The following is a 115,343-nucleotide window of genomic DNA, read 5'->3' as shown; positions in this document are numbered from 1 at the left end:
TGCTCTGGCAGGTGGTACTGAAGACCGTGTATGAAATCATCGTGCTGCCTATCACCATCCGTGTGGTCAATGCGATTAAGAAACACGAGGGCGAGGATGTGTATGACAACAACATCTCCTACAACATCTTCAAGTTAGGATCGATTTAAAGCTTTCAGAAAGAGATTGCTCCCAAAAATACGAAACATTAGAATTAAACAATAGAATAGAACTATGGATAGAAAAGAAGATGGGTTGAAGGCACTGGGTGCCAAGACCCAATATAGAATGGATTATGCGCCAGAGGTATTGGAGACCTTCGTGAACAAGCACCCTGGCAATGATTACTGGGTACGTTTCAACTGCCCAGAGTTTACATCCCTCTGCCCTATCACGGGTCAGCCTGACTTTGCTGAGATTCGCATCAGCTATATTCCTGACGTGAAGATGGTAGAGAGCAAGAGCCTGAAGCTCTATCTCTTCAGTTTCCGCAACCACGGTGATTTTCACGAGGACTGCGTGAACATCATCATGAAGGACCTCATCAAGCTGATGGATCCAAAGTATATTGAAGTAACAGGTATCTTTACTCCTCGCGGCGGCATCAGCATCTGGCCTTACGCCAACTATGGCAAGCCAGGAACCAAATATGAGAAGCTCGCAGAACAGAGATTCGCTACTCACGAATAAAAAAACTCGGAAGATATAGAAATGTATCTTCCGAGTTTTTTATTATGGGAACTGAGGATAATCCCCGAAGCGAGGCTTGCGCTTCTCCAGGAAAGCCTTACCGCCTTCCTGTGCCTCATCCATGGTATAATAGAGCATGGTGGCATCGCCAGCCAACTCCTGGATACCTGCCTGACCATCCAACTCGGCATTCAATCCAGCCTTGATCATACGGAGAGCCAAAGGAGAACGCTCCATCATGATTTCAGCCCACTCTACACAGGTATCCTCCAACTGATCGAGAGGAACCACCTTGTTTACCATTCCCATCTCCTCAGCCTCTTTTGCAGAATACTGCTTGCAGAGGAACCAGATTTCACGAGCCTTCTTCTGACCTACCATTCGTGCCAGATAAGAAGAACCGAAACCGGCATCAAAGCTTCCCACCTTAGGACCGGTCTGACCAAAGATGGCATTCTCAGATGCGATGGTCAGGTCGCACATCACATGGAGCACATGACCGCCACCGATGGCATAACCATTTACCATGGCGATAACAGGCTTTGGCAAGCGGCGAATCTGCATCTGTACATCGAGCACGTTGAGACGAGGCACGCCGTCGTTGCCTACATATCCACCTCTGCCCTTCACATGCATATCACCACCGGCACAGAAAGCCTTGTCGCCAGCACCCGTCAGGATAACCACACGGATATCCAGACAGTCACGACAGTAGTTGAAAGCCTGCGCCATCTCCCAGGTGGTCAATGGGGTGAAGGCATTGCGATAACGCTCACGATTGATGGTAATCTTAGCGATATGATTATACTCCTCGAAGATGATTTCCTTGAAATCAAAACCTTCTATCTTTTTCCATTCTCTCATATTCTACTTTGAACTTTGAATTTTGAACTTTGAACTTTATAATTACTTTCAGGTTATTTTCTGAAAGGATGAATCAGCCACCTTACTCAGACGATAACTCTAAACTATTATAATATTCTTCCAGAACCTGATTATCAGTTTCTATATCCGTTAGCACTTCCAGGAGCATTGGTCTGTCAGACTCGGTATGGATGAGCCAGTCGATGCCCTCGTGTAACGAACTCATATCATCGGCATTCTGATAGGCTACATTCTGTGCCTGGCAGATGTGATAAGCCGAGGTACAATGCTCAGCCATCACCAGTTTCTCGCGCGCAGCACTCTCCTTCAATCCCTTGAACTTGGCAAAGATGGCTCCGCCGCCATTGTTCAAGAGCAAGATGCGAAGGCTGCCATTGAGATTCTGATTCCAGAGAGCATTCTGATCGTAGAAGAAACTCAAGTCGCCCAACACACAGAATACCTTCTGCTGGTTCTTGGCATCAGAACAATGAGACTCCGAAAGATAAATAGACAAGCCAACCGCCGAAGACAACGTTCCCTCGATACCATTCACACCACGATTGCAATGCACATAGTAGTGGGAATAGATGCAGGCCAGACGAATCGCCATGCTGTTGCCATAAACCAGACGACTTTCAAGGATATCATCCTTCGGAAGAGCCTCATAAGCTGTCTGAAATGCCTTTACAGCTGCCATACTGCTGAAAGGCGGTTCGTAATCAGAAGCATGACGCTTTGCCGCCAGAAGCACTTTCTCCCATCTCTCCCTATACGCATTCACATGATCTTCTGAATAAGATTCGTACGACATCATCTCCAACGCCATCTGATCAACATCACATTGGAAGATTTTGTCAACATGCATAAAGGTATCAATGTAATCTCCATCGGCACTTGCACGCCACACCGTTGCTCCCTTCTTTGCCGCAAGACGCAGGAACTGCTTCAGTCGCTTGCTCACCAAATTACCTCCTACATAGAGTATAAAATCAGGCATATAATCCTCATCATCCCCCACCTTATACAATACCTCATCAAAATTTACCACCTTAGGACTTCCTTTGAAATCCGAGTCTAGACAATCTCTGTCCGGCAAATTCAAAGTTGTAGGCTCCACAAGCATTACAGCCCGTGAAGACAGGTAACCGATGGCACGAACTCTGGTTTGCGGACTATCTTGTCCCATTACAACCATTGGCTTTTTAGCACCCATAAAATCCAGCATATATATAACATTGCTTTTAAATTCATTGCTTTGCACATGCCTCACAGAATTAACTTTAGGAAGTTCAGCTACCGTAAACTGATAGAGCGGTTCAGGAATCTGTATATTAATATGTACAGGGCCTACCTTTCGATACATGCAATCATAGATTGCCTCGTTAACCAACCGTTCACAATACCACGCTTGTTCCTCATTGGATATAATCGGAAGATTCACACTCCTGTTGACCAGCGTTCCGAAGACGTTGGCCTGTGGCAGGGTCTGTCCATCCTGCTGTCCGATCCAAGCTTCAGGTCTATCAGCCGAAATCACGATGATAGGCAGTTTCTGATAATATGCCTCGCAGACTGCCGGATAGAGATTGAGCAATGCAGAACCGGAGGTAACACATACCGCAACCGGATCGGGAAATGGAGAAGAATCACCCATAGCGATGCCCATAGCCACAAATCCCGCACTTCTTTCATCGGTAACAGGATAGCAGGTAATGCGTTCCATCTCATTGAAATTATGCACTATAGGCGCATTACGGCTTCCTGGGCAAACCACTACTCTTCTCACACCATGAGATGCCAGAACACTCGTCAGAATGTTGACATTATTGATATTACTAAACACGAAAACTGATTTATAATTAAGATTTTATAATTAATCAAAGAAAAACACGTCTGATGAACTGACCATCTCAGCTAAAGCAATACCCGTCTGATGGTCTGCATCTTAGCTTCAGTCTCTTTCCATTCCTTTTCCATCTCGCTCTCCTTGAGCAATCCGCCACCGGCATAGAGTTCACAGGTTCCATCCGGCAGGATATTCATGCAGCGAAGGGAAACGAAGAGATGGGTCTTACCTTGCGGAGAGATTGGTCCCACAAAACCGCTATAGTATTTGCGGGGCTGGTGCTCATGCTGCAGGATAAACCGGCGGGCCTCCTCCTTCGGGATACCGCAGACAGCAGGCGTAGGATAGAGTGCATCTATCACATCTCCCAACCTGCCTTCATCCCGCAGACGGAAACTGATATCCGTACGGAGATGATAGAGGTTTGCCGCCATCGTGGTATAAGGTCCCTTGAGCTGATAATCATCAGCAAAAGCCTTGATGCAATCTTCGATATAATCCGTGACATACTGTTGCTCCTCCTGATTCTTATGCGACCATTCCACGCCCTCCACCGGATAATCGGCAACAGTGCGGGACGGTTCCGCCTTCTGGGTACCCGCCAGCGACATCGTACTCATATTTCCCTGTTCTCCCTTGAGCAGAATCTCAGGAGTAGCCATCAGCCACATTCCCGACTGTGGGGTATAAACCAGAGAGACGAAGAGACGGGGATACATCCGGCACGCCTTCATAAAGAGATTTTCGAAATCCTTATCAGCAGTTCGCACAGTTGCCTTTCTTGCCAGCACAATCTTTCTGAAAGTACCTTTCTCCAATTCCTGATGAAAACATTCAAAATCTTCGGCATAGGCATCACAATCAGAAGCGTCTTCTCCCAGAGTAGAATCAGATGTTGAAATCACTTTTGCGTCAGAGATGGGCAAAAGCTTGCTTTCATCCGGATGAATGAGCAGCACAGGGCAATCGCCGGACGGCGAGAAAGGAGCTATCACAAAGCCCTCCTTGCCATTCAGTTCCGCCACCGAGGAGAGCACTTCCGGCTCACCCTCATGCTGCGCCACATAATGAGCGTGATGCAGATAAGGCAAACGATAGTATGCAAATGCTGTCATACCTTATTCTTCTGTCTTTTTAGATTCTTCTTTCTTTGAGTCTTTCTTTTTGGGAGTAAACACATAGTTGGTTACCTGCACGGTACAGATCAACTCACCGGCTGTATTCTTGATGGCTACCTCCCAAGTGTGCAAGGTTCTGCCCTTGTGTACCAGTTTGGCGTATGCCGTAACCGTATCACCTTCACTCACAGCCTGTACATGAGTACCACTCACATTGATGCCCACAGCAATCTGTCCCGGGCACAAAGCCAGAGAGCCAATGCCTGCTACATTCTCGGCAAGAGCCAGAGAGGCACCTCCACTCAAGAATCCGAAAGGTTGGCGGTTACGCTCATCCACTTTCATGGAAGCCTGAAGCGTATCAGGCTCTGGGGTAGATATGAAATGCATGCCGAGGGTCTTGGAAAGTCCATCGGTCTTGCTGATTCTCTTTACTAATTCATCTATGTTCATCCTTTATCAAAATTTAAAGTTGGTCGTTTAGGGGTATGCAAGCTATATCATCACTTAGCTCTTCACCTCATTTTCCTGCAAAAGTAATGCAAATTAAAGACAAAACAAAATAAATAAGTCTTTTTTAATCTTTTAAGCACTTTTTGCTTGGCATTATCGGCTTTTTCTGCTATCTTTGCAGCATATTGAAACAACAACAAACAATTTTATGAAAAAATTACTTCTAGGACTATTATGCACCGTTACTCTGGGCGCATACGCTAATCCGGCAGACGATCTTCTGAATCGAATCGACAAGGGGGCTGCTGCCAAGTTTAAGACCATCCTTGTAAAATCAGACAAGGATTTCTTCGAGATAGACCAGGCAGGAAATGGCAAGAATGCGACAGCATCCAAACCGGCCGGCAAAAACAATCCTATCATCATCCGAGGCAACTCCTGGGTCAATATTGCCGTGGGCATCAACTGGTATCTGAAACATCATGCCGGCATCCACATCACCTGGAACAATATGAGTCCAAAATTGCCAAACGTTCTTCCTGCCGTAAAACAGAAAGAGCGCCATGAAACCGACCTCAAGCTTCGCTACGATTTCAATTACTGCACCTTTTCTTATACGATGGCTTTCTGGGATTGGAACCGATGGCAGAAAGAAATAGACTGGATGGCATTGCATGGTATCAATATGCCGCTGGCTGCCGTGGGCACAGAATGCGTATGGCGCAATATGCTCCTGAAACTCGGTTATTCTGAGGAAGAAGTGGGCAAGTTCATCGCCGGACCAGCCTTTCTTGCCTGGTGGGAAATGAACAACCTGGAAGGCTGGGGTGGTCCGTTGCCGCAGAACTGGTATAAGCAGCAGGAAACCCTGCAGAAAAAGATTCTTGCCAGAATGAAAGAGATGGGCATGAAGCCAGTCTTACCGGGCTATTGCGGAATGGTGCCTCATGATGCCAAGAAGAGACTGGGACTGAACGTGACGGATGCCGGCAAGTGGAACGGTTACCAGCGTCCTGCCAACCTCTCTCCTACCGACAGCAGATTTACAGAAATCGCCGACTTATATTATAAGGAACTGACCAAGCTCTACGGAAAATCAGATTTCTATTCGATGGATCCTTTCCATGAGAGTGGAGATGATGCTGCCGTAGATTATGCCAAGGCTGGACAGGCGCTGATGAGTGCGATGAAGCGTGCCAACCCAAAGGCGGTCTGGGTGGTACAGGGATGGAACGAGAACCCTCGCCCTCAGATGATTGAAGACTTGAAGGTTGGCGACATCCTGGTACTCGACCTCTTCTCAGAATGCCGTCCGATGTTTGGCGGTCCTAGCATTCTGAAGCGGGATGGCGGTTACGGCAAGCACCAGTGGCTCTTCTGTATGCTCGAGAACTTCGGAGGCAATGTGGGTCTGCATGGAAGAATGGACCAGCTGCTGAACAACTTCTATCTGGCAACAGGAAAAAAGGGAGAAAGCAATCATAATAGTGAAACGCTCAAGGGTTGGGGCTTTACGATGGAGGGTTCGGAAAACAACCCTGTGATGTTTGAACTGATGAGCGAACTGCCTTGGCGTGCCGAGAAGACTACCAAGGAAGACTGGCTCAAGGAATACTGCTATGCCCGATATGGGGTACACGATGCAACCATCGAGAAGGCATGGGCGCTCCTGGCGCAGAGCATCTACAACTGTCCGGTGGGCAACAACCAGCAGGGTACTCACGAGAGCATCTTCTGCGGTCGCCCTTCGCTCAACAACTTCCAGGTTTCCAGCTGGTCGAAGATGCGCAACTATTACGACCCAGAGGATACCCGACAGGCAGCCATCCTCTTTGCCAGTGTTGCAGACAAATACCGTGGCAACAACAACTATGAGTACGATCTGGTAGATATCTGCCGACAGGCTCTCGCCGACCAGGGACGCAAACAGTACTGGAAGACCATCGCCGACTATCAATCATTCTCCCGCAAGGAGTTTGACAAGGATGCCGACCGTTTTCTGAAGATGATTCTGCTGCAGGACAAGTTGCTCGCCACCCGTCCGGAATTCCGTCTGGGCCACTGGATAGAGGAAGCGCGCAACCTGGGTAAGACCGCAGCAGAGAAAGACCTCTACGAATGGAATGCCCGCGTACAGATAACCACTTGGGGCAACCGTGTCTGTGCCGACGATGGAGGCTTGCGAGATTATGGACATAAGGAATGGCAAGGATTGCTGAAGGACTTCTACTACAAGCGCTGGAGTACCTATATGAAAGCCCTCGCCGACCAGATGGCGGCTTGCACGAACATCGATTACGAGGCTTTGGGCAGTGGCAAGAATGCCGGCAAGACATCCGCAGAACTCTTCCAACTGGCATTGCCTAGTGCTCCGAAAATCGACTGGTATGCGCTGGAGGAGCCTTGGACCCTGCAGAAGAACCCATACTCTTCGAAGCCAGAGGGAAATCCTGCAGACATAGCCAAAGAAGTCATTCATTTCATCAAGTAATTCATGATATCCATCAGATAAATATGAACAGATTAAAATCACTCGACGTGATGCGAGGACTCACCGTAGCCCTTATGATATTAGTAAACAATGGCGGGGAGCATAACTACAGTTTCCTGGAGCATAGCAAGTGGAATGGTCTCACCCCATGCGACCTGGTCTTTCCCTTCTTCCTCTTCATGATGGGAATGTCCACCTTTCTATCCCTGAAGAAGACTGAGTTCAAGCCTTCTGCCGCCATCTACAGAAAGATTGCCAAGCGAACCGTCCTGCTCTTTCTCATCGGTCTGGGCATCAACTGGTTTGACATGATATGCAACGGAGGTGGGCTAGACTTTGCCCACCTCAGAATCTGGGCTGTCCTGCAGCGCATCGCCCTCTGCTACGGAGTAGTGGCTATGCTTGCCATCACCCTGAACCACCGTTACTTCATCCATACCATCATCGGACTGATTGTCATCTATATGGGAATCCTGGTATTTGGCAACGGCTATGCATACGATGCCTCCATCAACATCCTGGCACAGGTAGATAGAAGCATCTTCGGCATCGACCATCTCTATCATAGAAGTCCGGTAGATCCTGAAGGACTGCTGAGCACGATTCCAGCCATCGCCCATACGATGATAGGATTCCTCTGCTGCAAATACATCTCCATTGCGGGACAGACTGTAGAATCCAAGATCAAAGTCTTGAAAGTGGCAGGTCTTGTGATGGTAGCCCTGGGATTCGGACTCTCCCTGATAGGTTTCGGAATCAACAAGCGCATCTGGAGTCCCAGCTACGTATTCGTAACCTGCGGATTCGCATCCTGGATATTGGGCATCCTGGTACAGTTTATCGACGGAAGAGGTGCAGCTACCGATTCAGCTGCGACAGGCGACAGCCAGAAGAAGCCGCAGAAAGACAACATCCTGACCAGGGGATTGCTCGCCTTTGGCATGAACCCACTCTTTCTCTATGTGATGAGCGAGGCGCTCGCCATCCTCTTCGGCAGCTTCGGCATCAAGGCAGATATCTTTGCCGGCATCCACAGCCTCATCACCGATGATTATGTGGCATCGCTCACCTACGCCCTCTTCTTTGTAGCCATCCATGCCGTGATGGGAGTCTGGATGTATCACAAGAAAATCTTCATCAAACTATAGGCTCGTGCAATTTTTGCATAGATAAATCACCTTATTGTATTAAAAAGCATAAAAATAGGGTGCGAGTTCGGAAAATTATTTGTATTTTTGCACCAAAATAAGAAAATATAAAGATATATCTGAATATAATATGAACATTTTAGAGTTAAGCGAACAGGAGATCGTTCGCAGACAGAGTCTTCAGACATTGCGCGAGATGGGCATCGATCCATATCCAGCAGCAGAGTTTCCAACCAATGCATTCAGCACTGATATCAAGGCTGAGTTCAAGGACGAGGACGAGCCACGCCAGGTAGTTATCGCTGGCCGTATGATGGGTCGCCGCGTAATGGGTAAAGCAAGCTTCGCTGAGTTGCAGGACTCAAAGGGAAGAATCCAGGTCTATATCGCCCGCGACGAGATTTGTCCAGACGAGAACAAGGACCTTTATAATACTGTATTCAAGAAGCTCCTCGACATCGGTGACTTCATCGGCGTAAAGGGTTTCGTTTTCCGTACACAGACTGGCGAGATTTCTGTTCACGCCAAGGAGTTGTGCCTGCTCTCCAAGAGCTTGAAGCCACTCCCAATCGTGAAGTACAAGGATGGTGTAGCTTACGACAAGTTCGACGATCCTGAGTTGCGTTACCGTCAGCGCTATGTTGACCTCATCGTAAACGACGGCGTGAAGGATACCTTCCTGCAGCGTGCTACCGTACTCCGCACCCTGCGCAACGTACTCGACAACGCTGGTTATACAGAGGTAGAGACTCCAACCCTCCAGAGTATTGCCGGTGGTGCTTCTGCCCGCCCATTCATCACCCACTTCAACGCACTCGACCAGGATATGTACATGCGTATTGCTACCGAGCTTTATCTGAAGCGCCTCATCGTAGGTGGTTTCGAGGGTGTCTATGAGATTGGCAAAAACTTCCGCAATGAGGGTATGGACCGTAACCACAACCCAGAGTTCACCTGTATGGAGCTTTATGTTCAGTACAAGGACTACAACTGGATGATGGCATTCACAGAGAAGTTGCTCGAGACTATCTGTATCGCTGTCAACGGCAAGCCTGAGCGTGAGATTGATGGCAACATCATCAGCTTCAAGGCTCCATATCGCCGTCTGCCTATCCTCGATGCCATCAAGGAGAAGACCGGTTTCGACTGCAACGGCAAGACCGAGGAAGAAATCCGCGCATTCTGCAAGGAGAAGGGCATGGATGTAGATGAGACCATGGGTAAGGGTAAGTTGATCGACGAACTCTTCGGTGAGTTCTGCGAGGGTACTTTCCTCCAGCCAACCTTCATCACCGACTATCCTGTAGAGATGTCTCCATTGACCAAGATGCACCGTTCTAAGCCAGGCTTGACCGAGCGTTTCGAGTTGATGGTAAACGGTAAGGAGCTTGCCAACGCATACTCTGAGCTCAACGACCCAATCGACCAGGAAGAGCGTTTCATCGACCAGATGAAGCTTGCCGACAAGGGTGATGACGAGGCAATGATCATCGATCAGGACTTCCTCCGTGCCCTCCAGTACGGTATGCCTCCAACATCAGGTATCGGTATCGGTATCGACCGCTTGGTAATGCTGATGACCGGCAAGACCTTCATCCAGGAGGTATTGTTCTTCCCACAGATGAAGCCAGAGAAGAAGATGCCACAGAGCACCATCAAGGAATGGGCAGAGATTGGCGTGCCAGAGGATTGGGCATACGTACTCCGCAAGGCAGGTTTCAACCTCATCTCTGATATCCGTGAAGAGAAGGCTCAGGGACTCCAGCAGAAGATTGGAGAAATCAACAAGAAGTACAAGCTCGGCTATGACAAACCTTCTGTTGACGACATTCAGGGCTGGATTGACGCAGCAAACAAATAAAATCAAGTTTATTCCGTTTCAAGAATTAGAGAATTTCAGATCTTTTCTCCAATTCTCTAATTCTTGAAAAAACTTGAGAACATTTAACACTTAACATTATATAATAAGGTGTATAATTGCGGTAAAATAGCGATAATTGGCGGCGGTAGCTGGGCTACAGCAATAGCCAAGATTGTGGTGGGACATACTCATCACATAGGTTGGTATATGCGTCGCGATGACCGCATCGAGGACTTCAAGCGTATGGGCCACAACCCTGCCTATCTGATGTCAGCACGATTCAATGTGGATGAGATATTCTTCTCTTCCGACATCAACAAGATAGTGCAGAACTACGATACACTCGTATTCGTTACCCCATCGCCTTACCTGAAGAACCATCTCAAGAAACTCAAGACACGGATCAGCGACAAGTTCATCATCACAGCCATCAAGGGTATCGTGCCTGATGAGAACCTTGTCTGCTCGGAATATTTCCATCAGGTTTATGACGTACCATACGAGAACCTGGCATGTATCGGCGGTCCTTCTCATGCCGAGGAGGTAGCCTTGGAGCGATTGAGTTACCTCACCGTGGGTTGCAGCGACACAGACAAAGCGCATGCCTTCGCCAACGACTGTTTGGCGAGTGAGTATATCAAGACCAAAACTTCCAGCGACGTCATCGGTATCGAATACTCATCGGTACTGAAAAACGTGTATGCCATTGCAGCAGGTATCTGTGGTGGTTTGAAGTATGGTGACAACTTCCAGGCGGTACTCATGTCGAACGCCGTACAGGAGATGCATCGCTTCCTCACTGCCGTCCACCCTATCGACCGTTGCATGTACGATTCGGTATATCTGGGCGACCTGCTCGTAACGGGTTACAGCAACTTCTCCCGCAACCGCACCTTCGGAACCATGATAGGCAAGGGCTATAGCGTGAAAAGTGCGCAGATAGAGATGGAGATGATAGCCGAGGGATTTTTCGGCACGAAGTGTATGAAGGAAATCAATCGCCACATGCACGTCAACATGCCGATTCTCGATGCCGTATATAATATATTGTACGAGCGTATCAGTCCGCAAATCGAAATCAAGCTCTTGACCGACTCGTTCAGATAAAGGAGAAACATTAACACATTCATTTAGATATTTAAAAGGAAAAATGAAAAGTATCAGCTTAAACATTACAAAGGCTGCATCATTCCTCGCAGAGGGTGCAGTAAAGGCTTACGAGCCTAAGGTAAAGGCCGCTCAGGAAGCTCTTGAGAACGGCACATGTGAAGGTAACGATTTCTTGGGATGGTTGCATTTGCCATCTTCTATCACTCCTGAGTTCCTCAATGAAATCCAGGCTGTTGCCAACACATTGCGCGAAAAGTGTGAGGTCGTTGTTGTGGCAGGTATCGGTGGTAGCTACCTCGGTGCACGCGCCGTTATCGAAGGTCTCGGCAACTCTTTCGCATGGCTCGTCAACGATAAGAAGAACCCTACTATCCTCTTCGCAGGTAACAACATCGGTGAGGATTACCTCTTCGAGTTGACTTCTTTCTTGAAGAACAAGAAGTTTGGTGTCATCAATATCTCTAAGTCTGGTACCACAACTGAGACAGCTCTCGCTTTCCGTCTTTTGAAGAAGCAGTGCGAGGATCAGCGCGGCAAGGAAGAGGCTAAGGATGTTATCGTTGCTGTAACCGACGCTAAGAAGGGTGCTGCACGTACTTGCGCTGACAAGGAGGGTTACAAGAGCTTCATCATCCCTGACAATGTAGGTGGCCGTTTCTCTGTTCTTACTCCAGTAGGTCTGTTGCCTATCGCTGTAGCTGGTTTCGATGTTAAGCAGCTCGTAGCTGGTGCTGTAGAGATGGAGAAGGCTTGCGGCAAGGACGTAGCTTTCGAGGAGAACCCTGCTGCTATCTATGCAGCTACACGTCAGGCTCTCTATACTCAGGCTGGCAAGAAGATTGAGATTGTATGCAACTTCCAGCCTAAGCTTCACTACTTCGCTGAGTGGTGGAAGCAGCTCTATGGTGAGAGCGAGGGTAAGGACCAGAAGGGTATCTTCCCAGCAGCTTGCGACTTCACTACCGACCTTCACTCTATGGGTCAGTGGATTCAGGAAGGCGAGCGCTCTATCTTCGAGACTGTTATCAGCGTAGAGACTCCTAACGAGAAGTTGCTCTTCCCTCACGACGATGAGAACCTCGACGGTTTGAACTTCCTCGAGGGCAAGCGTGTTGACGAAGTGAACAAGATGGCTGAGCTTGGTACACGTCTGGCTCACGTTGACGGTGGTGTTCCTAACATCCTGGTTAACGTACCTGAGTTGAACGCTTACTATCTCGGTCAGTTGATCTACTTCTTCGAGAAGGCTTGCGGTATCAGCGGTCTCTTGGAAGAGGTGAACCCATTCAACCAGCCAGGTGTTGAGGCATACAAGAAGAATATGTTCGCATTGCTCAACAAGCCAGGTTATGAGGCAGAGAGCAAGGCTATCCAGGAGCGTCTGGCTAACGAGAAGTAATTGATGAAGGAAATTATTTCAAAATACTTAAAAGACCACGGCTTTGGGGAATTCAACCCTAAAGCCGTTCTTTTTGATATGGATGGTGTATTGTATAACAGTATGCCCAACCATGCCGTGGCTTGGCAGGAGTCAATGAAGCAGTTTGACATCCACATGACTGCCGCAGATGCCTATGCCACCGAGGGAGCCCGAGGCATCGACACCATCCAGATGATGGTGAAGAAGCAGAAGGGTATCGACATCACGCTGGATGAAGCACAGAAGATGTATGATGTGAAGACAGACGTCTTCCACTCCATGCCTACCGCCGAGATTTTCCCTGGTGTGAAGGAAATCATGCAGAAGATCAAGGAAGCCGGTATGCAGGTAGGAGTCGTAACGGGCAGCGGTCAGCGCCCACTCATCCAGAGACTTCTCAATGACTTCGGCGAATATCTCGATGAAGCGCATATCGTAACTGCTTATGATGTGAAGCGAGGCAAGCCAAATCCAGATCCTTATCTGATGGGATTGCAGAAAGCTGGCAACCTGCAGCCTTGGGAAGGCATTGTGGTAGAGAATGCTCCTTTGGGCGTTCGTGCCGGTGTAGCAGCCAACATCTTCACCGTAGCCATCAACTCCGGTCCTCTGCCAGATACAGAGTTATCTGATAAAGGCAGCAACTTGCTCTATCATCAGATGACAGAGTTCTGCGATGACTTTGGAAACTTGATTGATGCAGCAAAAGAAACAGGCAATATATCCGTTCAATTTAACTATCAAGGTATATGAAACATTTCAAATTAATGATGCTCGGCCTTGCCTTGTCTGCAGGATTCACTACCCAGATGCAGGCACAGGAAGCACAGAGCTTCGTTCACCAACAGTCAAACACAGAAGATTACATCTGGCCAACAGATCCACAAGTATTAACAAAACTCAAACACTGGCAGGACCAAAAGTTCGGTGTATTGATGCACTGGGGACTCTATAGTGTACCCGGCGTTGTAGAATCCTGGTCAATCTGTTCGGAAGACTGGATTGTACGTGAGCGCAAACCAACCTACGAGGAGGACAAGGCATGGTACTGGAGTCAGAAAGATTCCCTCAACCCAGTGAACTTCGACCCTAGCAAATGGGCTGACGTGATGAAAAAGGCAGGTATGAAGTATATGATCTTCACCACCAAGCACCACGACGGCTTCTGCATGTTTGATACCAAATATACCGACTTCTCCATTGCCCATGGACCTTTCGGCAAGGATCCACGCCACAACATCGCCAAGGAGGTATTCAATGCCTACCGAAACAAGGGATTCATGATCGGTTGTTATTTCTCCAAACCAGACTGGCACAGCAAATGGTTCTGGAATCCTTATTATGCAACCCCTAACCGCCGCATCAACTACAAGAAGAAGCAGCATCCTGACTGGTGGCAGAACTACCGCAAGTTTACCCAGAACCAGCTCAACGAGCTGACCACCGATTATGGCAACATCGATATCCTGTGGCTCGATGGCGGATGGATTACCGGTGATGAGATTGGTCTTGATACCATTCTGGTAGATGCCCGCAAGCGCAATCCGGGTATGATCAGCGTAGATAGAACCATTCGTGGAAAGAATGAGAACTATCAGACTCCAGAGCAGGGTATCCCAGCCAAGCAGCTCGATATTCCTTGGGAAAGCTGCATCACCCTGAGCCATGCATGGGGATGGACACCTAACGCCAAGTTCAAGTCACCTAACAAGGTAATCGGTATTCTCTCTGAAATTGTAGCAAAGGGCGGATGTCTCGCACTCGGCGTTGGTCCGAAGGCTGACGGAACCCTGCAACCGGAAGTTGTGAATACCCTCCTGCGGATAGGAAGCTGGCTCAACAAGAACGGTCAGGCTATTTACTCTACCGTCAATGCAGCCCACTATAATGATGGCAAGGTATGGTTTACCGCCGACAAGAATGGCAAGACCCTCTACGCCATCTATGCACTGGAAGATGGAGAGAAGACTCCTAAGACCATTACCTGGACAGAAAACAAGCCTAAGGGTAAGCTGGTTCTGCTGCAGAACGGCAAGTCTGTCAAGTACACCGTCAAGGGCAATCAGGTAACCGTTACCCTTCCATCCGGACTCAAGAATGAACCTCTGGCATTCAAGTTTAATTCTAAATAAAGAAAAACAAATATAAAAAAGTATAAAGGTAGTGATAAGATTCAGTTTTTATCACTATCTTTGTGCTTACATATAATATAATGTATATAAAATATAGTAACTATAAAAACTTAAAGAACAAGAATTATGAGTAACTATCCTAAAATCGGTATCCGTCCTACCATCGACGGACGTCAGGGAGGTGTACGAGAAAGCCTCGAGGAAAAAACCATGAATTTGGCTAAGTCTGTAGCCAAACTGATTTCAGAGAATTTACGTAATGGCGACGGCTCTCCTGTAGAGTGCGTGATCGCTGACAGTACCATCGGTCGTGTAGCAGAAAGTGCTGCTTGCGCAGAAAAGTTTGAGCGCGAGGGTGTTGGCTCTACCATCACCGTTACTTCCTGCTGGTGCTATGGTGCAGAAACTATGGATATGAATCCACACTGGCCTAAGGCAGTATGGGGATTCAACGGTACAGAGCGTCCAGGTGCTGTTTATCTGGCTGCTGTTCTCGCAGCTCATGCCCAGAAGGGATTGCCAGCTTTCGGCATCTACGGTCATGATGTACAGGACTTGGAGGATGACTCTATCCCTGCTGACGTAGCAGAAAAGATTCTGCGCTTTGCAAGAGCAGCTCAGGCAGTAGCTACCATGCGTGGCAAGTCTTATCTCTCTATGGGTAGCGCCTGCATGGGTATCGCTGGTTCTATCGTTGACCCTAACTTCTTCCAGGAGTACCTCGGTATGCGCAACGAAAGTGTTGACCTTACTGAGATTATCCGCCGTATGACTGAGGGTATCTACGACCCTGTGGAGTACGAGAAGGCTATGGCATGGACCCGCGAGCACTGTATGTGCAATGAGGGTGAGGACATCGCCAACAATGAAAAGGCAAAGACACGTGAGCAGAAGGATGCTGACTGGGAGTTTATCGTGAAGATGACTATCATCATGCGTGACTTGATGCACGGTAACCCAAGATTGAAAGAATTAGGTTTCAAGGAGGAAGCATTGGGCCACAATGCTATCGCCGGTGGTTTCCAGGGACAGCGTCAGTGGACAGACTTCTATCCTAACGGCGACTATCCTGAGGCTCTCCTCAATACTTCATTCGACTGGAACGGTATCCGTGAGGCTATCATCCTCGCTACGGAGAATGATGCTGGCAACGGCGTAGCCATGCTGTTCAACCACCTGTTGACAGGTCGTGCTCAGATCTTCAGCGACGTTCGTACCTACTGGAGTCCAGAGGCTGTGAAGCGTGTTACCGGTAAGGAACTTACAGGTCAGGCAGCTGGTGGTATCATCCACTTGATCAACTCAGGTGCTACTACACTCGACGGTACTGGTCAGGCTACAGATGCTGAGGGCAACCCAATCATGAAGCAGCCTTGGGAGATGACCGAGGAGGATGTAGATAAGTGTTTGAAGGCAACTACCTGGTATCCAGCTAACCGTGACTACTTCCGTGGCGGCGGTTTCTCTTCCAACTTCCTCAGCAAGGGCGGCATGCCTGTAACCATGGTTCGTCTGAACCACGTAAAGGGTCTTGGTCCTGTGCTCCAGTTGGCAGAAGGTTGGACTGTAGAGATTGATCCTGAGATTCACAAGGTTCTCGACAAGCGTACAGACCCAACATGGCCTACTACCTGGTTCGCTCCACGTCTTTGCGACAAGGCTCCATTCAAGGATGTATATTCAGTGATGAACAACTGGGGCGCTAACCATGGTGCTATCAGCTACGGCCATATCGGTGCCGACCTCATCACGCTCTGCTCTATCCTCCGCATCCCAGTATGCATGCACAATGTTGAGGACGATAAGATCTTCCGTCCAGCATCTTGGAACGCATTCGGTATGGACAAGGAAGGTGCAGACTTCCGTGCTTGCAAGAACTATGGTCCTATATATAAATAAGGTGTAACACCATCAGTACGAATATCATTCAAATAGAAAGAAAAAGAAAATGATTACAGAAGAGCATATTCAGAAATTCCTGGAGCAGGCTCACCGCGTAGGCGATGCAGCTCTCACCATCTGCAGTAGTGGCAACCTTTCTTGGCGCATCGGCGACGAGGCACTTGTCTCTGGCACAGGTTCATGGGTTCCTAGCCTCCAGAAGGAGAAAGTATCTCAGTGCCTGGTAGCAACGGGCGAAGTACTCAATGGCGTTAAACCTTCTATGGAGAGCGGATTCCACCTCGGTGTACTCCGTGAGCGTCCTGACTGCGATGTGGTTCTCCACTTCCAGTCTCCTTTTGCAACAGCTGTGGCTTGCATGCAGGAAACTCCAAAGGACTTCAATGTAACAGCAGAGGTTCCATGCCACGTAGGCAAGGAAATCCCTGTAATTCCTTACTATCGTCCTGGTTCTCCAGAATTGGCAGCAGCAGTCATCGCAGCCTTGAAGGATCACAACTCTGCTCTCTTGCTGAAGCACGGACAGGTAGTTTGCGGCAAGAATTTCGATGAGGTGTTCGAGCGTGCCATGTTCTTTGAGATGGCTTGTAGAATCATCGTTCAGAGTGGCGGCAAATACACCACACTGACACCGGAAGAAATCGACGATCTCGAGGTTTACGTTTTAGGTAAGAAACAATAAGCCTCTATCCTCTATATGAGAGAAGCGGTAGGAGAGAAAGCTGCCCGCTAACGGGGCACTCTCCTACCGCTTTTTATACGAAACAACTTTTATCTACCCAAACATTTATAAATAACTATGATTTATCTAGCTATAGATTTCGGTGGAGGCAGCGGACGAGTGATTGCCGGAAAACTAGAAAACGGCAAGCTCGAAATGGAGCTCATCCATCGTTTCCCTAACCGACAGGTAAGATTAGGCAACCACGTCTATTGGGATTTCCTCGCCCTTTTCGAGGATATGAAGACGGGACTGAAGATGGCAGGAGCCAAGGGACTCAAGGTGGATGGCATCGCCATCGATACCTGGGGAGTGGATTTCGGTCTCATCGACCAGGACGGCAACCTTCTGGGCAACCCGGTATGCTATCGCGATGCCCGTACCAAGGGAATGCCGGAAGAAGTGTTCAAGCAGATTGATCCATCGGCACATTATGCCATCAACGGCACACAGGTGATGGAAATCAATACCCTCTTCCAGTTATACAGTCTGAAGAAAGCCAACAGTCCACAGTTGGAGAAGGCAGCTCATCTGCTTTTCACCCCAGACCTCTTCAGCTACTATCTCACAGGCGAAGCCAACAATGAATATACCATCGCATCCACATCAGAACTCCTGAATGCAACCACCAAGGACTGGGACTGGGAAACCATCGACCAGTTGGGTCTTCCACGCCACATCTTCGGCAAGATCGTGATGCCGGGCACCGTAAGAGGAAAGCTGCGCCGCGACATCGCAGAGGAAACCGGACTCGGAGAAGTGGATGTCATCGCAGTAGGTTCTCATGATACAGCCAGTGCGGTAGCAGCCGTACCAGCCACAGAAGATGAATACCCGATGGCATTCATCAGTTCGGGAACTTGGTCGCTTCTGGGTGTTGAGATAGAAAAGCCAATCCTTACCGAGGAAGCCCGAAAGGCAGAGTTTACCAACGAGGGCGGCATCGGCGGTCGCATCACCTTTCTGCAGAACATCACAGGTCTCTGGATCATGCAGAGACTGATGGCTGAATGGAAGGAGAATGGCGAGGAACAGCAGTTCGACATCATCCTCCCTCTGGCAGAAGAAGCTCACATCAATGCCATCATCCCTGTGGATGACGCAGCGTTCCAGAATCCGGCATCCATGCAGCAGGCTATCATCGACTACTGCGCCACCCACCAGCTGCAGGTACCTCAGACCAAGGCAGAAATCGTGCGCTGCGTACTCCAGTCGCTGGCAGCCAAGTATGCCGAGGCCACTGCTCACCTCAACGAGATGTTACCGCAACCAATCAAGTGCATGCACATCATCGGAGGCGGCTCACAGAACAAGTTACTCAACCGTCTCACCTCCGAAGCATTGGGCGTTCCAGTCATTGCGGGTCCTATAGAGGCTACGGGTATGGGCAACATCCTGACCCAGGCACTTGCCAAGGGAGAAATCAAGGATATCGACGAGCTGAGAGCTGTGGTAAGACACAGCATCTGATCCATCAGAATATTTACCCTACAAACATAAACGCAGACAATATTAACCTGAAATATGGAACAAAAAAAGAAAGAATCAATCCTGATGAAAGACGGGGTGAGCTACCTCGTACCTTTCATATTAATCACATCGTGCTTTGCACTGTGGGGATTTGCCAATGATATCACCAATCCGATGGTGAAGGCATTCTCCAAGATCTTCCGAATGTCATCTACGGATGGTGCACTGGTACAGGTAGCCTTCTACGGCGGTTACTTCGCCATGGCTTTCCCTGCCGCCATCTTCATCCGCCGCTTCTCCTACAAGGCAGGCGTACTGCTGGGATTAGGACTCTATGCCTTCGGTGCATTCCTCTTCTATCCGGCAAAAATGATGGGCGAATATTATCCATTTCTCCTCGCCTACTTCATCCTAACCTGCGGACTCTCCTTCCTGGAGACATCGAGCAACCCTTACATTCTGTCGATGGGAACGGAGGAGACGGCAACACGCCGACTCAACCTGGCGCAATCGTTCAACCCGATGGGTTCGCTGCTCGGTATGTATGTGGCGATGAACTTTATACAGGCAAAACTCAACCCGCTTGATACGGCTGGGCGCGCCAATCTCTCGGCTAGCGAGTTTGAGGCAATCAAGGAATACGACCTTTCGGTACTGATCAATCCATACCTGATTATCGGTCTGGTCATCCTCACCATCTTCTTCGTCATCCTGTTTACCAAGATGCCGAAGAACAGCGAGAAAGACAACAAGATCAACTTCATGCCTACCCTACGCCGCATCTTCCGCATGCCGCACTATCGTGAAGGCGTATTCACCCAGTTCTTCTATGTAGGCGCACAGATTATGTGCTGGACCTTCATCATTCAGTATGGTACCCGCATTCTGATGCAGGAAGGTATGGCTGAGATTGATGCCGAGGTCACCTCGCAGAAGTTCAACATCGTAGCGATGGTACTGTTCTGCTGTTCCCGTTTCATCTGCACCTTCATCCTCCGCTTCTTCAATGCAGGACAGTTACTGATGATATTGGCGATAGCAGGTGGCTGCTTCACAGCCGGCGTCATTGCCCTTCACAACATCTGGGGTCTCTACTGCCTGGTAGCAGTAAGTGCCTGCATGTCATTGATGTTCCCTACCATCTATGGTATAGCCCTGAGGGGACTTGGCGATGATGCCAAGTTTGGTGCAGCCGGTCTCATCATGGCAATCCTGGGCGGTAGTGTCCTGCCACCTTTGCAGGCATCCATCATTGATATGCATACCGTATTCGGAATGCCATCTACCAATGCATCGTTCATTCTTCCATTCATCTGTTTCGTGGTGATTGCCATCTATGGATATCGCACAAAGTTGCGCAGCATTGGCAAACTTTTAGGTTAAATCGAGTAAGCAGTGGCCGTTTGTTGTCGGTCACTGCTTATTTTTGGTTAAATAGTCTTAAAACTAAAGATTATTCACAGCTTTTTCTATATCAATTAATACTTTTTACGTATTTTTGCAAAACATTTTTAAATGAACTTACCAACCTAGATAATAAATAAAAGAAAATCAGATTGTAAGTGAGTATAATTAAACATCTCAAGCAAGAACAATTAAATATTAATAGTTATTCATTACATTAAAAGTTTGTATTATGGCAAAAACTAACAAAACAATGAATCTGGCATTCGCCTTGATGGTTGGTTCTGCTGGTGCTGCTTACGCAGGTATTCCTGCCGTTAACAGCGTACAGAACGTACAGCAAGACGAGACATGTACAGGTATCGTCAAGGATGCTACTGGCGAAACAGTCATTGGTGCTTCTGTTCTCATCAAGGGAACAAGCAACGGAACTGTGACAGACATTGATGGTAACTTTTCACTCAAGGGTGTGAAAAAGGGAACTATTCTCCGCATTTCTTACGTAGGATTTGAAACTAAAGAGGTTACTTACAATGGCAAACCTCTCGAAATCACTTTAAAAGACGATTCAAAAGCACTTGAAGAAGTCGTAGTAACTGCTCTTGGCATCAAGAAGGATGCCAAGAAGTTGGGTTATGCAGTCAGCTCTATCAATGCAGAAGATTTGAACAGAACAGGTGGTGCAAATTTGGCAGCTGGTCTTTATGGTAAGGCATCAGGTGTTCGTATTCAGTCAGCACCTGGTGGCGGTACATCAGCTGTATCTATCTCTGTTCGTGGTCTTTCTTCTATCAATGGTAATACCCAGCCTTTATTGATTCTTGATGGCGTGCCAATCCATAATGGTAACACCAACAATAATGACTATTGGAGCAATCAGCGAATCAACTCAAACGGTCTCGTAGATATCAACCCAGAGGATATTGAGAATATCTCTATCTTGAAGGGTGCAGCAGCTTCAGCTCTTTATGGTTCAGAGGCAGCTAATGGTGTTGTAATGATTACCACCAAAAAGGGACAGAAAGGAACCGGAACTCATGTTGACTTCAGCGCAAACGTAAGCTTCGACAAGGTGGCTTATATGCCTGAAATCCAGAAGGAATTCGGTCCTGGTTATGACAACTGGGCTCTTGGCGACACACAGGAAGCAGCTACAGGTTTCCGTAACACTCGCTTCGACCGCAATGGCAACAACATTGTTACTCCAAACCGCGAAGCCATCTATACCTATGGTGCCCGATATGATTCCAGCAAAAAGGTTACCTACTTTGATGGTACAGAACGTTCATTTACTCCTATTGATCACAACCAATGGGAAGATATCTTCCGTACAGGTATAAACCAGACTTATAATCTTGCATTGACCAACAGTACAGACCGCAACAACCTGCGTTTCTCTTATACATACAATGATGTACAGGCAATGCAGTATAACTCTAACAACAATAAGCACAACTTCAACTTAAATGGTACATTTGATGTTACCAAGACCATCAAGTTGAACTATGCTGCAACATTCACATCACAATATATCAAGAACCGTCCTTATCGTATCAGCCGTCTGGTATGTAACTATTCTGGAATGTTCGGTGGTTTCACAGATGTTAAATATATCCGTGAGCACACACTTACCAGTCAGGGATACCAGAACAGTATCTACCGTGCCAATGGCGGAACTGACCAGACCTTGACTCCAGACGAGCAGTTCCTTTACACACCAATGGGTTCTACTTCTTTGATGTCAGAGTACTTCTGGAATATCCTGGGTAAGACACAGGAAGAGAATCACACTCGCTTTATCGGTTCTGTAAACCCTACATGGGACATCATCCCTGGATTGAAGCTGAGTGCCCGTATCGCTACAGATATCACAACCAATAAGATTGAGAATAAGAACCGTGCAGAAACTCCACACTTGTTCTCTACTACAGGTCAGTTCTCTGATTCATACGGTTTGAGCAACGACCAGTATTCTATCGTATATGGTGATGTCATGTTGATGTTCGACAAGACTTTCGCTGAGAAGCATAACATTACCGCCAATTTCGGTTGGAATGGACGTCATGAGTCATATTATCAGTCAAGTGTCAGCACAACAAATGGTCTGTCACAGGAAAACTGGTTCCATTTGAATGCTTCCGTTGGTACAAAGAGTGCAGATATGAATAAGCAAGACCAGCTCCGCACAGGTATGTTCCTGACAGCCAGCTATGGCTTCGACAACTGGGCTTACCTGGAAGGAACCATCCGCCAGGAGAAGACTTCCACATTGGCTGACGGCAACAACTCTTTCTGGTATCCATCAGTTAGTGCAAGTGTTCTCTACACAGAACTTCTGAAAGATAAGTGTCCTAAGTGGTGGAACTATGGTAAGATTCGTGCTTCATACGGTATCGTAGGTAATGCTCCTGAGATTTACAGAGCAAACATGGCCTACAAGCAGGGTTCTTTGAATAAGAACAATACCTATACATACGCATTTGTTGATACCGAGATCGGTAACGAAGGCATCAAACCAGAAAAGAAGCATGAGTATGAGTTGGGTATCGAGAACAAGTTCTTGAACAACCGCTTGGGTATGGAATTCAGTTACTATTACAATGATATCAAGGATCAGATTCTCCAGACTTCTGCAGCAGCCTCTATGGGTGGTCGCAGTATGCTGATGAATATCGGTGAGTTGACCAACAAGGGTATTGAGTTGAGCGTATATGGAACACCTATCCAGAACAAAGACTGGAACTGGGAGCTCCGTGGTAACTTGGCTTGGAACAAGAATACGGTAAAGAAGCTGGCAGATGGACTTGATGTTCTTTCTCACCAGACATTCGATGGTGGTGCAGCCAGCCTTGAGTCTCATGTAGGTGAATCTATGGGTGACTGGTATGCATATACCTGGAAGACCGACGATAAGGGCAACTACATCATTGGTGCCGACGGTCTTCGCATTGCAGACACAACAGAACGCCACAAGGTGGGTAATGCCATGCCTAAGATGACTGGTGGTTTCGGTACCAGCTTAAGATACAAGAACTGGGCTCTTGATATGTCATTCGACTTCCGCATTGGTGGTGATGTACTCAACCAGCCATGGCAGTATATGATGGATGCTGGTAACATCAAGGATGCAGTAGGTTCACGTGACGCAGCCTCTGGCGGTCTCTTCTACTATAGTACTGCAGACGATGTTAGCAAGAAGGGTTCTATCGTAAGAGTAGATCCTTCAACTATCAGCAACTACAAGCGTGGTGAGACTAAGATTGATGGTCATTTGGTATGGGACAATGGTGTTATCCAGAAGGGTGTAAAGGAAGACGGCACTCCTAACGATATCATCGTTACCCAGTTTGAAATCAATGACAGCCAATATGGTTGGGGTACTGGTGCAACCAAGAGTTACGCAGATGCTATCCAGAAGAACAGTTACGTAAAATGCCGTGAAATCAGCTTGGCATACACATTGCCAACCTCTTTGACCAAGAAGTTTGCTTGCACCAACCTGACGATTTCTGCATTCGCACGTAACCCATTCTATATCTATCGTTCATTGAAGCTGTTCGATTCAGAAACTACTGATGGTACAAGCTGGATCTATCAGTCACAGATAGGTGGTTCTACTGCCAGTGCCCGTACATTCGGTGTTTCACTCCGTGCTAGCTTCTAATTAAATTAGTAATTCATAGTTAATTAAGAAACATATATGAAAAAGAAGATATTTTCAATCATGATGGCTGGTTTGGCACTCGTTGCTCTCGGTTCATGCTCTAATACAGACTACACCGAGAAATATCCAGATCCTTCAAAAACCAATACGGTAAGTGTGCCAGACGTATTCACTGCCGTACTTTTCAAAGGTAATACTTGGTTGAACCCTGTATATTATCGCTATTATTGCCAGACCCAGACATCAGGTGTCTTTGGTGGAATGATCGGTTCTTCCAACGGAAAAGGACGTTTTATGGGCGGTGGTGAAGGCCGCTTCAACGACCGATGGACTAACTTCTATGATATGCTGACTCAATATCGCGTATTGGAGAAGACATACAATAAGCTTGATGAGTCAGAACAGAACGCCAACAAGGTTTACCTGATGGTTAGCCGTTCTATACTGGAGTCTCAGCTCCATGAGATGTTGTCACTTTTTGGTGCAGTTCCATTCAAGGGTGCCGGCACTTTATGGGAGAATAGCGACTATACCGGTGCAAAGCAGAAAGCTGCTTACGACGATGATGCAGACCTCTACAAGATGATTCTGGCTGATCTTAAAGAAGCCGGTGATTATTTTGCAGAAGGTGGTCCTTCTACAGCCGTACAGAACGCAATGGCTTCCAAGGATTATACCATTGCAGCAGGAAATGCAGCTCGCTGGCAGAAGTACATCAACTCACTTCGTCTTCGTATCGCTCTCCATCTTTCAACAAATGGTAGCGTAACAAGCGAAGCTCATGCCGCAATCAAGGAAATCGTTGAGAATCCATCCAAGTACCCAGTTATTGAAAGCAACGCAGATAACATGGGTGTTGAGCCTAGTACAAACTCAGATGACTTCAACTGGGGCAAGAGCATTTCACAAGCTCTCTGGACAGGTTACACTCCATCACAGGCTATGCTTGATGCTTTGAACGTGCCAGCCAATGGTATTCCAACAGCAGATACCGACCCACGTATCCAGGTAATGTTGGATCCTAACCCAGATGGTGAGTATATCTCATACGATGTTACAAAAACTAGCTCACAAATTTCTGATATCGCTACAGAAAAAGGTAAGGACTATCAGAAACGTAAGCTTTATCCAGCTAACTACTATTGTGTACTTGACTCACAGGCTGTAGCAGGTTGGAAAGAATACGAAGGTAATTCCAACGTATTTGGTCTTTGGATGGGTGCTGCAGAAGTAAGCTTGAGCAAGTCTGAAGCTTATCTGATGGGCTATGGTGTTACCAAGGATGAGGCTAAAGCTAAGGCATGCTTCATCAAGGGTGTTGAACTTTCAACTGAATACTTCTGGAATGAGAAGAAAAACAGTTCTCTCTACAAGAAGGGCAATGACAGCTACAATGCTAACCGCGATTTGATTGAGCCTACAGCTGAAGAAATCGCTGCATACGCTGAAAAAGCTTGGAAGCCAACCCAAGAAGCTGTTTGTACTCAGTTGTGGTTAAACTTTGGTTGGACAAACTTGCTTGAGGCTTGGAATGTAACACGCCGTACAGGTTATCCAGAAGTAAGCTTTGCAAAGGACAATCAGCTGGCTAGCTATCCAACACCTCCGGGTCGTTTGCCTTATCCAAGTGATGAGTTGAACTACAACAAGGATAATGTCCAGGCTGCCATCAGCAAGTACTACAAGGAGCCTCTCGGCTACTTCAGCACTTTGTTCTGGGCAAAGGATGTTTACTACAAGATCGTAGCAGAACACTAAAATAATTATAAAAGGTGTGTCATTGTATGATGGCACACCTTTTTTGCATAACAACAAGATTATCACCTTTTGAATATTCCAGATAGAGTTTCAGCACAAAAATTGCAAAACACTCTTCACCCTTCACCAGCCCATCATAATCTTCTGATATACAGAAGCTTTAATAGGGTGAAGAGTCAACTTGACTCTTCACCACTCTTCACCCCCTCTTCACCTTATTTATTTTTTCCGTTTCTACAGCATCCATCTGAAGATTTCCGGCAGGTGAAGAGTGGTGAAGAGTGGTGAAGAGTGAGTAAGCACTCTTCACCTCCCGAAACCCCAGTGTTTATCGGGGTTTCGGGCGAAAAGGTGAAAGGTGAAGAGTAAAAAAGAGATTAGGATTCTATACGACGCATCAGAAGAAAACCTGATACGCCAATTCCTCCAATACGAGAGGACGCATCGTTTCTTGCCTCGCCTTGGCATTATATTGCCCTGTACTAGAGCAATATCTTGCCAAGGCGAGGTAAAATATGAAAAGAGGACATTGTGGCAGCAAGTGCTTGGATAGACTTATATCCGAACACTTGTTGCTATCTCCATAAAGGTTCGTTTTCCCATCCTTGTGGAAAGCCCATGGCATGTAAATCAATATTGGGATAATCTGCAAGCAACCTGAGCAGCGAACTTTTCAAATCCATACAAGGAGTTATAGTTTGCTCCATATATAATAAGGTGCATAACTGATGGTAAAGTTTGATAGGCTTTTGGGTTGGAGCAATCCAAGAAAGTGGAAGCCGATTTGGCAATTGTGGCTTCAATGCAAAACGCCTATTCCATATACGAGCATGGTGTGCACAACAATTGCGAAGCACGGTTATGCACCTTATCCAACTTTCCAAGTAAGTGTATTGAGGTAGTCCAAACTCTCTTGCCACTTGCTTTTTAAGACGATTGTCCTTAAACAGACAAAATAATTTGGAAAGCGTACCAAACGAAACGACCTCCAATGTTTTCCACACAGGAGGGAGAGAAGGGAAAGTATATTTCTCGGAATGCTCCTTGATGAAATCTTCATTTGAACGAGACACCTCTTTCTTGATATTGTCAAGGCAGCCTTCATAAAAGTCTGCATTCTTGAACAGTGATGCATCCATAAACCAAAATGCGCCATGCTCCATAGAAAATATCTGAATCATTTTGGTCCGAAGAGATTGCAAAGCTGCAATTTGGCAGTTGCAATATCTTCTATCACCAGCCCTCTGTTCTGGAGCAAGGCAACCTGTTCATCTACGTTTATCGGTTGTTTGTCGTAATCCATATACCCTTTATAAAAAGCGAAGTCCCACCGTGGTACGCATCGTTGAGAGGCGTGGTGGGATTTGTTGCTGCAAAAATACTCTTTTTTATTGGAAACTCCAAATATTTTCTTCAAAATCTGCTTGTCAAATATGGATTTTAACGTAAAAAGTTCTAATTTCCAAGGTTTTCTCCTTGTAAGCTATGCGAGATTTAGAAAAATATCGTATCTTTGTCCCCGAATTAAGGCGTTCTTTGCATATTGCAAAATACAGAAACGAGCAGAATTCCGCTCGTTTCCATATTGTTACCTGGTGTACTAAATCTTATTGATTCAAGAGTTAGTGCACCTATCGCCTTTTTTGAGTATTCCAAGACAAGCTCTATGAAAAGAGGCTTACTTGATCTTCACTTCTATCTTAGTCTTGGCTGCATCAGCGCTGGAGCCGCCAACAAATACCTGGTAAGTGCCAGGAACCACGCGGATGGTGTTGGTCTGGGCATCCCAACCCTCGAAACTCTTGCGAGGAAGATCGATGCTTACCATCTGGCGCTCGCCAGTCTTCAAAGACACACGCTTGAATACCTTGAGACTCTTGATTGGTCCATCCACATCATCCACACGCTTGATATAAACCTGCGCTACTTCGGTACCCTCTCGCTTGCCCGTATTCTGCAAGGAGAACATCAGCTTGTAATCAGCAGCCTTGCTGCCACGCTTCCTGCTCTTCACCTGCATCAGGGTAGGCTTGCCGTACTCGAAAGAGGTATAACTCAAACCGTAACCGAATGGGAACAAAGGCTCGCCCTTGAAATAACGATAGGTACGATTCTTCATCGTATAATCGAGGAAATCAGGAAGATCGTTCACACTCTTATAGAAGGTAACCGGAAGCTTGCCCGATGGATTCACCTCGCCAAAGAGAACCTTGGCTACAGCCTCACCACCCCGTTCACCAGGATACCATGCCTGAAGGATTGCCTCGGCATTTTCCGTCTCAGGAACCATGGCGATGGCACCTCCCGAACAGTTGACAAAGACAACACGCTTGCCTGCCTGATGCAGCATGGCGATAACCTGGCGCTGAGCCTTCGGCAACTCCAGGTCGGTTCTGTCGCCGCCCTTGAATCCAGGCTCCTCAATCTCAAGCTGCTCGCCCTCCAGATTTGGAGAGATACCGCCTACGAATACCACGGCATCCGCATCGCCCACCTCTGCCAGGATCTGCTCGTTGGTAGGCTTCGAAGTCTTCAGGATATCAAACTGCATCACAGCCACATCTTCCTTCTGGGTATAATCTATCTGAATCTTAACCGGCTTGCCTGCTTTCAGAGAGAGCGGTTTGATGATAGGCGCCACGCGGCCCCAGCACTCTCGCATATTCACGATGGTATCGCCATCCACTATCAGGCGGCAACCATCATCAATACCCATATTGATGGTAAGATCCTCATCCCTGTCAGGAGTCAACACTCCCTCATAGCGGGCTGAGAAATGAGTAAGATTCACACCCGGTGCAAACACGGTATTACCACCATTGCTCAGATTGATGGCAGTCTTCATCACATCCGTAGCCACCGGCTCACCCTTCTGTTCCTGATTGTTCCAGTAGGTGGCCTTCATTCCCTCACGGAAGAGATTGAAACGGCTTTCCTGCACCTCGTTTCTTGTCAAGGTACAAGCTGGAACATACTTCACCTCTGCCCCCTTCATATAGTTGCGGATGCCCTGGAGGATGGTGGTAGAACTGGTAGGATAACCCGAATAGTTGCCTCGCAGCATGATGGAGTCATTGGCATTAGGTCCCATCACCACAATCTTCTGATTGCGGTTCAATGGCAGCAGCTGGTTTCTGTTCTGAAGAAGTACGATACCTTCTTCAGCTATCTTCTCAGCCAGATCCTTATGAGCCTTGCAGGCGATGACGTTCTCAGGAATCTGAGTCCATGACACGGTTTCATCCTTATCGAAATCGCCCAGTTGGAAACGAGCCACCAGCAGACGCTTCAGGCTCTGGTTTACCTTATCTTCATTGATCATTCCCGCCTTCACAGCCTGCGGAATAGTACGATAGGCACTGCCGCACTCCAGGTCGGTACCGGCATTCACAGCCTGGGCAGTTGCCTCGGTAGCGGTCTTTGCCGTACCATGATAGCCCGGCATAAAAAAATCGAAGATAGCTCCGCAATCGGAGGTAATCAGTCCCTTGAATCCCCATTCGTCTCTGAGGATCTGGCGCTCAAACTTGGCGTTGGAACAGCAAGGAGCACCATCTATACGCTGATAGGCACACATCACCTCAGCCACATGTCCATCCTGTACCAGCGACTTGAAGGCAGGGAGATAAGTCTCCCACAAATCCCGGGCTGGCAGATTCTCCAGATTGAAGACGTGGCGATTCCACTCCGGACCGCTATGCACGGCGAAATGCTTGGCACAAGCCAGTGTCTTGACATATTGGGGAGCCTTAGACTGATCAGAAGCCAGAACACCAGGAGCCGCCAGCGGCTTGCCGTCGAACGACTGTCCCTGCAAGCCATTCACTACGGCGAGTCCCATACGTGTAGTGAGATAAGGATCTTCGCCATAAGTCTCCTGTCCGCGTCCCCATCTAGGATCACGGAAGATATTGACATTCGGAGTCCAGAAGCTCAGACTCTGATATCTCTTTACATTACCCGACTTCTTCGCCACCTGCGCCTTGGCTCTCGCCTCATCGCTTACGGCAGTAAACACCTGATAGAGCAAGGCATCATCCCAGGAAGAAGCCATGTGCATGGTGATAGGGAAAACCGTGGCATATCCGTTGCGTGCCACACCATGCAGCGCCTCGTTCCACCATTGAAACTGAGGGATACCCAGTCGGGAGATGGCAGGCGAAGCATCCATCATCAGTTTCGTCTTCTCCTCCAGGGTCAGGCGTGAAAGTAAGTCATTGGCTCTTGCCTCGGCAGAAAGGTTAGGGTTCTGATAAGGCAACAGCTGACTGGCTGGCTGTTGGGCATGAGCTGAGAGCGCCAGAGCGGACAGCATAGCCAATGTAAGTATTTGTTTCTTCATAACTACTATTGTTAGTACGATAATATTGTATAGATTCGTTTTATTATGCAAAAATACATATTTTTCCTGAATACTGAGACTGATGAAGTGTTAAAAAACTCAGATTGTTTTCATTTTTATGTGATTACTTCCTAATTTTTTCGAATCATTCAAACAATAAAGCACTTTTTCCTTGCTGATTCCAAATATTAGTGCTAACTTTGCACTCAGAAACGACTCTATCTTTTTAGAAGACAAAGATACAATAAGAAAGATACAACAAGACAGTAAGATCGCAATAATATGGAAAAGATTCTAATAGTTGAAGACGATATCGCATTTGGAACCATGATTCAGACATGGCTCAGGAAGAAGGGATTCGAGGTGGAGAAAACTACTTCGGTCAAGGCCGCCATACAGGTTTGCGAGGAGGCAGAAAGAGGATTCGATCTGGTATTATCAGACCTCCGCCTTCCAGACCACGACGGCATCTTCCTGCTGCAATGGATGAGAAAGCATGGCGTGCAGGTGCCTTTCATCGTGATGACCAGCTATGCAGAAATTCAGAATGTGGTGCTCGCCATGAAATCGGGCGCTACCGATTATGTGGCAAAACCTTTCCATCCGGAAATCCTTCTGGATAAGATCAAGGAAGCTATCAAGACTCCGAAAAAACAGGATCCGTATGCTGCCTCAGCAGATAGTCAGCGTTCCACAGACACAAATTCTACTCCTACAAACGCAGCACCTGGCAAGCAGGCAGGAAATCAGGCTTCATCTGCCAATGGGGATGTACCCAAATACCTGGAAGGTGAAAGCGAGGCTTCACGCAAGCTCTACAGTTTCGTTTCGCTGGTGGCTCCTACCCCTATGTCGGTACTTATCTTGGGTGCCAGCGGTACGGGTAAGGAATATGTGGCTAGAAGAATCCATGAACTCAGCACAAGAGCCAATAAACCTTTCTTCGCACTCGACTGCGGTGCCATCCCTAAAGAAGTGGCGGCATCAGAATTCTTCGGTCATGTGAAGGGATCGTTTACAGGTGCTGACCAGGACAAAAAAGGTGCTTTCGAGATTGCCAACGGAGGAACTCTCTTCCTCGATGAGATGGGAAACCTGAACTATGAAGTACAGGTGCAGCTGCTCCGTGCCCTCCAGGAAAGAAAAATCCGTCCGGTGGGAAGCAACAAGGAAATAGATATCGATATCCGACTGGTATGCGCTACCAATGAGAATCTGGCTCAACGCGTGGCAGAAGGCAACTTCCGTGAAGACCTCTACCACCGTATCAACGAGTTTACCATCTACATGCCGGAGCTGAAAGACCGTGGTGCCGACCTCTTCCTCTTTGCCGACCTCTTTATCAAGCACGCCAACAAGGAGCTGAACAGAAATGTGGAAGGACTCGACGGCAAAGCCAAGGAGCGAATTGCCGCCTACAACTGGCCGGGCAACCTGCGAGAATTGAACAATGTGATGAAACGAGCTACCCTGCTCGCCACCGGAAGATACATCGGAGTAACCGAACTGGAACAGAGTATGGCGCATATCCAGCCACAAGCTCCTACCGCCCTGCACGATGAGGAAACGGAACTGCAGCGCATAGAAGCTGCGCTGAAAGCAGCAGGCGGCAACAAGAGTAAGGCTGCACAATTGCTCGCCGTAGATAGAAAGACACTCTACAATAAGATGAAGAAATACGGTATCTGATAGAAAGAAGTACGTCTTTTGATGATATGGGAAAATGGGGAAAATGGGGAATCTGATGACCATTCCCCAACTTTTTGGGGAATAATTCCACACCAGTTCCACAGTTTCCACAATGTAGAATTCTGGAACAAAAAGCATTTACTGCTGATAATCAAACTATTAGATAATTCTTTTGTTTTTTGGCACGCAGATTGTGATATTAGAAAGTGAACACGCCAATGAGCAGTAACGCAAGCAAGGCTGTTCACAAAGAAAGTTATAAACATAATATTCACAATAAAAAAAACAAAAGATTATGAAAAAGTTAGTTTTCGCAGCTATCGCTGCCATGGTTATGGTTTCAGTTAGCAATGTATTCGCCAGCAACAAGATGGCAAGCGTATCATCAGCTGCTCCAGTTGACACAGTAGCTCCAGCAGAACCAGCTGCTCCAGCAGACACAACAGTAGAGAAAGAGAATCCAGCAGAAACACCAGCTGAAACTCCAGCAGAGACTCCAGCAGACTCGACAGCAACAGATTCTACTGTAGCAGAGTAATATCACCTTTAAAAAATAGTAATTAACTGAGGAAAAGATAGAATAACACTAGTAATTACGCGTCGCTTTCAATCAGGCAGGAGACTAATGATAGAATTCATTGGTCTCCTGACTTGTTTTTAGCCCTTTTGTTTTCTAATATCATTTTTTTGCATTAACTTTGCAAACAAATATCTATTGAGCAAGATATCAGTCTGCTCATCATTTTAAACGATTTCTCATGCACAAGAACAATATTCCTCTCAAGGTAGCCCTCGGATATAGCGCCATTGCCATTATTATGATTCTGGCAATCAGTCTGGTGTATAGCAACACCAAGAGCATCAATGCCATCAATGAAGCTTCGCGCGAGTATATCCAGAAAAGGGGTGCCGCCGACAGTACCATTTCTTCCCTGCTCAAAGAGGAGCAGAGAAACCTGAAGCAACTGTCTGATGCCATGGCAGGAAGACCTACCCAAAACTATCTGCAGAATAAGGTGAAGAATCTGAATACGGGAAAGGATTCCATACTGGTTCACTCCAAGGCACCTCAAACCCACGAGGCGAAAAAGACGACGGTAGAGGTATTGAAGACCCGAAGGGGGTTCTTCCGCCGACTCGCCGATGCCTTCAAGAAGGAGCACGCCGAAACCTTAAGCGTAAAACAGGACAGCAACCGGGCTGTCATCGATTCTGTTACCACCCCAGTCAACGTGGCGGAAAACGTAGCGACCATCCTCGACCAGATAGACAAGAAGGAGAAAGTGGAAACGCAAGGCCACAAGCAGAACATCAATAGGGAGATGGAAGAGCTGAAGATGGTGAGTGCCAAACTCGCCCTGCGCTCCGCCAAACATCTGAGCGATGTGCACCAGCGTGAAAAAGACAATATGCAGGAAGCCATCAAGAAGGCGATGGAAGCAAGAAAGCATCTGTTGTGGCAGATGGAACTGCTCGCCATCGTAGCCTTCTTTGCCATCGTCATCATGATCTGGTTTATCTGGCGCGATGCCAGAAAGGAGCGCATCTACAGGGAAAACCTGGAGGCTGCCAATGAGGAAATCCAGCGTATCATGAACCAGCGCGAGCGCCTGCTCCTCACCATCACCCACGATATCAAGGCGCCAGCTGCCTCTATCTCGGGCTTCATCGATCTGATGAAAGATTATGTCAACAATCCAAAGGGCATCGAATGCCTCCAGAACATCAAGAACTCTGCTGCTCATCTTTCACATCTCGTTGCCTCGCTGCTCGATTATCATCAGTTGGAGAACGGACTGATGAAGGTTCAGCCTACTTCTTTCTCACCGGCACAACTGGTAGCAGAATCGGTAGAGGGAATGAGATTGCGGGCAGAAGAGAAAGGATTGGAGATTTCATTCGAATGCAAGATGAAGGGGATGGGAACTTCGGATTCTTCGGAAACTTCGGATTCTCCAATGAAGAAGAAATTCTTCCGTGCTGATGCCTTCCGCATTCGCCAGATATTGGATAATCTGGTAAGCAATGCCATCAAATATACCGATCGGGGCAGCGTTACCATCCAGGCACAGGTTTCAGAAATTCTGGGCAAGCCTACGCTTACCCTGAGCGTAAAGGATACGGGAAAGGGAATGACCGATGAGGAGAAACAGAAGGTGTTCCAGGCGTTTACGAGATTGAAGAGCGCCCAGGGCATCGAGGGTACCGGTTTGGGATTGTCCATCACCCAGGAACTGGTTTCGCTGCTTGGTGGAGAAATCATCCTCCACTCTACCCTGGGCAAAGGTTCTACCTTCATCGTCACCATCCCTATCGAGCCAGCACCAATGGAGGAGTCTCAGGAAATGGCTCCATCAGAAGTTAAGCATGATCCTTCTCCCGATTCTGCTCAAGATAAGGAAGGACAGAATTCTGGCAGCCATCAGGTTACTGATATAAAGAAGAAGCCGGAATTTGCCAACCACAAGATTCTGATTCTAGATGATGACAAGCTGCAGCTCCAGCTTCTCCAGGAGATGTTGCGCCGCATCGTAGGCGACACCTGGCAGGTTTTCGCCTGCAATCATGTGATGGATGCCCTCACCACACTACATAACGAACAGCCAGCCCTGATGCTGATGGATATCGAAATGCCGGAGATGAACGGCATGGATATGATTGCCCACATCAACCATACCAATATGATGGTGGTGGCGATGACTGCTCACGATACAAGCATCCTGGAACAGCTTCTGAAAGCCGGCTTCGACGATTGCCTGTTCAAGCCATTCAGTATGGAGAAACTGTCTGATATCCTGGGAATAGAGTCCCAGCCTCAACTGGATGCCCAGTCTGGAACTCCATCCCAGCCTGATTCATCACTCCAGCCAGTTTTATCATCCCAGCAGAAATCCAATCCTCAGCTGGATGCTCTTCTTGCTTTTGCCGGAGGCGACGAAGAAGCGGCGAAGGAGATTCTTGATACCGTGAAGCAGGAACTTGCCGATCATCTCACGAATCTGAAAGAAGCCGTAGAAGAGGAATCCTTATCTACCGACCGCATAGGAAAGGCGGCACATAAGCTCCTCCCTATCGCCACCATGATGCAGATGGGATGCCTCGAAGAACTCAAGGCGCTGTCACCCGAATACATCGGCGAGATAGAAGAAGCCGAGATCAGAGAAAAACTGAAGGTTGTGATTACGACCTTATCTGCTGCGGTGTCAGACCTGTATGCTTCTTGAAATATCGGCAGAAGAAACTGACGTCGGCAAAATGAAACTCCCAAGCCATCTCCTTGATGCTTTGCGTGGTCCGCTTAAGATGCATCTTGAGCTGCAGAATCACGTATTGGTCGATGATGGTCTTGGGGGTATGCCCCGTCACCTGATTCACGATGTTGGTCAGATATTTCGAGGAGATATTCATCTGTTCGGCATAATAGTTCACATCCCTTGAAATCTTGTAGTCCCTCTCCAGCAGCATCATAAACCGATTGAACAATTCTCTTACACGATACGATTTTACTTCATCTGGTCGGTATTGCGGATTGCGCTGAAGATACTCATGAAAACCGATGAAGAATGCCTTCAACTGGCACAATACCAACTGCGAGATGCAGGTACACTCCGACTGGTCGAAATATACCTTCAATAAACCAAACATCCCATTGATGATGTTTGTCACCACGGGGGTATCCTGCCGACAGCGGTCTTCCCGCAAGGAAGAATATACCGTCTGCTCCAGCTGCAAGCTTGCTTCTCGAAGCAAGGAAGGATTATATTTCAGGATTTCAACTTGGAAGCTGTTCGCAGTTTGAGGGGATTTGCAATCCCCGTTTTCAGTTTCAGGGGATTTGCAATCCCCATTTTCAGTTTCAGGGGATTTGCAATCCCCATTTTCAGTTTGAGGGGATTTGCAATCCCCGTCAACCTTCAATTCCACTACATCATTCGGAAACAGCGTAATCACCGCCCCCTCATAAAGTTCCCAATCCTTATAATTCACATTCAGTCTCGCCTTTCCCTTCCGGCAAATCAATATCGCTCCGTAAGTCAAAACTTGCGGACCCTCCTGCCATTCCTCCAAACCAGAGCAGGAAAGGCTTGCTTCCTGCTGACTACTTAATTCAGATAATTCCATCTACACCTTATTATATATAGAGTTATTATATCTCTTTATTCCTATTTCGGTTGCAAAATTACACAAAATATGTGAGATAAAAGAACTATTATTCCCAAATCGTCCATCCACTACGAAATATTTAAAGCGATTGTTCGCTCAAAACTCCGTACCTTTGCACCCGAAATTCAAAAAGTAATGATCAATGATTAAGAACATCTTATTTGTAGGCCTTCTGCTTGCAGGAGGAACCCATTGGGCTTCGGCTCAATCACAAACCACCGAAGGGACGGCTGCTTCCTTGCCTGCCAGCAAGAAAGAAAACATGACCATCAGCCAACTCTTCCAGAAGGTGGAGGATAACAGCAAGAGCCTTCGCACTTCATTATCAGGAGTAGAAGCAGCCCACCTCGGCATCGAAGCGGCCAAAAGCAAGAAACTGCCCGACCTCGATGCTTCCCTCTCTTTCAGTTACATCGGCAATGCGCTGATTACCGACCGCGACTTCAGCAACGTTCATGGTTTGAAATCCCCACATTTCGGCAACAATTTCGCCTTCCAGGCACAGCAGGTGGTTTACGCCGGTGGAGCCATCAATGCAGGCATCAAACTCGCCGAACTCGGAAAGCAGCAGGCAGAAGTAGGCGTAAAACTCACCCGTCAACAGATTCGCTTCATCGCCCTGGGGCAATATCTCGACCTCTATAAGATAGACAACCGCATCAAGGTGTATGAAAAGAACATCGAGTTGACCCGCCAGCTCATCGACGACATCAAGGAGAAACAGACACACGGAATGGCGCTGAAGAACGACATCACCCGATACGAACTCCAGATGGAAAGCCTCAAACTCGGTCTTACGGCGCTCCGAAACAACCGGAGCATCCTGAACCATCAGCTTTGCAATACCCTAGGAATGAACCAGGGAAGCCAAAAGAATGAAGGAAGCCAGATGAACCAGACAAGCCAGGAGATTCAGATCATCCCCGATGCTACTATCGCCGACAAAACCTACGGCAAGGAAGGCGAGGCTTACTGGCAGACGGCAGGCACCCTGAACTCTCCACTCCTGGAGCAGAGCAGCAACGCCATCCGCATCGCCGAACAGAAAGAAAAGATTGCCAAGAGCGATCTTCTGCCAAAAGTGGCTTTCGTTGCCGCAGATAATTTCGATGGACCTATCCTCTTCGAATTACCACCTGTTGATAAGAACCTCAACGTATGGTATGTGGGCGTGGGTGTGAAATACAGCCTCAGCTCTCTCTTCAAGAGCAACAAGCGAATCAAGCAGGCAGCCGTAGAGACCCGACAGGCTAAAGAGGCACATGCCGTTCAGGCAGAGCAGCTTAACAATAATGTGCAGGCTGCCTACGTGCAGTATCAGCAAACCTACGTAGAACTGGAAACGCAGCGAAAGAGCGTGGAGCTGGCACAACAGAACTACGACGTGATGAATGCCCGCTATCTCAGCCAGCTCGCTCTGGTTACGGATATGGTGGATGCCTCCAACCTCAAGCTCAATGCCGAGCTCAGCGAGGTGGATGCCCGCATCAACATCGTCTATGCCTACTATCGTATGAAGTACGTGGCAGGAGAAATTTAACAAAAAACGCGGCAGGAGAAATTTAATTTTAAAAACAGAATTAAGAGTTTTTATCGAAAACTATTATCAAGAGATTATGAGCAAGAAGATTATCAAGAGAATATATAATGTAGTGATTATCCTCCTTTTCCTGGGAGCTACCGGCTGGTGTTTCAGCCATTTCTATCATGGCAGCGATGTGGCTTACACAGATGATGCACAGGTAAACCGCCATATCACCCCTATCAATACCCGTGTACCGGGATTCATCAAGGAGATTCGTTTCAACGACTATCAGCACGTAAAGAAAGGCGATACCCTTGTTATCATCGAGGATGCAGAGTTTCGTCTGCATGTAGCTCAGGCAGAGGCAGGCTTGCGTGGATCCAAGTCAAGTTCTTCGGTAGTTACTGCCAGCATGGGCACCACCAATACCAATGTGCAGACAGCGGCTGCCGGCATCGAGGAGGCTCGTGTGGATATGATGAATGCCAAGCAGGACTTCGACCGCTTTGCAGCCCTGATGAAGAAGGATGCGGTAACCCGTCAGCAATACGACAACGCCTATGCCCGCTATCTGGGAGCCAAGGCACGTTATGAGCAGGCTAGCAGCCGCAAGGCTAGTGCCGCATCAGTTCGCAATGTACAGACCCAGCAGCTCGGCGGTTCACGTGCCGGAGAGAGCGTGGCAGAAGCACAGCTCAACCTGGCTCGCCTCAACCTTTCCTATACTGTAATCGTGGCAACCTGCGATGGCGTGATGGGAAGAAAGGATATTCACGAAGGCCAGTTGGTACAGCCTGGTCAGATGCTCGCCCGCATCGTGGATGACAATGATGTTTGGGTGGTAGCCAACTATCGTGAGACTCAGATGGACGGCATCACCGTGGGCAAGACTGTAGATTTCACCGCCGATGCCATCCCAGGTGTAGTATTCCATGGCAAGGTAGAGGCTCTCTCTGCCACAGCCGGCAATGCCTATTCCATGATTCCTGTGGATAATGCCACCGGCAACTTCGTAAAGGTAGAGCAGCGTGTGCCTGTGCGCATCGCCCTTACCAAGGATAACGACCCGAAACAGATAGCCCTGCTCCGTGCCGGACTGAATGTAGAAGCCAAGGTTCGCATCAAATAGAATGTTCTGTAAACTATAAATTATTAATTATAAAAAATGCCAGGACCTCCAATGCTTCAAGGACCCTTCCGGGTTCCTTCGTTCAATGGATATATTCCTCGCCGGTTACAGCCATGGATTTATCTCCTCTTCGCCTTCATCTTCCTGATGTCGGGCGGAATCTATGGAGGAGCCATGAGCCAGGTGATGGGCGAGTACAGTTTGATGAGAGAAGACGTGCTCATGATCATCATGTTCAACGTGGTGGGCGTGGCGATGCCATTCCCCTTCCTCTTCAAGATGAAGTTCCACTTTACCAACCGCCAGCTCCTGCTGAATGCGGCACTGGTAGTGGCAGCTTGTAATTTCCTCATCATGTGGACCGACTCAGTGCCCTTGATGTGCATCCTCGCTTACATCGCAGGCTTCTTCAAGCTCTGCGGAACCTTCGAATGTATGAGCACCATCCAGTTGTGGATGACCTCCAAGCGCGATTTCACCATCTTCTTCCCCCTGCTCTACTGCATCGTGCTGGGAAATATGTTCCTCTCGCCTTGGATCACCGAACACCTGATTTACATCTATCAGGATTGGCGCATCATCAACTGGGCGATGACGGGAGCCCTGCTTCTGGCGGCACTCATCGTGTATGTCACCACCCACGACTTCCGCTTCATGAAACCCCTGCCCTTCATCAGTATCGATTATCTGGGCTGCATCCTGTGGTCGGCATGGATGCTGGAGTTCATCTTCTTCTTCACCTACGGCGAGCACTACAACTGGCTCGATTCGAAGATCATGCAGATGGATGTATTGCTCTTTATATTTACCGGATATTTCTGCATCCAGCGAATGCTCCACATCCGTCACCCTTACATCGCTCCGGCGGCATGGAAGTATAAGCGACTCATCCCGCTGCTTATCCTTTTTGCATTCGTAGAGTTTATGGGCAGTACGCCTAAAGTGTTGCAAACCGCCTTTACGGGTGGCGTGCTGCATTTCGGCAACATCACCACCAATGTGCTCAACTTCGTGGAATGGACGGGTGCCATCGCCGGCTGCCTCTTCTGCCTCTTCTGGTGCAAGGTGCTCTGTCAGAAATACACCCGTCTGCTCACGATAGGTGTGGCAACGATGGTATGTTATCCCGTGATGATGTATTTCCTCATCGATCCGGGTCTCAACATCGAAGCACTCTATCTGCCCTGCTTTCTGCGGAGCTTCGGCAATGCTATCTTCTTCTGCATGCTCACCGTGTATCTGGAAGAACTGATGCCGTTCCAGCATTTCTTCATGGGATTGACGATGGCAGGCATCATCCGCAATGGTCCGATGTCGGCGATGTGCTCAGGTCTGTACAGTTTCGGGCTCCGTTATCAGATGGCAGACAACATGTCGCGCGGCTTGCCCTACGATGCCACCAATCTTCTGATGCTCAGCATCCGGAATCTCTATGGCATCACCTGTCTCATCGGTATTGCCGTGCTGATCATCTTCCTGCTCTGGGATGTACAGCCCGTGAGAAGTACCCTGAAGAAGATGCCTTCCTGGAACTTTGTGGGAAAGAGAATGAAGAAAAAGAAAGGATTTGCGAAATAAAAGAAAGAGATTCTTGGTATTTTCAAACTTTATTCGTATTTTTGCAAAGATTTAGCAAGCTATAAACAGAAACAAGAATCATTTTCATATAACAATAATAATGAATACAGAACAACTTTCTATGACCAAGAAAACTCTTGTGGGAGTACAATTCCTATTTGTGGCTTTCGGTGCAACGGTTCTGGTGCCTCTCCTGATAGGCATCGATCCGGCAACGGCTCTCTTCACCGCAGGTGTGGGAACCTTTCTCTTTCACTTCATCACCAAGGGCAAGGTGCCTATCTTCCTGGGCAGTTCCTTCGCCTTCATCGCTCCTATCATCGCTGCCACCAAGCAGTGGGGACTTCCGGGAACCATCGCCGGACTTACCAGCGTCTCCCTGGTGTATTTCATCATGAGCGCCCTAGTAAAATGGCAGGGCAAGAAACTGCTGGATAAGATTTTCCCTCCGGTAGTCATCGGACCCGCCATCATCCTTATCGGTCTTTCCCTTTCGGGCAGCGCTGTGAATATGGCTAAGACCAACTGGGTTCTCGCCTTCGCATCGCTTATCACCGCCATCCTGGTACTTACCTTCTGCAAGGGACTGATGAAGCTGGTGCCTATCATTTCGGGCGTTATCGTGGGTTACGTCATCGCCATCTGCATGGGCGAGGTAGATTTCTCGGATGTAGCAGCGGCTTCGTGGTTCTCCTGTCCGGTAAGCTTCGATACCATCACCCATTTCTCCTGGGCGCCATTTCTCTATATGCTACCCGTGGCGATAGCACCGGTGCTGGAACATATCGGCGACGTGTATGTGGTGAGTGCCGTGGCGAAGAAGGATTTCGTGGCAGATCCGGGATTGCATCGCACGATGTTGGGCGATGGAGTGGCGTGTCTCTGTTCCGCCTTCCTGGGTGGTCCTCCTGAGACTACCTATTCTGAAGTAACGGGAGCGATGTCTATCACCAAGGTCACAAGTCCTGCCGTGATTCGCATATCCGCAGCCACCGCCATCTGTTTCTCTATCGTGGGCAAATTGAGTGCCTTGCTGCAGAGCATACCTCAAGCGGTATTAGGTGGCATCATGCTGCTTCTTTTCGGCACCATCGCCAGTGTGGGTGTTCAGAATCTGATGCAGAACAAGGTAGATATGAATGAAACCCGCAATGTCATCATCATCTCGGTGATGCTGACGATGGGCTTGGGTGGTGCCGTCCTCTCCTCCGGTTCCTTCGCCATTTCCGGCATCGGTCTCTCTGCCGTCATCGGCGTGATTCTCAACCTCGTACTTCCTAAAACGAAGAAGGAGGAGGCGTAAAAAGTGGGAAAACATCTATTTTCGAAGAAAAAAATGTTTTTTAATCATGGAGAAATAAACTAATTCGCAAAATATCCGTACCTTTGCAGTATGAAAACATTATTAGACGTTCATACACATACCATAGCATCGGGTCATGCCTTCAGCAGTTTGCAGGAAATGACCTTGGCTGCAAAAGAAAAGGGGTTGGAAATACTGGGAATCACAGAGCACGGACCACATATCCCAGGCACCTGTGATCCCATCTATTTCAGAAACCTGCATTGCGTTCCCCGTCAGCTCTATGGAATCAAGCTGATGCTGGGAGCAGAACTCAACATCCTCAATACCCAGGGCGATATTGACCTCGATGAGGATTACTGGCGCATGCTTGATATCCGAATCGCCGGCATTCATAGCCTTTGCTGGCAGGGAGGGACCAAGGAAGAGAACACGCAGGGTGTCATCAATGCCATGCGCAATCCATTCGTGCAGATTATCTCCCATCCTGGAGATGGAACGGCAGAACTGGATTTCGAGGCTCTGATGAAGGTTTCCAAGGAGACGCATACCCTGCTCGAAATCAACAATCACTCCATGGCTCCCATCCGCCACAAGACGGTGGCAGCTCCTAATAATCTGGAACTGCTGGAACTTGCCAAGAAGTACGAGACCCCTGTCATCTTCGGAAGTGATGCCCACTTCTCTGCCATGATTGCCGACTACAGCAACATCATGCCGCTGGTAGAGAAAGCAGAGTTCCCTGACGAGCTGGTTCTCAACTATCAGCCGGAGAAGTTCATGGCTTATCTCAAGCCTACCCCTGAAAAATAGGAAAATTTCGTTTCACATATCATTTGCACTACTATGATTATAGAGGAAATTATCAAGTATAACGAGGAATTCGTAGCCAGCAAAGGTTACGAGAAGTATCTTACAAGCAAATATCCAGACAAGAAACTTGCCATCCTTTCCTGTATGGATACCCGCCTGACAGAGCTTCTGCCGACAGCATTGGGATTGAAGAATGGAGATGCCAAGCTCATCAAGAATGCCGGTGGACTGGTTATCAGTCCATTCGACTCCGCCATGCGCAGCCTCCTGGTTGCCATTTACGAACTGGGTGTAGAGGAAATCATGGTCATCGCCCACTCCAACTGCGGTGCCTGCCACATGAACGGCCAGCAGATGAAGGAATTGATGCTCAAGCGCGGCATCCATCAGGATGTCATCGACACCATCGGACTTTGCGGCATCGACCTAGACCATTGGCTGGAGGGCTTCCACGACACCGAGGATTCTGTAAGAAATACGATTAATACCATCCGTACTCACCCTCTTGTACCAAAGGATGTCAATCTGCATGGTTATATCATCGATTCCCAAACGGGTAAGCTCACAGAAGTAAAATAGAACTATATAATAATAATGAGAACATCAGCCGATGATGAAGAAGAAAAAAATAAGATAGTTTTCAATGCTTGATGAACGCCAACCCCATCTGCATCGCCTTTTTCACCATATTTGCCACATTGCTGGCTTGCAGCTTGCTCATCAAGTTGTGGCGGTGAAATTCTACGGTATTGTTGCTGATGTTCAACTCCCGGGCGATGGCATTGGTCGAATGTCCCTCGGCTATGTGCTCCAAGACTTCGAGTTCTCTATTAGAGAGGTTGACTTGCTCGACATTCTGCTGATTGATCAGTCTGAAAAACTGTTGACTATAATACCCCTTTCCTTCTTCTATCTTGTGCAGAGCAGTAAGAAGTTCCTGCGGGTCATCACCTTTCAAAACTATGGCATCTACATCCTCGTCCATCAGCTGACGTATCGTCCAGATTTCTTCGTGCATCGTATAGACAATGATCTTGGTCTTGGGATGCTTATGGTGAAGCAGCTTGACAAGCAGCAGACCATTCTCATTACTCAGTTCCAAGTCGATGATAGCGGTATCGATATTCTCCCTGTTGATGATATCCCTGGCAGATAGGAGGCTAGAGGCGGTCTGTACATTTTTATAGACACCATCTTGCAGGATGAGTGCCCTCAAACCAACCAAGACGACAGGATGGTCATCTACAATAAGGATGCTTTTGCTCTTTTCCATGATGATACATTTTTAAGCGTAATTTTTCGCAAGCCTTTGCTCGCAGATTATAGTTGAAACTTGAGTTCTACCAGATACTCTTCTCCATCATTTCTTATATCGAGTTCTGCCTGCAGAGCTTCAGCTCTCATCTTCAGGGTATCTTTGCCGATGCCTGGCTTGCCCTGGCTGATAGGGTGAAGTGGTGACAGATCGTTGATGATGGATATGCTCCCCTGCTTTCCACAGGTATCCAGCGTGACGCTTATCATCTTGCTGTATCCATATTTGATGGCATTGGATACGCATTCCTGGATGATGCGGTAGATCTCTATCGCCTTGCCGTCCGGGAGATTCTGCGCATTGAAAGAGGTACTGATGAATGGCTTGACGATGGTTCCGTTTTCGACTGTTACCGATTGACAGAAGCTTTCTATCAGCTCCGCAAGCGAAGTGTTGTCAAATCTAGGTGGTATCAGCTCATGTGAAAGACGGCGTACATCATGTCCCACATTTTTAAGCAATCTTTCTGCTTCCTCCTTATTGGTCTGCATCATGATATTCACCGCCAGAATATCGTTGCATACTCCATCATGCAATTCCTTGGCCAGACGCTTGCGCTCATTCTCCACACCATTGATATAGGATGTCTTTTCCGACAATTCGGCTCTCTGCCTGTCGAGTTTCCTGCGGTATAGGATGACAAGAATGGCTATCAACAATATGATGAGTGCCAGGATGAGCCATAAGATACGGATATAGAGCAAGCTCTGTTCGTGGTTCATCTTTTCTATCAGCATTTCTTTCTCCAAGGTCTTGTACTTGATGTTGAACTCACTCAACTGCTTGTCGATGTCACTCTGCTTGAGAGAGTCACTTTTCATGTATGCCTTTTGCATTGCCTGGTATGCCTGAGTGTATTTACCCATATTGTTGAGGCATCTGGCCTGTGTGGCGAGAAGCTTGTCTTTAGGCATCGTCAGATTGGTACCCGCCAACCTGCCGATGCTGTCCAGAAGTAGCCATTGCTCAGCGTATTTCTTCTGTTGCCCCAACAAGTCGGCCTTGATTTCCAATATGCCTAGCACCCCATTGCTCGTAGGTGCCAGATTACGGCAGGCTTCATTGGCGTATGTGAGATAGAAGGCGACGGAATCGGCCTTACCCAGTTGCAAGTACGACTTGAGCAACGGAGAAAGGTATTTGAGGGTCAACACATTATAATTGGCCTGCTTTACCATATTCCACATCGAAGTAAGGCTATTGACGCTTTTCCGGTAATTTCCCTGTCGCATCAGGACAGCACCTTTATTGGCATGGGCAGACAAACGCTCTATGGTATCGTTGATAGCGATAGCTTTAGATTCAGCCTTGTCGGAGTACTCTATGGCTTCCCTGAATCTCTTCTGTTCGTTGAAAAGCACGGAGATACAATTGTAGAGATAAATCTCATATTCCGCATTTTCACTTTTTATGGCTTTCTGGATACCCTTCTTATAATAGATGAGCGAGGAATCCAGTTCTCCGATTCTGCGATAGCAGATGCCCATTGCTCCACACATGGCAAGCATGCCATCGTAATCTTCAATCTTCTCGGCAAACGGGATGCCTTTCTTTCCGATTTCTATGGCTTCTCTCATCTGTCCCAGGTCTGTATATGCGGTCATCTTCTCGCTGGTAAGCCAACTGCGAGTGGTATCGGCACAGTTCATATTGAGTGCGCTGTCTATCAGAAGGATGGCCTGTTTCTTATCACCATCAGCATTATAGTTGACGGCTTTCAGAAACAAGGAATATGCCCGCTTCTCGTCTTTGCAGTTGTCACGTTGACAAGCGGCAAGGAAAGCGATGGATGATAACAGAAGGAAAATATATGTGAATATGGCTTGCTGCCTGTGATGTATTGTTTGCTTCATTTGCTATTATATTTACGTTATTTGCAATTACTATCATAAACGATTGTCCGTGCAAAGATATGAAAAATAATCGGAAGAGACATTTTTTCTATTGTTAAAAAAGGTGGCGGCTGTTGTTTTTCCGTTCATACGTCCCTTTACCTACGGAAAACCATAGGCTGCATACGATGGTAATCCGTAGAAATGAATATAAATATCCTTTTTTTACTGTCGTTTGAAGCTTTGTATGGTAATTGTCGCTATCTTTGCATTCAGTCATTCTCTTGTTATACTTAGCATCCCTAAGTGAACGGCGAAATGTAGTAGTAAATAATCAAATAATAAATGTCTAACTTAAATTTTAAGAATTATGCGTAATATTGGTGAAGAAATCTTGTGGGATATTGTGCGTGTCATCAAATGGATAGCCATGCGTGTGCTGCGCCTCTTTGGCAAGTTATTCTCTTTTGCATGGGACAAGGCAAAGGAGAAACAGGAAATGAAGAAAATGGAAGAAAGGGAGCAGGGCTTATGAAATACGTAAAACTATTGTTAGTATTCGCCTTCGCATTGCTTTCTATGGCTGGCTTTGCTGAGAAAGGCGATATGTGGGAGGTGAAAGATGCCGACCTGACGGTGTGGGATTCGCCTAATTATCTTACGAAGTTGGGCATGATGCATCAGGGTGATACTTTTGAGGAGGAAGGTATGGATGGCGACATGATCAGATTCCTCTACAAGGGCAAAACGGCTTATGTGGCATCTTACTGCTGCCAACGATTTGAGCCAGAACCGGATTCTGATGTTGATGTAGAAGAAGAAATGCCTGCAGCTGCCACACAGCAGGATGTCAAGGAAGACGCCAAGAATGAAAAGACGGAACTGACTGCCGTTGCCCAACAGAAAGGGAAACAAGCCTCTAATGCAGATGCCAAGAAAGAGGATATGCAAGCACCAGCAGGAACTCAGCAAAGCGCCGAAAAGGAAGAAACTGGAGTATTAATGAGCATAGCGTTGCTGCTCCTGTCACTTGTTGGAGGCGCCCTCGGTCTTATCGCCATTGTGTTCACTTTCTTTTATGTTTTCAGATACCAGAAATTGGCAAAATGGATGAATGGGAAATGTGGCACGGAAGTGATACCTTACAAACGATTCAACAAGTTGCTCCTCGTTCCCGTACTGGCGGCACTAGCAACTGTAGTGATTACCATATTATTTGGATATCTGGCAACGCTGGCAGAACAGGACAGCACTTCGCAGATCTTCCTATCACTGACAGGTGTAGCATTAACCATAGCAACCCCCGTTCTGTGTCTTTGGTACAGATATAAGAAAGACAAGGAACAATATGGCAAGAAGGCAGCAAGCTGGATGATGCTCTATTCTTTCCTCAGTATAGTGGCAATATATCTGATTTGTGTTGTAATAGCCTATATTATTGTGGGAATTGTTGCTGTACTGATTTTTGCCCTGATTGTAAGCCTGGCATTCCCTACAAGATACTATGTTGTCCGCAGGTGGTAGCAGATCTGATTTCAATGACAGCTATATGTTATACCACCATTTGACAATGTTATAACTATACTTTAAGCAATACGTACAGAAAAAAGGAAAAAGCTTTGAAAATAAGATTGTTTTCAAAGCTTTTTCCTTTTTTCTTGCATCATTCAGATAAAAGCCGTATATTACCATGCCTCCAGCTTATCAGCAATCTCAGGCATCTTATCCTTGCTGAATACAGGATTCTTTCCTTCCTTTTTCTGCTGACGATAATCTTGCAGCAGGAAGACGGCTTGGCGGGAAAGCAGAACAATAGCCACCAGATTACAGAGCGTGAGAAGAGCCATCGTGATATCGGCAAAGCTCCATGCGAAATCCAGCGATACCACAGCTCCTACCATCACCATCGCTGCCACAGCAAGGCGATAGATAAATACGCCCAACTTGGAATCCCTGATATATCTCACATTGGTCTCGCCATAATAATAGTTGCCGATGATGCTACTAAAGGCAAAGAGCCAGATCATCACAGCCACAAATGGATTGCCGATACTTCCGATTTCGTGGGTCAAGGCATCCTGCGTCAGCTGGATACCATTGGATGCGGTAACATCTACCCCACTCACAAGGATGATGAAGGCGGTGCAGGAACATACCACCAAGGTATCTGTAAAAACACCCAAAGCCTGAATCAAACCTTGCTTCACCGGATGGCTTACCGTAGCCACAGCTGCTGCATTAGGTGCACTACCCTCACCAGCCTCGTTACTGAACAAACCTCGCTTGATGCCCTGTATCACCGTAACACCCAGCACTCCGCCGGCAGCCTGATTGAATCCGAAGGCATTCTCCACAATGGCAAGCAACACTTTAGGCAGACTGGCAATATTCCAAACCACTACTCCTACAGCTATCAGAAGATAGACGACAGCCATCACAGGAACCACGGTAGAAGAGAACTTAGCCACTCGCTGAATACCACCGAAGATGATGAGAAGGGTAAGCGCAGTAAGCACAATTCCCATGGTAGCTGGTTCGATACCGAATGCTTTCTGCCAAGCCAGACAGATGGTATTGCTCTGAACAGAATTATAGGCAAAGCCAAAGGTGATGATCATCAGGACGGCAAAGAGAATACCCATCCATCCCTTTCCCAATCCATACTTCATATAATAGGCAGGTCCACCAAAGAAGGATGTCTTGCCCTTACGCTTATAAAGTTGGGCAAGAGTTGATTCGATGAAAGCCGATGCTGAACCCAGTAAAGCCAGCACCCACATCCAGAACACGGCTCCCGGTCCACCGATGCTGATTGCAGTAGCTACGCCTGCAAGATTACCCGTACCGATACGGCTGGCCAATGCCACCACGAAAGCCTGGAAGGAAGAGATATGTTTCATCTCGCCATCCACCTTTACCTCCATCGACAGCTCATCATGGCCTATCTCCTCCGGTTGAATCTTGTCGGGATTCAACAGCAGCCTGACCATCTCCTTGATGAGTCGAAACTGTACAAACCTAGTACGCCAAGTGAAAAACAGGGCACAGCATATCAACACGGTGATGATGATATACGACCAGAGAAAATCGCTAACCTGAACTAAAAAGTTTTGTAATGTATCTACCATTTGTCTATTAAAAACTGAATATTATTTCTTTTCGGTTGCAAAATTACGCAATTTCTTTCAAAAATCAGCAATTTATTCAAAGAAAACAGAATTTAAAGGATACTATGTCGTCCGCAGGTGGTTCAAGAACGGGCTGAAGGCCCAAAAGCTCTTAGCCCAGGGCAACACCCTGGGTACACTAGCAATCTGCAATGCAAGGGCAAAAGCTTTACAAAGAGTTCTACCTATAATATATTCCCCAACTCTGACACTCGGAACAGGATTCTAGCGACCCTGCATTTCACGGGATCGCTAGAACTAAAATACTGAATATCAATTTCGTAATAAGCTAGTCTCACTTACGAAATTCCGTCTTTTATTCCTCTTTATATGCCTCATACTCCTCACGAGAGATTGGAGTCTTTGGGTCAACAATCAACACTTCATCATAGGTCAAGCCATAGAGGTGATAGACAAGGAAGTCGATTTGATTCTCCAAGACGGAAGTGTCAGTCGAAAGATTACTCTTCTTTTTTGTTAAGACTTTCTTTGAAACCTTACCTAAACTACTAATCTGTTCATCTGAGGCTATTGGCAAAGGAAAACCTTTAATATCTTGAACCAAAATTTTTGGAAAGGCTCCTTTAGTAGCCTTTGGAGAATGATGGAAATGGTAATAAGTTGCTAACTTACTATTCAATATTCCCCACAGAAATTCTAACGAATAACGCTCGTCTCGAACAATTACAGATATCAATTGTGGATCATTGACAAACAACTCATCCAACAAACAAGCTATTATTTGTGGATTAGTTATTTCACGTACCAACAATCTAGATGAATTAAAAAATTTCAAATCTACATAGCAGGCTAAATGCTTTCCATATTTGACATATTCGCCAGTTGAATGATAACTATACTTAGTAATATCACGACCATAAATCTCTTGAATATATGTATTATCCAAAGGCTGCTGAGAATGCCATAGTCGTTCTTTTACAATTCGTTCTCCTTCTTCTTTTCCATATATCTTAATCAAATCTGATTTTCGATATGGAATATATCCTTGAGATACATCATAATGATTGCAAATACTATCAATTGATGAAGATATTTGATTGATAACTTTTATGTCATTCGCACCTAAGTAAAACGCTAACCCCCAATTCTGATTCATAGCCAACAGACTCTCAACAGTCATAAATACTCTTTCACGCTCCAATAAATCAGAAAACGAAGTTACATTTGCGGTATTACGATAACCAACTTGCTTACTGCCCTCAGAGTCTTTTTGAAAAAGATTAATTGCATTTCTAACTACTGCAGACTCAAAAATAGGAAACTTTGTACAGTCAAGAATCTCCAACACATTCCATTTTTCAACAAGCATCTCACGAAAATGTTTTGCGAAAGTATTGAATAGGAATGTATTAGGAATAATGTATGACATAATTCCCTTTTCTTTCAGCAATGGCGCCGCCAAAACTATGAAATAATAATATATTTCATAATCTGGTACATTTCCCCAACTTGCAACGACAGCCTTACGATAATCATCTTTTATTGATACTCCATACGGCGGATTACCAATCACAATATCAAATCCGCCCTTCTCGAATACATCCGCAAAATATGTATGCCAAAGGAAGAACTGGTCATTTGGAATCTCCAGCTCATCTACAGCATCCTGCACCTCATGGTTTCCCTCGGCACAAACCTTGATGTAATCCTTCACATACTTATCTATCTGCTGGCGACGCTGAGCACGCAAGGTATGGTCGGTGATACTAAAATATGATTTTACCAAATCCTGAATGGTCTTCTGAACATCAGTTTCCTCAAAACCCAACGAGAGAACGCCACGAGTCTTCTTAGTATCCTTACCAGTCTTCAGCTTCTTGGAAGTAACATCCAAGTCCACCCCTTTATAACTCTCCAGCAACGAGTTGCCCTGCATAATCTTAAAGTCGAGATTAGGCAAAGGCATTGGCTCCTTTTCATCGATGATAAGAGCAAGCCAGAAACGGAGACGGGCGATATCTACGGCTCCCTTCTCTATATCAACACCATAAATGTTGTTCTGAATGATGTGGCGCTTGATGTCGGCAGCATTATCCTCCTCGAAGATTTCGATAGACTTGCGGCATGCATAGAGTTCACGGAGTAAACCCATAGGGAAAGCACCCGAACCGATGGCAGGGTCGCAAATCTTCACGTCTATCAACTTCTGGTCGATAGACATGGCAAGTTCTGAAGAAGCTCCACCCAGCTCCTCCACATCATTGGTTTTCACAAAGTTAGCAATATGTTCCTTTACCTCTGCATCCTCGATACCTGTTTGCAGATACGCCGTCAGCGACTCCTGACACATGTAACGAACAATTTCCTTTGGCGTATAAAAGGCACCCTTGTCCTTGTTATCCTCCAAAAGATTCTCGAAAATCTTGCCAAGCATTTCAGGGTCTACACCCACCTCGGCATCGTTCGGATCGTTCTCATCAATCGTAAAGTTATAACTATCAAAGAAATCAAAAAGCGACTGGAACATTCCGGCAGGGAAAACTGATTCTACTTCATCTATCTTCTCCTGCTGGAAGAGTCCACCATTAAGATAAGGAATTTCACCGGCATTCGGAATATACTTCACCCCTACTCCATTAACCAAAGGCGCACTACTCCGGTCCTCAGGCTTGGTATTGAGCAAGCCAAAGAACATAGGTTCAAGCACCTTGTCCAGGAAATTTTCCTTTGCCTCATCAGAAGCATCATAGAACAAATCGTGCATGTAATGCAGATTGCCAGCAAGCCATCCCTTACTCTGCAGGAAATAAAGGAACACGATACGACCCATCATCTTCTTGATATAATCGCGCACCAGTTTATCATCCTCCTTAAAGGATGTAAAGTATTGGGCATCTGGCTCTCCTGTTTTCTGCTCCACCCATTTGTTTCCCTTCTTTACGTATTCCTTACCCGTAAGGAATTTCACGAACTCGGCATACTGTTTACGGTATTCATCAAAGAAATCATCAGAAAGAGCCTCAACAGAGAAGGCTTTCTTGATTTCAAGAAACTCATTGGCTTTTGTCCGTAAGCTTTCAAAACGAAGTATAGGAGTCTTATAAAAAGCCTTCTCATCACCAAACACATAGGTGAATCGCTTGGTGCTGGTAGCATCTTCCTTCAAGTCGCAAATCAAAGACAGGCGCCAGTTGGTTCCATCATTAAATACCGCCAAGGCAGCATCAAAGCCATAGCCCAAATAAGGACGAATCAGGTTACAAAGCCCCACCTTGCGGCGCAGCACCGAACCATCCTCCATTTCATAATAGAAGAATCCTAACTCATAATTATCTTGCGTTGTCATGCTGCCCAGGAAATATCCCTTGCGGTCTTCGGCATCCTCGTCCAAAACCTCAGGACTCACACGCACCTTGTCTGCATGAAAGTAATCCTGCAACAACATCTGCCACTTCGAAAGATTGAACTTCGACTGAAAGAGTCGCTTGAATGTTTCTTTATTATATGTAGCCATAACTATCTTTGTTTTTTCTGTTTTTACACCTTATTATATATAGAGAGACTTAGATGAATGACTCTGATACCACAATCTGCGGTTCCAAGATTTCCTCGTTTCTTTCCTCGTCGGTATCCAGCGGAATATTGTAGCGTTCAAAGAGTTCATCTATCTTGTCTATGATTTGCGCTACGAGGTCTTCGCTGGATGGTTTCTGCTTCTTTACCTGGCGATTGAAACTGTTGATGCTTGAATTGAGACCGATGAAGACGCCCAGTTCCACTATCTGCTCCAGCTTCTTGATTTGCGCCACAGTCTTCTCCGCATCCACAGCATTCAAGGCTCGGTTCATCGTACGGAGAATGCTCAGCACGGCATTGGTCGATTTATCTTTCTTCCTGTTCTCCATGCTTTCGGCATCCACCACCTTTCTCACCACCTTCTGGTAGGATTCCAATGCCAGTTTCACCTGCTCGTAATGGAAATCCATCACCTTCGCAAAGTCACCCGGCTTCTCCTCCATTTCAGCTTTCATGATGTCCATCGCATCCAAGAATGGGATAGACAAAGCCTTGCCGTCAGCCTTAACCCAATAATACTCCACCTTCTGAGGCGAAGAAAGATAGACGATGGTGGAATGAGGATGTTTTCCGATTTCCCTTACCGTTCGGCTCTTCATCGGCAAAGCCTTGATATGATTGTAGAGCTTGCGATGGGTGCGATAAAGCTCACGGGCTTCTTCCAGGAACTTCAGGTTTCTATCCACAGCATCCTGAATATCAGGATTAAACATCTGGAACTCTTTCACAATTTCCTCTCTAGAGTAAATCTGCGCATCCTCGCCAAAGGCTGAATGGAAGCCCTGCAACTTGATGAGGGCGTTGCTATAGAGATGAATCTCCTGGTTGCCCTGCATCGACGGATAGAACATGTAGTTGTATATCTTGTCTGCCACCGAACCGATACGGTTTACACGACCAATGCGCTGCATCAGTCGGGTAGCATTCCATGGCGAATCGTAGTTGATGATGACGTTGGCACGATGCAGATTGACACCTTCGGCAAGCACATCAGAGGTAATCACGATGTTGAATTCATCCGATTGCTCGGCATAGTTGGCATCAAAGCACTTGCGGAGAAGTTCCTGTCGGTTGGTACGATTGCTGGCACAGACATCCAGAATATCATGGCGATGCAGTCGATTCTGCAACTGCTCCGTCAGATAATTCACGGTATCTACGCTCTCCGAGAAGATAACCAGTTTGCCTGTAGGATTTATCTCTTTATCAAAGAATTCATGCTCCAGTTTATCGATAAACAGTTCCAGCTTAGGGGCTTCGCTTACCTCATCCCATTGTTTGCACAAATCCTTCAAATTCTCAGCATCTTCTTTCAGCATCTCCAGGAACCGTTCGCTGAAATCCTCACCTTTAAAGACCGTATCTTCCTCTTTCAAGCCTTTTTCTACGGCATATTCTATGATGCGATCCAACTCCCAGCCCTTGGCTTGCTTATCCTTCACGTTGATATCGGGAGCGATAATCACCTTGTTCTGGTCAAACATCTTAATCATATCCTCGGTAATGCGGAGGAAAGTGTGGAGCGAACGGCGGAAGGCATAGAAACTGCTCTCCAATCGCTTGACCATGTGAACACGATAGATGCCTGTCAGCATGGTGGAAATATGGAGGGCAGTAGGATACTTCTTGCGCGCCTCGCCCTGCAAGAACTCCACGGCACGATAGCGGGCATAGTGCAAACCTTTTCCTGTAGGATTATCTTCGGGATGAGGCGTATCGGTAAGAATCGCCATCGTACTATAGAAGAGATCATTCAAACCACCATTTAATTCATACATCAATTCGTTAGGAGGCAGAATATCCGGGAATACGATGTGCTGGTCATCCAAGTCTTTCTTGTAGGCAGGCACATTCTTGATATTGTTTCGGGTTCGTCTAACCGTCACCTTATCAATCACTTGCGTTCTTATCTTTTCGTAGAGGTCATCGGTACGCTTGGCAAATTCTGCATTTCTTTCGTTATGCTTGTCTAACTTACGCTCACGCATCAGCTTATCATATTCTTCTATCCATAGAGAGAAGGTTACGGGCAGATTCTGGATGCCTTCGATGGTAGAATAGCGGGCATTCTGGAAGAGAAGCAAAAGATTCAGAAGATCGGTTGGACGATTATTGAGCGGAGTAGCCGAAAGCAGCATCACCTTCTTGTGATGGCCTTTTACCAAACCTTCGTTCATGCGAGGAGTCTTGCAGATTAACTGCAAATCATCGTATCTGCCAGCGGTGGCTCCACGGAAGTTATGCGCCTCATCAACAATCACCAGGTCATACTCTCCCTTTTCACGGAAGTTGCCTTCGCCCTCTATGATTTTATTCAGACTGCCATTGCTCACAAACTGGGCGTAGCGCTTGATGCCGAAAAGCTTGAAGGTATCAGTCCAGTTCTTTTCCAAGGCTGGCGGATAAACCACCAGGATATTGGTGTATCTTCCATTTGCTTCAACAAATCGCTTGGCAATCATCGTGGCAACAATGGTCTTACCCAAACCCACCACATCGGCAAGGAAGAAGCCATTGTGCTGCATCAGCATCTGATAACCCTGAATCACGGCATCGTGCTGATAGCGGATATCCTTCACACCCTCAGGCATTTCCATCGTAAAGTCATCCTCCACCTGCGAACCGAAAGTGTCTATCAGCACCTTCATATAGAGTTCGTATGGTGTAGTCAACTGGGCAAGATGAGTCTTCGCCTTCATCTGCTCGAGATCTTTCAGATTCAGAGGAACGGCCTGCTCCCAAAGCTGCTCAAATTCCTGCTTGCAATATTCCACATCATCATAATCCTTCATCGCCACGTTCAACTCATACCGGTTGCTGGGCACGGTTCCCATTCCGGAATCGGATAGATTGGAGGAACCCATAATAACCCAGCCATCAGAGTTTGGGTTATGATTTTCGGGGAGAAGAAGATAGAATTTGGCATGGAGGTTCTTACTGCGATGGATACGCATCTCCAGTTTTTTGTCGATGATGTCCTGGCAAAACTGGAGGATACCTCTCTCCGTCTGCTCATCATAGCCTGCATTCTTCACTTCTTCAACGAAATCGTGAGAATAGGCATCGATGACGGCTTGTTCATCAATCTGTCCGAAAAAGAGTTTGGATTGCTTACGGAATATGTTGTCGATATTGATACCTACCAATATCTGTATCTTTTTGACGTGTTCAAATTCCTCACGAAGTTTGAAATAGCCCGAGCTTCGGAAATATCCTACTACGGCCTGAAAGGCATGAAAATCAAGCATATTATGGGCTATTCCCTTGAACTTCTCGAACAGGGAATTATCAGGAGTATTATTAAAAAACTTAGTGCTCATCTGTCTGTATTTCCTTAGGCTATTGGCACTTCCGCCATTCCCCCAAGCAGAAACATTCTTGTTAGTTTGTATGGTTGCTACCAAAACAGAAATGGCGTAGGGAATCTATCACTCGCATTACCCTTGCCTATTGAGGTCCTAGGAAAACCTTTGATATTAAGGGTAAGAAGCAACAGAAACCTACGCCAAACTTGCATATAGATGATAGCATAGGATGCACTCTTCCCATAGAATGGAAAGGGCACACCTATGCCTGTGTATATACACGTAAGCGAAGGCGCCTACCGCTGTCTTCATCTGAATATCAATTTGAAATTTCCTAGGTTTCAATAGACCAGAAGAAAACGTAGTACACGTCTTTCTTAATTATGATAGGCCAAGCCATGGATTTTTACCTAGCCAGCGACTCATCGCCAGCCATCCACAGCAAGACAACTGCAAAAGTAATAAAAAGAATTGGGATTTGCAAGAAAATCGGAAAGTTTCTTGCAAATCCCAATAAAATAATATAAAAACTCATTTAAATTTATTCTTTTCTCTTCACCCAAACCTTGTGGCTACCGCTGCCCATAGAACCTATCGGTGAAGTTCGGTCGGCGGTGATTTCCTTCAGTTCCAGGGAGGCGGCGGTGCGGCTCAGGTTGTTGATGTAGGCATAATCAGAGAGGGTGATGAGACCATTGGCTTCTATCATCTCTAGGGCACGGGCGATGCGCTCATCTCTGGAATAGAGCTGCTTGCGAATCACCTTTACGCCACCCATATCACGTTCCAGACCGCGATCGGTTTCCTGCTTCACACTCTTGAGAAATTCAGGAGATGCCTTGAAGTTGATGTCCTTCACTCCCACCTTGCGATACGTCATCTTATCCTCTTCACTCTGCATTTCCGTAGGCTTATCGTCCTCGAAACCGAGGGAGAGGGAGAAGGTACCGATACCTTCCAGATTCACATTGTAGCCCATGGAGAGCATTTCTACCAGCATATCAGCCACATCTAGCAATACTGCCTCCGTGGTACTTTCCGAAATACCACGATGGTAGCCCTGCATTCTCTTGATGAATTCTTTTCTGGATAGTGTCCGATTGGTCACTATCTTGGGATAAACTCTACGCTTGCCTTCATTACGCATGTCAGTTAACTCTTGCAACTTGTACTTTGCCATACCGATTCCTTTCTTATTAAGTTTGTTATCACTCCATATTGAGACAGCCATTACAGTCAAGAGTAATGATGATTGCTCCTCATCATAATAGTTCTCAAACCTAGAGATAAAAGTATTTATCCCTAGATGAAAGTTCCGTTCAACGACGTTGAACCGATATTCAGCGACGTTGAATGCAGGTTCAGCGACGTTGAACGCACATTTAACGTCGCTGAACGAAACTTTCTACTAGGCAAAGATACAACTTTATCCTATATTAAACAAGACTTTTCCTAAGATTAACACAAAATTAATACTGGAAGGAGGGAGAAAGGAGATAAGAGAAGGAAGAAAGAAGATAAAAGGAGGAGAGAAAAGAAATAAGGAGAGAAAAGAAATAAAAGGTATAAGGAAATGAGATAAGGGGCATAAATGAAGAAAAGATGTTTATTATTTGGTGGTTTCACCATTTATTCGTATCTTTGCCAACAAAGAGAATATCACTTAAAAGAAAGGCGAGCAATTATGGCAAGAAAACTATATCCGATAGGATTACAAACTTTCGAACGAATCCGAGTAGAGGATAAGTTCTACATTGACAAGACGGAATATGTATATCGTATGGCACATACTGATGGTACTTATTTCTTCCTGAGCCGTCCACGCCGTTTCGGAAAGTCGCTGTTGCTAACTACCATGCAGAGCTATTTTGAAGGAAAGAAGGATCTTTTCAAAGGACTCGCCATCGAAAAGCTAGAAAAGGATTGGATAAGCTATCCGGTGCTGCATTTCGATATGAGCATGGGCAAACACATGGAGATAGCCCAGCTGGAAAGATATTTCGACCAGCAACTTGCAGAACAAGAGCAGAAATGGGGCATTACGAATCCGGCTGTTGATGCCAACGTCCGCCTCATCTCACTTATCCAGACTGCCTATAGGGAAACGGGCAAGCAAGTGGTAATACTGATTGACGAATATGATGCCCCTTTGCTTGATGTGGTGCACGAGGATGAAAAATTGGAAGAACTTCGCAACGCCATGCGCAATTTCTACAGTCCGCTAAAAGGATGCGAGAAATTGCTCCGCTTCGTATTCCTAACAGGCATCACAAAATTCTCTCAGCTCAGCATCTTCAGCGAATTGAACAACATCACCAATATCAGTATGGACGAGCCGTATGCCGGCATTTGCGGAATTACGGAAGATGAACTGGTGAACGGAATGCGGGATGACATAGAGGCACTTGCAGAAAAATTAAACCTGTCGTATGAGCAGACGTTAGCTAAGTTAAAGGATAATTATGACGGCTATCATTTCACATGGCCTTCTCCTGACGTTTATAATCCGTTCAGCTTATTAACCTGCTTTGCCAAGCAGAAGATTGATTCCTACTGGTTTGGTTCCGGCACTCCTACTTATCTGATTAATATGATGCGCAATTTCAACTTTCTGCCAGCGAACCTGGGCGAGAGTATGGAAGCCGGAAAGGATGACTTTGATGCTGCCACGGAAACCATGACCACCATCATGCCGCTGCTCTATCAGAGTGGTTACATCACCATCAAGGATTACGATGAAGAAACGGAACTCTATACCCTAGCCATTCCTAACAAGGAAATAAGAGTTGGATTGTACAGAAGTTTGTTGCCTAATTATCTGACCTCAAAGACGGCGATGTGCAATACCACCATCGCCAAGATGTCGGTGCTTATTAAACATGGAAAGATAGATGAAGCCTTACAGTTATTGAAATCGTTTTGGGAGACGGTGCCTTATTGCGACAACACCCATTACGAAGGTCATTACCAGCAAACGATGTATATCATCTTTGCCTTGCTCACGAATTTCAGGATTATAGTGGAGCAACATACGTCAAAGGGTAGAATTGATATAACCATGGAGACAGATGATACTATCTATGTGATGGAGCTGAAGTTTGGAAAGACTGCCCAGGAGGCTCTTGAGCAGATAGAAAGCAAGCATTATGTCAATACCTTTGCCATGAGCGGCAAGGAAATTATCAAGGTAGGTATGAGCTTCAATATCAAAGAAGACAACACCATCGTGTTCGATTGGAAATCACAACAAATTTAGATGATAAAAATGATAAAAACGAAAAGCGTGCAGGCGACAATGATGTTGCCTGCACGCTTTTTCCTTTTATATTCATCTTATTTATCCTACAGCCACGCTCCGAATCTTGCGCTTGGCAATGGGGCGGCGAAGTAATAGTTCTGGTCGTTATTCTTATCCAGGAAATTCACCTGCTTCATGCCGAAGAATGGCAGACCTTGTGGGAAGAGGCGGGCAAAATCGGTTACACCTCCTGAGAGTGCAGGACTGCCTGCCTGATAATCGAAATTCCAACTCTTGTCGAATGCCAATGGAGCACCCTGGGCTACATCATCTATCTCGCAATTGATGTTCATCTTCTCGCTCTGAGTGAAGTTCTTGAAGAGAGGATTGAGCTGACCTGCCACGCTGCTCTTGATATCGGTATCAAACCAGATGCCGAGTTCTGCATCCTTCGCCATCTGCGCTACGCCAGTCTCTGTAGATGCAAAGTAGTAATTTGGTGTAAGACGACTGTGATCCATATCTGCACCATCCTTCTTTGGCTGCTTCAATCCGAAACGGGAATCGTAGATGAGGTTGTTCACGAAGATTGGCTTCGCTGCCTTCTCTACCCAGACAGAACCACCCTTCTTGTTTTTGGAACGGCGCCAGCCGCAGTTGACGATGGTGTTGTTATAGACGGTCATCTCAGAGAGAGGAATCACCTCGCTATTGCCGGCATTAGAAAGCTTGAAGGCGTTGGTACAGGCGTTGTAGATGATGTTGTTGGCAACATCAATCTTGCAACCTGCCTTTACGTTGATGGCCTCGCCACCATCGGCTGCATTTCCGCTATCGGCAAAGATATTATTGATAATCACGCCGTTACCACCGGTAAAGTAAGTCTGGTCGTTGTAGTTGTCATGGAAGAAACTGTTTGCCATCACAAACTTGCCGTTTACATTACAGAAGTGGAAGGCTGGCACGCCACCATCGATGGTGGTCTTGAAAAGCTTGTTCTGGAAAGAAGCTGAACTCTCGGTAGGAGTAGCACCGGCATAGGCCACATCCACGTGGTTGAGCACCACCTCCTCAGAATTATATCCGCAGATGATGCCGCCCCAATCGGCAGGCTTCCTGGTATCCGAAGTAAAGACTACCGGTTTTTCGGCGGTTCCCAGGCAATAGAGATTGCCCAATACCACGATTTCTACCGGCACCTGAACCTCTGACTTGCAGGTAACGGTTACACCCGGCTCAATGTAGAGCGATGCTCCTACTGGAATCTCAACGCTCTCGCTCAGGGTAGTATCCTTGCTCCAAACCACAGAACCTGCTGGATATTCTGCCACCTTCGTTGTAATGACATCCTTAGAACCCTGGTTCTGGTTGCCATCACTTCCATTACCGCCATTATTCACGTAATCGTATGGATTGATATTATCGTTCTCGCAAGATGTGGAGAACATTGCAGCTGCTGCCATCAACAGCAAGCTATATTTTACTTTGAACTTTAACATTTGAACTTTGAACTTTATGATTAGTAATCAAGGCGTTAGCCTTAATTTAATATTTAACATTATAATTTGTATCTTACTCCCAGCAGGAAGGTTCTGCCATACTGATAAGTTCCCACGATGGTCTTATCGCTCTTCTGGCCCTCATACTCCAGGTTGCTCTTGTTCACAGTCTTCAAGTATCTCTCGCGCTTGGCATCGAGCAGATTGTTTGCCTTGAAGAAGATGGAGATGCCGTTTTTGAATTGCTTCTCGGCACTCAGGTCGAGACCGAACATCGCCTTGTCCCACTGGTCGGCATCCTTGAAGGGAGAAACCAGGGCAAGCTTGGTGCCCGTGAAGGAAGAGGCAAGCTGCGCATTCCAGCCATTCTCCGTATCCTTATATAATAAGGAGATGTTAGCGGTATGAGGAGCCTGGTTAACCAGCGGACGGGTCTGGGTTACGCCCGTCTTATACTCGGCACTACCCTCCTGGTACTCACGCTTCGAGGTGGTGATTTCAGAATGGGTGTAAGTATAATTCGCCTTCACTCCGAAGTGGCGGATGTACTTGATGAGGTCGATTTCGAATCCCATGTTCTTGGCATTACCCAGGTTATCCGGCATGTAGTAAGCATCAGTTCCGGATCCTATCTTGCCATCCGATGTTACGAACACCTGCTCTATAGGGTCTTTCAGATACTTATAGAATACGCCGGCAAGAATCTGTTCGGTCTTGCTTGGGAACCACTCCCAGCGCAGGTCGATGTTGTCGATGCGGGCACGCTTCAGGTTTGGATTACCTTTTTCCTGATACTCCTCGCCCTGAATCTGATAAGGCACTATCTCGTAGAACCCCGGACGGTTAATGGAGCGATAGTAAGAGAGACGCACGTTCATCTTCCTGGTTGGCGTCCACTTGATGGATGCCGATGGCAGATAATCCCAGTAGCTCTGCTCGCCCACCTGTCCCATGTTGCGGAAGTGCTGGAGCATGGTGTAAATCTGGTTGGTGTGCTCGGCACGGAAACCGGCATTCAGTTCGCCCACCTCGCTCTTCAGGGTTACCATGGCGTAGGCTCCGCCGATGTGCTCCTTGGAATCGTAGTTGAGCTGGGAAGCCTGAGAATAAGGAGTCTTGCAAACCCAATCGATGTTGGCATACTGGTCTATTCCATTGCCATCCAATCGCTGCGAGATGTCGGCAGGATTGAAGATGTAAGAATAATATCTATTGCTGCGTTCCTTTCTGCGATACTGCGCACCCGTCTTCCAGAGAGCCTCCACAGAGTTGGCGAAATGGGTATCGTAAGAGAGGTTGATGTAACCCGCCCAATCGGTATCCTTGTTGTGCTGGAATCGGCGCTCAGCACTCTTAGGCAGGGTCTTGGTGATGTTCTTTTCACCTTCCCAGATGGAACCCGAAACGGCATCTCCGCCATTCTCGGCAGTTCTGCTGATGGAGTTGGTCAGGGTAACGTAAGTTCTATCCGGATCTTCCTCCTTAGCCTGCGAGAACACGCCCGACCAATCTACGGTAAAATCCTTGGTAAGATGATGCGTACCCTTCAGATTGGTGGCGAAGATGCTCTGGGTGGTTGAGAGAGAGCGCACCTCATCATCCTGGGTGTAGCTGTCGGCTCCGATGTATTCGGTGTTGACGCTATTGTTGTATCTGGTGCCCTTGGAATTGGTGCGCACATACATGTTGTACCATTCCAGCTTGTGGCGAGGCAGGGTTAAGTCGAACTTGGCATGAGCACCCGCAGTAAGGTCGTGGATGCTATAGTAGCGATGCTGCAGATTGGAAATGTACATGGCCTGCTCGCCCGAAGCCATCTTTACGGAATTGTAGGTGCGCTCGGTACCACGGAAAACATTCTGCACGCTTCCGGCAAGCATCACGCCCAGGCGGTCGTTCCAGAAGCGGTTGCCGATGCTCAGACCTCCTATGAAGTTAGGAGCAGGAAGAGAATGGCTCTTCAACTGAACAGGACCGTTCCTGAAATCGCTCATCTGCGCCTTGTAGTCTTTTCCGAAAGCCTCGTAAGGAGATTTCTTTGTATAATCAGAGCGGTTGCTGGTAAGATAATCTCTGCCATCCTTCCAGAAATAATCACTTGCTCCGATGGCAGCATTCGCCTGAATCTGGAAGCGGGATGGGGCATCCTTCATCACCATATCCACCACGCCGCCGGCTGCATCGCCTTCCATATCAGCAGTAAGAGACTTGGAAACCACGAGGCGGTCCATCAGATCTGAAGGGAAGATATTCAATGGGATGTAACGGTTTTTATCATCCGGACTAGGAATCTTCACGCCGTTTACCAGGGTGTAGTTGTAGCGCTTGTCCATGCCTCGGAGGATGGCGTAGGAAGCCTCGCCCGATGCATCACGCTCCATGGTGACACCCGATACTCGCTGCAGAACGCTCGCTACGTTGACATCAGGCGAAAGCTGGATGCTCTGCTGGCTCATCACGTTGAGCACGTTGCCGGCATTCTTCACGGTTTCTATGGCGCTGCGGTCGCTGCGGTATTCACGATGACCGGTAACCACCACTTCGCCCAACTGCTTCAGGTCTTCATCCATCGCGATGGTCAACTGTCCATCCTTTCCCTCTTTTCCATCCTTGGAGAAGTCTTTAGCCACATCCACTACCATCTCCCTGGTCTTGTAAGACATGTAGGAAACGATGATGGTAAACTTGCCTTTATCTGGCAATTCATGCAGGGTGAAAGTACCATCAAGTCCGGTGGTGGTACTCACGTTGGGCAGCTCCTTTACTCGGATTACGGTTCCGATGAGGGGGTCGCCCGTTTTGTTATCCTTGACTACACCATCCAGCGTGTGGGCCTGGATGGCGGTAGTTGCAGCGGCAAGAAGCGCCGCACTCAGTAAAAATATTTTCATCTATATCGCTATTGAATTCTTCACTCTTCGTTCTTCACTCTTCACTTACTTTTGCTTTTTACTTACTTTTTGTAACCGTGTGAATGATTTTTCCATCCTTGTCAATCATCGACATTCTGAGCTGCTTCTTATCTGCAGTAAATACAGAGAAACCATCGGCAGGACTGCAGAACACGGTGCCATCGATAGGCTTCACAGGACGAGCCAGAGAGGAAGAGGAATTGACTACGTAGTCGATGTTATCGCCCTTCTTTTGGATGTGCTGGAAGTTGTGGATGTGACCGCAGGCATAAATCGCCACATTATTATATTTATGGAGGACAGGAAGGAGGCGCTTCTGCATGTCGAGGCGCTCATTCTCTTTCTTCGTGGTGTAGGCGTAGATAGGATGATGGCCTACCACGATGACCCAATCTTCCTTGGCATTCTTCAGGGTTTCGTCGAGCCAGGAGAGCTGAGCCTCAGCATCCTGCTTGCAGGCATCAGGATAGATTTCCGGATTCTTGCGATAGGAATCGATGAGCGGAGTGGTGTCGAGGAAGATGACACGGATGGTGGTTCCCTTGTGGTCGAACACCTTGGTGTAATATTTGGCTGGCATCATCCAGCGGCGGCTCACCTTGCCGTAGTCCATAAAAGCCTGGGTATTACCACGATACTCATGGTTGCCGCAAACCGGGAACCAATTGAGCATCAGGTCGGGATGAGAATAAACATATTCATAATTGGTAAGCCACAGAGGGTCCTGGGTAGAAGCCACGCCATTGAAATGGTGGATGTCGCCCACGGCAAGTACGCATTCCGGATCTACCGTACCCGCCATCTCGCCCATCAGTTCGGCGATAGGCTTCTGGTCGTAGTAGCCGTTGCGACCCATATCATTGGTCATGTAGAGGGTGATTTCGCCCTTCAGTTTCTGCCATTCGGCAGCATTCGCCTTCCAGTTAGGATTCTGCGGAATAGCGGTTGCTGCACTCTGAGAACAGGTGGTTAATGCTGTGTTTTGAGCCTGAGCAGTCAAGCCTCCGCCCAACAATAAAGCCGAAGCCAAAACTACAGTAGCTACTCTACCTTTCATCATAGCAAAGCCATTCATGCTGCTATGCTTACCCGATACTTTCTTTTCCATTTTTCTTTATCTGACTATAATACATTATTAAATATTGATGATACCTTTCCCCTTTCGGGGTGGAATCTGTTAAATTTCGGGTGCAAAGGTAGGGGTATTATGTGTCAATGAGGTTACAAGGATTTGAATTAGCAGATAAAAGATACTACAATCTTATTACGGGAGTTTCCCCCGATGCTTTTAGGGAAAATCATACGCTGGTTTATGGTTTTCCCTTTGCTTTTTTCAGCTATTCTCTCTATCTTTGCACCAGAAATAAATAAATGCAGTAATAACCCTTTAAAGAGAAGATCGTTATGAAAAGAATGATTATGACATTGGTTGCAGCATGGATGATGATTGCATCTATGAATGCTCAGAGACTGACAGATATTCAGGCTGAAGCCCGTTTTATCACAGATAAGATGGTGGTGGAACTGGGATTGAGCAGCGTTCAGCGCAACAGCATCCTGAACATCAATCTCAATTATCTCAATGGCATCCAAAGCTATCGCGACATCGATGCCTACGGCTGGCATTACCGCAACAAGCAGCTCAAGCGCATGATGACCGCCAGACAATGGAAGAGATTCAAGGACTCTTACTATTTCTATCGCCCTATCGGCTGGCAGAATCATGTGTATGTTCACCATATTTACACCAAGTATCCAAAGCATAACTGGGGACACGACAAGCGCCGCCCTCGCCCAGAGTGCAGCTACGGAAGACCGGGATGGCCAGGCGGTACCCATATAACTTATGGACCTGGAAAGCCAGACAAGCATCACAAACATCACAAGCATCACAAGCACGACAAGAAGTGGAAGCACGACAAGAAGAAGTGGAAGCACGATAGAGATTGGGATGATGACGATGATGATGACGATGATGATGATGATTGAGATAATGACTGGGATGATGACTAAGATTAAGATGAAATTAAGACAAACATTCGATGATAAAACAGAAGAAATCCAAGCTAGAGATCATTCTCCGGCTTGGATTTCTCGTTAAATAAAAACTAACTATGCCGACTAACTAATAACTAATCATTAATAATTACCATTCATTAATTACTAACAAAACGTCTTCCACAATCTGCTCATCGAGCAGGCGATTATCCGAAAGCAACTGCTGCACATCATATCTATCGTAGAGACCCTTTCTGATGCCGCCCACCATCACCTTCATTTCTGAAGTGCCATAGTAAGAGGCGATGCGCTCTCCGAAGCCGCCATCCTTCGATCCATCCTCCAGGGTTACCACCAACTGATGGTTTGCCTTCAGACTATCCAGCGTCTCGGCATCCACCTCATTCAGATAACGGGGATTGATGAGCGTTGCATCGATACCCTTATCAGCCAACAAGCGGACTACATTCTCGCCCTTCTGATAGAACGAACCGGCGGCGATGATTGCTACCTTCTCGCCCTGGTGCATCACCTTGTACTTTGCCTCGTAGCCATACTCAGCATCAACGGCTTCTGACGTATGAACCACGCCATTGCTTGGCACGCGGATGGCGATAGGTTTCTTATCCTGCAGAATGCTCCAGCGGAGCATGGCGAAATACTCCTCGCAGGTGGTTGGAGCCAGATAGATGAGCCCCGGAATGCTGCAGAGCATCGGAACATCGAAAAGGCAGATGTGGGTAATGTCGTTCATCGAGTTCACTCCGCCTCCTACCACGTTGATTACGGCTGGGTTGGAATTGATGCAGAGGTCTTGCGCAATCTGGTCGTAGGTACGTTGGATGAAGGTGCTGTAAACGGTCCATACCGGATGCAATCCGCCCTTCGCCATTCCCGAAATCATGGCCACCGCCTGCTCTTCGGCGATTCCCATATCAATGTGCTGCTTGCCAGCCAACTTTCGCTTATCGGCAGTAAAACCACCTGCGGTAGGAGTACCGGCGGTTACGGCGATGAGGGTCTTATCCTGCTTCATCTCGCTGAGCATCCAGTCAGAGAATAAAGTGCCGTAATCCTCTGTTGGAGCAACCTCCGGAATGGTTCCATCGGCATTCTTTCTTGGTCGGCTGCCATCTTCCAGGTTGAAAGGCATTCCCCAATGCCAAGCCTCCTTGTTGGCTACAGCTGGCGCAAATCCATGACCTTTTTCTGTGTGAATGTGAACCACGGTAGGCTTATCCGTATCCTTCACGCTCTCGAAAACCTGGATGAGTTTTTCTATGTCGTTACCCTCTTCCAGATACTTGTATTCAAAGCCCCACGCCTTGAACCAGTTGTGCTCGCAGGTGCCGTTGCTCTGGCGCAGGGCACGCAGGTTCTTATAGATTCCTCCATGATTTTCGGCGATAGACATTTCGTTGTCGTTCACCACGATGATGATGCCCGTGCCGAGTTCCGAAGCCTCATCCAGTCCCTCGAAAGCCTCGCCGCCCGAAAGGGAGCCGTCGCCGATAATGGCGATGATGTTCTCATCGGTACCCTTGACGTCGCGCGCCTTCTGCAAACCGGTGGCAAGACTCACGGAAGTAGAAGTATGTCCCACCTCAAAGTTATCATACTCCGGACATTCGGCAGGAGAAGAATAGCCCGAAATGGCATTCATGTCATCCACATCGCCGAGGAATCCCGCAGCTCGTCCGGTGAGCACCTTATGCGGATAGCATTGGTGGCTTACGTCAAACACGAGCTTATCCTTTGGCGCATTAAAAACGTAGTGAAGCGCCACGGTAGCCTCCACGAATCCCAGGTTCGGTCCCACATGACCGCCATGCTTGCTTACACGGTTCAGCACAGCCTGTCTGGTTTCATCAGCCACCACCTGCAGCTCCTTCAAATCCAGCTTCTTCAAGTCGGCTGGCGACTTTATCTTCTCAATATACATTTTCTTATATTTATAATTATGATTTCCGGGTGCAAAGATACAAAGAATCCAGAAAACATGCATTACCCAAACTACAGAAAATATGAATGATTTTCCGGAAAACTCATCTGGGAAATCAGCCTGCTGCCTTATCCCTATCCTTCAGAATTACAGCCATGTTATCCAGCGCCCAGTCTATCAGATGATCCATAATAGGAATAAGGGTTTCAGTACGGGGTGTGAGAGAATACTCCACTCTTGGCGGAACCTCGGCATAAGCCTTGCGGGTAACGTAGCCATCAGCCTCCAACGACTTTAACGTGCTGGTAAGCATTTTCTGCGAAATATCCGGAATCAGCTTACGCAGGGCATTAAACCGGAGGGGACCATCCTGATGAGATTTCAGGGTGTAGATTACCAGTAGCGACCACTTGTCGCAAACGCGAGCCAGGACATTACGGATGGGACAGTCCTGCACTACCATTTCTTTTATCATTCTTGCCATAATCAATCTTCTTATATTCTACTATAATATTCTGCAATAATCTATAATATTCTGCAAAACTCTGCAATATTCTGCAATAGGCTACAAAAGTAACTAATATCCGGAAAGATACCAAACATACCAAGTTAATCTAAGTTAATGCTTCTTTTTTCTTTCTCCCATTCCCACGCAATAGTTACCTCCCGGTAACCATCTTACCCCCAAGTGCCTTCTTGCAGGAACCAGTTTTTTTCAGTATCTTTGCAACGCAATTCAGAAATAAAAGCTGAAAGCAGAAGTATTCACAAATTCACAATAAGAAATAACATAAAGTGAAATAAAGAAAGAAAAATATAAATATTAAAAAATAACAGACAAGATGAAAGAAACAAAGATTATTGCAAAGGCTGAAAACTTCACAGCCACAGATTTTGGTAAGATGAGTGAATTCAAGGACTACACTTTAGAGTTGGGGCCTGAGATTAAGATTCCCGGAAAGGTATTCGGAGGTCAGAGCGTGAACGCTACTGGTGGCGAGTTCTCATTCCAGAGCTTTGCTCCTGGCACAGAGACAGGCTTCCTCCATACTCACAAGAACCACGAGGAACTGTATTTCTTCCTCAACGGCAAGGGCGAGTTCCAGGTGGATGGCAAGGTATTCCCAGTTCAGGAGGGAAGCGTGGTGAGAGTAGCACCAGACGGCAAGCGCTCCGTTCGCAACAACGGTACAGAACCGCTCGTGATGCTCTGCGTGCAGTATAAGGGCGAAACCTTTACAGCCGAAGATGCAACCGACGGCGTGATTCTGAATGATAAGGTGGAGTGGTAGGAACTACTCCACCCAAGATGCGCTTGGATGAACATACGCCGTCTTTTCTGGTTTGACTGCCAATTAAGTTTCCAAATTGCAAAATAAGTAGTTCAAAGAGCGAATAGCCCCATTTTGAGGCATTTTTAAGGCTGTAGTTGCGTGCTAAAGTTGTTTGACCAACTAATGAACACTTAACTATTCGCCAGAGTTAGTTAACGCCAACGGCAGAATATAACTACCCAAGGCTATTGTTTAATTTAAATAGAACCCACTTTTTCAAGTGGACTCATACAACAAATCATGAAGAAAAAAAATGTTATAATTCGACTGATTCGCAATGCAACTTTGCGAATTCATTATGCTGGAAAAGAGATACTTGTTGACCCCATGCTTGCCGAAAAAGGCACTTTGCAGTCGGCCCTCGGAGTATATAAGACACCAAGAGTACATCTTACGATGCCGATGAATGAAATTACGGATGGTCTGGATATGGTATTGCTGACACACAACCATATTGATCATTACGACCCGACAGTGAAACAGCATTTAGCGAAGAACATCCTGTTCCTGACACAACCGCAGGATAAAGAGGGTATTAAGCAGGATGGTTTTACCAATGTAGAAAGCATTGAAAAAGACAAAACCATTGGAGATTTAACCATTCATCGCATCCAAGGGCACCATGGCTTCGGACAGATTGGAGAAATGATGGGGCCAGTATCCGGCTATGTGCTTACCGCGTCTGGTTTCCCTACCGTATATATAATGAGTGACTGCAAGTGGGAGGAGTGTATCCGTCAGACCATAGAACAGTTTTCTCCCGATTACATCATAGTGAACAGTGGAGGTGCAATATTCCCTGAATTTTCTCGAACAGAAGGTTCTATTATTCCCGACGAACAGGAAGTTATGACCATGCTTGATGAACTTCCCGCTCACATCAAACTAATAGCAGTCCACATGGAAGCTACCGATCATGGGCAGACCACACGCGCAATTCTGCGTAACGAGGCCATGCATCACGAAATAGAAATGAGTCGCCTGATTATTCCTGAAGATGGAGAAACAATAATATTATGAGCGTCTGTATCAAATCACTTATAACGATGAAAACGTATGGATGGGAGTTACTGTGACTAGGGCTTCCGAGAAGAAACGGCTGAAGGAATTAAAAGGTCACATTCGCTCTAAACATTATCATGCTACTTTTGAACCTCTCTTCGAGGATGTTGGTGAGATAGATTTGGAGGGTTACGAATGGATTGTTATAGGAACGGAAACAGACAAAAGGAAAGGGAAAGTAGATGCCAATCCTGAATGAGTACGTCATATTGTAGAACAGGCGAAAAGAAATCACATTTTGGTATTTATGAAAGAAGACCTTTTGCCTATCATGGGAGAAGACCGAATGATTCAAGAGCTACCAGAACAATTTATAGAAAAAATATGGAAAAGGAAATAATCAGAGAAATAGATGTACAGAGTGTCATGACCAAATCTTCGCTGCCGGTCGGCGGGTATTCGGTCAATCCCTATGTAGGCTGTCCACACGCCTGCAAATATTGCTACGCCTCGTTCATGAAACGTTTCACAGGACATACCGAACCGTGGGGAGCATTCCTGGACGTGAAGAATTGGAAACCGATAAAGAATCCACACAAATATGATGGCGAGCGTATTGTGATAGGTTCTGTGACGGATGGTTACAATCCGTATGAAGAATCTTTCCGTCGTACGCGTAAATTGCTCGAAGAACTACATGGAAGTAATGCCGAGATTATGGTTTGTACGAAATCCGACCTCGTCCTGCGTGACCTCGATCTATTGAAAGGTTTTCCTAAAGTAACGGTATCGTGGTCGGTCAATACGCTTGATGAGCGGTTCCGCACGGATATGGACAATGCCGTGAGCATAGAACGTCGCCTGAAAGCGATGCGTCAAGTCTATGAGGCAGGCATCCGTACCGTATGTTTCGTTTCACCCATATTTCCGGGAATAACCGATGTGAAGGCGATTATTGGGGAGGTGAAAAATTATGCCGATTTGATATGGCTTGAAAATCTGAACCTGCGTGGACAATTCAAAGGAGGAATAATGACGTATATTCGTGAGAAATATCCCGAGTTCTTTCCGTTGTACGAAGAGATATACAACAAGAAAAAACTTGATTACTGGCAGGCTTTGGAACAGGACATATCCCAGTATGCACAAACACAAGGCTTTCCCTATCGGGTGAACGATTTGCCTTACGGACGCTCCGAAAAAGGTAAGCCTGTCATCGTGAACTATTTCTATCATGAGAAAATCAGGCTCAAAAACAAAGGGTGAATGCCGTAAAAGGATAATGGATATGGTCAAAGATGAGCCCGGACCCGATGATATCTCACATCAGGTATGAACAAAAATCCGCGATAAGGACAACCCACGCCGATTGACATTGTCGCCAACAATGACAGTGGTTTATCGGGGATTATTATCCAAAAGGAGTAAGTTTCTCAGATTTTATTTGTACTTTTGCCATGTCATTTATCGAATTCTCTTGTTTTTTTTGCAACACTAATATAAGTGAATTCTTTGACATAACAAAATCCTGAGCAACTTTTTGTTGCTCAGGTACTTAAAAAATATTATAAACTATAGTGTTGCGGAATTAAGGGATGCTCAAGCTTTTCCTTTTTCTTGAGCTTCTTCACCACTTCGGAATAGCTGTGGCGAATCAGGACCTGGATGAAATCATCTTCCAGCGTGCCATAAAGGTTTACCTGATTCCAGTATTTCTTATTCCAATGCCATGCGCCTTCTATTTCGGGATGGACTTCCCGAAGTTCGAGGGCGTAATCGGCATTACATTTCATCGTAACCCACTCGGGGCGCTCCAGGTCAACACAGGCAAAGATCTTGCCCAAAATGCGAAACGCCAAGGTCCGCTCATCAAAAGGAAAAGCCTCGGTTACGAGGGGAAGCGAGAGGCAATACTCTCTAACAGATTCTATATTCATTATTTCTTCACACTAAATTAATTCTACATTTCTTCTCATTATATTTTAATTCTACTTGCTGAGATGCAGCTTATCCTATAAAACTTGCTAAGATGCAGCTCTTCCTACAAATATAGTGCAAAGATAATGAATTCAGATGAAACGGCAAGCCTTATTCCATAAAAAACAAAGCTAATCAGATAAAATTCCGTTATATTAAAATCCTTCTCTTTCCTTATCCGTAATTTTGCAACCTCACCACCATCCATCTCAAGCTCCGTTCCTATCATCGCCGATAATCTAAAACCGTAATTTTCCGTTTTTATATTTTTTTCAATAAAAAATTTGGTAGTTACATAATTTTATTGTAGATTTGCAGCAGATTTTTAAAAGAAGGAGTGACTATGCAGAAGAAAAAAGATAAAAACCTGATGAAAACGGATGTGAAGCCGATGAAAAAAGGACTGCTATCCCAAATATTCCATCTCTATTACGATGGTTTCAGGACGATGACCCTGGGCAAGACGCTCTGGACCATCATCCTCATCAAGCTTGCCATCATCTTCCTGGTGCTCAAGCTCTTCTTCTTTCCGGATTTTATCAATACGAATTCCAAGAACGGAGACAAGGCTGGCTTCGTATCCAAGGAAATTCTGAACAGATAAAGCTCTGGATTTCAATCCCATACTATCGAATATTATCGAAAGAAATAAAATACAAAAACATTATATAATAACAATTTTAAAACCATTCAACTATGATGACAAATCTTTTGTTAGACATTACATCAGCCACCATCGACTGGTCGAGGGCGCAATTCGCACTCACGGCCATCTACCATTGGCTATTCGTGCCCCTCACCCTGGGACTGGCAGTAATCATGGGCATTGCCGAAACATGCTACTACCGCACCAACAAGCCGTTCTGGAAGCACGTAACCCGTTTCTGGCAAAAACTCTTTGGCATAAACTTCGCCATGGGTGTTGCCACGGGAATCATCCTGGAGTTTGAATTCGGAACCAACTGGAGCAATTACTCCTGGTTTGTGGGCGACGTATTCGGCGCTCCCCTCGCCATCGAAGGCATCCTGGCATTCTTCATGGAGAGCACCTTCGTGGCGGTGATGTTCTTCGGCTGGGATAAGGTGAGCCGGGGCTTCCACCTAGCCTCCACCTGGCTCACGGGACTTGGAGCCACCATTTCTGCCTGGTGGATTCTCGTAGCCAACGCCTGGATGCAATATCCTGTGGGGCAGGAATTCAATCCCGACACCATGCGCTTCGAGATGACCTCGTTCCTGGATGTGGCACTCTCGCCATTCGCCATCAACAAGTTTACCCACACCGTCACCTCCTCGTGGATCATCGGCGCCACCTTCGTAGTAGCCGTAAGCTGCTGGTATCTCCTGAAGAAGAGAGAAACCCAACTTGCCAAGGCGAGCATCAAGATGGGTGCCGGCGTAGGACTCATCGCTACCCTGCTGGCTGCGATGACCGGCGATAACTCCGCCTATCAGGTGGCACAGGTGCAGCCGATGAAACTGGCTGCGATGGAAGCCTTATATAATGGTGGAAAGGACGAGAGCCTTACGGCGATAGCAGCCGTTCACCCCTTCCGGCAGCCCGATTACGAAAGCGAGCAGGAGCCAGCCATGCGCATCGCCATCCCTAACATGCTCTCGTTCTTAGCCACCCGCACAGCCGATGGCTACGTGCCAGGCGTGAACGATATTCTCAAGGGTTACACCCGCGAGGATGGTACCCGGGAACCATCCGTGCAGGAGAAGATAGCCCGGGGCAAGAAGGCGATTGTTGCCCTGAAAACCTATCGCGAAACCAAGGCGCAAGACCAGCTGCCAATCTTGAAGGAGAATATGAAATACTTCGGATATGGTTACATCAAGGACGCCAAGGAACTGGTGCCGAGCATCCCTATCTGCTTCTACGCCTTCCGCCTGATGGTGGGAGTAGGATGCCTGCTCATCCTCTTCTTCGCCCTCAGCCTCTTCTTGGTTTATAAGAAGGAAATCGCCCAATACCGATGGTTCCTCATTTCCGCCATCATCATGATTCCGCTGGCTTACATCGCCTCAGAATCGGGCTGGATAGTAGCAGAAATCGGTCGCCAGCCTTGGACCATCCAAGACCTGCTGCCAGTAAGCGCCGCTATCTCCGACATCGAGGCAAGCAGCGTGGCAACCACCTTCTTCATCTTCCTGGCACTCTTCACCACCATGCTTGCCGTGGAAATCAGCATCCTGGCGAAGCAGATTAAGAAAGGACCGGAATACGAATAATCTCTCTGATAATCAATGTTTTTCAGAAAGATTTCGAAAAGAATCATAGGATAGTTTTTCAGTAAACAACAAAACCCGAAAGTATTATGACATACGAATTTTTGCAATCATACTGGTGGTTCCTCGTATCATTATTAGGAGCCCTGCTGGTGTTTCTCATGTTTGTACAGGGAGCCAACACCTTGATTTTCTGTTTGGGAAAAACAGAAGAAGAGCGTCGCCTCATCATCAATTCCACGGGCAGAAAGTGGGAGTTCACCTTCACCACGCTCGTCACCTTCGGCGGAGCCTTCTTCGCCTCGTTCCCATTGTTCTACAGCACCAGTTTCGGCGGAGCCTACTGGCTGTGGATGATCATCCTGTTCTCGTTTGTGATTCAAGCCGTGAGCTATGAATTCCAGAACAAGATAGGTAATTTTCTTGGACCGAAAACCTTTCAGATTTGCCTTATCATCAATGGCATCGTAGGTCCTTTGCTTCTTGGCGGTGCCGTAGCCACCTTCTTCAACGGCAGCAATTTCCTGATAGACAAGGGCAATATTACCAACAGTCTGCAACCCGTCATCAGCCGATGGGCAAACGCCAGTCATGGTCTTGATGCCCTGCTCGACCCATGGAACGTGGTGCTGGGACTTGCCGTACTGATGCTAGCCCGCATCCTGGGCATGCTCTACATCAAGAACAACATCGAGCACCAGCAGATTCAGGAGCGCTGCACCCGCCAGTTGCCATGGAATGCCCTCATTTTCCTATTGTTCTTCCTGCCGTTCCTCATCAGACTAATGATAAAGGATGGATTCAGCACTTCTTCCTGCATTACGATAGAGAGCATGAAGTATCTTCACAATCTTCTGGAGATGCCAATCCTATCAGCCCTATTATTAATAGGAATAGTACTCGTACTCTTCGGCATTTTCAAGTCATCGAGAAGCGTGGAGTATAGAAAGGGAATCTGGTTTACGGGCATCGGAACCGTGCTCACCGTGCTGGTTCTTCTGCTGATAGCCGGCTGGAACAATACCGCCTACTATCCGTCGAACATCGACCTTCAGAGTTCGCTCACCCTCGCCAACAGCTGCAGCAGCGAGTTCACGCTCCGCACCATGGCGATAGTTTCCCTCCTCATCCCGTTCGTCCTCGCCTACATCGTCTTCGCCTGGCGCGCCATCGACCGCAAGCGCATCACGCAGGAAGAGATAGAGCAGGGAGAAGCTTATTAACTGAAGTTTCGAGAGTTAGCCCCCGGAAGCCCAGTACCATTGACTACTCTTCTTTTCGGCACTTTCTGTTTTTACAGAATATTATTCTGCCGCAGTCATCGTTTTCCGCATATTTCAGAATGTTTTCCTGAAAACGAAAGAATATTTGGCGTATGAGATTCTTCTTCTTACCTTTGCAGCCGAAAACGAATAACAACATAAAAAACAAGAGATATGAGTAGTATCAAAAACATCAAGACAAATGTGCTGGGCTATCCTCGCATTGGTAAGAAGCGTGAACTCAAGAAGGCTTGCGAAGCCTATTGGGCTGGTAAGATCAACCGTAACGAACTGGAGAATACCGCCAGAAATCTCCGCAGAGAAAACTGGAACTTGCTGCAGAAGGCAGGCATCGACCTCATCCCTTCCAACGATTTCTCCTACTACGACACAACCCTCGACCTCACCCTCACTCTCGGAGCCATCCCTTCGCGCTACAATAGTCTGAAGGAAGATAAGCTCCGCCTCTATTTCGCCATGGCCCACGGCGAGCAGAACGAGCAGGAAGATGTGATTGCGATGGAGATGACCAAATGGTTTGATACGAATTATCATTACATCGTTCCGGAATTTGTGAAGGATCAGGAATTCTCACTCTTCGATACGAAAGTGGTGGATGAATTCTGCGAAGCCCTGGAATTGGGCATCAAGACCAAGCCCGTGATTCTGAGTCCGGTATCGTTCCTTCTTTTAGGAAAGGAGAAGGAGGATATCACGGGAATGCAGGATGGTTTCCATCGCCTTGATCTGCTCGATAAGGTTCTCCCGGTTTACGTCGAACTTCTCAAAGCCCTGGAAGAGAAGGGAGCAGAATGGATTCAGATAGACGAGCCTTATCTCGCCCTCGACCTGGACGATGAGCAGCGCAACGCCATCCAGAAGGCGTTCGGTTACATCAGAGAGAACACCCGCCTCAAGATTATCGTAGCCACCTATTTCGATGGCTTGAAAGATAACGCAGATTTGGCGGTAAACCTGCCTGTGGAAGCCCTCCACATCGACCTGGCAAGATGCCCGGAGCAGTTGGATTCCATCCTCAACATCCTGCCTGCAGACAAGATTCTCTCGCTCGGCGTAGTGGACGGCCGCAACATCTGGAAGAACGATTTGGAGAAGTCGATCGAGCTAGTAAACAAGGCGAAAGGCAAGCTCGGAGCCGATAGAGTCTTCGTGGCAGGTTCCTGCTCGTTCCTCCACGTGCCATACGATCTGGCGCTCGAAACCAAGGAGCAGAATCTCCCTGCCGGCATCAAGCGATGGATGGCATTTGCGGCACAGAAGATAGAGGAACTGGCTGCCATCAAGGCGCTTGCCGGGAGTGAGACTAAAGAGGGATTCTCTCATCAGGAAAAGACTGCAGAACAAGACTACGCAGCAGGCATCCAGGCTTACTTCGCTGAAAATCAGAAGGATATTGCCGACCGAAAGGTTTCTTTCCTGATTCACAACCCAGAGGTGAAAGCCCGGGTTGACGCCTTAACCGATAAGGATTCGCAGCGCCATTCAGCATTCGAGGTGCGCCAGAAGATTCAGCATTCAGAGCTCCATCTTCCGCTCTATCCTACCACCACCATCGGCTCGTTTCCTCAGACCAAAGAGGTGCGCTCATGGCGTTCCAAGTTCAGGAAGGGCGAAATTTCGGCTGCCGAATACAATCAACTGCTGAAGGAAGAAACCCGAAAATGCATAGAATGGCAGGAGGAGATTGGACTGGATGTGCTGGTGCACGGCGAGTTTGAGCGCAACGACATGGTGGAGTATTTCGGCGAGCAGTTGGCAGGCTTTGCCTTCACCCAGAACGGATGGGTTCAGAGCTACGGTTCCCGCTGCGTGAAACCACCAGTAATCTATGGCGACGTGGAGCGCAAGCAGGCGATGACCGTGGATTGGAGCACCTTCGCACAGTCGTGCACCCAGTTGCCGATGAAGGGAATGCTCACCGGTCCGGTAACCATCCTCGAATGGTCGTTTGTAAGAAATGACCAGCCCCGTTCTCTCACCTGCAAGCAGATAGCCCTCGCCATCCGTGATGAGGTTTGCGACCTGGAGCGCCACAACATCAGGATTATCCAGATAGACGAGCCAGCCATCCGCGAAGGTTTACCTTTGCGCAAGTCAGGATGGGATGAGTATCTGAAATGGGCGGTAGAAAGCTTCCGGATTTCAGCCAGCGGCGTGGAAGACAAGACTCAGATTCACACCCACATGTGCTATTCTGAGTTTAATGATATTATCGAACATATTGCTGCGATGGATGCTGACGTGATCACCATCGAGTGTTCCCGTTCGCAGATGGAATTGCTGATTGTCTTTGCCGATTTCCACTATCCTAACGAGATTGGTCCGGGCGTCTACGACATCCATTCAGCCCGAGTACCAGAGACTCAGGAGATGGTAGATTTGCTGAAAAAAGCGGAAAGATTCATCGACAAGAGCAAGCTCTGGGTGAATCCGGATTGCGGTTTGAAGACCCGTGGCTGGGCAGAAACCAAGGCCTCGCTCATTAGAATGGTAGAGGCTGCTAAGGAATTGAGAAACGAATAACAAAGTTTGCAAAAGTATTGAGAATACGAATAACAATTTGCATAGTTTTTATCAACGGAATCCCGGGGCATTTCTCTATGTCTCGGGATTTTTTGTGTTCCAGCAACTCAAAGCCTTGAAATATTTTATCACCAATCTTTTGCCCATCCAAAGAAAAGCAGTATCTTTGCAGACATGAAACAGGAAATCATAGATAAAATCAACCGATTGGCAAGCCAGGACGAGCCTTTTCTCTTTGTCATCAACTATCAGGGCGACAAGGCGTTCATCCGCCAGCTATCAGATATAAATTCCGAAGAATGCCTCTTCGATTTCGAAGGAAGAGGGAATTCTTCTGATGAGATGAAAAATAATCCGGAAAAGATTGCGAAGATTTCTTGGCAGATAGCCCCACCCCTTTATGAGGATTACGAGCGAAGTTTCGACATCGTGAAGAACAACATCATGGCGGGCAACAGCTATCTCACGAATCTCACCTGCAAGGTTCCCGTAAGCTGCAATCTCTCATTAGAGGATATTTTCCATCGGGCAAAAGGAAAGTATAAACTGCTGCTCAGAAGAAAGAGAAATCAAACAGAAGATAAAGCTCAGCAGAAAGAAGAAGAATCGCAGAATAAAGCTGATAAGATGGAAGAAGAATTTCAGAACAAAACTTATCCGAAAGAAGAGAACATCGAAGAGATTTCAAATCCTTTCGTCTGCTTTTCGCCCGAAACCTTCGTCAGAATCAAGAACGGAAGAATCTACTCCTGTCCGATGAAGGGAACCCTGGATGCATCCCTCCCCGATGCTGAAAAACAACTGATGGAAGACCGGAAAGAGGCGGCAGAACACGCCACCATCGTAGATTTAATCAGGAACGACCTGAGCCGGGTGGCAGAGAACGTAGGAGTAGATAAATATCGTTACATCGACGTGTTGCACACCAACAAGGGCGACATCCTGCAAACCAGTTCAGAAATCAGCGGTCGCCTGCCCGAAGATTACCGGCAGCATCTGGGCGAAATCCTCGATGCCCAGCTCCCAGCCGGTTCCATCACGGGCGCCCCGAAGGATAAAACCATGCAGATCATCCACGAGGCAGAAGGCTACGACCGTGGCTTCTACACGGGCATCATGGGAATCTACGACCAGGGCGAACTCAATTCCGCCGTCATGATTCGATTCGTCGAAGAAGAAGCTTCGCCTTCCAAGACAGAAAAAGGAAAGAATTCTGAAGTAAGCCGAGAATTGTATTTCAAGGCAGGTGGCGGTATCACCTCGAAGAGCGATTGCCGGAAGGAATACGAAGAAGTGATTCAGAAAATCTATCTTCCGATTCAAGAAAATCCATCTTCCGAATATTAGGAAATCGATTACACAAAAAATTATGAGAATTATGAAACAGCAATTTGTAGAAACAATAAAAATCAAGAACGGCAAGGCCCTGGCCCTGCCCTATCATCAGGCAAGAATGGAGAGAACCATCAGCAGGTTCTTCCCATCCATTGCATCAGAAGAAATAAATCTTTCATCCCTCATTTCTCCCAAAGAAGAAATGAACCTTTACAAGGCACGAGTAGTTTATGGCGTCCAGGGCGTGGAAGCCATCGAGTATGCCCCCTACAAGATGAAGGAGATTCATTCCCTCAAGGTGGTAGAGGATGATTCCATCGACTACACCTACAAGAGCACAGACCGAAGTGCGCTCAACGCCCTGGTAGCCCAGAAGGGCGATTGCGATGAAATCATCATCGTAAAAAACGGCCTCATAACAGACACCTCCTTCACCAATCTCGCCCTTTTTGATGGCAAGAAATGGCTCACCCCCAAGCATCCCCTGCTCCAGGGAACCAAGTGTGCCCAGCTCCTGGAAGCCGGCATCATCGAGGAAGCCGACCTCACACCAGAAGACCTCAAGAAGGCAGAAAAAGTGAGCCTCTTCAACGCCATGATAGATTTCGGAGAGCGGGAAGTGGAAATCCAGAGAATCCTATAGCTCAATCACTTCCAAATCATCCGGAACGAAGATTCTACCCTTGAAGTTCTCAGCAGCTTCACGGGTATAATTTTCTTTACGGGTAGTAAGAGTCTTCTCCTCCGTATGATAAAGAATGAGATTCTTCACCCCCAGTTCCTCCGCCAGTTTTCCGGCATCAAGCGCCGTACTGTGGCATTTCTCGTAAGGCTTGAATGTATCCCGGTCGGCATAGAGGCAGAACGCCTCGCACATCATCCAGTCCGCCCCCTCTATGTAGCAACGGTTCTGCTCGTTATAAGGCTCATCGCCCAGACACGCCAAAACCAAAGGTTTAGCATGATTATCAGATGCAGCTTTATCGGATGCAGCCTTATCTTCTGAAGCATAATCGGATGCAGTCTTATCTTCTGAAACATTATCTTCTGAAGTTCCTGGCAATTCCGCCCGGAATCCGAACTGCTTCTCCTTAGTAGATTGAATATCAAAGCATTCCAGCTTCATATCCCCCACCTCGAAACACTCCCCATCTTCCAGCTGATGGAACACCACCCTTTCAGCCACCTTCGCCAGTTGCTTCTTGGCAAGAATCATATCGATAATGGTCTTGATCACCTTCATCACCTTGTCGTTTCCATACACATGCAGCAATCCCTCGTAACCCTTACATTGTGCCACCATTCGGATTACCCAGATCACGCCCAGCACGTGGTCGGTATGCGCATGGGTAACGAAGAGGTGATGAATATCAGAAATCAGAACATTCACCTTTCTCAACTGTGAGAGGATTCCATTTCCTCCGCCCGCATCCACCAGCATCAGGGTGCTGGAAGTCTGGAGCACAAAACAGGTATTATAAATCTGGGAAACCGTAGCATTTCCCGTTCCGAGCATCGTAATTTGATTCATCTTTTCGCTATTTTCGTTATGATTCATATTTATTTTATCTCAATCTCCCCCATCAGGAATAGATTCCCTCATCTTCAGGAATAGATCTCCTCATCATCAGGAAGATTTGATTCACTTATTACAGAGAAGATTCACGTCCGCAAAACTACTCATTTTTTGATAAACCACCAAGAAAAAGCCCCAAAAACTTTGCTTATTCCAAATAATAATCTTAACTTTGCGGCATAAAAACAAAAAGTTGGTTTCGATTATGGCAAAAATAGAAAGACAAAAGCGAATCTATCGCAAGCGCATCCCTTACGGAATGCAGAACTTTGAGGATGTAATGGAAAGAGATTGTTACTATGTTGACAAGACCCCATTCATAGAGAAAATAGAAGAATCTAACATGTATTTCTTCTTCATTCGCCCTCGCCGTTTCGGCAAGAGCCTTACCCTCTCCATGCTCGAAAACTATTACGACATCAACAAGAAGGATAAGTTTGAAAGCCTCTTCGGCAAGCTTTACATCGGAGAGAATCCTACCCCTGAACGCAACAGCTATCTCATCCTTCACCTGAATTTTGCCATGATTTCAGCAGGATTGGATAATTATAAAAAAGGACTTGATGCCCATTGCAACAACAAGTTCAATTCCTTCTGCAGCAGATACGCCCACCTTTTGCCACCGGACATAAAGGAAGAGATGAACCAAAAGGAAGATGCCGTTGCCCAATTGGGATTTCTATGCGACAAATGTGCTGAAGCAGGCTTAAAGATTTATCTCTTCATCGACGAATACGACCACTTTACCAATCAGATTCTTGCCCACAAGGAACATGAAACCCGATATCGCGAACAGACTCACGGCGAGGGATATCTGCGACATTTCTTCGACACAATAAAGGGAGCCGCAGGAGATTCATTGGGCAGAGTTTTTGTTACAGGAGTAAGTCCCGTAACCATGGATGATCTGACCAGCGGTTTCAACATCGGTACCAACTATTCCCTGGCTCCGGAGTTCAACGAGATGGTGGGATTCACCGAGGAGGAAGTGCGTGAAATGCTGGCTTATTACGCCAGCGTGCTGCCATTCCGCCACAACGTGGATGAGCTGATAGAAGTGATGAAGCCATGGTATGATAATTATTGCTTCTCAGAAGAAGAGTACGGCAAGACAACCATGTACAACTCCGTGATGGTGCTCTATTTTGTAGATAATTACATCCGCAACGATTATGATATTCCGAAGAAGCTGGTGGAAACCAACATCCGCATCGACTACGACAAGATTCGCATGCTCATCCGCCATGATAAGGAGTTTGCCCACGATGCCAGCATCATACAGGATATCGTGACCAAGGGATTCACCACGGGAACCCTGATGGAGAATTTCCCTGCCGAGCGCATCAACGACCCTGATAATTTCCTGAGTCTGCTCTTCTATTTCGGCATGGTAACGATAGACGGCACCTACCAGGGCAACACCCGCTTCGTGGTTCCCAACGAGGTGGTGCGCGACCAGATGTACACCTATCTGCTGGATACCTACAAGGAGAACGACCTCACCTTTGAGCAATACGACAAGACCCAGCTGGAGAGCAAACTTGCCTATGAAGGCGCCTTCAAGCCCTACTTTGCCTACATAGCCGATTGCCTGAAGCGCTTCTCCTCCCAGCGTGACAAGCAGAAGGGCGAGGCTTACGTTCATGGCTTCACCCTGGCGATGGCGAGCCAATGCAAGTTCTACCGTCCTATCTCAGAACTCGACAACGACGGTGGTTATGCCGATATCTTCCTGCTGCCCCTTTGCGACATTTATAAGGACATGGAAGATTCCTACATCGTGGAACTGAAATATTGCAAGTCGGGCACCAGCGATGAGCAGTTGAATCATCTCTTCGAGGAAGCTTCTGCCCAGATAAGGCGCTACGCCGATAGCGACATCGTGCGCGAATCTGTGAAGACTACGAAGCTTCATCAGCTCGTTGTGATTTACCGGGGAGCAGAGATGGCGATGTGCGAGGAAGTAGAATAAAGTGAAATAAAAGATGTACAGAGAGAAAAGGCAAAAGCATTTACCCGATAGATAGGATAATGCTTTTGCCCTTTTATCGTTAACGTATAATGTATTTCAAAACGCCGATAGTAGCAATCTTGGCTTCATTATCTTCTGGAATTTCTATGGTATGGAAGCCATCTTTGTTGAGCGGCTGCAGTTCTATCTTTGAATGAACTTCCACCCCTTCTTCATTCACGAATTTCTCGCTATGAAACTTTTTAATGGTATATTTTCCGCCATATTCCTCGTAATATTCATTTACCTGCGAGAGTACGATTTCTCCCTCCCTTGAACCTCCATGATAACGTTCAAACACGCATAAGTCTCCATCCTTAATTTTCGGCAGCATAGAGTTGCCTTTAGCGTGAACCACGAACATTTCCCTATTCGGAGTGAATGGTAACGAGGATACATCCACCCATCCTTCCGCCTCAGGTTCCTCATATTCATCGAAGTAGCCGCAGGCTGCCTGAATGGAATACAGAGGGAGAAAACGGGTGAAGCGGTCGGAAGGAGAGATGGCATGAAGAATTGCTGTATTCGAACTGTTCTTTTTCTTCACCTCATCAAACATATCTTGCATCATTTTCCAACCATCTGTACTACCAGGCTGATAGGCATATTCTTCATTATTATTATAATACCATGTGCCATTAGCTGTTATTACAATACCGCCAACATAATTTATTTTGCCTTCAGCCAACGTGTTCAACATAGAAAGACGCTTCTGCAAAGCCTCAGCCTTATTTTTCGTGTCTTTAGATGCAGCCGTCTGACCTCCTTTGGTGTCAAAGATGCCGATAGTACCATCCTTCTTTTTGAAAATCCAGTCGGGATAGAAAAGTGCTTCTTCGTTGCGTTCTTCGCTGAAATAACGAATGGCAAGCCAGTCCTTACCGCTATCTCCATTCTTAAACCACCATTCTATACCATCCTGGCTCTCAAGATACTTGTAAAAACTCTCTTCCGTTTTTCTGCCAGTATAGTCTTGCCCCAAGAAGAAAGGATGCAACAGGCATTTCTGCTCCGTCAACTCATCATGTTCTTCTGTATAAGAATACATCTTCTTCAAGACAAAAGGAACACTCTGCCGTTTTCGGTTTTCCTCTCTGCGCTTACGTAATTGTTCTTCGAGCAAAGGATGGTATGCCTTAAGCGTTTCCGTGATAAGGCGTCTGAATATACTTGAAGCTGAACCGTTTAATGCATCATGCAAGAAAATACGATACCATTTATCTTCGTCTTCATTCTTCAGAGCATAATACTTGAACCACAAGCGTAAGGCACTTTTCAAAGTTGGAACAGAACGCACGATGTTTCCTACCTTGCAATCATTATCTGATTGCGAACGTAGGATTTCCACCAAAGTGAAAGTAAAGAGTTTCTGCACATCACTCCTACTCCACTCACGCTCTACCCCTTTAGCCTCCTTGAGGTTGATTCCAATATTTTCGTAATCATAGAATTGAACATCTGAAACAATCTCATGCGCCAAATTTCCCTTCAAGTTGAGTCCTTTAGTTTCTAGTTTTCTTTTTACAACATCATCAAACACATCCTCATCAGTAATGCCGAAATAGCGATTGAATGTATCAAACAAACATTGTTGGAATTCACCCGATTTACCCAAATCTCCATAATCTACACGCGACAGCATATCTGTCTTCAGATTCGGGTCGATTATGTAATCTTCCCCCTTTTTGTTGTAAGAGATAAGCGTTTTTGGCTTGTTGCCCATTCCGCCATAATCAGCCTCTGTTACAGCTTTGCGCGAGAAGTTGGTATAAAGATAACCATTACGGAAAACCTTAGACACTTCTTCGTGCATGATTGGAACACGGAGAATTCTACCGATGGTCTGAGTACTGAAAATTTCAGATTTAATATCACGAAACATGACCAGAACCTGAGCACGGGGACAATCCCAACCTGTACCGGCTGCAGTTTTAAACAGAAGGTATTCGTATTCGCTATCATTCCGTTCCAGCCCCTCAGGCTTAGCCTTACCAGTAAACCAGGATGCAATTCTGTTTGCCTTTACCCCCTGCGAGATAAGATATTCTTTCGTAATCTCTTCCTTGGTAGGCTGTCCCTGTTCTATCAAGGTTTCATCATCATTTGGCAACTGGATGATAACTAGCGGATTCACATTTTTGCCGAAGGCCTCAATCTCCGCTTTAAGTTCCCTGCGCTTTTCGATAGCAAGTTTCAGCAGGACATGATCTTCATCTTCGCCTTGATATTTATCCAAATCCTCTTTCGTCTGGGTAACGATGCTCTCCTTGATCAGCCCTTGTGCTACCACATCTTCATGTTTTATTACCACATTCGAGTCATAATCTGCAGCTTTTGCCATCACTTCAGGAGGCGGAGTAGCAGAGACATGAATGCAGATTTTCGGGTCGAGTTTGCTAATCACGTCACGATTAGCTGCTTCGGTTACATTCAGATGGCACTCGTCGATTATAAATACTATTTCCACACCGTTGGCATGGGTATTCTCTACAAAATCCTCGAAGTATACTCTACTCTCATGTCGCTCATCTGGATTTTCCGGTCGTCTGTATATACGGTTTCCGGCTTTCTCGCTCACCAGTTTTTGCCAGTTGATGAAAAGCACATCGTTTTTCTGCAGAGCCCCAAGGCTAAAATCTTCTATCGTCAACAATCGACCATGCTTACTCGTAGGGAAGTAGACATCAAACTTATGCTTGCTCTGCATGGCGAGGTCGTCGGAGAATGTAATCCATACATAAGTCACCTCTCTATCCCAATCTGGCTGTTCAGCCATCTCGCAAATCATCTTCTGAGTCATATAAGTCTTACCGCTTCCTGTAGGAGCTTTCAGAACAACAGGAATCTGGCGATCTCTATGTCCCCATAATCGCTTTATATTAGCCACCAGTTTATCAACGGCTTCTATCTGAAAAGGTATCTGTTCCATACTTTCTTAAGCATTTAAAGATTTGTAAATATCGAGGATAGGCTGAGGAATGCTCTTCAGATTTATCCCAGAAAGATATTCGAAATAGGATTCGAATGATCCTACGTCGCCCCAACTGAAAATATAAACATTCTTCACGCCCTGAAGCTGCTCTACTTCATGAACAAATTCGTTGAAGTACTTCGGGCGATAATCTTCTTTGAAATAGATTGCCGTCCATACATTATGATTTTTGTCCTTGAATATCTGATAGCTATCAGTTTTCTTCTTTTCGTAAAGCGTATTCTCTGCCAAAGCCAGCAGACATCCCGCTTTTTGGGCTAGGATTGTTTTATCATGGTCCGTTGCCTGATTAGCCGTACTTGTTCCTACGAAAGAAGTGCGATAGTACTTGAGAGAATTGCCAAGAGGTGGACAAGTTTTCTTTTTCGAAATCTCTCCTTGCAGCATAAGCACCCCATCTTTAACATGCACGTTAAAAGAATGATACAACTTTTCATTTTCCTGCTTTATTTCGTCTATCCTTGCAAGATAATCAGGAACTTTCTTTAATGATGCAGGAGTCAGTTCTTCCTCAAATAATACTTTCGAAATCTTTTTATCAGTCACATATCCGCCAATAGCATTTTCGATACGTTTTCTTGTTATCTGTGTAATAGTTTCGAATCCTGCATTAAAAACGCCCTTACAATTGTTCTTAGCTATCTTCTTGCCTTTTTTGATTTCATAAGTCTTTTCTGGCGCTTGAACTAAGATTACTTGACCTGTATAGCCTCCATCCAAAAATGCATGCCCAGTAGACCCGCTACCAGCAAAAAAATCCAGAACAACAAGATTTTTATTATTACCTTTAGCTATTTTCAACAAATACTGTATAAATGCTATCGGCTTCTTTCCACCATCAAAAGGAACGCCACCTTCTGTTCCAACAAGATTGAACTCCTGTTCAAAATCCAAGAAATTAGGATATGGAATTTCTTTTGTGTCATTTCTCTGTAAAGGTGCTCCCTGGAAGTAAAATCCGTTTGCGTGAGAACTATCGCTTCTAGAAAGGAAATATCTACCATCCCTTCCATCATCACCCATATTAGGAACCTTATAAATTACCTCAAAATCATTATTTCTTTCTTCGAGGTAGCTCATGTGAAATCTTCCGGAACTATTACCCGTTTTTATGGAACCACGAATATTTATTTTCTTAAGGTGTTCAAAACTTGGTTCACATTCTACAATCTGATATTCTCCAGGATGAAAGACTTTCACTTCCTTACCTCCCATCATAATTCTTTCCGGATTATCTATCAACTCCTCAATTTCATAAATATAATCTTTAGGATCAGAATTATCAACAATACGTTTACTGATATTAAACTTGTCTGACTTTCTATACATCAAAAGCAATTCAGTAGTTTCGTGCATAGGTTTATCCCCCTTAAGAATTCTATTCTCATGACGCACTTTTATTGTAATAGTGGTAATATAATTAGAATAACCAAAAACACTATCACAGAGCAACTTCAAATTTGCATATTCTTCTTCATTTATGCTGATATAGATAACTCCATCTTCTTTTAATAAAGAGCATGCGAGTTTCATTCGTTTGTCCATAAACGACAACCAAGAACTATGGCGTAACGGATGATTCTTTGGCAGCTGGGTACCATCAGGATATTTATCAAGAAATCTCTTATCCTTATACGTAAACCCATCACTACCCGTATTATAAGGAGGATCAATATAAATCACATCCACCTTACCTTGATGCGTATAATTAAGGCAAGTAAGAGCGTGATAATTATCACCTTCTATGAGTATATGAGTAGGTTTTCCATCATCTGTCGTGATGGAAAGTTCTGGTACTTCCTCAAGAATCGGAATAGCATTTTCTCCCCCAGCTTCAAAAGCTTCAGGCACATCTATCCAATGAAGTCCAAAACGGTTATCTTGCTTCAGCTGAGCATTAAGATAAGCCACTTCACCTTCCAATTCTTTAATTTTCCAATGTAGTTCATCAATATTGTCTGCCATATTCTGATAGTTATTAATAGCTGCATCCAACTATCATCAGGCTACTCACCAAGAGACACAAAAGAAGGGTGTGAACAATTCTTAAGGTCTTCCGTGGCAAGCGTAGGAAATATCTGAACCACCGTCAAATATAAGAATGCTCACACCCTATATCGGGCATGAACATTGACTCTACATATTTGACGAGAGGCTCACCTATGCTTACCACAGATGAAGCCAACCATTATTGGTGCGGTCGTATATTCAGAAAGAAAGTTTCCTACGCTTTTTCCGGAAGACCACAATAATAGTCAATGCTTTGTTTTTACTAAAATGTCTGGAAACGGCTTCTGCCGAATCCATGCGCAAAGGTACAAAGAAACTGGCAAAAGACAAAATGAAATGGGATTTATTTTCATTTTTATACTCAAATATAATAAATATCTCACTTTTTTATATCCATTTCTTATTTTCTTACAATAATATTTTGTCAACTCAGGTATTTATTGTACCTTTGTATCAGTAAAGCATCGTTTACCCTTGCTAAATTAAAACAATAACAATGAAGCAACAGAAATTCATTTTTTGTAGATATAGCTTCCAGGAAGATCCTGATACTATACCTGATAAGAGAGTAGCTATAGAAGAGATCAGAAAGCGTTTTACTGGTCTTTTCCATGCCGGAGAGAAGTTAACTATGTACATGAAGAAAGGTAAAGCTGATGTCAGCTTGCGAAATGATACCTTTGCCGTGCGCAAAGATATTATCGTGTTTAGACTCAACGATGACAAAGATCTGAAAAGAACCTTGCCAACAGGTACCACAACCAATGCCGTAGATGACTATGAAGAAACGACAGAAACATCATATCCTTTTTGCCATATCATCTTCTTCAATCAGCCAGGAATGCAGTATGTGGCCATAGAGAAGAAAGCGGGTGCATTCTATGGAAAAATGGACAAGATTACCAAGATTCTGAAGCAGAACATCGATCGCATGATAAAGACATTTGGCTATACTGTCAACTTTGAGGAGATCTATATGCAAGCAATGGCATGGGATGTGGTAAAAAGAAAATGCAGAGAGAACAATGACTATGTAACCCAGGTTTGCCTGACTGCCAAGCGTGACAAAGATAAAACCAACTATTCTGATTACACCCGCAACAGCAATATCAATGGTTTTATTGAAGAAGGAATGGAGAACGAAGCCAAAGAGGTGTTTGCCGGATACAAATATGGCAAAGAGGCAAGCGAGCAGAGCGTTAAAAACATTATCGATAAAATGTTCTATATCAACAAGTTTATAGAGAACAACGAGTGTGAGATAAAGGTGAAGTTGAGCAAAAGCGGCATCATCTGCCTCAACGAAGAAGTTGTGCCTATGTACTTCCTCCCAGAGAAAGCTATAGAGAATTTCCAGATAGGTTCTTCCATAAGTGCAACCGAAGATGTTTCAACTCTGGAGGAATGGCTTAAGAACAGTATAAATGACATTAAGAAAACTGAAGATGCAACAACGCCTCCCCAAAAACTCACAAGACCTCGTCAGTAGGTCTTTCAAGAATCATATCATCCTAAAAGTGATAGACAAGAGCTGCAAACAATATGAGAGCCGCATGAATACCATGCGGTTCTCTACAACCGAAATTTTCGTTGAGGTAATTTCTATGATAGACGACATTAGGGAAGAATCCATCGATTATGACTTCGGCAACGCTTTCGACAATCTTTTCTGTCGCCTGCGTGAATACGACTCTAGCGAAAATAATGACGATGCAAAAATGGCCACAAGTGTCAGTATAACATGGGTAGCCTACCTGCTTTTCCTATGTTATGACAAAAAAGACTACTACGACCATTGGGCACATCGTCTGACAGGGAGCCTTAGATCACATGATATTAATTATCGTCAGATCCTCGAAGATATTAATTCAAAACTTCCTGAACATCAGCACGAAGAAATCAAAGCCTATATACTGGGCTATATAGATAACCCCGACAAATGGTTGTCGCAACTGATTGAAGAAACCATTAAGTATGAGGGTATGAACAGAAAACTCATCCAAGACTTGGAACCACTTTTCTATACGGACGAAGACCAACTGGCTCATATCATCGCCTATATAAAAGAGGTAAAAGCCACCAGTTCTGATCCTGCAATAGCCAGGATTACTGCAAAATACATTCGTGAAAAAAAGATTTCCAACTATGATAAATCTTTCAAAAGTTCTCTGTGGAAGATTCTGAATGAACATGAATTGTATAAGACTAAGAAAGACAATTGGAACAAGGCAATAAACAATGCGATGAACCAATAATCTTTCTTTTTGATTGTTGTAGCCGAATATATTCCACATATTTCCGCAAAATTCTCCCGATTTTCCGCACAAATTCCTCGTTTTTCCGCTCATTTTCCTCGATAAGATAGAAAATCTGAGCGGAAAAACGATTTTTTCTTCTATAAAAACTGAAAAACACAAATTCGTCAGAGTTCATCCCCCTATTTTCCTCGATTCTTTCCTTTTTCATTCCTTTTCATTCCTTTTCATTCCTCAGTCTGACGAAAGAAGACTTTTTCGGCCATGAGCATTTCCTTTTTGCCTATCTTTGCATCGTCATTTGAAAACAAAATGACTACCCGCAAAGTGAGTTGCAAATCACAAAGTGGGGAATGATGGTACTAGAAAAAATGACAGGGAAACCTCTTCGAATGTCATTGTACCAGAGAGGCTTATTTAATACGCTTAATAAAAATGAATGCAGTATTAAATGCCAATATGAACGAAAGTTCTAATAAGTTAGTAAAAGGCTTCTACCCCAACACAGAGTTGGGCATCGACCTCAAGTTGATAACCCGCAAGCCAGGACGCCTGGGCATCGGCGAGTATCTGGATGGAGCCATCACGCACGACGGCGAAGACCACTTCACATTCGTGCAGAACGACTCCGAGAAGAAGAAGGATAAGGTGGTACAGAGAAATCCGCACGTGTATGAAGGTACATACATCAACGTGAACCGCAAAAAAGACGGAACACTCTACCCTACCTTCAACCGTCCGCAGTTCACGGAGAAATTCACCTTCCAGGACTTCTGCCTTCAGGCTGCCAAGGAGCTCTGGGTTATCAGCGGCCAGGAGAAAGGGCAGCCTATAAATATGAAATAGGAAATCTCTCAAATCTCAGTCTCAGTTAGGAAAAATGTCACAATCCAACCCTCTACCCGCTTTTTAAGCGTTTATAACTTATTGATATTTAATTAGTTATATATATAATATAAAGGAGCGGATACCACATTTAAAACAACTGAGAGACTGAGACTGAGATTTTCGACAAGCCAACGACAAGTAATATTTTAATTTAATTCTCTAGAAAGCAATGAGTTATAACATTTTCAGCAGCACCGCTCCAGCGATGCCCAAACCCAGCAAAGGCACGGAATTCGTGAAATTCGCCATCTCGCAGGCATCAAAAGATATGCGAGAAGTGCTCATTCCGATGGCAATTCCGGCTTTGGCAGCCCATCTCACGGACGTAAGATTTATGTATTCCGACAACAAATTCTATGAAATGTGTGGTCAGATGGGGCATTTGATAGGCCCTTCGGGTATCGGAAAGGCGCAATTGGGACATCTAGTAGAGGCTATCATGCGTAATTTCCGCAAACATGATGAGACTGAGTTCAAGAAACTCGTGGATTGGCAGCGACAGATGAAAACCAAGGGTGCCAACAAGGAAAAGCCCGAACGCCCTGACGTGAGTTTCTGGTTTCCACCTGCCGATGTTACCAATCCCGCCTTCATACAGAATGCCATGGCATGCGAGAAGCTGGGCGAGAGAACACAATACCTCAACCTGCCCGAGGTGGAGATGGCGGATAGAATCTGCGGCGGCCACAAGCAGGTGAGCCAGATGGTGAGAAACATCTACGACTGCCAGAGAGCAGGTGCCTTGCGCGCCACGGCTGATGGCGTAACGGGCAATCCCGTGCTCCGGGTAAACCTTACCTTTACTTCTACTCCGGAAGCAGCCCGACAGTTCTATAAGAAAGACATCACCAATGGTTTCTTCGGGCGCATCCCCTTTGCCTACAAGGCTCGTGGCGAGCGCAGCGGCAGAATTCCACGACAGGGTTCGTATGATGAGGATTTCCTGAAAAAGCTAGACAGCTATCTGCTACGCCTGGACAACTGCAAGGGTACCTTCGTGGTGAAACAGCTCAACAAGGTGGCCGACCAGCTGGCAGAAGAAATGGCAAGGCTTGCCGACCTTGCCGACGACGATACCCTTTGGGAGCTTTCCCACCGCAGCATTTTCTCGGCATGGAAGAAGGGGGCTGTGCTCTGGATTCTGAACGACCAGACATGGACACGCTCCATCGGCGAATTCGTAGTATGGTTCTGCTATTACGACCTGTGGTCGAAGGTGAAGGTGTTTGGAGACATGTTCAAGGGATACGATGCTCAGGAAGAAGAGGTGCAGAGAAGTGGTCCTAAGAACATGCTCGACAGCCTTGAGCATTCCTTCAACGAACAGCAGCTGGAAGCACTACGCCTGAGCCTAGGAAAGAGCAAAGAGGGCACCAAGCACCAGCTCTACGTATGGAAGAACCGCAAATTCATCACCTACAGCAACCAGACGGGGCTTTACACGAAGACGCAGGAGTATCTTACGGGGTCGCCGGATGCCAAGGTTAAGAGTGAGATGAAATGATGATTTGAATATGGATGAATTTAGATTTAGTTTTTATGGAGAAATATGAGATTCAGAAGCTGCGCGACCTTCCGATAGAGAAGGTCGCGAAAGAAATGGGGATAAAGGTGGAGCACCACAAGGCGCTCTGCCCCTTTCATGACGACCACCACGCCAGCCTCTCGTTCAATAAAGCAAAGAACAGCTGCAGATGCTATGTCTGTATGGGGAATTCCTTAGGCACCATCGACCTGGTGATGAAATACCTGGGGAAGGATTTTCTGTCGGCTTGCCGATGGCTCGCAGAGGAACCTCAGGTTCAACTGGAGGAGGATAGGAAGAGAGAAGCTTCTTCATCATCTTCTTCCCCCGGAGACTCTTCATCCGATGGTTCTTCCCCGGAAGATAATTCGGGTGGTTCTTCTTCGGAAAAATCCTCCTCCTTTGATGCGAGCAGGTATGCGAGATTCTTCGAGCATCCCTGGCTCAACCTGACGGCCAGAAGTTTTCTCTTCGAGGAGAGGAAGATTGATGAGAGAGTGGCTGCATGGTGCAGATTGACTTCCTGGACGGATAAGAAGGGCGTGAACTGGCTGCAGATTCCATACTTCAGCACGGAGGGGAAGCTGATTGGGATTCAGAACAGGAACCTGGATTACAAGAAAGGGGAATCAACTCCCCGATTCCGCTTTCCCTATGGTGCAAAATGCTCCATCTACAATCTGCCTATCGTGAAGGGGATGGCGCCGGGCGAACAGCTCTTCATCACCGAGGGATGCAGCGACTGCTGGGCAATGCTATCTGCCGGGCACAAGGCGATTGCCATTCCTTCTGCCACGCTATTGAAGCCGGAAGATAAGAAATGGCTGGCGGAAATCGGCTCGCAGCTCAAGATAGAATGGCACATGTTTCCCGACAGGGATGCTCCGGGCGAAAGCCTCTTCCTGCAACTCAAGGAGATTCTGCCCTCGCTGGTACACCACCAACTGCCCCCAGGATGCAAGGATTTCAGCGAGTATTATCTGAAAGAGAAAACCGAGTTTATCAATTTTTAAAACAAGATGAATATGGAAGAATTTATCATTCGTACGTACACCAAGAAGGAACTTGCCCTGATGTACTTTCCCGAGAGTTATCCACGCACAGCCGTCAACCATCTGATGGCTTGGATTCATCTCTGCACCCCGCTATGGAATGAACTCCTGGATATGGGGTACCGCAAGACCAGCAAGGCCTTCTCGCCCAAACAGGTGAAGGCCATCGTGGAGTATCTGGGGGAACCGGGATAATGTTTAATGTTTAGAGTAAAATGTGCCGCCATCGCACGGCATCAGCCACCATCGCACAACTGATGGTGGCTGTTTTTGTATCTTTGCATCGTGATTCAGAAAGCGCTAAAAATCACTTTCCTAGTTGGAGAAAAATATTTCTCCAGTTGGAAAAATGAAAAAAGGCATCTGGGAGATATTCCGGATAAGATAATCCCGAATGCATCAAGTTATCAACCTCGACTCCAAGCCCTGATACGAGTCCTTCTCTTTCTTCTTTCAAAAAAGAAGACGGAAAGTAAATAGGGGGCAAGAGAAGCGTATGAACCCAAATATGAAAGCATTCATCAAGTATCTCATCGTGGCCGTATGCTCTGCCATCGTCACCTTCCTCACCAGCTCGTGTACCGCGGGACTCGTGATCGGGAAGAACCAGCGGCAGCAGCAGGAGAACAATATCTCGACAAGGGCCGACTCTTCGCACTTCGTGCCTACTATCACCATACGATAGTCAGCTTAGAGTTAGAGTTAAAAGTTTAGAGTTTATAGTTTACAGAGTATTAACAATTTAAATTTCAAGTAATTATGTCTATCAATTTGAAAGCAAAGGAAACCCTCATCCAGGTGGGTGAGTTGAAAGGTAAGTATCGTTTCGTGCTCAGTACCGAGCTTTACAGCAAGCTCCCGGAGAGCAAGGTGATTAAGGAGGCTGCTCTGAGAAGTGGCGTGAGCCGCGGCGTGATGCAGGCATGCTGGGATGCTGCCGGCGAGGTAATCAAGGCGTGGTCAACCGAAGGCCACTCCGTAGCTATCCCAGGTCTGGGAACCATGCGATTCGGCGTGCGCGCCAAGAGTGTGGCTACCGTGGGTGAGGTGGCAGGCAGCCTCATCACCGCCCGTCGAGTAATCTTCACTCCGAACGTGGATATCAAGGATGAGCTGCAGAGAACTCCTATCCAGATTACCTGCATCGACCGCAATGGTAAGGTGGTGAAGAACGTTACCTCGGGCGACAGCGGTGACGTGGAAGACCCTGACAAGGATCCAAACGGCGGCGGCACTAACCCTGGCGGCACCGGAAACGGCGATACCCCTGGCGGCGGTTCACAGCCTGGAAATACCGAGGGAGGTAATACCCAAGGCGGTAATACAGAGGGCGGCAAGACCGATACCGGCGATACCGGCTCTGAAGGCGGTGGAGATTTTGTAGATATGTAACCGTACATCTTAGGATTACAAATCTCATTTTCCCATTCCACTCTCTATTTTCTGTTAAGTCTTTATACGCAGAATCCCCAATTCCAAGGCTCCATTGCGAGCCCCGGATTGGGGATTTTTATCCTTAATAAGGAAACAGCAGCGGCAGGACGAAGGTCATCACCACGCCGATGATGATCTGCAACGGCAAACCTACCTTTACATAATCCATAAACGTGTAGCCACCCGCCTTCATCACCAGCGCATTAGGCGGAGTGGAGAACGGAGAGGCGAAGCACATGCTGGCTCCCAGGGTCACCGCAAAGAGGAAGGAGTATGGACTCACCCCCACCTGATGGGCTGCCACCAGGGCAATAGGCGCCATGAGAACCGCCGTGGCGGTATTGCTGATAAACATCGTCATCAGCGAAGTAGTGAAGTAGATGCCCGCCAGCAGAGCCGTAGGGCCCATCGAGCCCAGGCTATCCACCAGCCCCTGAGATACCAATGCCGAAGCACCCGTTTTCTCCAGCGCCGTTGACATCGGCATCATGGCAGCTATCAGCACGATGCTCTCCCAGTTGATGGTCTTGTAGGCAGCCTCCACGTTGCGGAAACATCCGGCAAAGACGGTGAGCAGTCCAGCGATGATGACCGTCGTAACCGGAGCCACCGGGATGAAATCGAACACCATCATGGCTATCATCAGCAGCATGATGGCAGCAGCCACAGGCGCCTTGTAATCCAGCAGAACCTTATCGGCAGCCTTCTCCGGCTGATCCAAGACCACCCAGTTGGTGGTGTCGGCAGTAAGATGCGCCAGGTTGGTCCATTCGCCCTGCACCAGCAGCATATCGCCCACGTGCAGCTTGGTGGCTATCAGATTATCCGTGATGTATTCGTTGCCACCTCTGCCACCCTCAGAAGAAGAGGATGATGAGCCGCCTCGCTTCACACCCAGCACGTTGATGCCGAATCGCTTGCGCAGGTTGGCATCGCCAATGCGCAGACCGGCAAAGTTGGAGGTAGGCATCACAACGATTTCCGTCAGTCCCAGGTCGTAGAAATCAATCTTCACGTCCTTCATCCTCCTCAGTCCGTAATCCTGGGCAAAGCGCTGCATCTTCTGCTCGTCACCTATTATATATAGTATGTCGTGCTCCTGAATGGTACTGCTGCTCTTCGCCATGTTCTGGTTTACGTCCTGCACCAGTCCGAGTCTCGATTTCTTCTCGTTTCTAATCTCGATGATACTCACTCCGTATTTCTTCTGGATACAGAGTTCCTTCAGGGTCTTTCCCACGATGTTCATCGGCTCGCCGTTTTCATCCTTGGCGGCAGCGGCAGAACGCCTGCCCGGCACGATGTAGCGATGCAGATTGTCGAGCAGGCGGTATTCATCCACCAGGTCGTCGAGCGACTTGTTTTTTTTCTTCTTTCCGCTCTGTTTCCTGCTGAGGAAGATTTTGCTGAGCGGCATGAGCACGATGATGCCGATGGCGATGACGATGATGCCCACGGGGAAGAAGGAGAAGAAGGCGAGCGGCTTGAATCCCGCCTCAGTAAGCACCTCGTCGATAACCAGGTTGGGCGGTGTACCGATGAGTGTGAGCATTCCGCCCAGGCTTCCGGCGAAGGCGAGCGGCATGAGGAAGCGCGACGACTGCATGCCCGAACCTGCTGCCAGGCTCATGATGATAGGCATCATGAGGGCCACCGTTCCGGTATTGCTCACGAAGGCTCCGATAAAGGAGGTTACGAGCATCACAAGCAGGAAGGTGATGGTTTCGTTGCCGCGCGAGAGTGCCATCAGTTTATTGCCCGTCAGCTTGGCGAGACCGGTCTGCATGATGGCTCCACCCACCACGAAGAGTCCGATCATCATGACGACGATGGGCGAAGAGAAACCAGCCAGAGCTTCGGCTGGCGTAAGAATTCCGAAAACCAGGAGTGCTGCCAGGGCTGTGAGCGCCACGATGTCGGCTCTCACCTTGCCCCAAATAAACATGGCAACCGTAATGATCAAGATAATAAGCGTTATTGTCATGCTATAAAAAACTTTGATTTTTTTAAATATGATGCAAAGATACTTACTTTTTCTCGCTTTTTTGACCTCCGTAATGCTAATTTTTCTAAATTTATAGCAGATTATAGGAGGAAACTACACTTTATTCATCAGTTTTCAGTACCTTTGCCCTCAAATCAATCAATCAAATAAAAAGAAGACTTAATAATTCATTAGAAATGGAACAGAACAATGTTAAACCAGCTGATGGCAAGCTGGGTATTATGGTTGTAGGTTGTGGTGCAGTATCTACTACATTCATGACAGGTGTGCTGATGGCCCGCAAGGGACTTACCAAGCCAGTAGGCTCAATGACTCAGTACGACAAGATTCGTGTGGGCAAGGGCGCAGACAAGAAGTATCTGCACTACAAGGACATCGTTTCTCTTGCCAACCTCAACGACATCGTATTCGGCACCTGGGATGTCTATCCTCAGAATGCCTATCAGGCTGCCATGTATGCCGAGGTTTTGAAGGAGAAGGACATCAACCCTGTGCGCGAGGAGCTGGAACAGATTGTTCCGATGAAGGCTGCATTCGACAAGAACTACGCCAAGCGCCTGGACGGCGACAACGTGAAGGACTGCAAGACCCGCTGGGAGATGGTAGAGGCGCTGCGCCAGGACATCCGAGACTTCAAGGAGAAGAACGGCTGCTCTCGCATCGTTGTTGCATGGGCTGCATCTACAGAAATCTACGTACCGGTGGACATGGAGATTCACGGCACATTGGCAGCTCTCGAGGCTGCGATGAAGGCTGACGACCGCCAGCACATCGCTCCATCCATGTGCTATGCCTACGCTGCCCTTACCGAGGGTGCTCCTTTCATCATGGGTGCTCCTAATACTACGGTTGACATTCCTGCCATGTGGGAACTCGCTGAGAAGACCCAGATGCCTATCGCAGGCAAGGACTTCAAGACCGGTCAGACCCTCGTGAAGAGTGGTTTCGCTCCTATCATCGGCACCCGCTGCCTGGGCTTGAACGGATGGTTCTCTACCAATATCCTGGGCAACCGCGACGGTCTCGTTCTCGATGAGCCAGCCAACTTCCACACCAAGGAGGTGAGCAAGCTCTCTACCCTGGAGACTATCCTGAAGCCAGAGGAGCAGCCAGACCTCTATGGCCACGGCAACGACGAGGACACCCAGTATTATCATAAGGTACGCATCAACTATTATCCACCTCGCAACGACAACAAGGAGGGCTGGGACAACATCGACATCTTCGGATGGATGGGTTACCCAATGCAGATCAAGATCAACTTCCTCTGCCGCGACTCTATCCTTGCAGCTCCATTGCTGCTCGACCTCTGTCTGCTGAGCGACCTTGCTGCCCGTGCCGGCCGTTACGGCACCCAGCGCTTCCTGAGCTTCTTCCTCAAGGCGCCAATGCACGACTACACCAAGGGCGAAGAGGCTGTGAACAACCTCTACCAGCAATACACCATGCTGAAGAACGCCATCCGCGAGATGGGCGGTTACGAGGCTGACGAGGAAATCGACTAAGATTTTTCCGATAAAGGACTGAAGTGGATGATTTCACCCACACGCCCTGAAAGGGCAGAAGCTCCTAGCCCAGGGCAACACCCTGGGTACAAACAGCAACCATCAAGGCGCCCTGTAAGGGCAAAAGCTTCATTACCAACACTTTAAAGCTTTTGCCCTTACAGGGCGTATGTTTATAACGCCGAACAACCCAGGGCGTTGCCCTGGGCTAGGAGCTTCTGCCCTTTCAGGGCGTGTGGAGCTTACTTGCAAGGGATGGAGCATACTTTCAGAGCATATGGAGTTTACTTGCAAATATTGACAAACATTTAATAAATATCAGAAGAATGACAAAGAAAGGTAAACATACGGTATTATTCATTTGCCTGGGCAACATCTGCCGTTCGCCTGCCGGCGAGGGCATCATGAAGAGCCTGGTAGAAAAAGCAGGGTTGCAGGATGAGTTTGAAATTGATTCTGCGGGAATAGGAAACTGGCACGTGGGTCAGCTGCCCGACAGCCGCATGAGAAAATGCGGAGCCGAGCATGGCTACAATTTCAACAGTCACGCCCGCCAGTTCCAGAAATCCGATTTCGGGAGATTCAAAACCATCGTAGTAATGGACAACGAGAACTACCGCGCCATCACCTCCATGGCTTCCTGCCAGGCAGACAAGGACAAGGTGGTGCGCATGGCTGATTTTCTGACCCACCATCGTGAATACACCACCGTGCCCGACCCATACTATGGCGACTACAGCGACTTTGAGCTGGTTATCACGCTCCTGGAAGATGCCTGCCAGGGATTACTGAACAGCCTCGTAGAAGGATAACAAAAAAAGAGGATGTGCCATAACTCCATGACACATCCTTTTTTCGTTTCTTCATAGATTTTATTCATCGGATTACGCTGAATAACAATTCCACCTTATTATATTTATACAGTAATTTCCCCCGAACCATAGCAGCGATGATGATTCTCATCATACACCACGCAGAACTGGCCGGGAGCCACGCCGTGGATCGCCTCTTCTGAATGTATCATCCAGCGGCCATCTTCGAGTTTTTCGATAGTGGCTGGATGATACTCCGGCGTATGGCGAATCTTGAACGTTACCTTCTGCATCGACACCTCGCGGGTGAGGAAATGGAAATCCTGAAGCGGGAAATCCTTCTTGTACGCCGTCTGAGGGTCGTAGCCGTGACTCACGTAGAGAATGTTCTTCTCCACATCCTTCTTGATTACGAACCAAGGTCCGCCGCCGAAGCCCAGTCCCTTGCGCTGGCCGATGGTATGGAACCACAAGCCCTTGTGGGTGCCGATTCGCTTGCCCGTCTCCATCTCTATCACGTCGCCCGGGTTCTCGCCCAGGTATCGGCGGATGTAATCGTTATAGTTGATCTGTCCCAGGAAGCAAATTCCTTGACTATCCTTGCGCTTGGCATTAATGAGATGTTCCTCTTCGGCTATCTCACGAATTTCATTTTTGATATGATGACCGATAGGGAAAATCGCTTTTCGTAATTGCCAACTCTCTATCTGAGCCAGAAAATCGGTCTGATCCTTTACGGGGTCAGGACTCGTAACGAGCCATTTGTCGCCGTTTTCATCCGTTTCGGTCTGCGCATAATGACCTGTGGCGATGAGGTCGTAGTTGTGGCCCATCTTCTCATCGAAGGCACCAAACTTGATGAGTCGGTTGCACATCACATCAGGGTTCGGGGTGAATCCAGCCTTCACCTTATCCATGGTGTAGCGAGTCACCTCGTTCCAGTATTCCTGATGGCAGTCAATTACCTGCAGCTTGCAGCCATACTTGCGTGCCACGGCAGTAGCCATCTCCAGGTCTTCCTCTGAAGAGCAGTCCCATTCCTCCTTTTCTTCCGGTCCTATCTTGATATAGAAGCAGTCAGGGTGCAGGCCCAGTCGGGCAAACTCCCATACCACTACCGAACTATCCACGCCGCCCGAAAGCAGCACGGCCACTCGCTTGTCCTTTACCTCGGCAAGGAAGAGCTCGTCTCTAGTCTCCAGTTCCTTCTCTCTCGGAGTATCCGTTATCATCTTATTGTTATTATCCATTGTCTATTCGCTATTATTCAATTCTGAAGGCAAAGTTACAACAAATTCTGCGAAAATCCGCCATCTTATGTCGAAAAATCTCATATTTCGCCTAAATGTTTTCTCTTGCGCTACATTCTCCCCGTTGTCTGCTCCTTCTTCTATCGAAATTTTCAATAGCAGAAATCGACTCATTCCAACGCCAATTCTTTTTTGCTTTCGATTTTATCCATACCTTTGCAATCGAAAATCAGAGAAATGCGGTTATAGTAAAAATCAATAACATAGTTTAATATAAGAACATGGATATCTTAAAAAATCTGTTTTATGGCTTCCCTGACCTATGGGGAGGCGGAGTAGCCCACTCCGTGATGATCTTGGCGTTGGTCATCACCTTGGGTTTGAGTTTAGGAAAATTGAGAGTAAAGGGAGTTTCTCTCGGATTGGCATGGATTCTTTTCATCGGCCTCATCTTCGGTCACTTCTCTCTCAATCTCGATGAGCATCTGCTCCACTTCCTCAAGGAGTTTGGATTGATTCTCTTCGTCTATTCCATCGGTCTGGAGGTAGGACCTGGTTTCTTCGCTTCGTTCAAGAATGGCGGCAAGAGCCTCAACCTGCTCAGCATCATCGTAGTAGCGCTGAGTATCGTCACCACCCTTGCCATCTTCTCGTTCTCGGGAACATCCATCACCTCTATGGCAGGTATCCTCTCGGGTGCCGTTACCAACACCCCGGGACTCGGTGCTGCCCAGCAGGCATTCAGCGACCTGCGCCACATCGACGCCCCTTCTATCGCAGCCGGCTACGCCATCGCCTACCCTATGGGTGTGCTCGGCGTCATCCTCTCCTTTATTATATTAAGGTATGCGCTGCGCATCAACAAGAGCGAAGAGGAAGCTGAAGCCAAGCGCGGTATGGGACACCTGGAGGCGATGACCCTGAACACCTTCTCTGTAAAGGTGACCAACCAGATGGTATTCGGCGACACCATCAAGCAGATGAGAGAAATTCTGAAGCGCGACTTCATGGTTTCAAAGATTATCCGCAAAGATAGCGACAAGCACGATGAGGTGGTAAACGGACAGACCCAGATTAACGAGGGCGACATCCTGCAGATTGTAGCCAACCCTACCGTAGAAGAGCCAGTCATCGCCCTGCTCGGCGAGAAGGTGCAGGTGAGCGAGGAGAAGTTTGGCGAGGACTTGATTACCCGCCGCATCCGCATCACCAAGCCAGGCATCAACGGCAAGAGCATCAGCCAGCTTCAGATCCGTTCAAGCCTCGGCGCCAACATCACCCGTGTTAACCGCAATGGTGTGGACTTGATTGCCACTCCACAGCTGAAGCTGCAGCTGGGCGACCGTGTTACCGTGGTAGGTACCGAGCTTGCCATCGCCCATACCGAGAAAGTTTTGGGTAACCAGATGAAGCGCCTCAACTACCCTAACCTGATTCCTATCTTCCTGGGCATCATGCTGGGTTGCATCGTGGCAAACATTCCATTCTTCATCCCAGGCATCAACGAGAACCTGCGTCTCGGTTTGACCGGCGGCCCTCTGGTAGTTGCCATCCTGATAGGTTATTTCGGTCCGAAGTACAACCTCGTGACCTACAACACCATCTCAGCCAACCTGATGCTCCGTGAAATCGGTATCTGCATCTTCCTGGCTTGCGTGGGACTGGGCACCGGCGAACAGTTTATCCAGACCGTGGCATCAGAAAGCGGAATGACCTGGATTCTCTATGGCATCGCCATCACCATGATTCCAATCATCGTGGGCGGCATCATCGGAAGATACGTGTTCCACATCAACTATTATACATTGCTCGGAGTGCTGGCAGGCGCCAACACCAATCCATCTGCCCTGGCTTACGTACGTGAGCAGACATCAGCAGATGCACCATCTGTAGGCTATGCGAATGTTTATCCTTTCGCCATGTTCCTCAGAATCGTAACCATTCAGATCATCATTTTCGTATTCGGATAAATATATGACAGAAAAAAACATGAAAATCTGCGATTGCGCAGACAACAGCAAGAACACCTGCAAGGAAATCGCAGAAACTGAACTCAGAAGGAAACTCGACTTATTATTACGTACAGGCAGCATTCTCATGGAGAGTGCTGCCGACACCTCGCGCATTATGCGTACGATGAAGCGTGCTGCAGCGTTCCTCGGTCTCGACGAACGCTACATGCACCTTTACATCAACTGGAATGTGCTGATGGTGAACTACAGCGACGAGGAGCATTCCTTCTCCAAATTCCAGCGTTGCGAAAAGCACGGCATCAACCTTACCTCCATTTCGCAGGTAAGCAAGCTCACCTGGCAAGCCATCAAGGAAAACTATTCGCTCGAACAGTATGAGCAGGCACTCAACGATATCAAGGCCACTCCACGCAGCTTCACCCCTTGGCAGGTAGCCATCGGCGGCGGATTTGCCTGCGGCGGATTCTGCATCCAGTTCGGTTGCGACTGGCCAGCATTCTTCTTCTGTTCCCTGGCAGCCATCCTGGGCTTCCGCCTGAGAATGTTCCTGCCTACCAAGGGCTGCAACAACTATGTAGCCATCGGTATTGCGGCATTCGTGGCAACGCTGATAGCGTGGCTCACCTCCTTCCTTTCGCTCAATCCAGCCATCGCAGCCGCCCTTCCGGGCTTCATGCATTCGGCTACCCCTTGGCACCCATTGATGGCGTGCGCCCTCTTCATCGTGCCGGGAGTTCCACTGATCAACTTCGTGAGCGACATGCTCGACGGCTACATCGAGTTGGGAATGGTTCGTGCCCTGAACACCCTGCTGATGCTCTTTGCCATGGCATTCGGTATTGCCTTCGCCATCCAGGTTTGCCACATCGACAACTTCGTGAAGGATCTCACCATGACTCCTCACCACGAATACTGGGAGTTCGCCATCGCGGCAGCCGTATCAGCCATGGGCTTCTCTACCATCTTCAGCATTCCAAGACGCCTGTTGCCAGCTGTGGCTGTGGGCGGTATCATCGCCGTTTGCTTCCGCAACTTCGTCAACCTGGGTCCATCCAATGGCAACATCGGTCTCGACATGGGCTTGAGCATCGGTTCGCTTGCCGGTTCTGCGCTCATCAGCATCATCGTAATCAAGGCACGCCACTGGTTCCACACCCCTCACCAATGCATCACCATTCCTAGTGTCATCCCGATGGTACCTGGAGTCTTGATGTATCGTGCCCTGTTTGCCTTCATCGACATGCACGGCGTGGTAGGCGAGGTAACCGTGGGAATGAACAACCTGATCAAGGCTTCGCTCGCCATCATCTGCATCGCCCTGGGTGTAGCCATTCCTAATGTATTCTTCCGCCGCTTCATCGCCGACAACCGCAAGCGCAAGCTGCTCAACATGCTGGTGGAGAGAAAGAAGAAGAATGGCGAATTCGTGGATCTGCACGAAGTGGAAATCAAGTAAGATTGTTTTTCATCTCTCACAGATTACAGGATTTATCTGATTATTTTGCCCGAAAGCAGGGCTAATTAAAATAAAAGTTTTATCTTTGCACGCGTAATTATAAGACTAGTGAAAAAAGGAAAATGGAAATACGACAACTCAAATATTTTCTGAAGGTAGCCGAGACGCTCAATTTCTCGGAGGCATCGCGCAAGCTCTACATCACGCAGAGTACCCTCTCGCAGCAGATTTCGCATCTGGAACAGGAAATAGGCTTGCCGCTCTTCGAACGTAACTCGCACGAGGTTTATCTCACCGAGGCAGGAAAGGAGCTTCTTCCCTATGCCCAGAATGCCGTAAACTGCACCATGGCATGCGTTGACCACATGAACGACCTGAAGGAGATGCTCACCGGCGAACTGAACATCGGCGTCACCTACTCCTTCAGCAACATCATGGCAGAAACGCTCATCGCCTTCCTCCATGCTTATCCTCACGTGAAGCTGAACATCCAGTACCGTTCGATGCAGGAGCTGATGGATGGCTTGAAGAAGCGTGAGCTCGACCTTGTGCTTGCCTTCAAGCCAATCAAGACAGACAAGGCGATAGACAGTAGAGCCATCTTCAGCAACCGCCTGGCGGCGATTGTGAACGAGAATCATCCCCTGGCGCGTCTCTCATCGGTGAAGCTCTCTGAGCTGGAGCGCTACGACCTCATCCTTCCATGCAAGGGGCTGCAGGCTCGCAACGCCTTCGATTACCTGATAGAGGGCAAGGATCTCGACTTCAAGATCATGGTAGAGGTGAATAATGTGAACATCATCTTCGACCTCTTGCATCGCAGCAATCTGGTAACGGTACTTTCTGAATCCACCACAATCCTGGAGAAAGGCATGAGAGCAATTCCGATAGATGCTGCCGACAACGAGATGGATGGCTGCATCCACATTCTGAAGGATGCGTACATGAAGAACTCGGCGCAGGAGTTCATCCGCATGCTGAGCCAGAGCACCAGCATCCTCGCCAATTTTGCGCTGAAGGATATTCTGAGATAAAGAAAAAGATGATTCTGATAAAGAAAATAAAATAAGAAGAATAAAGGGTAAGATTATAATTCAATCTAAAAAAGGCTGTCTCCGACTTGATTGCGGAGACAGCCTTGATTTTTATACTCATATTTTTATAATTCATCCCAAAAGAAAAGGTTACTTCTTCCTGGCAATAATAATCGTGACACCAGCCAGGATAGCAAGGATGCCGATGGCAAGCTGGAAGGAGAAACTCTCGCCGAAGATACAGACGCCGATGATAACTGCCGTTACAGGCTCCAACGCTCCCATGATGGCAGCAGGAGTACTGCCGATGAGATTGATGGAAATCGTCATGAAGAAGAGCGACAGTACCGTTGGCAACAACGCCAGCTGGACAGCATAGAGCCAATGCATAGGAGTCTGCAGCATCTGAATCTTCTCGCCTGCGATAAACGAATAGACGAACATCGTGATGAGTCCGAACAACAGGATGTAAAAGGTGAACTTGATGTTCGACATTCCCGGATTCTTCCATTGGTTCACGGAGATGATATAGAGCGCATAGAGCAGGGAAGAACACATCACCAGCGCAAAACCAGCCGTGCTCAACTTATCGTTTCCATCGCCCTGATAAAGCAAGCCCACACCCGATACAGCCAGGAGGATAGCCAGGGTGGTGGACCACGTCACCTTCTCATGGAAGAATACCGTCATCAGAATCGCCGTCATAATCGGATAGACGAAGAGGATGGTACTGGCAATACCTGCCGCCATGTAGTGGAAACTCACATAGAGCGTGGCAGAAGAAAGAGAGAACATGCAACCCAGCGTAGCGAGTCGGATCAAGTGTCCCCACTTTACCTTGAAACTCTCCTTGCGGAACAGCATCACCACGGCAAACATCGCCACAGCCAGGAGATAGCGGTAGATGAGTACCGAACTGGAATTGAATCCATCCCCATAAAGTTCCAACGTACCCAAAGGATTGGTACCATAACACACGGCGGCTACAACACCCGCCGCAAAGCCCTTAACTTTATTACTGCTTGTCATTGAACTAAAAATGCTTTTTTTATTTTACTAAGTTTTTTCTTATACCTTATTATATAATATCATTTCTTTCGAGAATCTATTCTGAGAATCAATATCGAGAATCTATTCTGAGAATTTATTTCGAGCTGCAAAAGTACTGTATTTTTTCGAGAGAAACTAACAAAATCGTATAAATCTCTTGCCATCTTTGAGAAAATCAGCCCGATTCTTGCTCTTTATCAAAATAAATCGTATCTTTGCAAAGATTATGTAGCAAAGCAGAAATCAATATGATACTAAACAATAAACATTTGTAACTATGGAACAAATTAAAAACGATCAGCTCACCGTTGAAATTTCAGCGCACGGAGCAGAACTCAAGAGCATCAAGGATGCTGATGGTAACGAATATCTCTGGGATGGCGACAAGGAATTCTGGGGCGGACAGTCTCCTCTCCTCTTCCCTATCGTAGGCGGATTGTGGAAGGGCGTTTACCGCATCGGCGACAAGGAATACTCCCTGCCACGTCACGGCTTTGGCAAACTCGTAGATTTCAAGCTCGTTGGCAAGACCGGCGACCGTCTTACCTTCGCCCTCATCGACAACGAGGAGACCTTCGAGAACTATCCATTCCACTTCAACCTCGCCGTTTCCTATCGCCTTGCCGGCAACGAACTCCACGTTATCTGGCACGTTGAGAATACCGACGACAAGGTAATCTACTTCCAGATTGGCGGTCACCCTGCATTCAAGGTACCAGGCTGCAAGAAGGGAGAGAAGCTGAAGGCATTCCTCAAGCTCGACAACGAGGCTCCTACCCGTCTCTTCGCTACCATCGGAGGCTGCATCGACCCTAACGCTCGCGAGACGGTCCAGACCGACAACGGTATCCTGGAGGTAACAGACGAATCATTCGCAGACGATGCCTACATCTTCGACAAGAGTCAGGTAAAGCAGATTTCCCTGCTCAACGAGAAGGGCGAGCCACACGTAACCGTAGAGTTCAAGACTCCAGCCGTAGGTGTCTGGAATCCAGGCAACCACGCTCCATTCGTCTGCATCGAACCTTGGTTCGGTACTTGCGACTGGGCAGAATACACCGGCGAATTCAAGGATAAGTACATGATGAACAGCCTGCAGCCAGGTGCCAGCTTCATGAGTGAATACATCATCAGAATAGAAAAATAATATAAACATTGAACTTTGAGTTTTGAACTTTGAACTTTATGATTAGTTTTCCTGCTGAAATTTAGGGCTATTTCTTAAAGGTAGGGCATTTCATAAAGTTCAAAGCTCAATGTTCAAAGTTCAAAGTAAATAAACTATGGAAGAAAAAGATAATTTGCAGCTCCCCGAGAACGCATTCCGCGAACTCAAGGATGGGGAGGAATACAAGCCGCTGATGTCGCCAGACAAGGTTTATCCCGAGGTAAACGGATGGTCGGTGACTTGGGGTATCGTGATGGCCGTCATCTTCTCTGCCGCCGCAGCCTATCTGGGCTTGAAGGTGGGTCAGGTGTTCGAGGCAGCCATCCCAATCGCCATCATCGCCGTGGGCGTAAGTACCGCCACCAAGCGAATCAAGGCGCTGGGCGAGAACGTCATCATCCAGAGCATCGGAGCCTGCTCAGGTGCCGTAGTGGCAGGAGCCATCTTCACCCTGCCAGCCATCTACATCCTGCAGGCTAAATATCCGGAGATGACTACTTCGTTTATGAAGATTTTCATGGCTTCTGCCCTGGGAGGCGTGTTGGGAATCCTGTTCCTCATACCTTTCCGCAAGTACTTCGTAAGCGACATGCACGGAAAATATCCGTTCCCTGAAGCTACAGCCACCACGCAGGTGTTGGTGAGCGGAGCCAAGGGTGGCGACCAGGCTAAGCCCCTGCTCATCGCCGGACTGGTGGGTGGTCTTTACGATTTCATCGTAGCCAGTCTGGGATGGTGGAACGAGAACTTCACTTCCCGTGTGGTAAGTCTGGGATGCGACCTTGCCGACAAGGCGAAGCTCGTGTTCAAAGTGAACACAGGTGCAGCCGTATTGGGATTGGGTTACATCATCGGATTGAAATACGCATTCTTCACCTGCCTGGGTTCGCTCGTGGTATGGTGGCTGATTGTGCCAGGCATGAGCGTCATCTTCCACGACAGCGTGCTCAGCGCCTGGGATCCTAGCATCGTGAAGACTGTGGGAGCCATGAGTCCGGAGGAAATCTTCCGTGCCTACGCCCGCAGCATCGGTATCGGCGGTATCGCCATGGCAGGTATCATCGGCATCATCAAGAGCTGGGGCATCATCAAGAGCGCCGTAGGACTTGCCGCCAAGGAGCTGAAGGGCAAGAGCGATGTGGATGAGAACGTGAAGCGTACCCAGCGCGACATTTCTTTCAAGATCATCGCCATCGGTTCGCTCGTCACCATCCTCATCACCTTCCTCTTCTTCTGGTTTGGTGTGATGGATGGCAATCTGCTCTTCGCCGTCATCGCCATCCTGCTGGTGGCAGCCATCGCCTTCCTCTTCACCACCGTGGCAGCCAATGCCATCGCCATCGTGGGTTCCAACCCTGTATCGGGAATGACCCTGATGACGCTCATCTTCGCCTCTGTGGTGATGGTGGCAGTAGGTTTGAGAGGTCCTGGCGGAATGCTTGCCGCCCTGATTATGGGTGGTGTGGTTTGTACCGCTCTCTCTGTGGCAGGTTCGTTCATCACCGATTTGAAGATTGGTTACTGGCTGGGCACTACGCCTAAGAAGCAGGAGGGATGGAAATTCCTCGGCACCCTGGTGAGTGCGGCTACCGTGGGCGGCGTGATGATGCTGCTCAACGAGACCTACGGATTCGCTTCCGGCTCTCTGGCTGCACCTCAGGCGAATGCGATGGCTGCGGTCATCGACCCGCTGATGAATGGTGTGGGTGCACCTTGGGTTCTCTACGGCATCGGAGCCGTGATTGCCATCGTGCTCACTTACTTCAAGATTCCAGCCCTGGCTTTTGCCCTGGGTATGTTTATTCCGCTGGAACTGAACGTTCCGCTGCTGGTAGGTGGTGCCATCAACTGGTATGTTACTTCACGCAGCAAGGATGCCAAGGTGAATGCAGAGCGTGGCGAGAAGGGTACACTCATCGCCAGCGGTTTCATCGCCGGTGGAGCCTTGATGGGTGTAGTTAGCGCCCTGCTGAAGTTTGGCGGCGTAGAGGCCAGCATCGCAGACAGCTGGTGGGCGAACCCAATGTCTGAGGTCTGCTCGCTCATCGCCTACATCTGCCTGATCGGCTTCTTCATCAGAGCAACGAAGAAATAATCTGATTCAGAAAGAATAATCTGATTAAAAAGAATAAAAACAAAAAAGAGAACATCGCGTTTTGCAATGTTCTCTTTTTCTTTTTTTATCCCATTCCCGTTTATCCCATTTCAGCAAATTCGGCAGGTTTCATGCCAAACTGCTTCTGGAAACATTTTGTGAAATAGCTAGGACTGCTGAAGCCCACCATATAGCTCACTTCGGAATAGTAAGCCACTTTCAAAAACACTCTTCACTCTTCACCGAAAGGGCATAAATACCTGTAACTTAAAAACTTGCACAGGTGAAGAGCTTACGCCACTCTTCACCACTCTTCACCACTCTTCACCCGGAGCCGCTTACCGAAAAATCTGTGTAAATCTATGAAATCTGTGGGACATAAAAAAAGTGGTTTCAGCCCCCCAACCGAACAGGGCGAGCTTCCGTTTCAATTCCGTGCGCAATCCGAAGGTGAAGAGTGGTGAAGAGTGGTACGTAACTCTTCACCTCTCGCAACCCCAGTGTTTATCGGGGTTTCAGCCGATTTGGTGAAGAGTGAAGAGTAAAAAGAAGAGTGGTGCTTTTATAAAAAAACTCCCGACGTATCGTTTTGTGCCAGGCAATGGCAGATTATTGCCCTGGTAAGGGGCAATGTTGTGCCATTGTGAGGCAATAATCGCTACAAGCTGCTTTACGCATCGTCAGTACTATCATCGTGCCTTGTAAGTGCTATCATTGTTGCATCGGTTTAACGTAAGAAGTCTTCGGAGTAACCTTTACTTGTTGCCGGAAGAATTAATGTTATAAGCCGGAGAAGCCTATATCTTCAGCCGCACAACAGCTGTTGTGCGCTTGCATATCAGCTGTTATGCGCTCGCCCAACACCTGTTGTGCAAGCGTAAATCAGCTGGTGGGCGATGAGTTGTTGGATATAAGTTCTGTGTATGTATATGAACGAGCCGTAAAGAGCTTCAAGTTATTAAACCAGTCGCAATTTGCGACCAGATCTATCATTTTACTATAAACGAACCAAAACTCTCAAACAAGTGAGTTAATATTGGAACATAGAACTGGACACCCTAGTTAATAGTACACCTTAACACCAATTAACCAAATCCATGTTACTTGATTCAGGGTGCAAAGGTAAAAGAGTAGTTACCGTCTTAAAGCTCGACAGTTAATTTTTTATAATTTACATCTGAGCGAAATACAACATTGCGTATTTTTCCTTAACTTTGCCACAAGTTAATAAACATTAATCACCTTTTATCGTCCGTTCGCCTATGAGTAAGTATTTTAGTATTTTTTTATTGGTATTTTTACTTATGGTGGTGCCAAATGCATATTCTCAGAGTAAGCCAGACAGCTTACAGCTGGATTCTTTGGGCCGCAAGCACAAGAAGACCATGAGAAATGAAGATGGCACGCTGGATGCCATTGGTCGCTATACACCACAATCCCCACAAACTGCTAGTTTGCTCAAGTATACAGAGTTTCCAGTCAGTCCTGCCACAGGGATTCCCAATATAGACATTCCTATCTATACCATAGAATGGGATGGTGTTCGTATCCCGATTTCCATTAGCTACCATGCATCAGGTATCAAAGTTAACGATGTGGCTAGTCCCGTTGGACTTGGGTGGGTTCTCAATGCAGGTGGTGTGATAGGTTGCAGTAAAAATGGTGCAAGGGATGACTTTTCTAGCCAAACCATCAAGTCTGCCAGTGAGCTAAAGAAGCTATTGCAATCCACGACAATTCCTGCCAATTCTTTTAGAGAAATTGCCAATGGTAGTGGAACCATAGACACTGAGTCGGATAGGTATCAATACAATTTTAATGGTCATAATGGATGCTTTCGTTATGACTATACCGACATGAGCATCAAAACCATTCCGTATGAGCCTATCAAGATAGAAGAACTAGAAAGTGGATTCAAGATTACTGATGGGGATGGCACACAATACTTCTTTCTCAAAGTAGAAATGGTAGGTGGTCTTGGATACGGTCATCGTTCAGCTTGTCATTTGACAAGTATTGTCACGCCCATGAAGTGCGATACCATAACATTTTCTTATGACAAGACTTCCGTATATTACCAAACATTTGCCTCCGAATATCAACATTCTGGCATATATTACGACTGGGACGAAGAAAATGTTGGTAATAATATGCCATATGTACCGATATCAGGGCCAATCGCCGAATATGCCATCAACAAGACCAATGTAAATTATGCTGTTCCTCTCTTGACCTCAATCATATGGAACGGAAACCGAATTGAATTTACTTACAATAGCGACCGTCCTGAATATCAGTTACAAAGAGAAAGACTTACCCAAATACTAGTTAAAAATGATCTAGGTAATATCATCAATACAGTGTCCCTTGATAACACTGGATATCTAGGAACATCCTTGCGTGGCAAACGGATGCTTCTCAAGGGCATTACCATGAATGGGGCTGCGACAGGAACAAATCCCGTCAAATATTTCTTTTCCTATAACATGAATGCTTTGCCTGATTATATGAACATAAACGACCTTTCTACCATTCGTTTCCATGAGGATTATTGGGGATATTACAATGGAACGAACTCGGTACATGCTGTACCAACAGAATACATGGCAGATGCTAGTATCGGTGGTACGGACAGAACACCAGACGCTCAATATGCACAACATGGCATTCTGACCAGCATTACCTACCCTACGGGAGGCTCCTCCTCGTTTACCTATGAGGGAAATGTTGCCACAGGGATGTGTGGTGGAATCCGAGTAAAGGAAATTTCAAACACTTATCAAGGCGAAGTCCTCAATCGTGAAGTTTTCGACTATCCAGATGGTGGAAGTCAATACTTACAAATTTCTGAGGATTTATTCCGCTATTCCACATACTACTATTACTATCGTGAAATGCATCTTCATTGCTCAGCAACAGAATGGGATAGCGACGAACATGTCGTTAGCCAAAGTTCACCCATTCTTCCTCTGTCTGGCTGGAGCGGCACACCAGTCTTTTACAGAAACGTGAATCGTTCTTATTATGATAAGAACGGTAATCTTTGCGGCAAAACTACAAGTCTATACACAGATGCGATGCAGAATGACAATCGTTGCCCAGGAACTGACAACTATGATTATCCTAGGTTCTACTCAGAATTGTACAACTGTGATACAGGATTTCCACAACCACTTCTTCTAAGTGAAGTTCATTATCAATTCGTCGAAGGAAAACAAAGTACAATAAGTAGCACCTCATATAACTACAAGAAAGTTGTAAAGGATGACTTTCCTGTGGGAGTACGTGTGTCTAAGGACGATGTTGAAGTTGTCTATTTTTCCAATCAAGCTGGGGATACTTATGTCCCGTATCCTTCAAGGGCAGAATTTGTTAATTCCTTCCATTATCACGATGTCTATGCCATACCGACATTTTACATTTTACAGAGCAAGTCCTCCATCAATTACGAAATCGGTGAGCAAGTCACCGAGTCATATCTGTATGACAGCGACTATCGAAGTTTCAAGCCTACGGTTGTAGAGCGTGAGTGCAGCGACGGAAAATCCCTTCTCACACATTACACCTATCCGTTCAATGCCTCAAACTTGGAATCAACAAGCATGTCTACCGTCAATCAAATGCTTTCTCGCCATCAAATAGACATAGTGCTTGGTGAAAAAATAATTAAGAACAACTTATGTGTTTCAAACAAGGAATACGGCCATGCCTTTGTCAATGCCAAGTTGCAAGAGACATCGTATAGTATTTCTAGAGAAGCTAATGCTCTAGAAAAGAGATTTACATACGATTCTTTTGACTCGAATGGAAATCCGCGTTCGCTTAGCCAGGACAATGTAAGAAAGTTCACTATCGTCTGGGGATATAGACATCAGTTGCCAGTAGCTTTGATAGATGGGGTTTCCTACACATCTCTTTCTTCTGTATATGCAAATATAACTAGGGTTGAAAATGCTTTGACGCCTAGCGTGTCTGACTTGCAAACCATCAAACAAAAAGTTCAAAGTCTCGGTGGTATGTGCACTCTATACAACTATCAGCCACTAGTGGGTATAACATCCCGTGAGGAACCATCTGGAGAGAAAACTTATTATAGCTATGATGTATTGGGAAGATTGTCTGCCGTCAAGGATACACAAGGCAAGACTATTCAGTCTTATTCTTATTATTACAACAATGGTTCGGCATCTACACACAATTATGTGCAAAAGAGAACCATGCTGGATGCATCTTCCAATAATTACATTGATGACTTTTCCTTCACGGATGGATTGGGCAGGGAGATTAGTAATGCAACAACCGGGCTTGGCACTAAGGGGAACACTGCCCAAGGCTTCACGGAGTATGATGGCATGCACCGAGCGATGAGAACCTGGCTTCCAGCCATCTTGTCCTCATCTATCAGAAACGTGGCCTTGTCTGACATAGAGTCTCGTGCCGTCAATGCCTATACGGATGCTAGTCCATATATGACTTATGTGTATGGTAGCAATCTCTTTTCTGTTTCCACAACAGGACCAGGTGAGAAATGGAATACGGCTTCTCATGCCCAAAAGAGAAATGTTTGTCTCAATGCTGCTAACGTGGTCAAACTTTACACTGCGACTGCAAGTTCTATTCTTTTATCTGGTTATTACTCTGCCAACTCACTTATGGAAGAGACCATAACGGATGAGGACGGAAAACAAGTGAAAACTTTTACAGACAGTCAGGGGCGGATAGTTCTGAAAAGACAAATAGGACAAGGTGACTATATTGACACTTATTATGTATATAACGACTTGGGCGATTTGCGCTTTGTCCTTTCTCCGTCTTATCAAGAGGAGGCTGATATGGAGAAATTCGCCTATGAATATCGCTATGACAAGCGAGGCAGATGCGTTTGGAAACGGTTGCCTGGTTGTGAGTACCAGCAACTGTGGTATGACAATGCCGACAATCTCATGTTCTCACAGGATGGGGAGATGAGGAAAAAAGGTGTGTACATGTTCTATCTGTATGACGAAATGGGGCGACAAATAGTTCAAAGTAGCACAACAGCCATCAATGCCTCTTGCCCATCTGCTGTTGCTCAATATCGTGGGGGCAATTCGGGCTTGTTTAGTAGCGGTTATGTTACAACGAACAACTTAGGCTTAATGAACGGACAGTTGTACGTTGTCAACTATTATGACGACCATCGTTTTCTGGATGGACAACTTGTCAAGCAAAGCACCTCCCAAAGCCTCGCTTCCACAGCGTCCGACACAAAGGAAAGCTTTAGCAAGGGCATGCTCACGGGAACTATCAGTAGAGACACTGACGGTAAATTTCATGTGGCAGCCATCTACCATAACCAAGAAGGTTTAATAGTTGAAACACGGCAAACAGTGCAAGATGATGCCTTGCTGTGCCAAAAGACAACTTATTCCTTTACAAAGAATCCTCAGACAATGGTGACACAAATCAAAAAGAGTGGAGTTGACAAGACTATTACTCAAAAGAATCGCTACAATAAGTATAATGACAAGATAGAAACCATCACATTGAATGCAGGCAATGGTGACAAGGCGGTTGCATCATACCAATATGATGACCTGGGCAGGCTTGTTTCCACCAAAAGAAGTGGCAATGCAGGAACTATCACGCACGAATACAACATTCGCAACTGGCTGGTGTTAACAGCATCAGATAGGTTTAAGGAATCGCTCAAATATGAAAGTGGTAGTGAAACTCCTTGCTACAACGGCAACATCAGTCGTATGCAATGGCAGAACACCTATGACAATGTACTTAGGGGATATGATTTCGAGTACGATGGTCTGAACAGGCTCACTGCTTCTGCTTACGCAGAGGGAACAGCCATGAGCCAAAACAAGGACAGATATTCTGAGTATATTCCTCAATACTCCCCTAATGGCTCTATCGAACGCTTGCAGAGATATGGCAAGAAGAACAATGGGACATTTGGGCTCATTGATGACTTGACCTATCAATACCGTGGCAACCAGATACAGAGTATTTCTGACAAGGCAGGAAGCTTGCTTTATGATGGTTCGTTCGACTTCAAGGATGGAGCAAGTGAGAGTACGGAATACTTCTACAATGCCAACGGAGCTTTGACGAAAGACTTGAATAAGGGAATCAGTAAGATAGAATACGATGTGTTGGATAATCTTAGCTGCATTACCTTCAACAATGGTTTCAAGACAAAGTATGTCTATGATGCTGGTGGCAGTAAGTTGAGAACCATACATGAGGCTCT

General features: G+C 46.8%; 81 protein-coding genes and 1 pseudogene (2 of these 82 cut by a window edge). 55 read left to right on the top strand and 27 right to left on the bottom strand.

The genetic code is table 11. The features are described from left to right. Nucleotides 1–149, top strand: partial view of a queuosine precursor transporter gene (locus tag DXD25_RS01835; RefSeq protein ID WP_117661550.1) — the 3' end only. It extends 541 nt beyond the left edge of the window; 149 of the gene's 690 nt are visible here — the last part of the coding sequence; its start codon lies off the left edge, out of view; its stop codon occupies nt 147–149. A 64-nt stretch (nt 150–213) separates the two neighbouring features. Next, nucleotides 214–669: a preQ(1) synthase gene (gene queF / locus DXD25_RS01830; RefSeq protein ID WP_117661520.1), complete on the top strand. Its 456-nt coding sequence runs from the start codon at nt 214–216 to the stop codon at nt 667–669. A 42-nt stretch (nt 670–711) separates the two neighbouring features. Here queF and menB read toward each other — a convergent pair whose 3' ends face one another. The 4 genes from menB to DXD25_RS01810 form a co-directional block, all read right to left on the bottom strand. Continuing rightward, nucleotides 712–1,533, bottom strand: a complete 822-nt coding sequence (menB, locus tag DXD25_RS01825) for a 1,4-dihydroxy-2-naphthoyl-CoA synthase (protein WP_117661519.1) — start codon at nt 1,531–1,533, stop codon at nt 712–714. Between the two features lie 82 nt (nt 1,534–1,615). Continuing rightward, entirely contained in the window at nt 1,616–3,379 is a 1,764-nt protein-coding gene (gene menD / locus DXD25_RS01820; RefSeq protein ID WP_117661518.1) for a 2-succinyl-5-enolpyruvyl-6-hydroxy-3-cyclohexene-1-carboxylic-acid synthase, read from the bottom strand. Between the two features lie 71 nt (nt 3,380–3,450). After that, nucleotides 3,451–4,497, bottom strand: coding sequence for an isochorismate synthase (locus DXD25_RS01815; protein WP_117661517.1), 1,047 nt, complete (start codon nt 4,495–4,497; stop codon nt 3,451–3,453). Nucleotides 4,498–4,500: 3 nt separating this feature from the next. Beyond that, complete coding sequence (locus DXD25_RS01810) at nt 4,501–4,953, bottom strand: PaaI family thioesterase (protein WP_117661516.1); 453 nt, start codon at nt 4,951–4,953, stop codon at nt 4,501–4,503. Nucleotides 4,954–5,161: 208 nt separating this feature from the next. On the opposite strand from DXD25_RS01810, the gene DXD25_RS01805 reads away from it, so the two are divergent. From DXD25_RS01805 to DXD25_RS01745, 13 genes are all read left to right on the top strand, one after another. Continuing rightward, nucleotides 5,162–7,444, top strand: coding sequence for an alpha-N-acetylglucosaminidase (locus DXD25_RS01805; protein WP_117661515.1), 2,283 nt, complete (start codon nt 5,162–5,164; stop codon nt 7,442–7,444). A gap of 17 nt (nt 7,445–7,461) precedes the next feature. Then, the gene (locus tag DXD25_RS01800; RefSeq protein WP_117661549.1) at nt 7,462–8,592 is read left to right on the top strand and encodes an acyltransferase family protein; all 1,131 of its coding nucleotides are present in this window, start codon (nt 7,462–7,464) and stop codon (nt 8,590–8,592) included. A gap of 130 nt (nt 8,593–8,722) precedes the next feature. Further along, nucleotides 8,723–10,453: a lysine--tRNA ligase gene (lysS, locus tag DXD25_RS01795; RefSeq protein ID WP_117661514.1), complete on the top strand. Its 1,731-nt coding sequence runs from the start codon at nt 8,723–8,725 to the stop codon at nt 10,451–10,453. A gap of 108 nt (nt 10,454–10,561) precedes the next feature. Further along, the gene (locus tag DXD25_RS01790) at nt 10,562–11,560 is read left to right on the top strand and encodes an NAD(P)H-dependent glycerol-3-phosphate dehydrogenase (protein ID WP_089545285.1); all 999 of its coding nucleotides are present in this window, start codon (nt 10,562–10,564) and stop codon (nt 11,558–11,560) included. 43 nt (nt 11,561–11,603) lie between these two features. Then, on the top strand, nt 11,604–12,962 hold the full coding sequence (locus DXD25_RS01785; RefSeq protein WP_117661513.1) for a glucose-6-phosphate isomerase: 1,359 nt from the start codon (nt 11,604–11,606) through the stop codon (nt 12,960–12,962). 3 nt (nt 12,963–12,965) lie between these two features. Then, nucleotides 12,966–13,736: an HAD family phosphatase gene (locus DXD25_RS01780; protein WP_117661548.1), complete on the top strand. Its 771-nt coding sequence runs from the start codon at nt 12,966–12,968 to the stop codon at nt 13,734–13,736. Further along, a complete protein-coding gene (locus DXD25_RS01775; protein WP_117661512.1) occupies nt 13,733–15,115 on the top strand; it encodes an alpha-L-fucosidase in 1,383 nt (460 codons plus the stop codon). Before DXD25_RS01780 ends, DXD25_RS01775 begins: the two co-directional genes overlap by 4 nt. A gap of 126 nt (nt 15,116–15,241) precedes the next feature. Then, nucleotides 15,242–17,014: an L-fucose isomerase gene (fucI, locus tag DXD25_RS01770; protein ID WP_089545289.1), complete on the top strand. Its 1,773-nt coding sequence runs from the start codon at nt 15,242–15,244 to the stop codon at nt 17,012–17,014. Between the two features lie 49 nt (nt 17,015–17,063). Continuing rightward, complete coding sequence (locus DXD25_RS01765; RefSeq protein ID WP_117661511.1) at nt 17,064–17,699, top strand: class II aldolase/adducin family protein; 636 nt, start codon at nt 17,064–17,066, stop codon at nt 17,697–17,699. 117 nt (nt 17,700–17,816) lie between these two features. Then, nucleotides 17,817–19,208, top strand: coding sequence for a rhamnulokinase family protein (locus DXD25_RS01760; RefSeq protein ID WP_117661510.1), 1,392 nt, complete (start codon nt 17,817–17,819; stop codon nt 19,206–19,208). A 54-nt stretch (nt 19,209–19,262) separates the two neighbouring features. Beyond that, on the top strand, nt 19,263–20,591 hold the full coding sequence (gene fucP / locus DXD25_RS01755; protein WP_117661509.1) for an L-fucose:H+ symporter permease: 1,329 nt from the start codon (nt 19,263–19,265) through the stop codon (nt 20,589–20,591). Between the two features lie 253 nt (nt 20,592–20,844). Then, nucleotides 20,845–24,276 (top strand): SusC/RagA family TonB-linked outer membrane protein, encoded by a 3,432-nt coding sequence (locus DXD25_RS01750; protein ID WP_117661508.1) that lies wholly within the window; start codon nt 20,845–20,847, stop codon nt 24,274–24,276. A gap of 36 nt (nt 24,277–24,312) precedes the next feature. After that, nucleotides 24,313–26,034, top strand: a complete 1,722-nt coding sequence (locus tag DXD25_RS01745) for a SusD/RagB family nutrient-binding outer membrane lipoprotein (protein WP_117661507.1) — start codon at nt 24,313–24,315, stop codon at nt 26,032–26,034. Between the two features lie 575 nt (nt 26,035–26,609). Here DXD25_RS01745 and DXD25_RS01740 read toward each other — a convergent pair. From DXD25_RS01740 to DXD25_RS01735, 3 genes are all read right to left on the bottom strand, one after another. Further along, nucleotides 26,610–27,215, bottom strand: a complete 606-nt coding sequence (locus tag DXD25_RS01740) for an Abi family protein (RefSeq protein WP_233522160.1) — start codon at nt 27,213–27,215, stop codon at nt 26,610–26,612. Continuing rightward, nucleotides 27,212–27,337, bottom strand: coding sequence for a hypothetical protein (locus DXD25_RS17395; protein ID WP_255415670.1), 126 nt, complete (start codon nt 27,335–27,337; stop codon nt 27,212–27,214). Before DXD25_RS17395 ends, DXD25_RS01740 begins: the two co-directional genes overlap by 4 nt. A gap of 375 nt (nt 27,338–27,712) precedes the next feature. Further along, nucleotides 27,713–30,376: a glycoside hydrolase family 3 C-terminal domain-containing protein gene (locus DXD25_RS01735; protein ID WP_117661506.1), complete on the bottom strand. Its 2,664-nt coding sequence runs from the start codon at nt 30,374–30,376 to the stop codon at nt 27,713–27,715. 282 nt (nt 30,377–30,658) lie between these two features. Between DXD25_RS01735 and DXD25_RS01730 the strand changes: the two genes are divergently transcribed. The 3 genes from DXD25_RS01730 to DXD25_RS01715 all read left to right on the top strand — a co-directional run bounded on the left by DXD25_RS01730 (nt 30,659) and on the right by DXD25_RS01715 (nt 35,289). Next, nucleotides 30,659–32,065, top strand: a complete 1,407-nt coding sequence (locus DXD25_RS01730) for a sigma-54 dependent transcriptional regulator (RefSeq protein WP_117661505.1) — start codon at nt 30,659–30,661, stop codon at nt 32,063–32,065. A gap of 295 nt (nt 32,066–32,360) precedes the next feature. Further along, on the top strand, nt 32,361–32,603 hold the full coding sequence (locus DXD25_RS01720; RefSeq protein ID WP_117661503.1) for a hypothetical protein: 243 nt from the start codon (nt 32,361–32,363) through the stop codon (nt 32,601–32,603). A gap of 220 nt (nt 32,604–32,823) precedes the next feature. Beyond that, complete coding sequence (locus DXD25_RS01715) at nt 32,824–35,289, top strand: hybrid sensor histidine kinase/response regulator (protein ID WP_117661502.1); 2,466 nt, start codon at nt 32,824–32,826, stop codon at nt 35,287–35,289. Here DXD25_RS01715 and DXD25_RS01710 read toward each other — a convergent pair. Beyond that, nucleotides 35,246–36,187, bottom strand: a complete 942-nt coding sequence (locus tag DXD25_RS01710) for an AraC family transcriptional regulator (protein ID WP_117661501.1) — start codon at nt 36,185–36,187, stop codon at nt 35,246–35,248. The genes DXD25_RS01715 and DXD25_RS01710 overlap by 44 nt on opposite strands. A 184-nt stretch (nt 36,188–36,371) precedes the next feature. Here DXD25_RS01710 and DXD25_RS01705 point away from each other — a divergent pair, with 184 nt between their 5' ends. From DXD25_RS01705 to DXD25_RS01680, 6 genes are all read left to right on the top strand, one after another. Beyond that, entirely contained in the window at nt 36,372–37,769 is a 1,398-nt protein-coding gene (locus DXD25_RS01705) for a TolC family protein (protein WP_117661500.1), read from the top strand. A gap of 73 nt (nt 37,770–37,842) precedes the next feature. Continuing rightward, entirely contained in the window at nt 37,843–38,883 is a 1,041-nt protein-coding gene (locus DXD25_RS01700) for an HlyD family secretion protein (protein ID WP_117661499.1), read from the top strand. A 51-nt stretch (nt 38,884–38,934) separates the two neighbouring features. Further along, entirely contained in the window at nt 38,935–40,461 is a 1,527-nt protein-coding gene (locus tag DXD25_RS01695; RefSeq protein ID WP_233522159.1) for a hypothetical protein, read from the top strand. Between the two features lie 100 nt (nt 40,462–40,561). Continuing rightward, nucleotides 40,562–41,764 (top strand): uracil-xanthine permease family protein, encoded by a 1,203-nt coding sequence (locus DXD25_RS01690; RefSeq protein ID WP_117661497.1) that lies wholly within the window; start codon nt 40,562–40,564, stop codon nt 41,762–41,764. Between the two features lie 90 nt (nt 41,765–41,854). Beyond that, on the top strand, nt 41,855–42,577 hold the full coding sequence (locus DXD25_RS01685) for a phosphatase (RefSeq protein WP_117661496.1): 723 nt from the start codon (nt 41,855–41,857) through the stop codon (nt 42,575–42,577). A gap of 33 nt (nt 42,578–42,610) precedes the next feature. After that, nucleotides 42,611–43,156, top strand: coding sequence for a carbonic anhydrase (locus DXD25_RS01680; protein WP_301332456.1), 546 nt, complete (start codon nt 42,611–42,613; stop codon nt 43,154–43,156). Nucleotides 43,157–43,217: 61 nt separating this feature from the next. Here the strand turns inward: DXD25_RS01680 and DXD25_RS01675 are convergent, their stop codons facing one another. Then, complete coding sequence (locus tag DXD25_RS01675; RefSeq protein WP_117661495.1) at nt 43,218–43,850, bottom strand: response regulator transcription factor; 633 nt, start codon at nt 43,848–43,850, stop codon at nt 43,218–43,220. 47 nt (nt 43,851–43,897) lie between these two features. Then, nucleotides 43,898–45,745 carry a histidine kinase gene (locus DXD25_RS01670; protein ID WP_117661494.1) on the bottom strand — a complete coding sequence of 616 codons (1,848 nt, stop codon included), beginning with the start codon at nt 45,743–45,745 and terminating at the stop codon, nt 43,898–43,900. A gap of 349 nt (nt 45,746–46,094) precedes the next feature. Between DXD25_RS01670 and DXD25_RS16565 the strand changes: the two genes are divergently transcribed. Beyond that, complete coding sequence (locus DXD25_RS16565; RefSeq protein ID WP_158556273.1) at nt 46,095–46,259, top strand: hypothetical protein; 165 nt, start codon at nt 46,095–46,097, stop codon at nt 46,257–46,259. After that, nucleotides 46,256–47,248, top strand: a complete 993-nt coding sequence (locus DXD25_RS01665; protein WP_117661493.1) for a hypothetical protein — start codon at nt 46,256–46,258, stop codon at nt 47,246–47,248. Before DXD25_RS16565 ends, DXD25_RS01665 begins: the two co-directional genes overlap by 4 nt. A 161-nt stretch (nt 47,249–47,409) precedes the next feature. Here the strand turns inward: DXD25_RS01665 and DXD25_RS01660 are convergent, their stop codons facing one another. From DXD25_RS01660 to DXD25_RS01645, 4 genes are all read right to left on the bottom strand, one after another. Continuing rightward, nucleotides 47,410–48,852 carry a sodium:alanine symporter family protein gene (locus tag DXD25_RS01660; protein ID WP_117661492.1) on the bottom strand — a complete coding sequence of 481 codons (1,443 nt, stop codon included), beginning with the start codon at nt 48,850–48,852 and terminating at the stop codon, nt 47,410–47,412. A 355-nt stretch (nt 48,853–49,207) separates the two neighbouring features. Then, nucleotides 49,208–52,366, bottom strand: a complete 3,159-nt coding sequence (locus tag DXD25_RS01655) for a TaqI-like C-terminal specificity domain-containing protein (RefSeq protein WP_117661491.1) — start codon at nt 52,364–52,366, stop codon at nt 49,208–49,210. A gap of 49 nt (nt 52,367–52,415) precedes the next feature. Further along, nucleotides 52,416–55,748 carry a helicase-related protein gene (locus tag DXD25_RS01650; protein ID WP_117661490.1) on the bottom strand — a complete coding sequence of 1,111 codons (3,333 nt, stop codon included), beginning with the start codon at nt 55,746–55,748 and terminating at the stop codon, nt 52,416–52,418. 526 nt (nt 55,749–56,274) lie between these two features. Continuing rightward, nucleotides 56,275–56,913, bottom strand: coding sequence for a hypothetical protein (locus DXD25_RS01645; protein WP_117661489.1), 639 nt, complete (start codon nt 56,911–56,913; stop codon nt 56,275–56,277). Nucleotides 56,914–57,417: 504 nt separating this feature from the next. On the opposite strand from DXD25_RS01645, the gene DXD25_RS01640 reads away from it, so the two are divergent. Next, nucleotides 57,418–58,989, top strand: coding sequence for an ATP-binding protein (locus tag DXD25_RS01640; RefSeq protein ID WP_117661488.1), 1,572 nt, complete (start codon nt 57,418–57,420; stop codon nt 58,987–58,989). Nucleotides 58,990–59,075: 86 nt separating this feature from the next. Here DXD25_RS01640 and DXD25_RS01635 read toward each other — a convergent pair whose 3' ends face one another. The 3 genes from DXD25_RS01635 to DXD25_RS01625 are packed head-to-tail and all read right to left on the bottom strand — an operon-like array spanning nt 59,076 to nt 64,490. Next, entirely contained in the window at nt 59,076–60,470 is a 1,395-nt protein-coding gene (locus DXD25_RS01635) for a right-handed parallel beta-helix repeat-containing protein (RefSeq protein ID WP_117661487.1), read from the bottom strand. A 59-nt stretch (nt 60,471–60,529) separates the two neighbouring features. Then, a complete protein-coding gene (locus DXD25_RS01630; RefSeq protein WP_117661486.1) occupies nt 60,530–63,361 on the bottom strand; it encodes a TonB-dependent receptor in 2,832 nt (943 codons plus the stop codon). Between the two features lie 58 nt (nt 63,362–63,419). After that, complete coding sequence (locus DXD25_RS01625) at nt 63,420–64,490, bottom strand: metallophosphoesterase (protein ID WP_117661485.1); 1,071 nt, start codon at nt 64,488–64,490, stop codon at nt 63,420–63,422. A 296-nt stretch (nt 64,491–64,786) separates the two neighbouring features. Here DXD25_RS01625 and DXD25_RS01620 point away from each other — a divergent pair, with 296 nt between their 5' ends. Beyond that, entirely contained in the window at nt 64,787–65,371 is a 585-nt protein-coding gene (locus tag DXD25_RS01620) for a hypothetical protein (protein WP_118311764.1), read from the top strand. A gap of 157 nt (nt 65,372–65,528) precedes the next feature. On the opposite strand, the gene DXD25_RS01615 is transcribed toward DXD25_RS01620, so the two are convergent. Together DXD25_RS01615 and DXD25_RS01610 are read right to left on the bottom strand one after the other, a co-directional pair. Continuing rightward, on the bottom strand, nt 65,529–67,322 hold the full coding sequence (locus DXD25_RS01615; RefSeq protein WP_117661483.1) for a 1-deoxy-D-xylulose-5-phosphate synthase: 1,794 nt from the start codon (nt 67,320–67,322) through the stop codon (nt 65,529–65,531). A 115-nt stretch (nt 67,323–67,437) separates the two neighbouring features. Then, nucleotides 67,438–67,806 carry a helix-turn-helix domain-containing protein gene (locus tag DXD25_RS01610; RefSeq protein WP_117661482.1) on the bottom strand — a complete coding sequence of 123 codons (369 nt, stop codon included), beginning with the start codon at nt 67,804–67,806 and terminating at the stop codon, nt 67,438–67,440. 358 nt (nt 67,807–68,164) lie between these two features. Here DXD25_RS01610 and DXD25_RS01605 point away from each other — a divergent pair, with 358 nt between their 5' ends. The 4 genes from DXD25_RS01605 (at nt 68,165) to DXD25_RS01590 (ending at nt 70,924) form a co-directional block, all read left to right on the top strand. Continuing rightward, nucleotides 68,165–68,614, top strand: a complete 450-nt coding sequence (locus DXD25_RS01605; protein ID WP_117661481.1) for a cupin domain-containing protein — start codon at nt 68,165–68,167, stop codon at nt 68,612–68,614. Between the two features lie 282 nt (nt 68,615–68,896). Continuing rightward, a complete protein-coding gene (locus DXD25_RS01600; protein ID WP_117661480.1) occupies nt 68,897–69,676 on the top strand; it encodes an MBL fold metallo-hydrolase in 780 nt (259 codons plus the stop codon). A 4-nt stretch (nt 69,677–69,680) separates the two neighbouring features. Beyond that, nucleotides 69,681–69,917, top strand: coding sequence for a DUF5131 family protein (locus DXD25_RS17070; protein ID WP_262924334.1), 237 nt, complete (start codon nt 69,681–69,683; stop codon nt 69,915–69,917). A gap of 125 nt (nt 69,918–70,042) precedes the next feature. After that, nucleotides 70,043–70,924 (top strand): radical SAM mobile pair protein B, encoded by an 882-nt coding sequence (locus tag DXD25_RS01590; protein ID WP_117661479.1) that lies wholly within the window; start codon nt 70,043–70,045, stop codon nt 70,922–70,924. Between the two features lie 299 nt (nt 70,925–71,223). Here DXD25_RS01590 and DXD25_RS01585 read toward each other — a convergent pair whose 3' ends face one another. Beyond that, nucleotides 71,224–71,595, bottom strand: coding sequence for an MmcQ/YjbR family DNA-binding protein (locus DXD25_RS01585; RefSeq protein ID WP_117661478.1), 372 nt, complete (start codon nt 71,593–71,595; stop codon nt 71,224–71,226). 431 nt (nt 71,596–72,026) lie between these two features. Between DXD25_RS01585 and DXD25_RS01580 the strand changes: the two genes are divergently transcribed. The 6 genes from DXD25_RS01580 to DXD25_RS01555 all read left to right on the top strand — a co-directional run bounded on the left by DXD25_RS01580 (nt 72,027) and on the right by DXD25_RS01555 (nt 79,651). Next, on the top strand, nt 72,027–72,239 hold the full coding sequence (locus DXD25_RS01580; RefSeq protein WP_117661546.1) for a DUF4492 domain-containing protein: 213 nt from the start codon (nt 72,027–72,029) through the stop codon (nt 72,237–72,239). Between the two features lie 95 nt (nt 72,240–72,334). After that, nucleotides 72,335–73,870, top strand: a complete 1,536-nt coding sequence (locus DXD25_RS01575) for a cytochrome ubiquinol oxidase subunit I (protein ID WP_117661545.1) — start codon at nt 72,335–72,337, stop codon at nt 73,868–73,870. An 86-nt stretch (nt 73,871–73,956) separates the two neighbouring features. Next, on the top strand, nt 73,957–75,090 hold the full coding sequence (gene cydB, locus DXD25_RS01570) for a cytochrome d ubiquinol oxidase subunit II (protein WP_117661477.1): 1,134 nt from the start codon (nt 73,957–73,959) through the stop codon (nt 75,088–75,090). A gap of 213 nt (nt 75,091–75,303) precedes the next feature. Then, on the top strand, nt 75,304–77,673 hold the full coding sequence (metE, locus tag DXD25_RS01565) for a 5-methyltetrahydropteroyltriglutamate--homocysteine S-methyltransferase (protein ID WP_117661476.1): 2,370 nt from the start codon (nt 75,304–75,306) through the stop codon (nt 77,671–77,673). A 174-nt stretch (nt 77,674–77,847) separates the two neighbouring features. Next, entirely contained in the window at nt 77,848–79,020 is a 1,173-nt protein-coding gene (locus DXD25_RS01560) for an aminodeoxychorismate synthase component I (protein ID WP_233522156.1), read from the top strand. A gap of 31 nt (nt 79,021–79,051) precedes the next feature. Beyond that, on the top strand, nt 79,052–79,651 hold the full coding sequence (locus DXD25_RS01555; RefSeq protein ID WP_117661475.1) for an aminotransferase class IV family protein: 600 nt from the start codon (nt 79,052–79,054) through the stop codon (nt 79,649–79,651). Here DXD25_RS01555 and DXD25_RS01550 read toward each other — a convergent pair. Next, nucleotides 79,646–80,566, bottom strand: a complete 921-nt coding sequence (locus DXD25_RS01550; protein ID WP_233522155.1) for an MBL fold metallo-hydrolase — start codon at nt 80,564–80,566, stop codon at nt 79,646–79,648. The genes DXD25_RS01555 and DXD25_RS01550 overlap by 6 nt on opposite strands. A 223-nt stretch (nt 80,567–80,789) precedes the next feature. On the opposite strand from DXD25_RS01550, the gene DXD25_RS01545 reads away from it, so the two are divergent. Beyond that, nucleotides 80,790–82,556, top strand: coding sequence for an ATP-binding protein (locus DXD25_RS01545; RefSeq protein WP_117661474.1), 1,767 nt, complete (start codon nt 80,790–80,792; stop codon nt 82,554–82,556). Nucleotides 82,557–82,635: 79 nt separating this feature from the next. On the opposite strand, the gene DXD25_RS01540 is transcribed toward DXD25_RS01545, so the two are convergent. Together DXD25_RS01540 and DXD25_RS01535 are read right to left on the bottom strand one after the other, a co-directional pair. Then, nucleotides 82,636–85,524: a DEAD/DEAH box helicase family protein gene (locus DXD25_RS01540; protein WP_117661473.1), complete on the bottom strand. Its 2,889-nt coding sequence runs from the start codon at nt 85,522–85,524 to the stop codon at nt 82,636–82,638. Nucleotides 85,525–85,530: 6 nt separating this feature from the next. Continuing rightward, nucleotides 85,531–87,552: a DNA methyltransferase gene (locus tag DXD25_RS01535; RefSeq protein ID WP_117661472.1), complete on the bottom strand. Its 2,022-nt coding sequence runs from the start codon at nt 87,550–87,552 to the stop codon at nt 85,531–85,533. Nucleotides 87,553–88,093: 541 nt separating this feature from the next. Here DXD25_RS01535 and DXD25_RS01530 point away from each other — a divergent pair. The 8 genes from DXD25_RS01530 (at nt 88,094) to DXD25_RS01490 (ending at nt 94,709) form a co-directional block, all read left to right on the top strand. Next, nucleotides 88,094–89,086, top strand: a complete 993-nt coding sequence (locus DXD25_RS01530; protein WP_117661471.1) for a hypothetical protein — start codon at nt 88,094–88,096, stop codon at nt 89,084–89,086. Nucleotides 89,087–89,201: 115 nt separating this feature from the next. Beyond that, the gene (locus tag DXD25_RS01525) at nt 89,202–89,852 is read left to right on the top strand and encodes a hypothetical protein (RefSeq protein ID WP_147327817.1); all 651 of its coding nucleotides are present in this window, start codon (nt 89,202–89,204) and stop codon (nt 89,850–89,852) included. A 435-nt stretch (nt 89,853–90,287) separates the two neighbouring features. After that, nucleotides 90,288–90,698 carry a hypothetical protein gene (locus DXD25_RS01520; RefSeq protein ID WP_117661469.1) on the top strand — a complete coding sequence of 137 codons (411 nt, stop codon included), beginning with the start codon at nt 90,288–90,290 and terminating at the stop codon, nt 90,696–90,698. Nucleotides 90,699–90,909: 211 nt separating this feature from the next. Next, entirely contained in the window at nt 90,910–92,244 is a 1,335-nt protein-coding gene (locus tag DXD25_RS01515) for a hypothetical protein (RefSeq protein WP_117661468.1), read from the top strand. Nucleotides 92,245–92,258: 14 nt separating this feature from the next. After that, complete coding sequence (locus DXD25_RS01510; protein ID WP_117661467.1) at nt 92,259–93,278, top strand: CHC2 zinc finger domain-containing protein; 1,020 nt, start codon at nt 92,259–92,261, stop codon at nt 93,276–93,278. Nucleotides 93,279–93,290: 12 nt separating this feature from the next. Next, complete coding sequence (locus DXD25_RS01505) at nt 93,291–93,512, top strand: DUF4248 domain-containing protein (RefSeq protein ID WP_117661542.1); 222 nt, start codon at nt 93,291–93,293, stop codon at nt 93,510–93,512. 301 nt (nt 93,513–93,813) lie between these two features. Further along, complete coding sequence (locus tag DXD25_RS01495) at nt 93,814–94,002, top strand: hypothetical protein (protein WP_117661465.1); 189 nt, start codon at nt 93,814–93,816, stop codon at nt 94,000–94,002. A gap of 74 nt (nt 94,003–94,076) precedes the next feature. Continuing rightward, on the top strand, nt 94,077–94,709 hold the full coding sequence (locus DXD25_RS01490; protein WP_158556272.1) for a DNA-binding protein: 633 nt from the start codon (nt 94,077–94,079) through the stop codon (nt 94,707–94,709). Between the two features lie 124 nt (nt 94,710–94,833). On the opposite strand, the gene DXD25_RS01485 is transcribed toward DXD25_RS01490, so the two are convergent. Beyond that, complete coding sequence (locus tag DXD25_RS01485; protein WP_117661464.1) at nt 94,834–96,735, bottom strand: SLC13 family permease; 1,902 nt, start codon at nt 96,733–96,735, stop codon at nt 94,834–94,836. 197 nt (nt 96,736–96,932) lie between these two features. Here DXD25_RS01485 and DXD25_RS01480 point away from each other — a divergent pair, with 197 nt between their 5' ends. Both DXD25_RS01480 and DXD25_RS01475 read left to right on the top strand, forming a co-directional pair. Then, nucleotides 96,933–98,261 carry an inositol-3-phosphate synthase gene (locus DXD25_RS01480; RefSeq protein WP_117661463.1) on the top strand — a complete coding sequence of 443 codons (1,329 nt, stop codon included), beginning with the start codon at nt 96,933–96,935 and terminating at the stop codon, nt 98,259–98,261. A gap of 326 nt (nt 98,262–98,587) precedes the next feature. Beyond that, nucleotides 98,588–99,073 (top strand): low molecular weight protein-tyrosine-phosphatase, encoded by a 486-nt coding sequence (locus DXD25_RS01475; protein ID WP_117661462.1) that lies wholly within the window; start codon nt 98,588–98,590, stop codon nt 99,071–99,073. Nucleotides 99,074–99,177: 104 nt separating this feature from the next. On the opposite strand, the gene mnmA is transcribed toward DXD25_RS01475, so the two are convergent. Next, nucleotides 99,178–100,305, bottom strand: a complete 1,128-nt coding sequence (gene mnmA, locus DXD25_RS01470) for a tRNA 2-thiouridine(34) synthase MnmA (protein WP_117661541.1) — start codon at nt 100,303–100,305, stop codon at nt 99,178–99,180. A gap of 299 nt (nt 100,306–100,604) precedes the next feature. On the opposite strand from mnmA, the gene DXD25_RS01465 reads away from it, so the two are divergent. The 3 genes from DXD25_RS01465 (at nt 100,605) to DXD25_RS01455 (ending at nt 104,786) form a co-directional block, all read left to right on the top strand. Next, entirely contained in the window at nt 100,605–102,293 is a 1,689-nt protein-coding gene (locus DXD25_RS01465) for a putative transporter (RefSeq protein WP_117661461.1), read from the top strand. 19 nt (nt 102,294–102,312) lie between these two features. Further along, the gene (locus DXD25_RS01460) at nt 102,313–103,752 is read left to right on the top strand and encodes a threonine/serine exporter ThrE family protein (protein WP_370453397.1); all 1,440 of its coding nucleotides are present in this window, start codon (nt 102,313–102,315) and stop codon (nt 103,750–103,752) included. Between the two features lie 122 nt (nt 103,753–103,874). Continuing rightward, nucleotides 103,875–104,786 carry a LysR family transcriptional regulator gene (locus tag DXD25_RS01455; protein ID WP_117661460.1) on the top strand — a complete coding sequence of 304 codons (912 nt, stop codon included), beginning with the start codon at nt 103,875–103,877 and terminating at the stop codon, nt 104,784–104,786. A gap of 150 nt (nt 104,787–104,936) precedes the next feature. Here the strand turns inward: DXD25_RS01455 and DXD25_RS01450 are convergent, their stop codons facing one another. Then, the gene (locus tag DXD25_RS01450) at nt 104,937–105,815 is read right to left on the bottom strand and encodes a DMT family transporter (RefSeq protein ID WP_117661459.1); all 879 of its coding nucleotides are present in this window, start codon (nt 105,813–105,815) and stop codon (nt 104,937–104,939) included. A 298-nt stretch (nt 105,816–106,113) separates the two neighbouring features. Between DXD25_RS01450 and DXD25_RS01445 the strand changes: the two genes are divergently transcribed. Beyond that, complete coding sequence (locus DXD25_RS01445) at nt 106,114–106,983, top strand: aldose 1-epimerase family protein (RefSeq protein WP_117661458.1); 870 nt, start codon at nt 106,114–106,116, stop codon at nt 106,981–106,983. 136 nt (nt 106,984–107,119) lie between these two features. After that, nucleotides 107,120–109,099: an OPT family oligopeptide transporter gene (locus DXD25_RS01440; protein ID WP_117661457.1), complete on the top strand. Its 1,980-nt coding sequence runs from the start codon at nt 107,120–107,122 to the stop codon at nt 109,097–109,099. Between the two features lie 100 nt (nt 109,100–109,199). Here the strand turns inward: DXD25_RS01440 and DXD25_RS01435 are convergent. Then, nucleotides 109,200–109,304: pseudogene (locus tag DXD25_RS01435) on the bottom strand (helix-turn-helix domain-containing protein); the annotation flags it as partial. A 1,057-nt stretch (nt 109,305–110,361) separates the two neighbouring features. On the opposite strand from DXD25_RS01435, the gene DXD25_RS01430 reads away from it, so the two are divergent. Then, nucleotides 110,362–115,343 carry the 5' portion of an RHS repeat domain-containing protein gene (locus DXD25_RS01430; RefSeq protein WP_117661455.1) on the top strand. It continues 1,045 nt past the right edge of the window, so the window shows 4,982 of its 6,027 coding nt (coding positions 1–4,982); it begins with the start codon at nt 110,362–110,364; its stop codon lies beyond the right edge, outside the window.

The organism is Prevotella sp. TF12-30 (assembly GCF_003436715.1).
GTDB classification, from domain to species: domain Bacteria; phylum Bacteroidota; class Bacteroidia; order Bacteroidales; family Bacteroidaceae; genus Prevotella; species Prevotella copri_A.
Note: the sequence above shows the minus strand (reverse complement) of the source record. Positions and strands in the feature narration are given on the sequence as shown.

Coding starts and splice junctions, on each gene's coding strand:
- DXD25_RS01630 (WP_117661486.1), bottom strand. CDS start 63,361: ATGAAAATATTTTTACTGAGTGCGGCGCTTCTTGCCGCTGCAACTACC.
- DXD25_RS01490 (WP_158556272.1), top strand. CDS start 94,077: ATGTCTATCAATTTGAAAGCAAAGGAAACCCTCATCCAGGTGGGTGAG.
- DXD25_RS01705 (WP_117661500.1), top strand. CDS start 36,372: ATGATTAAGAACATCTTATTTGTAGGCCTTCTGCTTGCAGGAGGAACC.
- DXD25_RS01525 (WP_147327817.1), top strand. CDS start 89,202: ATGATAGACGACATTAGGGAAGAATCCATCGATTATGACTTCGGCAAC.
- DXD25_RS17395 (WP_255415670.1), bottom strand. CDS start 27,337: ATGGATTACGACAAACAACCGATAAACGTAGATGAACAGGTTGCCTTG.
- DXD25_RS01575 (WP_117661545.1), top strand. CDS start 72,335: ATGACAAATCTTTTGTTAGACATTACATCAGCCACCATCGACTGGTCG.
- DXD25_RS01720 (WP_117661503.1), top strand. CDS start 32,361: ATGAAAAAGTTAGTTTTCGCAGCTATCGCTGCCATGGTTATGGTTTCA.
- DXD25_RS01440 (WP_117661457.1), top strand. CDS start 107,120: ATGGAAGAAAAAGATAATTTGCAGCTCCCCGAGAACGCATTCCGCGAA.
- DXD25_RS01745 (WP_117661507.1), top strand. CDS start 24,313: ATGAAAAAGAAGATATTTTCAATCATGATGGCTGGTTTGGCACTCGTT.
- DXD25_RS01610 (WP_117661482.1), bottom strand. CDS start 67,806: ATGGCAAGAATGATAAAAGAAATGGTAGTGCAGGACTGTCCCATCCGT.
- DXD25_RS01815 (WP_117661517.1), bottom strand. CDS start 4,497: ATGACAGCATTTGCATACTATCGTTTGCCTTATCTGCATCACGCTCAT.
- DXD25_RS01545 (WP_117661474.1), top strand. CDS start 80,790: ATGGCAAAAATAGAAAGACAAAAGCGAATCTATCGCAAGCGCATCCCT.
- DXD25_RS01505 (WP_117661542.1), top strand. CDS start 93,291: ATGGAAGAATTTATCATTCGTACGTACACCAAGAAGGAACTTGCCCTG.
- DXD25_RS01655 (WP_117661491.1), bottom strand. CDS start 52,366: ATGGCTACATATAATAAAGAAACATTCAAGCGACTCTTTCAGTCGAAG.
- DXD25_RS01600 (WP_117661480.1), top strand. CDS start 68,897: ATGAAGAAAAAAAATGTTATAATTCGACTGATTCGCAATGCAACTTTG.
- DXD25_RS01465 (WP_117661461.1), top strand. CDS start 100,605: ATGGATATCTTAAAAAATCTGTTTTATGGCTTCCCTGACCTATGGGGA.
- DXD25_RS01760 (WP_117661510.1), top strand. CDS start 17,817: ATGATTTATCTAGCTATAGATTTCGGTGGAGGCAGCGGACGAGTGATT.
- DXD25_RS01485 (WP_117661464.1), bottom strand. CDS start 96,735: ATGACAATAACGCTTATTATCTTGATCATTACGGTTGCCATGTTTATT.
- DXD25_RS01475 (WP_117661462.1), top strand. CDS start 98,588: ATGACAAAGAAAGGTAAACATACGGTATTATTCATTTGCCTGGGCAAC.
- DXD25_RS01550 (WP_233522155.1), bottom strand. CDS start 80,566: ATGAATCATAACGAAAATAGCGAAAAGATGAATCAAATTACGATGCTC.
- DXD25_RS01635 (WP_117661487.1), bottom strand. CDS start 60,470: ATGTTAAAGTTCAAAGTAAAATATAGCTTGCTGTTGATGGCAGCAGCT.
- DXD25_RS01495 (WP_117661465.1), top strand. CDS start 93,814: ATGAACCCAAATATGAAAGCATTCATCAAGTATCTCATCGTGGCCGTA.
- DXD25_RS01680 (WP_301332456.1), top strand. CDS start 42,611: ATGATTATAGAGGAAATTATCAAGTATAACGAGGAATTCGTAGCCAGC.
- queF (WP_117661520.1), top strand. CDS start 214: ATGGATAGAAAAGAAGATGGGTTGAAGGCACTGGGTGCCAAGACCCAA.
- mnmA (WP_117661541.1), bottom strand. CDS start 100,305: ATGATAACGGATACTCCGAGAGAGAAGGAACTGGAGACTAGAGACGAG.
- DXD25_RS01590 (WP_117661479.1), top strand. CDS start 70,043: ATGGAAAAGGAAATAATCAGAGAAATAGATGTACAGAGTGTCATGACC.
- DXD25_RS01650 (WP_117661490.1), bottom strand. CDS start 55,748: ATGAGCACTAAGTTTTTTAATAATACTCCTGATAATTCCCTGTTCGAG.
- DXD25_RS01750 (WP_117661508.1), top strand. CDS start 20,845: ATGGCAAAAACTAACAAAACAATGAATCTGGCATTCGCCTTGATGGTT.
- DXD25_RS01455 (WP_117661460.1), top strand. CDS start 103,875: ATGGAAATACGACAACTCAAATATTTTCTGAAGGTAGCCGAGACGCTC.
- DXD25_RS01585 (WP_117661478.1), bottom strand. CDS start 71,595: ATGAATATAGAATCTGTTAGAGAGTATTGCCTCTCGCTTCCCCTCGTA.
- DXD25_RS01660 (WP_117661492.1), bottom strand. CDS start 48,852: ATGGTAGATACATTACAAAACTTTTTAGTTCAGGTTAGCGATTTTCTC.
- menB (WP_117661519.1), bottom strand. CDS start 1,533: ATGAGAGAATGGAAAAAGATAGAAGGTTTTGATTTCAAGGAAATCATC.
- DXD25_RS01480 (WP_117661463.1), top strand. CDS start 96,933: ATGGAACAGAACAATGTTAAACCAGCTGATGGCAAGCTGGGTATTATG.
- DXD25_RS01670 (WP_117661494.1), bottom strand. CDS start 45,745: ATGAAGCAAACAATACATCACAGGCAGCAAGCCATATTCACATATATT.
- metE (WP_117661476.1), top strand. CDS start 75,304: ATGAGTAGTATCAAAAACATCAAGACAAATGTGCTGGGCTATCCTCGC.
- DXD25_RS01730 (WP_117661505.1), top strand. CDS start 30,659: ATGGAAAAGATTCTAATAGTTGAAGACGATATCGCATTTGGAACCATG.
- DXD25_RS01710 (WP_117661501.1), bottom strand. CDS start 36,187: ATGGAATTATCTGAATTAAGTAGTCAGCAGGAAGCAAGCCTTTCCTGC.
- DXD25_RS01690 (WP_117661497.1), top strand. CDS start 40,562: ATGAATACAGAACAACTTTCTATGACCAAGAAAACTCTTGTGGGAGTA.
- DXD25_RS01675 (WP_117661495.1), bottom strand. CDS start 43,850: ATGGAAAAGAGCAAAAGCATCCTTATTGTAGATGACCATCCTGTCGTC.
- DXD25_RS01560 (WP_233522156.1), top strand. CDS start 77,848: ATGAAACAGGAAATCATAGATAAAATCAACCGATTGGCAAGCCAGGAC.
- DXD25_RS01785 (WP_117661513.1), top strand. CDS start 11,604: ATGAAAAGTATCAGCTTAAACATTACAAAGGCTGCATCATTCCTCGCA.
- DXD25_RS01520 (WP_117661469.1), top strand. CDS start 90,288: ATGAATGCAGTATTAAATGCCAATATGAACGAAAGTTCTAATAAGTTA.
- DXD25_RS01665 (WP_117661493.1), top strand. CDS start 46,256: ATGAAATACGTAAAACTATTGTTAGTATTCGCCTTCGCATTGCTTTCT.
- DXD25_RS01765 (WP_117661511.1), top strand. CDS start 17,064: ATGATTACAGAAGAGCATATTCAGAAATTCCTGGAGCAGGCTCACCGC.
- DXD25_RS01645 (WP_117661489.1), bottom strand. CDS start 56,913: ATGGCAAAGTACAAGTTGCAAGAGTTAACTGACATGCGTAATGAAGGC.
- DXD25_RS01555 (WP_117661475.1), top strand. CDS start 79,052: ATGAAACAGCAATTTGTAGAAACAATAAAAATCAAGAACGGCAAGGCC.
- fucP (WP_117661509.1), top strand. CDS start 19,263: ATGGAACAAAAAAAGAAAGAATCAATCCTGATGAAAGACGGGGTGAGC.
- DXD25_RS01775 (WP_117661512.1), top strand. CDS start 13,733: ATGAAACATTTCAAATTAATGATGCTCGGCCTTGCCTTGTCTGCAGGA.
- DXD25_RS01515 (WP_117661468.1), top strand. CDS start 90,910: ATGAGTTATAACATTTTCAGCAGCACCGCTCCAGCGATGCCCAAACCC.
- DXD25_RS01535 (WP_117661472.1), bottom strand. CDS start 87,552: ATGGCAGACAATATTGATGAACTACATTGGAAAATTAAAGAATTGGAA.
- DXD25_RS01715 (WP_117661502.1), top strand. CDS start 32,824: ATGCACAAGAACAATATTCCTCTCAAGGTAGCCCTCGGATATAGCGCC.
- fucI (WP_089545289.1), top strand. CDS start 15,242: ATGAGTAACTATCCTAAAATCGGTATCCGTCCTACCATCGACGGACGT.
- cydB (WP_117661477.1), top strand. CDS start 73,957: ATGACATACGAATTTTTGCAATCATACTGGTGGTTCCTCGTATCATTA.
- DXD25_RS01740 (WP_233522160.1), bottom strand. CDS start 27,215: ATGATTCAGATATTTTCTATGGAGCATGGCGCATTTTGGTTTATGGAT.
- DXD25_RS01695 (WP_233522159.1), top strand. CDS start 38,935: ATGCTTCAAGGACCCTTCCGGGTTCCTTCGTTCAATGGATATATTCCT.
- DXD25_RS01810 (WP_117661516.1), bottom strand. CDS start 4,953: ATGAACATAGATGAATTAGTAAAGAGAATCAGCAAGACCGATGGACTT.
- DXD25_RS16565 (WP_158556273.1), top strand. CDS start 46,095: ATGCGTAATATTGGTGAAGAAATCTTGTGGGATATTGTGCGTGTCATC.
- DXD25_RS01620 (WP_118311764.1), top strand. CDS start 64,787: ATGAAAAGAATGATTATGACATTGGTTGCAGCATGGATGATGATTGCA.
- DXD25_RS01580 (WP_117661546.1), top strand. CDS start 72,027: ATGAAAAAAGGACTGCTATCCCAAATATTCCATCTCTATTACGATGGT.
- DXD25_RS01445 (WP_117661458.1), top strand. CDS start 106,114: ATGGAACAAATTAAAAACGATCAGCTCACCGTTGAAATTTCAGCGCAC.
- DXD25_RS01450 (WP_117661459.1), bottom strand. CDS start 105,815: ATGACAAGCAGTAATAAAGTTAAGGGCTTTGCGGCGGGTGTTGTAGCC.
- DXD25_RS01685 (WP_117661496.1), top strand. CDS start 41,855: ATGAAAACATTATTAGACGTTCATACACATACCATAGCATCGGGTCAT.
- DXD25_RS01460 (WP_370453397.1), top strand. CDS start 102,313: ATGAAAATCTGCGATTGCGCAGACAACAGCAAGAACACCTGCAAGGAA.
- DXD25_RS01805 (WP_117661515.1), top strand. CDS start 5,162: ATGAAAAAATTACTTCTAGGACTATTATGCACCGTTACTCTGGGCGCA.
- lysS (WP_117661514.1), top strand. CDS start 8,723: ATGAACATTTTAGAGTTAAGCGAACAGGAGATCGTTCGCAGACAGAGT.
- DXD25_RS01780 (WP_117661548.1), top strand. CDS start 12,966: ATGAAGGAAATTATTTCAAAATACTTAAAAGACCACGGCTTTGGGGAA.
- DXD25_RS01615 (WP_117661483.1), bottom strand. CDS start 67,322: ATGTATATTGAGAAGATAAAGTCGCCAGCCGACTTGAAGAAGCTGGAT.
- DXD25_RS01530 (WP_117661471.1), top strand. CDS start 88,094: ATGAAGCAACAGAAATTCATTTTTTGTAGATATAGCTTCCAGGAAGAT.
- DXD25_RS01605 (WP_117661481.1), top strand. CDS start 68,165: ATGAAAGAAACAAAGATTATTGCAAAGGCTGAAAACTTCACAGCCACA.
- DXD25_RS01540 (WP_117661473.1), bottom strand. CDS start 85,524: ATGGAACAGATACCTTTTCAGATAGAAGCCGTTGATAAACTGGTGGCT.
- DXD25_RS01640 (WP_117661488.1), top strand. CDS start 57,418: ATGGCAAGAAAACTATATCCGATAGGATTACAAACTTTCGAACGAATC.
- DXD25_RS01735 (WP_117661506.1), bottom strand. CDS start 30,376: ATGAAGAAACAAATACTTACATTGGCTATGCTGTCCGCTCTGGCGCTC.
- DXD25_RS01625 (WP_117661485.1), bottom strand. CDS start 64,490: ATGGAAAAGAAAGTATCGGGTAAGCATAGCAGCATGAATGGCTTTGCT.
- DXD25_RS01510 (WP_117661467.1), top strand. CDS start 92,259: ATGAATTTAGATTTAGTTTTTATGGAGAAATATGAGATTCAGAAGCTG.